At 65.7% G+C, this 111,438-nt stretch carries 106 protein-coding genes and 4 pseudogenes; 76 read left to right on the forward strand and 34 right to left on the reverse strand.

Annotated elements, in window-relative coordinates; translation table 11 throughout:
• The first annotated feature begins 58 nt into the window (after positions 1-58).
• Positions 59-409 carry a hypothetical protein gene (locus WCL10_RS15625; RefSeq protein ID WP_336896596.1) on the forward strand — a complete coding sequence of 117 codons (351 nt, stop codon included), beginning with the start codon at positions 59-61 and terminating at the stop codon, positions 407-409.
• A gap of 345 nt (positions 410-754) precedes the next feature.
• Positions 755-1,786 carry a hypothetical protein gene (locus WCL10_RS15630; protein ID WP_336896597.1) on the forward strand — a complete coding sequence of 344 codons (1,032 nt, stop codon included), beginning with the start codon at positions 755-757 and terminating at the stop codon, positions 1,784-1,786.
• Here WCL10_RS15630 and WCL10_RS15635 read toward each other — a convergent pair.
• Positions 1,702-2,637, reverse strand: a complete 936-nt coding sequence (locus tag WCL10_RS15635; protein WP_336896598.1) for a hypothetical protein — start codon at positions 2,635-2,637, stop codon at positions 1,702-1,704. The genes WCL10_RS15630 and WCL10_RS15635 overlap by 85 nt on opposite strands.
• 212 nt (positions 2,638-2,849) lie before the next feature.
• On the opposite strand from WCL10_RS15635, the gene WCL10_RS15640 reads away from it, so the two are divergent.
• The gene (locus tag WCL10_RS15640) at positions 2,850-3,626 is read left to right on the forward strand and encodes a winged helix-turn-helix domain-containing protein (protein ID WP_336896599.1); all 777 of its coding nucleotides are present in this window, start codon (positions 2,850-2,852) and stop codon (positions 3,624-3,626) included.
• Positions 3,627-3,636: 10 nt separating this feature from the next.
• On the opposite strand, the gene WCL10_RS15645 is transcribed toward WCL10_RS15640, so the two are convergent.
• The 6 genes from WCL10_RS15645 to WCL10_RS15670 all read right to left on the reverse strand — a co-directional run bounded on the left by WCL10_RS15645 (position 3,637) and on the right by WCL10_RS15670 (position 8,622).
• Positions 3,637-4,155, reverse strand: a complete 519-nt coding sequence (locus WCL10_RS15645) for a peptidoglycan-binding protein (RefSeq protein WP_336896600.1) — start codon at positions 4,153-4,155, stop codon at positions 3,637-3,639.
• 19 nt (positions 4,156-4,174) lie between these two features.
• Positions 4,175-4,519: a hypothetical protein gene (locus tag WCL10_RS15650; protein WP_336896601.1), complete on the reverse strand. Its 345-nt coding sequence runs from the start codon at positions 4,517-4,519 to the stop codon at positions 4,175-4,177.
• 29 nt (positions 4,520-4,548) lie between these two features.
• Positions 4,549-5,016 carry a hypothetical protein gene (locus WCL10_RS15655; RefSeq protein WP_336896602.1) on the reverse strand — a complete coding sequence of 156 codons (468 nt, stop codon included), beginning with the start codon at positions 5,014-5,016 and terminating at the stop codon, positions 4,549-4,551.
• A gap of 134 nt (positions 5,017-5,150) precedes the next feature.
• On the reverse strand, positions 5,151-6,692 hold the full coding sequence (locus WCL10_RS15660; protein WP_336896603.1) for a hypothetical protein: 1,542 nt from the start codon (positions 6,690-6,692) through the stop codon (positions 5,151-5,153).
• 177 nt (positions 6,693-6,869) lie between these two features.
• A complete protein-coding gene (locus WCL10_RS15665; RefSeq protein ID WP_336896604.1) occupies positions 6,870-7,925 on the reverse strand; it encodes a hypothetical protein in 1,056 nt (351 codons plus the stop codon).
• A 184-nt stretch (positions 7,926-8,109) separates the two neighbouring features.
• The gene (locus WCL10_RS15670) at positions 8,110-8,622 is read right to left on the reverse strand and encodes a hypothetical protein (RefSeq protein WP_336896605.1); all 513 of its coding nucleotides are present in this window, start codon (positions 8,620-8,622) and stop codon (positions 8,110-8,112) included.
• 314 nt (positions 8,623-8,936) lie between these two features.
• Here WCL10_RS15670 and WCL10_RS15675 point away from each other — a divergent pair, with 314 nt between their 5' ends.
• Entirely contained in the window at positions 8,937-9,641 is a 705-nt protein-coding gene (locus tag WCL10_RS15675; protein WP_336896606.1) for a cell wall hydrolase, read from the forward strand.
• Between the two features lie 3 nt (positions 9,642-9,644).
• Here the strand turns inward: WCL10_RS15675 and WCL10_RS15680 are convergent, their stop codons facing one another.
• The 11 genes from WCL10_RS15680 to WCL10_RS15730 are packed head-to-tail and all read right to left on the reverse strand — an operon-like array spanning position 9,645 to position 19,652.
• Positions 9,645-10,502, reverse strand: coding sequence for a hypothetical protein (locus tag WCL10_RS15680; protein ID WP_336896607.1), 858 nt, complete (start codon positions 10,500-10,502; stop codon positions 9,645-9,647).
• Complete coding sequence (gspD, locus tag WCL10_RS15685; protein WP_336896608.1) at positions 10,502-12,583, reverse strand: type II secretion system secretin GspD; 2,082 nt, start codon at positions 12,581-12,583, stop codon at positions 10,502-10,504. The genes WCL10_RS15680 and gspD overlap by 1 nt, the downstream gene beginning before the upstream one ends.
• Positions 12,576-13,142, reverse strand: coding sequence for a hypothetical protein (locus WCL10_RS15690; protein WP_336896609.1), 567 nt, complete (start codon positions 13,140-13,142; stop codon positions 12,576-12,578). Before WCL10_RS15690 ends, gspD begins: the two co-directional genes overlap by 8 nt.
• Positions 13,099-13,644 carry a type II secretion system protein GspM gene (gene gspM / locus WCL10_RS15695; RefSeq protein ID WP_336896610.1) on the reverse strand — a complete coding sequence of 182 codons (546 nt, stop codon included), beginning with the start codon at positions 13,642-13,644 and terminating at the stop codon, positions 13,099-13,101. The genes WCL10_RS15690 and gspM overlap by 44 nt, the downstream gene beginning before the upstream one ends.
• The gene (locus tag WCL10_RS15700) at positions 13,641-14,669 is read right to left on the reverse strand and encodes a PilN domain-containing protein (RefSeq protein WP_336896611.1); all 1,029 of its coding nucleotides are present in this window, start codon (positions 14,667-14,669) and stop codon (positions 13,641-13,643) included. The genes gspM and WCL10_RS15700 overlap by 4 nt, the downstream gene beginning before the upstream one ends.
• A complete protein-coding gene (locus WCL10_RS15705) occupies positions 14,666-15,358 on the reverse strand; it encodes a prepilin-type N-terminal cleavage/methylation domain-containing protein (RefSeq protein WP_336896612.1) in 693 nt (230 codons plus the stop codon). The genes WCL10_RS15700 and WCL10_RS15705 overlap by 4 nt, the downstream gene beginning before the upstream one ends.
• Positions 15,355-15,726, reverse strand: coding sequence for a prepilin-type N-terminal cleavage/methylation domain-containing protein (locus WCL10_RS15710; RefSeq protein WP_336896613.1), 372 nt, complete (start codon positions 15,724-15,726; stop codon positions 15,355-15,357). Before WCL10_RS15710 ends, WCL10_RS15705 begins: the two co-directional genes overlap by 4 nt.
• Positions 15,727-15,729: 3 nt before the next feature.
• Entirely contained in the window at positions 15,730-16,230 is a 501-nt protein-coding gene (locus WCL10_RS15715; protein ID WP_336896614.1) for a type II secretion system protein, read from the reverse strand.
• Between the two features lie 3 nt (positions 16,231-16,233).
• On the reverse strand, positions 16,234-16,683 hold the full coding sequence (gene gspG / locus WCL10_RS15720) for a type II secretion system major pseudopilin GspG (RefSeq protein WP_336896615.1): 450 nt from the start codon (positions 16,681-16,683) through the stop codon (positions 16,234-16,236).
• A gap of 5 nt (positions 16,684-16,688) precedes the next feature.
• Complete coding sequence (locus tag WCL10_RS15725; protein ID WP_336896616.1) at positions 16,689-17,906, reverse strand: type II secretion system F family protein; 1,218 nt, start codon at positions 17,904-17,906, stop codon at positions 16,689-16,691.
• A 6-nt stretch (positions 17,907-17,912) separates the two neighbouring features.
• Positions 17,913-19,652: an ATPase, T2SS/T4P/T4SS family gene (locus WCL10_RS15730; RefSeq protein WP_336896617.1), complete on the reverse strand. Its 1,740-nt coding sequence runs from the start codon at positions 19,650-19,652 to the stop codon at positions 17,913-17,915.
• Between the two features lie 55 nt (positions 19,653-19,707).
• Between WCL10_RS15730 and WCL10_RS15735 the strand changes: the two genes are divergently transcribed.
• From WCL10_RS15735 to WCL10_RS15775, 9 genes are all read left to right on the forward strand, one after another.
• Complete coding sequence (locus tag WCL10_RS15735; RefSeq protein ID WP_336896618.1) at positions 19,708-19,848, forward strand: hypothetical protein; 141 nt, start codon at positions 19,708-19,710, stop codon at positions 19,846-19,848.
• Between the two features lie 146 nt (positions 19,849-19,994).
• Complete coding sequence (locus WCL10_RS15740; protein WP_336896619.1) at positions 19,995-21,692, forward strand: ShlB/FhaC/HecB family hemolysin secretion/activation protein; 1,698 nt, start codon at positions 19,995-19,997, stop codon at positions 21,690-21,692.
• Positions 21,692-23,488 (forward strand): DUF2341 domain-containing protein, encoded by a 1,797-nt coding sequence (locus tag WCL10_RS15745; protein ID WP_336896620.1) that lies wholly within the window; start codon positions 21,692-21,694, stop codon positions 23,486-23,488. The genes WCL10_RS15740 and WCL10_RS15745 overlap by 1 nt, the downstream gene beginning before the upstream one ends.
• A 12-nt stretch (positions 23,489-23,500) precedes the next feature.
• Entirely contained in the window at positions 23,501-23,908 is a 408-nt protein-coding gene (locus WCL10_RS15750) for a biopolymer transporter ExbD (protein WP_298191387.1), read from the forward strand.
• A 27-nt stretch (positions 23,909-23,935) separates the two neighbouring features.
• Positions 23,936-24,670: a hypothetical protein gene (locus WCL10_RS15755; RefSeq protein WP_336896621.1), complete on the forward strand. Its 735-nt coding sequence runs from the start codon at positions 23,936-23,938 to the stop codon at positions 24,668-24,670.
• 54 nt (positions 24,671-24,724) lie between these two features.
• Positions 24,725-26,545 carry a putative porin gene (locus tag WCL10_RS15760; protein WP_336896622.1) on the forward strand — a complete coding sequence of 607 codons (1,821 nt, stop codon included), beginning with the start codon at positions 24,725-24,727 and terminating at the stop codon, positions 26,543-26,545.
• A gap of 82 nt (positions 26,546-26,627) precedes the next feature.
• Positions 26,628-39,707, forward strand: a complete 13,080-nt coding sequence (locus WCL10_RS15765; protein WP_336896623.1) for a filamentous haemagglutinin family protein — start codon at positions 26,628-26,630, stop codon at positions 39,705-39,707.
• Positions 39,708-39,753: 46 nt separating this feature from the next.
• The gene (locus WCL10_RS15770; protein ID WP_336896624.1) at positions 39,754-40,407 is read left to right on the forward strand and encodes an OmpH family outer membrane protein; all 654 of its coding nucleotides are present in this window, start codon (positions 39,754-39,756) and stop codon (positions 40,405-40,407) included.
• A 431-nt stretch (positions 40,408-40,838) separates the two neighbouring features.
• The gene (locus tag WCL10_RS15775) at positions 40,839-42,851 is read left to right on the forward strand and encodes a substrate-binding domain-containing protein (RefSeq protein ID WP_336896625.1); all 2,013 of its coding nucleotides are present in this window, start codon (positions 40,839-40,841) and stop codon (positions 42,849-42,851) included.
• Between the two features lie 391 nt (positions 42,852-43,242).
• Here the strand turns inward: WCL10_RS15775 and WCL10_RS15780 are convergent, their stop codons facing one another.
• Positions 43,243-43,986: a thioredoxin domain-containing protein gene (locus WCL10_RS15780; protein ID WP_336896626.1), complete on the reverse strand. Its 744-nt coding sequence runs from the start codon at positions 43,984-43,986 to the stop codon at positions 43,243-43,245.
• Positions 43,987-44,122: 136 nt separating this feature from the next.
• Here WCL10_RS15780 and modA point away from each other — a divergent pair, with 136 nt between their 5' ends.
• Genes modA through WCL10_RS15795 form a run of 3 tightly spaced genes read left to right on the forward strand, consistent with a single transcriptional unit; the run spans position 44,123 to position 46,228 of the window.
• On the forward strand, positions 44,123-44,896 hold the full coding sequence (gene modA, locus WCL10_RS15785; RefSeq protein WP_336896627.1) for a molybdate ABC transporter substrate-binding protein: 774 nt from the start codon (positions 44,123-44,125) through the stop codon (positions 44,894-44,896).
• Between the two features lie 8 nt (positions 44,897-44,904).
• A complete protein-coding gene (gene modB, locus WCL10_RS15790) occupies positions 44,905-45,600 on the forward strand; it encodes a molybdate ABC transporter permease subunit (RefSeq protein WP_336896628.1) in 696 nt (231 codons plus the stop codon).
• On the forward strand, positions 45,590-46,228 hold the full coding sequence (locus WCL10_RS15795) for an ATP-binding cassette domain-containing protein (RefSeq protein WP_336896629.1): 639 nt from the start codon (positions 45,590-45,592) through the stop codon (positions 46,226-46,228). The genes modB and WCL10_RS15795 overlap by 11 nt, the downstream gene beginning before the upstream one ends.
• A gap of 64 nt (positions 46,229-46,292) precedes the next feature.
• On the opposite strand, the gene WCL10_RS15800 is transcribed toward WCL10_RS15795, so the two are convergent.
• The 5 genes from WCL10_RS15800 to WCL10_RS15820 form a co-directional block, all read right to left on the reverse strand.
• Positions 46,293-48,122 carry a potassium transporter Kup gene (locus WCL10_RS15800; RefSeq protein ID WP_336896693.1) on the reverse strand — a complete coding sequence of 610 codons (1,830 nt, stop codon included), beginning with the start codon at positions 48,120-48,122 and terminating at the stop codon, positions 46,293-46,295.
• Between the two features lie 254 nt (positions 48,123-48,376).
• Positions 48,377-50,155: a TolC family protein gene (locus WCL10_RS15805; RefSeq protein WP_336896630.1), complete on the reverse strand. Its 1,779-nt coding sequence runs from the start codon at positions 50,153-50,155 to the stop codon at positions 48,377-48,379.
• Positions 50,156-50,196: 41 nt separating this feature from the next.
• Positions 50,197-51,546, reverse strand: coding sequence for an HlyD family type I secretion periplasmic adaptor subunit (locus tag WCL10_RS15810; protein WP_336896631.1), 1,350 nt, complete (start codon positions 51,544-51,546; stop codon positions 50,197-50,199).
• Complete coding sequence (locus WCL10_RS15815; protein ID WP_336896632.1) at positions 51,543-53,342, reverse strand: type I secretion system permease/ATPase; 1,800 nt, start codon at positions 53,340-53,342, stop codon at positions 51,543-51,545. The genes WCL10_RS15810 and WCL10_RS15815 overlap by 4 nt, the downstream gene beginning before the upstream one ends.
• A 237-nt stretch (positions 53,343-53,579) precedes the next feature.
• On the reverse strand, positions 53,580-53,990 hold the full coding sequence (locus WCL10_RS15820; RefSeq protein ID WP_336896633.1) for a hypothetical protein: 411 nt from the start codon (positions 53,988-53,990) through the stop codon (positions 53,580-53,582).
• Between the two features lie 181 nt (positions 53,991-54,171).
• Between WCL10_RS15820 and WCL10_RS15825 the strand changes: the two genes are divergently transcribed.
• Together WCL10_RS15825 and WCL10_RS15830 are read left to right on the forward strand one after the other, a co-directional pair.
• The gene (locus WCL10_RS15825) at positions 54,172-54,612 is read left to right on the forward strand and encodes a protocatechuate 4,5-dioxygenase subunit alpha (protein ID WP_336896634.1); all 441 of its coding nucleotides are present in this window, start codon (positions 54,172-54,174) and stop codon (positions 54,610-54,612) included.
• Positions 54,612-55,454, forward strand: coding sequence for a class III extradiol dioxygenase family protein (locus WCL10_RS15830; protein ID WP_336896635.1), 843 nt, complete (start codon positions 54,612-54,614; stop codon positions 55,452-55,454). The genes WCL10_RS15825 and WCL10_RS15830 overlap by 1 nt, the downstream gene beginning before the upstream one ends.
• A 24-nt stretch (positions 55,455-55,478) precedes the next feature.
• Here WCL10_RS15830 and WCL10_RS15835 read toward each other — a convergent pair whose 3' ends face one another.
• On the reverse strand, positions 55,479-56,105 hold the full coding sequence (locus WCL10_RS15835; protein ID WP_336896636.1) for a response regulator transcription factor: 627 nt from the start codon (positions 56,103-56,105) through the stop codon (positions 55,479-55,481).
• Positions 56,105-57,685, reverse strand: a complete 1,581-nt coding sequence (locus WCL10_RS15840) for a histidine kinase (RefSeq protein WP_336896637.1) — start codon at positions 57,683-57,685, stop codon at positions 56,105-56,107. Before WCL10_RS15840 ends, WCL10_RS15835 begins: the two co-directional genes overlap by 1 nt.
• 241 nt (positions 57,686-57,926) lie before the next feature.
• On the opposite strand from WCL10_RS15840, the gene WCL10_RS15845 reads away from it, so the two are divergent.
• The 29 genes from WCL10_RS15845 (at position 57,927) to WCL10_RS15985 (ending at position 75,381) form a co-directional block, all read left to right on the forward strand.
• On the forward strand, positions 57,927-58,538 hold the full coding sequence (locus WCL10_RS15845; RefSeq protein WP_336896638.1) for a helix-turn-helix transcriptional regulator: 612 nt from the start codon (positions 57,927-57,929) through the stop codon (positions 58,536-58,538).
• A 72-nt stretch (positions 58,539-58,610) separates the two neighbouring features.
• Positions 58,611-58,985 (forward strand): hypothetical protein, encoded by a 375-nt coding sequence (locus tag WCL10_RS15850; RefSeq protein WP_336896639.1) that lies wholly within the window; start codon positions 58,611-58,613, stop codon positions 58,983-58,985.
• A 38-nt stretch (positions 58,986-59,023) separates the two neighbouring features.
• Positions 59,024-59,470 carry a hypothetical protein gene (locus WCL10_RS15855; RefSeq protein ID WP_336896640.1) on the forward strand — a complete coding sequence of 149 codons (447 nt, stop codon included), beginning with the start codon at positions 59,024-59,026 and terminating at the stop codon, positions 59,468-59,470.
• A complete protein-coding gene (locus WCL10_RS15860) occupies positions 59,467-60,048 on the forward strand; it encodes a winged helix DNA-binding protein (RefSeq protein ID WP_336896641.1) in 582 nt (193 codons plus the stop codon). The genes WCL10_RS15855 and WCL10_RS15860 overlap by 4 nt, the downstream gene beginning before the upstream one ends.
• A gap of 388 nt (positions 60,049-60,436) precedes the next feature.
• Positions 60,437-60,808: a 30S ribosomal protein S12 gene (rpsL, locus tag WCL10_RS15865; protein ID WP_054121067.1), complete on the forward strand. Its 372-nt coding sequence runs from the start codon at positions 60,437-60,439 to the stop codon at positions 60,806-60,808.
• 69 nt (positions 60,809-60,877) lie between these two features.
• Complete coding sequence (rpsG, locus tag WCL10_RS15870) at positions 60,878-61,348, forward strand: 30S ribosomal protein S7 (RefSeq protein ID WP_336896642.1); 471 nt, start codon at positions 60,878-60,880, stop codon at positions 61,346-61,348.
• 156 nt (positions 61,349-61,504) lie between these two features.
• The gene (gene fusA, locus WCL10_RS15875; protein ID WP_336896643.1) at positions 61,505-63,598 is read left to right on the forward strand and encodes an elongation factor G; all 2,094 of its coding nucleotides are present in this window, start codon (positions 61,505-61,507) and stop codon (positions 63,596-63,598) included.
• 101 nt (positions 63,599-63,699) lie between these two features.
• Entirely contained in the window at positions 63,700-64,890 is a 1,191-nt protein-coding gene (tuf, locus tag WCL10_RS15880; protein WP_336896644.1) for an elongation factor Tu, read from the forward strand.
• Positions 64,891-65,053: 163 nt separating this feature from the next.
• Positions 65,054-65,365 carry a 30S ribosomal protein S10 gene (gene rpsJ, locus WCL10_RS15885; protein ID WP_028639306.1) on the forward strand — a complete coding sequence of 104 codons (312 nt, stop codon included), beginning with the start codon at positions 65,054-65,056 and terminating at the stop codon, positions 65,363-65,365.
• A 270-nt stretch (positions 65,366-65,635) separates the two neighbouring features.
• Positions 65,636-66,397, forward strand: coding sequence for a 50S ribosomal protein L3 (gene rplC, locus WCL10_RS15890; RefSeq protein ID WP_336896645.1), 762 nt, complete (start codon positions 65,636-65,638; stop codon positions 66,395-66,397).
• A gap of 3 nt (positions 66,398-66,400) precedes the next feature.
• Positions 66,401-67,021 carry a 50S ribosomal protein L4 gene (rplD, locus tag WCL10_RS15895; protein ID WP_336896646.1) on the forward strand — a complete coding sequence of 207 codons (621 nt, stop codon included), beginning with the start codon at positions 66,401-66,403 and terminating at the stop codon, positions 67,019-67,021.
• The gene (locus WCL10_RS15900; RefSeq protein WP_336896647.1) at positions 67,014-67,319 is read left to right on the forward strand and encodes a 50S ribosomal protein L23; all 306 of its coding nucleotides are present in this window, start codon (positions 67,014-67,016) and stop codon (positions 67,317-67,319) included. The genes rplD and WCL10_RS15900 overlap by 8 nt, the downstream gene beginning before the upstream one ends.
• Positions 67,320-67,329: 10 nt before the next feature.
• Entirely contained in the window at positions 67,330-68,166 is an 837-nt protein-coding gene (gene rplB / locus WCL10_RS15905; RefSeq protein ID WP_336896648.1) for a 50S ribosomal protein L2, read from the forward strand.
• Between the two features lie 6 nt (positions 68,167-68,172).
• Complete coding sequence (rpsS, locus tag WCL10_RS15910; RefSeq protein ID WP_336896649.1) at positions 68,173-68,451, forward strand: 30S ribosomal protein S19; 279 nt, start codon at positions 68,173-68,175, stop codon at positions 68,449-68,451.
• Positions 68,451-68,840 (forward strand): 50S ribosomal protein L22, encoded by a 390-nt coding sequence (gene rplV, locus WCL10_RS15915; protein WP_336896650.1) that lies wholly within the window; start codon positions 68,451-68,453, stop codon positions 68,838-68,840. Before rpsS ends, rplV begins: the two co-directional genes overlap by 1 nt.
• Positions 68,841-68,842: 2 nt before the next feature.
• Positions 68,843-69,538: a 30S ribosomal protein S3 gene (gene rpsC / locus WCL10_RS15920; RefSeq protein WP_292949101.1), complete on the forward strand. Its 696-nt coding sequence runs from the start codon at positions 68,843-68,845 to the stop codon at positions 69,536-69,538.
• 15 nt (positions 69,539-69,553) lie between these two features.
• Positions 69,554-69,988, forward strand: coding sequence for a 50S ribosomal protein L16 (gene rplP / locus WCL10_RS15925; RefSeq protein ID WP_054121077.1), 435 nt, complete (start codon positions 69,554-69,556; stop codon positions 69,986-69,988).
• Positions 69,988-70,191: a 50S ribosomal protein L29 gene (gene rpmC / locus WCL10_RS15930; protein WP_336896651.1), complete on the forward strand. Its 204-nt coding sequence runs from the start codon at positions 69,988-69,990 to the stop codon at positions 70,189-70,191. Before rplP ends, rpmC begins: the two co-directional genes overlap by 1 nt.
• A gap of 10 nt (positions 70,192-70,201) precedes the next feature.
• On the forward strand, positions 70,202-70,471 hold the full coding sequence (rpsQ, locus tag WCL10_RS15935; protein WP_336896652.1) for a 30S ribosomal protein S17: 270 nt from the start codon (positions 70,202-70,204) through the stop codon (positions 70,469-70,471).
• A 63-nt stretch (positions 70,472-70,534) separates the two neighbouring features.
• A complete protein-coding gene (gene rplN, locus WCL10_RS15940; protein ID WP_336896653.1) occupies positions 70,535-70,903 on the forward strand; it encodes a 50S ribosomal protein L14 in 369 nt (122 codons plus the stop codon).
• Positions 70,903-71,220 (forward strand): 50S ribosomal protein L24, encoded by a 318-nt coding sequence (gene rplX, locus WCL10_RS15945; RefSeq protein WP_336896654.1) that lies wholly within the window; start codon positions 70,903-70,905, stop codon positions 71,218-71,220. Before rplN ends, rplX begins: the two co-directional genes overlap by 1 nt.
• Positions 71,213-71,794, forward strand: coding sequence for a 50S ribosomal protein L5 (gene rplE, locus WCL10_RS15950; protein ID WP_336896655.1), 582 nt, complete (start codon positions 71,213-71,215; stop codon positions 71,792-71,794). Before rplX ends, rplE begins: the two co-directional genes overlap by 8 nt.
• A 60-nt stretch (positions 71,795-71,854) precedes the next feature.
• Positions 71,855-72,160 carry a 30S ribosomal protein S14 gene (gene rpsN / locus WCL10_RS15955; RefSeq protein ID WP_336896656.1) on the forward strand — a complete coding sequence of 102 codons (306 nt, stop codon included), beginning with the start codon at positions 71,855-71,857 and terminating at the stop codon, positions 72,158-72,160.
• An 11-nt stretch (positions 72,161-72,171) separates the two neighbouring features.
• Complete coding sequence (gene rpsH, locus WCL10_RS15960) at positions 72,172-72,567, forward strand: 30S ribosomal protein S8 (protein WP_336896657.1); 396 nt, start codon at positions 72,172-72,174, stop codon at positions 72,565-72,567.
• A complete protein-coding gene (gene rplF, locus WCL10_RS15965) occupies positions 72,567-73,100 on the forward strand; it encodes a 50S ribosomal protein L6 (protein WP_336896658.1) in 534 nt (177 codons plus the stop codon). The genes rpsH and rplF overlap by 1 nt, the downstream gene beginning before the upstream one ends.
• Positions 73,100-73,450, forward strand: coding sequence for a 50S ribosomal protein L18 (gene rplR, locus WCL10_RS15970; RefSeq protein ID WP_292929441.1), 351 nt, complete (start codon positions 73,100-73,102; stop codon positions 73,448-73,450). Before rplF ends, rplR begins: the two co-directional genes overlap by 1 nt.
• Position 73,451: 1 nt before the next feature.
• Entirely contained in the window at positions 73,452-74,183 is a 732-nt protein-coding gene (rpsE, locus tag WCL10_RS15975) for a 30S ribosomal protein S5 (protein WP_336896659.1), read from the forward strand.
• 5 nt (positions 74,184-74,188) lie between these two features.
• The gene (gene rpmD / locus WCL10_RS15980; RefSeq protein ID WP_336896660.1) at positions 74,189-74,365 is read left to right on the forward strand and encodes a 50S ribosomal protein L30; all 177 of its coding nucleotides are present in this window, start codon (positions 74,189-74,191) and stop codon (positions 74,363-74,365) included.
• 164 nt (positions 74,366-74,529) lie between these two features.
• Complete coding sequence (locus WCL10_RS15985) at positions 74,530-75,381, forward strand: nuclear transport factor 2 family protein (protein ID WP_336896661.1); 852 nt, start codon at positions 74,530-74,532, stop codon at positions 75,379-75,381.
• A gap of 116 nt (positions 75,382-75,497) precedes the next feature.
• On the opposite strand, the gene WCL10_RS15990 is transcribed toward WCL10_RS15985, so the two are convergent.
• Positions 75,498-77,063, reverse strand: coding sequence for a hypothetical protein (locus tag WCL10_RS15990; RefSeq protein ID WP_336896662.1), 1,566 nt, complete (start codon positions 77,061-77,063; stop codon positions 75,498-75,500).
• Positions 77,064-77,077: 14 nt separating this feature from the next.
• On the reverse strand, positions 77,078-78,592 hold the full coding sequence (locus tag WCL10_RS15995) for a DUF4139 domain-containing protein (protein ID WP_336896663.1): 1,515 nt from the start codon (positions 78,590-78,592) through the stop codon (positions 77,078-77,080).
• Between the two features lie 306 nt (positions 78,593-78,898).
• Between WCL10_RS15995 and WCL10_RS16000 the strand changes: the two genes are divergently transcribed.
• A complete protein-coding gene (locus tag WCL10_RS16000) occupies positions 78,899-80,548 on the forward strand; it encodes an FAD-dependent oxidoreductase (RefSeq protein WP_336896664.1) in 1,650 nt (549 codons plus the stop codon).
• A gap of 13 nt (positions 80,549-80,561) precedes the next feature.
• On the opposite strand, the gene WCL10_RS16005 is transcribed toward WCL10_RS16000, so the two are convergent.
• Together WCL10_RS16005 and WCL10_RS16010 are read right to left on the reverse strand one after the other, a co-directional pair.
• On the reverse strand, positions 80,562-81,425 hold the full coding sequence (locus WCL10_RS16005) for a hypothetical protein (RefSeq protein WP_336896665.1): 864 nt from the start codon (positions 81,423-81,425) through the stop codon (positions 80,562-80,564).
• Positions 81,415-81,579: a hypothetical protein gene (locus tag WCL10_RS16010; protein WP_336896666.1), complete on the reverse strand. Its 165-nt coding sequence runs from the start codon at positions 81,577-81,579 to the stop codon at positions 81,415-81,417. The genes WCL10_RS16005 and WCL10_RS16010 overlap by 11 nt, the downstream gene beginning before the upstream one ends.
• Before the next feature lie 34 nt (positions 81,580-81,613).
• Here WCL10_RS16010 and rplO point away from each other — a divergent pair, with 34 nt between their 5' ends.
• From rplO to WCL10_RS16040, 6 genes are all read left to right on the forward strand, one after another.
• The gene (gene rplO / locus WCL10_RS16015) at positions 81,614-82,147 is read left to right on the forward strand and encodes a 50S ribosomal protein L15 (RefSeq protein WP_336896667.1); all 534 of its coding nucleotides are present in this window, start codon (positions 81,614-81,616) and stop codon (positions 82,145-82,147) included.
• 177 nt (positions 82,148-82,324) lie between these two features.
• Positions 82,325-83,692 carry a preprotein translocase subunit SecY gene (secY, locus tag WCL10_RS16020; protein ID WP_336896668.1) on the forward strand — a complete coding sequence of 456 codons (1,368 nt, stop codon included), beginning with the start codon at positions 82,325-82,327 and terminating at the stop codon, positions 83,690-83,692.
• Between the two features lie 66 nt (positions 83,693-83,758).
• On the forward strand, positions 83,759-84,403 hold the full coding sequence (locus WCL10_RS16025) for an adenylate kinase (protein ID WP_336896669.1): 645 nt from the start codon (positions 83,759-83,761) through the stop codon (positions 84,401-84,403).
• Positions 84,404-84,479: 76 nt separating this feature from the next.
• Entirely contained in the window at positions 84,480-85,433 is a 954-nt protein-coding gene (locus WCL10_RS16030; protein ID WP_336896670.1) for an SRPBCC domain-containing protein, read from the forward strand.
• Between the two features lie 162 nt (positions 85,434-85,595).
• Positions 85,596-86,951, forward strand: coding sequence for an NADP-specific glutamate dehydrogenase (gene gdhA / locus WCL10_RS16035; protein ID WP_336896671.1), 1,356 nt, complete (start codon positions 85,596-85,598; stop codon positions 86,949-86,951).
• Between the two features lie 97 nt (positions 86,952-87,048).
• Positions 87,049-87,798 (forward strand): hypothetical protein, encoded by a 750-nt coding sequence (locus WCL10_RS16040; protein ID WP_336896672.1) that lies wholly within the window; start codon positions 87,049-87,051, stop codon positions 87,796-87,798.
• A 21-nt stretch (positions 87,799-87,819) separates the two neighbouring features.
• Here WCL10_RS16040 and WCL10_RS16045 read toward each other — a convergent pair whose 3' ends face one another.
• Positions 87,820-89,109, reverse strand: coding sequence for an MFS transporter (locus WCL10_RS16045; protein WP_336896673.1), 1,290 nt, complete (start codon positions 89,107-89,109; stop codon positions 87,820-87,822).
• Positions 89,110-89,516: 407 nt separating this feature from the next.
• Between WCL10_RS16045 and rpsM the strand changes: the two genes are divergently transcribed.
• The 11 genes from rpsM (at position 89,517) to WCL10_RS16100 (ending at position 98,305) form a co-directional block, all read left to right on the forward strand.
• On the forward strand, positions 89,517-89,885 hold the full coding sequence (rpsM, locus tag WCL10_RS16050) for a 30S ribosomal protein S13 (RefSeq protein WP_292929888.1): 369 nt from the start codon (positions 89,517-89,519) through the stop codon (positions 89,883-89,885).
• A gap of 57 nt (positions 89,886-89,942) precedes the next feature.
• Entirely contained in the window at positions 89,943-90,332 is a 390-nt protein-coding gene (gene rpsK, locus WCL10_RS16055) for a 30S ribosomal protein S11 (protein WP_336896674.1), read from the forward strand.
• Between the two features lie 122 nt (positions 90,333-90,454).
• Complete coding sequence (locus WCL10_RS16060) at positions 90,455-91,519, forward strand: DNA-directed RNA polymerase subunit alpha (protein WP_336896675.1); 1,065 nt, start codon at positions 90,455-90,457, stop codon at positions 91,517-91,519.
• Positions 91,520-91,633: 114 nt separating this feature from the next.
• Positions 91,634-92,059 carry a 50S ribosomal protein L17 gene (gene rplQ, locus WCL10_RS16065; protein WP_336896676.1) on the forward strand — a complete coding sequence of 142 codons (426 nt, stop codon included), beginning with the start codon at positions 91,634-91,636 and terminating at the stop codon, positions 92,057-92,059.
• Positions 92,060-92,412: 353 nt separating this feature from the next.
• A complete protein-coding gene (locus tag WCL10_RS16070; RefSeq protein ID WP_336896677.1) occupies positions 92,413-94,674 on the forward strand; it encodes a prolyl oligopeptidase family serine peptidase in 2,262 nt (753 codons plus the stop codon).
• A gap of 109 nt (positions 94,675-94,783) precedes the next feature.
• Entirely contained in the window at positions 94,784-95,107 is a 324-nt protein-coding gene (locus WCL10_RS16075) for a DUF1476 domain-containing protein (protein ID WP_336896678.1), read from the forward strand.
• Entirely contained in the window at positions 95,107-95,340 is a 234-nt protein-coding gene (locus WCL10_RS16080; protein ID WP_292942906.1) for a BolA family transcriptional regulator, read from the forward strand. The genes WCL10_RS16075 and WCL10_RS16080 overlap by 1 nt, the downstream gene beginning before the upstream one ends.
• Before the next feature lie 34 nt (positions 95,341-95,374).
• Positions 95,375-95,698 carry a Grx4 family monothiol glutaredoxin gene (gene grxD / locus WCL10_RS16085; RefSeq protein WP_336896679.1) on the forward strand — a complete coding sequence of 108 codons (324 nt, stop codon included), beginning with the start codon at positions 95,375-95,377 and terminating at the stop codon, positions 95,696-95,698.
• A 444-nt stretch (positions 95,699-96,142) separates the two neighbouring features.
• A complete protein-coding gene (locus tag WCL10_RS16090; RefSeq protein WP_336896680.1) occupies positions 96,143-96,949 on the forward strand; it encodes an NUDIX hydrolase in 807 nt (268 codons plus the stop codon).
• Positions 96,950-97,082: 133 nt separating this feature from the next.
• Positions 97,083-97,388 carry a hypothetical protein gene (locus tag WCL10_RS16095; RefSeq protein WP_336896681.1) on the forward strand — a complete coding sequence of 102 codons (306 nt, stop codon included), beginning with the start codon at positions 97,083-97,085 and terminating at the stop codon, positions 97,386-97,388.
• A 140-nt stretch (positions 97,389-97,528) separates the two neighbouring features.
• Complete coding sequence (locus tag WCL10_RS16100; protein WP_336896682.1) at positions 97,529-98,305, forward strand: sugar transferase; 777 nt, start codon at positions 97,529-97,531, stop codon at positions 98,303-98,305.
• A gap of 80 nt (positions 98,306-98,385) precedes the next feature.
• On the opposite strand, the gene WCL10_RS16105 is transcribed toward WCL10_RS16100, so the two are convergent.
• A complete protein-coding gene (locus WCL10_RS16105; protein WP_336896683.1) occupies positions 98,386-99,666 on the reverse strand; it encodes a glycosyltransferase family 1 protein in 1,281 nt (426 codons plus the stop codon).
• Between the two features lie 169 nt (positions 99,667-99,835).
• Between WCL10_RS16105 and WCL10_RS16110 the strand changes: the two genes are divergently transcribed.
• From WCL10_RS16110 to WCL10_RS16125, 4 genes are all read left to right on the forward strand, one after another.
• Complete coding sequence (locus WCL10_RS16110; RefSeq protein ID WP_336896684.1) at positions 99,836-100,705, forward strand: glycosyltransferase family A protein; 870 nt, start codon at positions 99,836-99,838, stop codon at positions 100,703-100,705.
• On the forward strand, positions 100,702-101,796 hold the full coding sequence (locus tag WCL10_RS16115) for a glycosyltransferase family 1 protein (RefSeq protein WP_336896685.1): 1,095 nt from the start codon (positions 100,702-100,704) through the stop codon (positions 101,794-101,796). The genes WCL10_RS16110 and WCL10_RS16115 overlap by 4 nt, the downstream gene beginning before the upstream one ends.
• Positions 101,793-103,250: an oligosaccharide flippase family protein gene (locus WCL10_RS16120; protein ID WP_336896686.1), complete on the forward strand. Its 1,458-nt coding sequence runs from the start codon at positions 101,793-101,795 to the stop codon at positions 103,248-103,250. Before WCL10_RS16115 ends, WCL10_RS16120 begins: the two co-directional genes overlap by 4 nt.
• A 71-nt stretch (positions 103,251-103,321) precedes the next feature.
• Entirely contained in the window at positions 103,322-103,921 is a 600-nt protein-coding gene (locus WCL10_RS16125) for a twin-arginine translocation pathway signal protein (protein ID WP_336896687.1), read from the forward strand.
• Positions 103,922-104,004: 83 nt separating this feature from the next.
• Here the strand turns inward: WCL10_RS16125 and WCL10_RS16130 are convergent, their stop codons facing one another.
• Complete coding sequence (locus WCL10_RS16130; protein ID WP_336896688.1) at positions 104,005-104,406, reverse strand: OsmC family protein; 402 nt, start codon at positions 104,404-104,406, stop codon at positions 104,005-104,007.
• Between the two features lie 353 nt (positions 104,407-104,759).
• Between WCL10_RS16130 and WCL10_RS16135 the strand changes: the two genes are divergently transcribed.
• From WCL10_RS16135 to WCL10_RS16165, 7 genes and pseudogenes are all read left to right on the forward strand, one after another.
• Positions 104,760-104,897, forward strand: coding sequence for a hypothetical protein (locus WCL10_RS16135; RefSeq protein ID WP_336896689.1), 138 nt, complete (start codon positions 104,760-104,762; stop codon positions 104,895-104,897).
• Between the two features lie 469 nt (positions 104,898-105,366).
• Positions 105,367-105,486, forward strand: a pseudogene (locus WCL10_RS16140) (IS5/IS1182 family transposase); the annotation flags it as partial.
• Between the two features lie 513 nt (positions 105,487-105,999).
• On the forward strand, positions 106,000-107,469 hold the full coding sequence (locus WCL10_RS16145) for a hypothetical protein (RefSeq protein ID WP_336896690.1): 1,470 nt from the start codon (positions 106,000-106,002) through the stop codon (positions 107,467-107,469).
• A gap of 185 nt (positions 107,470-107,654) precedes the next feature.
• Positions 107,655-108,626, forward strand: a pseudogene (locus tag WCL10_RS16150) (IS481 family transposase); the annotation flags it as partial.
• 14 nt (positions 108,627-108,640) lie between these two features.
• Positions 108,641-108,766: pseudogene (locus WCL10_RS16155) on the forward strand (IS5/IS1182 family transposase); the annotation flags it as partial.
• 339 nt (positions 108,767-109,105) lie between these two features.
• Positions 109,106-109,468 carry a YciI family protein gene (locus tag WCL10_RS16160; RefSeq protein ID WP_336896691.1) on the forward strand — a complete coding sequence of 121 codons (363 nt, stop codon included), beginning with the start codon at positions 109,106-109,108 and terminating at the stop codon, positions 109,466-109,468.
• Between the two features lie 7 nt (positions 109,469-109,475).
• Complete coding sequence (locus tag WCL10_RS16165; RefSeq protein ID WP_336896692.1) at positions 109,476-110,735, forward strand: DUF6596 domain-containing protein; 1,260 nt, start codon at positions 109,476-109,478, stop codon at positions 110,733-110,735.
• A 32-nt stretch (positions 110,736-110,767) separates the two neighbouring features.
• Here the strand turns inward: WCL10_RS16165 and WCL10_RS16170 are convergent.
• A pseudogene (locus tag WCL10_RS16170) lies at positions 110,768-111,438 on the reverse strand (hypothetical protein); the annotation flags it as partial.

Genomic DNA, 111,438 nt, shown 5'->3' on the forward strand with positions numbered 1-111,438 from the left:
TCCATAGGCCGGACTCTAATCATTCCTGGATGGAAATCAGGGGGTCACGTCAGCTGACATGTTTAATTCAGGAGATGTAACCCTGCGAGAATGTATAAAATTGATTGATAGAACAGAAAAATTTAGAGAATGGGCTGGAAATTTGAGAGAAGACGCAGATTTACTTAAGGAGTTTAATAAAAGTATTATAGAGGAAATTTCATCTAACAAAAAATTTGGGAAAATTGGCAGATATGCAATATTCAATGGGGCTGGAGTTGTTGTAGATGTTTGTGGAATGGGGGGCATTGGAACAATGGCAAGTCTTGGGCTTTCAGCGTTTGATCAATTCTTTCTCGATGGAATCAATGAAGGATGGAGACCGAAAAAGTTTGTAAATGAAATGAGGCGATTTCAGGAAAATAGATAAATATATAACATTTCACTGAAGTGTATTTCTAAAAATATTTAGAATTAATTGGGTATTTTAAGTTTTGAGGACATCTAGGGATTATTGCTTTCCTACACACCCCCACCCATGCCACAGCGATCCCCTTTTGTTCCAGCCGGGAGTCGCATGGCCATGCCTCAGCACAACACCAGCAGTTTCGGCCGGGGGTGGATCCCCATGGAGCGCGATATCGGCCTCCCCAATGAGGAGCGCCCTTATTCTCCCCTCCCGCCTGCGGGAGGGGTCTGGGGTGGGCAGGAGGCAGGCGCGGCGTCTGGGGATCGGGCCCACCCCAACCCCTCCCGCAGGCGGGAGGGGCTTTTCATGGCGGCGCCGGCTTTCACGGCGCAGCGGCGGGTGCGCTTTCTCCATTTCCTTGCGCAGAGCGGCAATGTCCGCGCCGCCTGCGAGGAAGTCGGCGTCTCGCCGCAGTCGGCCTATGTCCACAAGCGGCGCGATGCGGCCTTTGCCAAGGGCTGGGATGCCGCGCTGCTCCTCGCGCGCGATGCGGCGGAGGAAGTGCTGGCCGACCGCGCGCTCAACGGGTCACGCGAAATGGTCTTCTACCGGGGCGAGGTGGTGGGCAGCCGCGTGCGCTTCGATACGCGCCTGCTCCTCGCGCACCTCGCCCGGCTCGATCGCCACCACGAAGCCGAAGGCGCCCCCCATGGCATCGCCGCGCGCTTCGACGATTACCTCCACGAACTGATCACCGCCGAACCCGGCTTCCTCCCGCCCGACCACGACCGCGATGCCCCGCCGCAGTGGCACCCGCGCCACCCCACGCGCGAGGAGGCGATCCAGACCGCGCGCGACGGGGCCAGTTATGCCTTCCCGGCCGACCTCGCCGATCTGCCGCCCGAACAGCTCGCCGCATTCGATCCCGAAGACCTCGCCGATCCGGACCTCTGGTCCCGCACCCTCGTGCAATCCCAGCACGAAGCCGGAACCGCCGCCGCCGCCGCCTGGACCGAAGCCGCCGAAGCGCGCCGCACCCACCTCGACACGCTCTTCGCCCAAAACGAAGACCACGAACCTCCCCATTTTTGCGAAGCACAAATGGGGAGGGGGACCGCCTGCGCAGCAGGTGGTGGAGGGGTAAAAGCCGATCCGCTCCCGGAAGACGAGGGCGACCATGCGCGGCCGGATGGTGGGCCGGCCGAAACGGCAGGGGCTCCGCCTTCCAGCGAAGCCCCTCCGGAAACCAAGGCGGCAAGACCCGCCATGGACTGTGTCAACCGTGTCAACCGGCCCGGCGGCCGGCGCTCGTTTCAGAGGATGAAGTCGGCCGCGGTCGGCGGGCCTTCCAGCGAAGTCACGATGAAGGTCAGCGCGTGGCCGGCGCCGTCGAAATAGAGCGAGACGGAGTATGTGTTCGGAAACGAGCCCGTGCCGACGACCAGGCTGCCCGCCGCCGGGGGGAAGTCGATCGTGCCCAGCGTGTTGTCGACATAGGTGTAGGCCTGGTCGCCGGGCGTGCCCTTGTCCGCGTCGATGAAGTGCACGTCGATCTTGTCGCCCTCGCTGTGGCTGAAGTCGGTGATGCGATCGATGTCGTCGCCCTTGAGCTGGCCGAGGCTGCGGAACTCGAACGTGTCTGCGCCCGCGCCGCCGCTCATCGTGTCGCTGCCCGCGCCGCCACCGATCAGGTCGCGGCCTGCGCCGCCCACGATCACGTCGCTGCCAGCGCCGCCGAACAGGCGGTCGTTGCCCGCGCCGCCGAAAAGGTTGTCGTTGTCGCCGCCGCCGGAAAGCCGGTCATTGCCGCCGTCGCCCATCAGCGTGTCGCTGCCGCCGCCGCCCGTCAGCGCGTCGCGCCCGTCAAAGCCGCGCAGCGTGTCGTCGCTGGCGCTGCCGGTGATGCGGTCGTTGCCGCTCCAGAACAGCGCGTTGAGCGCGGCGGTATCGCCCGCCGCGATGGCATCGCGCACGGCGGTGCCGCTCGCGCTGAAGCCCGATGCGGTGGAGACGGTGTTCTCTTCGGCGACCGAGACGATGCCGGTGATCGTGCCCGTCCACGGCGCGGTGAAGCCGCCGGATGCGGTGAAGCTGAAGCTGTCGACCGGGCCGAAGATGTAGGACATCTGCGTGCCGCCCTGGAGCTCGGCGCCATTGGGTGCACTGCGGAGCAGCGCGGAGAGCAGGCTGGTGTCGAATACGTTGGTATCTTCTTCGCCGATCAGGAAATTGCTGGTGTAGGTGGCCATGATCATCCCGTCCCTTGCTCGTGTCCGCGAAGGGTATGGTGCGGCGGCGGGCCCTGTCAACGCGCCGTGGGCCGCCGTCCTGAATTGGTTCGGGCGGCGGGGCAAAGGTTGCCGGGGCTTCGTCTTGGCGATGTCATCAATGGGTCACCGTGCTGCAACAAACGGTGCCTAGGCCTGAACCCCAGATGAACGATCTGCAGCCCCTGCGGGATATGGTTCCCACCGTTGGAGAGGAAGGCCCGGCACTCGTGATGTCACGCAAGGCATCCATCCTGCTCTACGAAGCGAACCAGACCATACTCCGGATGATGAAGTTCAATCTCGAGATGGAGGGCTTCATCGTGGTCGAGGCGGGTGATCCTGCTGAGGTCGCGCGTCAGGTTGCCGGGCAGGATCTCGATCTCGTGCTGCTGAACTGGACCGAGCCGGGTGAGGGCGGTGTCGAACTCTGCCGCGCGGTGCGCCGCAGCGATGGTGTCGGCTATCTCCCGATCATCGTCGTCTCCGCGCCGCGCGACGAGCGCGAACGCCTCGCCGCCTACGATGCCGGGGCCGATGATATCGTCGTCAAGCCGTTCTCGCTGCCCGAACTGCTCGCCCGCATCCGCGCCATCCTGCGCCGGACCTCGCCCGCCATCGGCGGCCGGGTGATCCGCATCGCCGGGGTCGAGATGGACATCGACAACGGCACGGTGAAGCGCGACGGGATCGAGGTGCGGCTCAGCCTGATCGAGTTCAAGATCCTGCGCTACCTGATGGAAAACGCCGGCAAGGTCCGCACCCGCGAACAGATCCGCAATGCGGTCTGGGGCCGCGAGAGCCAGATCGAGATCCGCGCCGTCGATGTCCGCATCACCCGCCTGCGCCGCCGGCTCAACATGGATACCCGGCCCGACGTGATCCGCACGGTCCGCTCGGTCGGCTATGCGCTGGGCGACCAGCAGGCCCGCGTCCGCTCCGAAACGCGGCCTGACGGGGCAGAAGCCTGAACCTGGCGCATCACGGCGTGGTGAGGCGCCCGATGGTATCGCGATCGAGCGTGCCGGTGGGTGAAATGCCCGCGCTCTCCTGAAAGTCGCGGATCGCCTGGGCCATCACTTCGCTGTCCTGCGCATCGGCGGCAGCATAGAGGAAGTGCATCGCCACCAACCGGTCGACAATCCGCTGCACCGTCGCGCTGTCGAGCACGCCCGAACCGGCGGGAAGTGCCGCAGCTACAGGGGAGGGTGTGACCAGCGGGGCGGTGGCGGGCGGCGGCAGGTCTGGAACGGTCACCGCGTCCGGTGGGGCGGCGGCGCTGGTGGGGCCGGTGGCGGCGGAAGGCTTCGAGGGCGGCTCGTCGTCGCGCATCAGGTCGTCGTAGAGTATTGGGAGCGGCGGGTCAGCCGGATCGCGCGGCTCCACGGCCGTGCTGAGCGCGGGCGAGGTGACGGCGCTCTGCGCGAACGCCGCCGCGCCGCTGCCGGCGCCAAGCGCCACCGCCAGAGCGAAGCCCAGCAGGCCGACGCCCGGCTTCATCGCGGTCCGGTCGACCGGATCAGTTCCTGAACGAGCCGGTCGCGGTGTTGTTGCCGGAATTGCTGCCGGAGATGGTGTTGCCGTTGATCGAGTTCGAGTCGCCATTGATCTGATTGTATACGCAATAGCCGCAGGACGTCACGGACCGGTACATCGAGGTCACATCCTTGCCGATCGTCTGGACCTGAGCATTCTCGCCTTCGGTCTTGTGGAGCAATGCGGAATTGATCGCCTGCGTCGAGCTGCCGTTCGAACCCATGGTGCCCCATGCGCTGGTAGCCGGGCCGGCAAAGGCGGGAGCGGCGCCGGTGCTCAGCACAAGGGCAAGCGCGGCGATGGCGGACACGGTCCTGGTGGGTGACATGCGGCGGTTCCTTCCTGTTGCGCGGGTGATCACTTCGCAGACGTGGTCTTGATCGAGATGACGTTCGAGAGTCCCGTGGCCGAGACGCTCTGGCTGTTGTTGCTCCCGGCGAACGAGCCGCCGGAGATCGTGGCGCGGACGTTGACCGAGCCGGAATTGGTGCCGCTGAGGCGCACGCCCGTGACGCTGGCGGTATAGTTGCCGACGGGCTCGCCCTTCGCGTCAAGGTTGGCATCGTTGATGCTGTAGCTGGAGCTTGCGCCCTGCGCCGACAGGTTGCCGGCAGAATTGTCGGTGCCGCCGGAAACAGTGGGGTTGGTCACATTCCCGTGCAGCGAGATGTCGCCGGAGTTGATAGCGCTGAGGTCGGAATCGCCGTTATGCGACACGATCTGGGCGGCAGCGGGCGCGGCAGAGGCCAGAGCGAGCAGGCCAATGCCCGCAGCATTGGCGAATGCGCGAATCGGCCAGCACTTGATCGAAACCCTGTCAGCCATTGCCAAACCCTTTGAGGACAATTCTTAGCCTAACCTGAACAAGTAGTCTCCGAAACGGGAAAAGGAGGGGCGCAAGGCCCCTCCTTCCCGAATTCGTACGCTGGCCCTGCCCGGATGGGCAGGACAGGACGCGCTCAGGGCGCGCCGACGAGCGTGCGGGCAACCGACTGCGACGCCGAAGCGCCAACCGCGGCGGCCGAGATCGAGTTGCTGAAGCCATCGGCGATCGTCGGGACCGCGAGGCCACCGGCAACCGTAACGGTGCCGGTGTTCAGCGCGGCAAGCGTGATCGTGCCGTCGACCGTAGTGGCCACACCGGTCACACCGGCGCCCGAATAGTCGGTCGTCGAGATCGACTGCGAGGCCGAAGCACCGACGCCCGCAATGCTGATCGAATTGCGCGAACCGGTGTCCGAAATGCCGGCCGCAGTTGTCAGGCTGGCGGTGTTGGTCACCGAACCGCCGTTGGTGCTGTTGACGGTGATCGCGGCGAAGTTCACCGCACCCGTCTCAGCGCCAAGGCCGCCGCTCACGACAGTGTTGGAAGCCGAGACCGAACCCGACGAACCGACCGCAGTCAAGCTGATCGAGTTGCCGTTGCCGCCGCCGCTGATGACGGCCGAGTCGAAGCCCGTGGCGTCAGCGCCAGCAGCGTTGGCGAGGGACACGTTGTTAGCGCCGTTAGTCGAGTCGACCTGCAGTTCGCCTACGTCAGCGTTGAACTCGCTGATGGTCGCGCCACCGAAGGCGGTCGCCGAGGTCGAGAACGAAGCTGACGAACCTACGGCCGCAGCGCTGATCGAGTTGCTGTTGCCACCGGTACCGGTAATGCCGCCACCGGTCACGCCAGCGTTCAGGTTGACCGACACGTCGGCACCGTCGTCGTTGGCCGCGCTGACCGACGCGCCCTGGGGCAGCGCAAGTGCGAACGAGTCAAGGACCGTGGCGTCACCGCTTACGGTGGCGGAGAACGAAGCCGAAGCCGACGAGCCCACGCCAGCAACGCTGATCGAGTTGCCGTCGCCGGTAACGGCCGGGGCGGCGATACCCGTGGCGAGGGTCAGCGTGACCGTGCCCGAGTTACCACCGATCGTGGTGCCCTGGTCGAGATCGACGCTGCCGTCAGCCGCACCCGACGAGACCGAAACGTCGCCGGTCGCGGTGTACGAGAAGGTTTCGTCGCTGCCGACCGCGGCGCCGCCGACGTCGGTCAGCGTCGTAGTGCCCGAAACCGAGGCGGACGAACCGACAGCGGCAAGCGATATCGAGTTGGCGCTGCCGCCGACAGTTACGGAGGTCGCGATGTCGGAGTTGTTGAGCACATTGGAACCGTTACCGGCCGCAACGGTCACGCCGCCGCCGATTTCGAGCGAGGCCGTACCGCCGACGCCCGAGTTGTTCAGCGAAGTGAACGACTGCGAGGCCGAGGCACCGACCGCCGAACCCGAAATGGTGTTTTTGAAACCACCGGTGATTTCCGCGGCATCGACACCGGTCGTGGCGGTGCCACCGCCGGCGATCGGATCAAGCTGGGTGTCGGTGGCGGTGTTGACCGCGCTGACGATCACTTCGCCCGAGATGCCCCAGGTGTCGGCGACCTGGGCGTGCGCCGAACTTGCGGCGAAGAAGGCGGTCGCGCCAAGCAGCGCGAGCTTCGTCTTGTGGATCTTGGTCACGTTTGTACCCCTATTTCTTTCGTTTATACCCCGTATCTAGCCCCGTAGGTACTAGCACGAGCGCATTGGCCGCCTTGGTTGAAACATTGGTGACGGTTTGAAGAATGGGCGGCTTTTTTTCCTTCACCAATCTGTAACCAAACCTTCCGGCCGTGCTTTTTTGGCGAGCGCGAAGGCTCAATGTGGAGCGCGCTGACCCTTGCCTGTACCGGTTGCCGAGGCGGCCGGAGCGGGCTGCGGCGGCGGATTCCGGGGCGCTGGCGGTTGGGCCGGTGCCTCGTCGCGATGCGCGCGGTGCTTGCCTGCGGGCTTTTCCTGAGGACGATCCTCAGAGGCTTGCGTCTTGTGTGCCGCTTTGAGATTTTCAACCATCTGACGGCAATCTTCGGGCACAATCGGCATGCTGGCGAGCACATCGGCCACGGCCAGCGCGATCACGTCCCGAGTCGCTTCCTGCAGACGCTGCTGATCGGTGAAGCCGATCGTACCGGTCACGAGCTCGCCCTTGCCCTTGCCGAACAGCCGCCCCACGCCAACCCCGGCGTCACGATAGAACACCTGGCGGTTGAGCGAGCTGATCGCCATCGTCATGCGGTCGCCCGGTCGGTACATTTCGGCCGAAACCTCGAGGCTGGCGCCGCGGACGTTGTAATAGGGGCCGATACCACCCGCGCGGATGTCGGCCGAAGGGCCACCGATGAAATCGAGCGCGGTGAACGCGGTCGAGATAATGAAGTTTGGCACGCGGGACTGCTGCTGGGTGGCCAGCGCCTGATCGAGGTTGGTGCCGCCAAACTGGCGCAGCGCGCGCTCGGTGTTGAGCTCGTAATAGTTCATCGACAGCCCGCCCGCGCGAATCACCGCTTCGGAGGCCCAGATCGCGGCGGTGCCCTGTGGCAGGAACGAGCCGGTCGCGCCTTCATAGCCGTAGGACGATTTGCCAGTCCCATCCGAATGAACCGCGATGCCGAAGCGGATGCGGTTCAGCACATGGCTGTCTCGCATGCACATCAGTGACTTCATGATCCCTTCGCTGGGCGTGCTTTGTGCCGACGGCGGTGCCTCCGACAGCGAGACGCGGCTGCCGCTGCCGTAAGGGATGCCGCAGCCGCCAAGCGGGGCAAGAAGTGCCGCGACAAGTGTGATGCGCATTGCACCTTCGCCGACGCGGCCGGTCGGCAGGATGGAGGCGAGGGCCCTCGGGCGGGCAAGCAACAGGCTAAGGCTTGGCATGCCGCGATTTTTCCATAAGTTTCATTAAGGTTCGCTTGTGATGGAGGATCAGGCGAATTCCCTGAGGGCTTGCGCCTATTACCTTCCGATTTGGACACTAAGATTACAGACGTGTGTCGAATGACCGGCATCCGTAACACAGCCTGCCGCCCAACCGCGCCCCCCGCGCGTCAGGCTAGAGAACTCACGGCGCTTTAGGCGGCGCCGGTGGATTTAGCGTGACGATGCAATCCCCCATGTAAATCCGCTTGAGATCGTAGGTCACGAGATCGGTGGCCGTGCCAATGAACATCCGGGCGGTGCCGCGCGTCGCATCATAGTTGCTGACGAGGAAGGCCTTGTAGGCGCCGGTCTCGGTGGTCTTGGCGAGTTCGACCCGCTCGGGCCAGACATCGACCACCCGATCAAAGGGCCCCGGTGCATCGCTCGAGAGCCCGTCAGGGTCCTCAATCAGGCGCGTGTCCGGATTGACCGTTTCGGCAGGCTCGATCGCATCTGGCGGCGGTGTCGTGCGCGCGCTGATGCCGGGCAGGAACAGGGTGAGGCGGTGATGGGTGTCAAAAGTGATGTCACCCAGCTTCTGCGGCTTTTCCGGATTGAAGTTCGTGGCGTGGCCAAGCAGGCAGGTGACAAGGCGCGCAGGCAGGCGAGCAGACTGCTGGGAAGGGGAGGGCTGGGCAGGTGCGGGCGCGGCCATGGCAAGGCATGCCATCGCAACCAGCCCCGCGGACCAAGTAGTGCGGCGCGCGGTGCGGGCCGGCAGGTTAACGCAAAACGTGCTCAAGACCTTCAATCCCAATGAGTCGCATCGCTGCTAAGAAAGAACCGTGACTCTGGCGTGACGATAGCCGGTCCCCACCGGTGTGCTTCGGTCGCGCGCGAGGCCGCCGCCGTCCATCATGACTCTGCCATGACTGGAAACTGTCGCACAAGCCCGGTAGATCGCGGTCCGTGTCGTGCACTTCGTTCCCGGTACCGAACATGATCCGGCGCTGGTCTCAGGCGGCGGCCATGATCATTTGCGCCCTGGTGCCGGTCGCCGCGCACGGCCAGACTGCGCTGGTCAGTCCGCTTCACGACTCGGGCACCGGGGCGAGTGCGGCGTCCGATCCCGCGCGCGAAGATGCGCTGCGCTGCCTGACCCTTGCAGTGGCCTATGAGGCGGGCAACCAGCCGCGCGCCGGGCAGGAGGCCGTGGCCGAAGTCGTGCTCAACCGCCTCGCTCATCCCGCTTTCCCCAAAAGCGTCTGCGGTGTCGTCTGGCAGGGCTGGCGCCGCGGCACCGGCTGCCAGTTCACTTTCGTGTGCGACGGGGCGCTGCAACGGCGCCTTGACGACCGCACGATTGTGGCCGCGCGCGCGGTGGCGCAGGCGACAATAGGCGGTGCGGCGCCGCGCCGGGTCGCAGGTGCGCTCAACTACCATGCGACATATGTGCAGCCCGCCTGGGCCGCATCGCTTGATCGGATCGGGCGAATCGGCGCGCATGTGTTCTATCGCCCACTTACCGGGGGCAGCGCCGAAGGTGCCGCAGCGCCGGGCCAGGTCCCGGTTTGGGACGAGCCCGATCATACGGTGGTCGCCCGCGCCTATGCCCGGTACCGCGGGGTGGGCGAGGGGCCCGGCCCGGCACCACTGCTGCCCAAGGCCGAGCCTGCGCGCCCGGCCGAGGCGCCCCGGCCCTTCGCACCGTGGGGCCTTGCCGTCGGTCGCTGAACCTCAGACGCCCCAGCGCAGCACATAGGGGCTGCGCGGTTTGCCCGTCAGTTCGACGACCACCCGCCGCCGTGCCTGGGCGCCGCCAGCCCCCTGAGCCACCGCGATGATCGTGACCACACGCCCGCGCCAGTCGTCGGGTTCGTTGATCGCAAGGGCCGGCCGCTGGCCCGCGACCTCGCGCTTGCGCTGGATCACTTCCGGCGAATCGGGATCGCCGTCGTTCATGATCTGGATTGCCAGCGGATCGGCATAGCGCTTGTCAAATGCCCCGCCTTTGATCTCGACCGTGGCGATTCGCGCGATGCGCTCGACAAGCGCCGGGGTGAAGCCGCGGATATCCCCCAGTTCCTCGACGGATACGGGCGGTGCATTATGCGCGGCATAGCCGCGCGGAAGGTAGTAATCGGTCTCGGCGCCGTTCGCGCGCGCCTCCTCATCCTCGTCGATCCAGTCGTCGAACGCATCGCGCAGTGACTCGATCTGCGATGGCGGAAGACCCAGCGCGGTCATCAGCCAGCCGATATTCTCCCCGTCGATGCGGTTGATCATGATCTTACCCGCCTCATCCTCGATGCGGATCGCCACCGGCACGGCGTTGAAGCTCGCCTCATAAGTGCGCCCGTCAATCGACCAGCGCCTGCCGAGGCTCTGCCGGGTCAGATTGGCGAGCGCGATCTCGATCCCGGCGTCGGCCGCAGCGGCAAGGCGCGCCTGCGTCGTCTCGGCCTCCAGCGTATCAAGCCGCATGGCGGTGAATGAAGCCGCGCCCGCCGCGATCGCCGCCATCACACCGATGCCGGCGACAACGGCCACCATCGCATATCCGCGCTCGCGCCGGGGCGGCAGGCGGCGCTTCATCAGGGGATCTTGCCCTTGGTCTTGAACGGCTCGATCGACTGGATTTTGGCGCGCATTTCCTCGGTGATCGCGGTGAGGTCGTCGGGCGTGCGCAGCACATGCGGCTTGATCAGGATGATCAGCTCGGTGCGCTTCTGGGTATTGTTGTTGTTGCCGAACAGCAGCCCGCCGAGCACCGGAATGCGCGAGAGGATCGGCAGACCGTTCTTGCCGAAGCTCTTGTTGTCGCGGAACAGGCCGCCCAGCGCGATCACCTGCCCGTCCTGCACCGAGACGGTCGTGGCGACGCGGCGGGTGGAAATCGTGGGCGAGTTCGACACGCCGGTCTTGGTCACCTGCACATCGCTCACTTCTTGCGAGACATCGAGCAGGACTGCGCCGCTCGCGTTGACGCGCGGGGTGATCTTGAGGATGACGCCGGTGTCGCGGTACTCGACCGAATTTGCGGTTGCGAGCCCGCCGCCAACCGAGCTTGGCGTGCTGACCTGCTGCGAGAGAATCGGCACCTGATCGCCCACCTGCAGCGCAGCAGTCTGGTTGTTGAGCACCATCAGCTTGGGTGCGGAGACGACCTTGACCGTGGTGCGCTCCTCCAGCGCATTCAGCGTGGCGCGGATATCGTTGTTGTTCGAATAGAAATAGGAGAAGCCCGGGAACACCCGGGTCGGCGTGGAACTGCTGCCCTCGGTCAGCGCGAAGTTCGACTGGCCGGTGGCGAAGTTCCACTGCACGCCGTAGCGCAGCCCGTCGTTGAGGCCGACTTCGGTGATCGCCGCCTCGATCATCACCTGAAGCGGCGGCACGTCGAGCTTGCGCAGCGCGTCCTCGATGATGGCGTAGTCGTGCGCCGAGCCGTAGACCACGACCGCGTTGTTGATCTCGTCCGCCGAGACGCGGACCTTGAGCGCGCCGTTGCCGCCGCCGTTCTGGCCGGCTCCGCCGGAGCCCGGCCCTTGCACAGGGCTGCCGTTCTGGCGGTTCGCGCCCTGACCTTGGGCGCCGGAGCTGTCGTTGGCGCTACGCTGATCTGAAGCGAAGGGATCGGGATTTTCGGATGCCCCGCCGACACCGCCACCGATGCCGAAGCTACTGTTGATCGTCTTGACGAGATCGCGCGCGCGGCTGTTCTGCACGCGGTAGATGTAGAGGCGCGACTCGTTGCTGGTACCCTCGCGATCGAGCACCTCGACCCAGCGGCGTACGTCTTCCAGATATTGCTTCTGCGCGCTGATCGCGATCACGCCGTTGAGCCGCTCCATCCCGATCAGACGGACGAGGCCACGTGTCGGCGCGTCCGGTGCGTTGATCAGCTTGTCGAGCTCGGGCACGATCAGGCGGCTGTCGATGTTCTGAGGCACGAACAGCGCGAAAGACATTGAACGCAACCAGTTGACGTCGAACTGGGCGATCACTTCGTGCACGCTTTTGCGCTGCGCCTCGGTGCCTGCAATCACCAGCGCCCCGCGGCCCGTGTCGATCGACTGGACGGCGCCGGGCACGACGCTGTCGAGCAGCTTCTTGAGTTCTTCGGCATTGGCGAACTGGAGCACCACTGTCTCGCTGCCGAAGCCGCGGTCGGGCAGGAATTCGGTGCCGCGCGCCTTGGCCGCGTCCACCGTCATGATGCGGTAGCCGGTGCCTTCCCAGACCATCGCCAGATTGGCCTTCTTGAGTGCCGCCTCGAACAGGTCGAGCAGCTGCTGGCGGCCTACCGGTCCCGCCGTCGTCAGGCCGACGTCGACATCGCCCTCCACGCTGACGGTGTAGGGGATGCGCAGTGTGTCGCGCAGCACAATCTGGGCGAGCGTGCGGACGTCGGCGCTCGGAATGGTGAACTCGATGTTGCCCGAAGGCGGTTGGCGCTTGCCGTCTGCCATGTCCTTGCCGCCGAGCGCGGGGGCAGGGGCGGTGCCTCCGAGAATCGCCGTCGTCACCCCTTCGGGCCGCGGAATGGGCGGGATCTGCGCGACAGGCAGCGCGCGCTCGACCGGCTGCACCGCGCCTTGCGGCGCGCAGGCGGACGTCGCCGCGAGCGCGAGCGCCGACAGGCCGGCAAGAAGGATCGTCTGGTGCTTATTCACTTTCGCTCTCGCTCTCGCTGGTTTCATCGGCGGCGCCCCCGGCGGGAGCACTGGCGCCATAGACTATCCGTTCCGGTTTGCCGCCCTTGCGGAACAGCGCGGCGTCGGCCTCGATCCTCAGCAACTGCCAACCCCGGTAGCGCCCGCCCGGCGCAAGGCGCAGCACATGTCCGTTTTCCTCGCGCAGCAGCACGCTGCTGCCCCGCCCGAGCCGCGCCGAGCCGAGTACGAAGGCGCCGCCCAGCGGGCCGAGCGGCTTGGGCGCCGGGACACTGCCACTGGCGGCATCGAGCTCGGCCACTTTCGCACCGACTACGCGCAGCGGCGAAAACAGCGAGGGCCGCTCCGCAAGATCGGGCGCCCCGACTTCGGCAACGGCCGGCAGGCGCCGGTCCGGCGCGCGCAGCACGCCGAGGCCCGGCGGCACCGCCGCGCCCTGCGGCAGTGCAAGCTGCAGCGCCGCTCCCGCCAGCAACACCAGCGCGAGCCCTGCGGGCAGCCATGCACCGTTTTCCCTATCGGGCCGGTACGAAAGGAGCCGAAGCTTCAAGTCTGACATCGAGCAGGTCCGATTTGTAATTGGTCAGCGCATCGTCTGCGATCACTGTAACGGTTTCGACCGCGAGTGCGGGTTTAAGAGCATTGAGCCGGGCAAGCAGGCCGGCAAGCTGGACGTGGCTCATCCTCGCGTCGATGGCGGTACGGGCCCAACCATCCTCTGCCGGTACCGCCTCGCTTGCCTTGATGTCGGCACCGGCTTCCTGGAATGCGGTCTCGACCCGCTCGCGCAGGGCCTCGCTCGCCTCGCCGGCATCGGGTGCGGCCATGAACAGGCCCTTCATTTGATCGGACTGGCGCTCCGCCTCGGCCTGGAGCGCGCCGAGCGAGGCGATGCGCTGCTCGCCCGCATGAAACGTCTGGATCAGCGCCTCGGCCCGCGCAGTGCGGTCGGAAAAGCCGCCCACGATGGGACCGATCAGGATCGCGAGCACCAGCGAGACCGCCAGCACGAGAATCAGCACGGCAATGAGCTTGCGCTCGCGGGCGGATAGCGGCCTCATGGTGCGGTCTCCGCGCGGGGTACGAGCACCAGATCGAACGGCCGCCCGGTCTCGGTTTCGGCGACAGCTTCGGAGCGGCTGGCACGCACACTGGCAAACAGGCCCGAGGCCTTGAGCGCCGAGACGACATTGACGCCCGGCGCCGCATAGCCGGAAAGCCGAGCCTGCCGGCCGTCCCACTCGAAGCGCTGGATCCAGGCATTGTCCGGCAATGCCCCGCCGACCGTCGCCATTATCCGAAGCGGCTGGTGCGCCGCGCGCCGCTGGTTGAGAGACTGGACCTGGCGGGCATTGCCCATGATGCGGTCCTCGATGCGCCGCACCGCCATGAGCGCAGGGGCCTGCGCATCGACAAGCGCCTGCAGCCGGTCCACGCGCTGCTGGTCGCGCAGCACAGCGGTGCCGATATTGACCAGCACCAGCACCGCGACCACCGACCACCAGAAGCGTGCCACGGCCGGACGCGGCGGCAGCAGCCCGGTTGTCCGCATTGCCGGGGCAAGATCGAAATCGAGCCGCTCGCCGTCCGCCGCTAGCGGCCCGACATGCGCCGGCGCCAGCCCGGCCTCGCCCAGTGCTTCGGCGATCGCCCGGGCCCGCGCGATGGGCAGAGCGCCGACCTGCACGCGCAGCATGTCCGCCCCGGCTTCACCCCCTGCAGCAGCCAGACCGGGCTCCACCGGACCCAGCGTGCGGATGCCCAGGACGATGCTGTCCGCTGGCACCGGCATGATGCGGTCGGCATCGAGCGTGATCAATGCGGCGAGATCGCTCTCGGCCATGCGCGGCAGTGTCAGCGTGCGCACGAGGCACAATGCTTCGGGGATCACCAATGTGTCGACCCCGCGCCGGCTCGCCGCGATGATCTGCCCGCCTTCATAGCGGTGCCACGCGGAAAGGCTGCGGCTCTTGACGAGCCCGGCCGGCAAGAGCTCCTCAAGCTCGCGCACCCACCAGGCGAAGCCTCCGCGCGCGAGGCGCGCGAGCGTCGTCATGTCGGCATTGAGCAGATCGGAGAGGTTCACTTGTCGGCTCCGCAATCAGCGCTGCGGCGGCCATCCTGGCAACTCAGACGGACGCCGCTGAGCGGGCGGACGAGCAGGACCGGCCAGGACCGCGGATCGCCTTCGGCAAAGCCGAGCCTGACCCGCACCAGACGGGGTGGCTGCGCGCGGTCGACCCATCGGTCCTGCCAGACGTCGCGGCCGGTCAGGCGGTCCGGCCCGAAGTAGGCCAGCTCCATCCATTGCACCTTGTCGAGCAGCGGCGCTGCCCGCCAGCCCTCCACCGAAGGGGAGTGGATGTCGCTGCCCGAGAGAACTGGCACGCTGTAGATGACTATTCGGCCCTGATTGGTGCGGCGCAGCCGGATCGCCTGCGCCTCGTGCGGCCCCTCCGCCGCAAAGCCGGGGGCGACGAAGGTCAACTCGCCGTGCTCACCGACGAAACTGATCGAGTCGCCCAGCCCGCGGCTATCGATCAGTGCGCGCATCTGCTCGAGCCGTGCGCGTATCAGGGTCTGCGCCGAGACGATTTCTGCCACTGCCTCGCCGCGCCGACGCGAGGCAGTGTCGAGCCGGGCGATGAGATCGACCACTGCCGCTATCAATGCCGAGATCATTGCAAAAAGCGCAAGGCTCACGAGCATTTCGGCCAGCGTGAAGCCAGCGTCACGGGTGCGGGCGCCGTTTCGCGGATGGAGCGCGGCGGTCATTGCTGCGCCTTCAGCGTCGTGAGCCGCGCCAGCACGCGGCCGGTGGCGGCATCGCTTACCGCGACGCTGACCGTCTCAAGCGGGACGCCGTCCGCAGCATCGCCGGAATAGGATTCGCTGGAGATCTGCCAGGCAAGGCCGCTGTCCGCCCCGCGCGGGGCAATCGGCGAGGCGGTTCCCGGCAGGCTGGCCGCAGCCAGCACCGAGCGCGCCAGCAAGAGGGCCTGGCGCTGCTCGGCCGCTGCAACGGACGTGCGGCCCATTTGCCAGACCGAATCGAACATGAGCGCCGCCATCAGCGCGGCGATCGCCAGTGCGACCAGCGCTTCGACCATCAGGAAGCCGCGTTCGTCGGGTACCGCGCGCATGGTTCAGGCTCCGCCCTGCTCTGGCTGGCGGGTGGTCAGCTCGCGCAGGCGTCCGGCATCGCGGTCGATGATATAGGGAGTGCAGCCGTCGTCAGGTCGTCCCGTAGTGCCGGTGCCCAGCGTCAGCTGGCCGCCGGTGGTGCTGCCATCGGGATAGAAGGTGATGCTTTGCGGTCGCAGCGCGAGCCTGATGCGCCCGGCCGGATCAAGCGCAAACCGCCGCATCGCTGTGCCGGGCCCGCTGACCACCAGCGCGCTGCCGCCGTCCGCCACACTCATCGCCGCCGGCATGCCGCTGCGCTGCGCCATTGCCTGCGCCGTTTCGGCCCCGGCGGCGAGCTGCTCGCGCGCCAGTCGCTGGCGCACTGCGAAAGTCGCCGTCTCCACCTGCGGGTAGAGTAGCCCCGCGATCAGCCCCGTAATCGCCAGCACGACGAGCATTTCCGGCAGCGTGAAGCCGCGGTCAGGGCCGGAAGCCGGGAAAAGGGCGGCGGTACGGGGCATGGCTTACCAGTTGCCGAGGTCCTTGGCCTCGCCGGTGCCGCCTTCGGCGTTGTCCGAGCCGAACGTATAGACATCTATCTCGCCGTGCTTGCCAGGGGCAGAATAGCGATAGGGATTGCCCCAAGGGTCGGTCAGCGCCGAGCTGTTGGGCAGATAGGGACCACGCCATGCTGGCATGCCGGCGGGCTGGGTCACAAGCGACTGCAGGCCTTCCTGATTGGTCGGATAGCGCCCGGCGTCGAGCCGCAGCAGCTTGAGCGCTGCGTCGACATTCTTCACCTGCACAGACGCTGTCTCGCTCTTTGAGCTCGACAGGTACTTGATCACCTGCGGTCCCACGATGGCATAGAGCAGGCCGAGGATGGCCAGCACCACCAGCAGTTCGAGCAGGGTGAAACCGTTGCGCCGGACGCCGCCAAGGCCGCCGGTGCCGGGCGAATGCGAGTCTTGCATGCTTCTCATTGTGCTACCGCCAGATCGTTGAAACCGAGAATTGCCGACATGATCGAGGCCACCATGGCCGCCACCAGCACGCCGAGCGAAACGACGATCACCGGGGTCGCGACCGCGATTACACGCTCGAGCCGCACTTTGACATCGCGATCTAGCACTGTGGCCAGCCGTGCCAGCATAGGGCCGAGCTGCGAGGTCTCCTCGCCGGTGCGGATGAAGCTCAAGGCCATCGTGGGCAGCACGCCGCGCTGCGCCAGCGGCGCGGCAAGCCCGCCGCCCTGCCGAACGATATCGGCCACTTCGCCAATGCCGGCGTTCATGTGGCGGTTGGTCACCGTGCGCCGGGCCAGCGCCAGCGCGCCGGGCAGCGGTACGCCGCCTTCGATCAGCGCGCCCAGGCTGCGGGCAAAGCGCACCGTCTCGATGTTGCGCACGAGCACGCCGATCTGCGGGACGTCGAGGATCACGCGGTCTAGCCAGGCCGCGCTCCCCGGGCGCGAGAGCGCCGCGCGCGCGGCGAACCCGGCGCCCGCCAGCACGGCCAGAATTGCGAGGCCGTTGGCACGCACGAACTGGCTTGCGCCCATGACGAAGAGCGAGGCGGCAGGGAGCTTGCCCGGCGGCGCCGAGGCAAACAGCCCTTCGAATTGCGGCACCACGAACAGCAGCATGAGCAGGATCACGCCCAGCGCGATCACGCCCAGCGCGATCGGATAGGTCATCGCCGAGGCAATCTGCCGGCGCTGCTCATCGGCCTGTTCGAGCATTTGTGCCAGTCTGGCCAAGGCTTCGCCCAGTTTGCCGTTGGCCTCACCCGCTTCGGTCATGGCGGGGGCAAGGCCGGGGAAGAGATCGGGATGCGCGGCGAGCGCCGCTGACAGCGGCCGACCTTCGCGCACTGCCGCAAGCACTTCGGTCAGCCGCGCGCGCAAGGGGGGCTGCTCGACATTCTCGACCGCGATTGCCAGCGCCCGGTCAAGCGGCAGTCCGGCCTGGAGCAGCACGCCGAGTTCGGCAAAAACGTTGGTGACAAGCCGCGCCGGGGTCTTGCCGCCGCGCTTGGTCTTTGCGCCCGCCGCACCGGGCTTTGGCTCGGTAATCTCGATCGGGCGCATTCCCGCCTTGCGCAGGGCGCCAACCGCATCGTCGCGGTTCGCGGCCTCGATCTGGCCCGCGATCGTGCCGCCGCCGGCGGCGAGAGCGCGGTATTGGAACGTCGCCATCGCGCCTCAGTCCTCGCTCGCGACGCGGAGCACTTCCTCGAGCGCGGTGAGCCCGAGGCGGGCCTTGGCAATGCCATCGCCGCGCAAGGTGCCGCAGCCCGCGCGCGCCGCCGCATCGGCGATCATGCGGGTATCGGCCCGGTGGAGGATGAGGCCCCCGATCTCGCGGTCGATGCGGATGAACTCGAACACCGCCATGCGCCCGGCATAGCCCGAACCCTTGCAGCGCGGGCAGCCGACCGGGTGATAGAACGTGCGGTCACCACCGGCATGTGGATCGATCCCCAGCCGTTCGAGTACTGCGGGATCGGCCTCGTAAGGCTCGCGGCAATGCGGGCACAGCCGACGTACCAGCCGCTGCGCAAGCACGCCGGTCAGCACCGAGGAGAGCAGGAACGGCTCCACCCCCATGTCGAGCAGGCGGGTCACGGCGCCGGCAGCGGTATTGGTGTGCAGCGTCGAGAGGATCATGTGGCCGGTGAGCGCGGCCTGCACCGCGATCTGCGCCGTCTCGGTATCGCGGATTTCGCCGACCATCATCACGTCCGGGTCCTGGCGCAGGAACGAACGCAGCGCGGTCGAGAAGGTGTAGCCGATCGCGGGGTTGATCTGGCTCTGCACTACGCCTGGCAAGCGGTACTCGATCGGGTCCTCGATCGTCGTCAGCTTGCGCTCGGGCGCATTGAGATGCGCGAGCGCCGCATAGAGCGTCGTCGTCTTGCCCGAGCCGGTCGGCCCGGTGACGAGGAGAATGCCGTGCGGCTGCGCCAGCGCCGAGAGGAACTGCGCCTCCAGATCGGGATCAAAGCCGAGCGATTTCGGATCGAGCGAAAGGTTCGAACGGTCGAGGATGCGCATGACCACGCTCTCGCCGTGGATCGAGGGCGCGGTCGCGACGCGCAGGTCGATCTCGTGCCCGCGCACCGTCAGGCGCAGACGGCCGTCCTGCGGCAGGCGCCGCTCGGCGATGTTGAGATTGGCCATCACCTTGATGCGGCTGACCACCGGGGCGCGCATTGCCGGGGGCTTGGGCGGCATTTCGCGCAGCATGCCGTCGACGCGGAAGCGCACGGCAAGGCGATCCTCGGTCGGCTCGAGATGGATATCGGATGCGCGCGCGTCGACCGCGTCGGCGATCAGGCGGTTGACAGCGCGGATCACCGGTGCGTCGCTCACCATGTCCTTCAGCCGCTCAAGGTCACCCTCGTCGACTTCATCCTCGACTTCGGCGGCGGCTTCGGCGCGGTAGAGCCGGTCGATCGCGGCATCGATATCGCCCCCGCGCGCGACGCAGCGCGTGACCTGGCGGCCGGAGGCAAAGGCAATGCCCTCCACCGCATCGCGGTCGAGCGGGTTGGCCAGAGCGACCACGACGCGCCCGTCCTCGATCCTGAGCGGCAGGGCGCGCCGATCGCGCAGGAACGCGGCGGATACGTCCGGGACGGCGGGATGGTCGGCGGGGAAGGCGGCGGCATCGACCAGCGGCAGGCCCAGCGCCTTGGCCAGAGCGGCGGCCAGCGCATCTTCCGAAATCAGGCCCAGCCGGGTCATGATCTTGTCGAGCGTCTCACCCGTCTCGGCCTCGACCAGCCGGGCGCGAGCGACGGCCTCGTCGCTCATCCCGGTTTCACCGCGCAGGATGGCAACAAGGCCTGCAGACGGATCAGCGAATCCCCCCGGATCGGACTCGCGCGCGGCGGCGGTGTACCGGACCGCTCCGTCCTGCGTGCCGATAGGCGCGCTCACACCGTTCCCCGCAGCGCTACCGGCCGGAAAAGCAAGGGAATTGGGGGAAGCGGACATGGATTATCAAGCCTTGCATGCGACGGCGCATGACCGGCACACGGCGAGCCTGCGAGGCAGCATTTATGCGCAGCATGTGACAAAATCGTTTCCAATCGATGCGCCACCATATCGCATCAGCCGCGCGATTTCGCACTGAAACTTCGCCGAAATCGTACCTTCGCACAAGCTGCATTCCTGAATGCAGAACCCCCTTCGCCGGACGGATCGTCGCAAAAGTTACACATTGGGGTCCCAATGGCGGGATGGTGAATCGGGGGGTCGGAAGTTCCGGACAGATGTGCAATGTCTTGCCGCGACTATAAGTATTCGCGCGTCGGCGCTTTACTAGCCTCGCTCGCCGGGGCAGCCCTGCTGTGCGCGCCGTCAGCCCGTGCGCAGGAGGCCGAGCCTGCGGCGCCCCAGCCGCCCGCTCAGGCCGAAACCGGCGGCGACGCGGGAGCTGTGCCTGAGCGCTTTACCGTCGAGGCGATCGACGTTGTCGGCGCGACGGTGCTCACCGCCGACGAGATCGAGAACGCGGTCTATCCCTATACCGGTGAGAACAAGACCCCTGCCGATCTCGAGGCGGCGCGAAAGGCGCTGCAGGACGTCTACGCCGCCAAGGGCTACGAGGCCGCGGTCGTCGATCTTCCGCCCCAAGACAACGCGCGCTTTGCCCAGGGCTACATCCAGATCCGCGTGTCGGAGGCCCCCGTCGGCGAAGTGCGCGTGGCCGGCACGAAGTTCCATTCCGAAGAAGGCGTGCGCGCCCAGCTTCCCGCAGTCGAGGCGGGCAAGCCGATCAATCTGGCCGTGCTCCAGAAGCAGCTGGCCGAGGCCAACCGCATACCGGACCGCACTGTCACGCCCTCGTTCAAGCCGAGCAAGACGGAAGGCGCGATCGACGTCGAGCTGAAGGTCAAGGACACGTTTCCTGTCCACGGATCGCTGGAAGTCAACAACGACAACAGCCCCAACACCGACCGGCTGCGCCTCGCGGCCTCGCTGCGTTACACCAACTTGTGGGGCAAGGGGCACACGATCTCGGGCTCGTATATTGTCGCCCCGCGTGACCGTCGGCAGACCGAGGTCATTTCCGGGTCGTACAATGCCCCGCTGCTCGGCACGCCGCTTTCGCTCGTTCTGTTCGGCTTCAAGTCGAACAGCAACATCGCGGCGCTGGGCGGCACGCAAGTGCTGGGCAACGGCTACCAGATCGGTGCGCGCGCGATTTATCGGCTGGCGGGCGAAAAGGCCGACCAGTCCTTCTCGCTGGGCTTCGACTACAAGGATTTCAAGCAGAACATCGTGGTGAAGGGCGAACTCGCGAGCCAGGCTCCGATCCGCTACATTCCACTGGTTCTGGGCTATTCCTATTCGCGCCCGAGCGACAAGGGGGAGTTCGAACTCAATCTAGGCGCTACGCTCGGTCTGCGGGTCGTCAAGCGCCTTGTCTGCGCCGATCTCACGCAGTCCGCGAACTGCTCACTCGAGGACCAGCTTTCCCTGCGCGACTTCAATGCGCGCGAGAATTTCGCCCACGTCAATCTCGATCTGTCTTACAGCCGCCTGATCGCCGACGATGTGAGCCTGATTTTCAAGCTTGCCGGCCAGTATGCGGACGGCCACCTCGTTTCCAACGAGCAGTTTGGTCTCGGCGGCGAATCCTCGGTGCGCGGCTACTTCCAGTCCGAAGCGGTGGGCGATCGGGGCGTGGTCGGCACTGTCCAGCTCGACGGGCCCTCGCTTGCCGGCAGCCTCCCCGATTTCGTGGGTGAGCTGAGGCCCTATGTCTTTGTCGATTACGGCGTCGTCGGGATCATAAACCCGCTGGCCGACCAGCGCTCGCGGTTCACGCTGGGCAGCGCGGGCGGCGGGGTGCGACTGCGCCTGTTCAAGCATCTCGTCGGCGGCGTCACTGTCGGCGTACCGTTCACCAGTCTCACCGATACCCGCCGCGGCACGGCCCGCGTCGTCTTTACAGCCAGGGGCGAATTCTGATGCAGACCAGCAACTTCGGGCGTAATCGCCGGCCAGCTCTGAAAGGCGCCCTAAAGGCCCTTCTCGCGCTGCTCATCCTCGCACTTGGCGGCGTGGCCAGCCCCGCTGCAGCCTGGTGGCAGAAGGACTGGGCCTATCGCAAGGCGGTGACGATCGACACGACCGCAACCGGCGTCAACGTGAGTGGACCGATCGGCCGGACAGTGGTGCTGGTGCGCCTGCACAGCGGCAACTTCACCTTCACTGACGCGCTCGACAACGGCGCGGACATCCGCTTCGTCGATACCGACGACAAGACGCCGCTCGCCTATCACGTCGAAAGCTATGACTCGAAGAACGGCGTCGCGACGGTTTGGGTCAGCCTGCCGGTGCTGAACGGCGGCGAGAAGAAGCAGATCTGGCTCTATTTCGGCAACAAAACCGCACCGGTGGGCGAGGACGTCAAGGGTACGTTCGATCCCGACTACACGCTGGTCTATCACTTCTCCGAAGGCCCCGGTCAGCCGACCGAAGACAAGACCGCCAACGGCAATACTGCGGCGAATGCCCCCGCCGGCAGCGAAGACAGCGCGATCATCGGCCACGGCGGGCACTTCGTTGGCCAGGGCGGCGTTACCGTGAACGACAACCCTTCGCTGGCGATGACCCCGGGCGCGCCGTTCACATTCACGGCCTGGGTCAAGCCCGACAATCTCGGCGGCGATCAGCAGCTGTTTTCGCGCGGGGGCATGGTGATCGGCGTCAACGCCGGCGTGCCCTATGTCGCGGTCGGCAGCGGCCGCGCGCAGGCGACCGCGCCGGTCAAGCAGGGTGACTGGACTCATCTCGGCGTCGTCGCCGATGGCACCACCCTGAAGATCTACGTCAATGGCATCGAGGCGGGCGCGGTTTCGGTCGCGCTGCCTGCGATTGCCGGTCCGATCACGCTGGGCAGCACGCTGGTCGGCTCGCTCGACGAAGTGCGCCTGTCCAAGACCGCGCGGCCTGCAGCGATGCTCCTGGCCATGGCGAATGCCGAAGGCCCCTCGACCAAGCTCGTCGGGGTTTCCGACACGGCCGAAAAGCAGGGCAACGGCGGCGGCGTGCTGTACTTCATCGTCAGCAAGCTTGAGCCGATCGATGCGGGCGTCATCGGCCTGTGCATGATCCTGCTGACCATGGCCGTCACGCTCATGGTCAACAAGATCCGCTACCTGAACGCCGCGGCCAAGGGCAACGGGTTGTTCTTCAATCGCTTCAATGCGATGCATGAGAACCTTGTGCCGCTGGACCAGGCCGAAGGCATCTCGCCCGAGGAAGCGGCCTTCATCAAGAAGAGCTCGCCGATCGCGCGGCTTTACGAGATGGGCATCGCCGAGCTCGATGTACGCCGCAAATCGGCCGCAACGCGTCCGCTTTCGGGCGAGGCGGTCGAGGCGATGCGCGCTGCTGTCGACGCGGTCTTCGTCGAAGAGAACCAGAAGCTCGACGCACTGATGGTCATCCTCACCATCGCGATCTCGGGCGGGCCGTTCATCGGGCTGCTCGGCACCGTGATCGGCGTCATGACCGTGTTCGGCGGCGTGGCCATGGCCGGCGACGTGAACGTGAACGCGATCGCGCCGGGTATCGCCGCAGCGCTGCTTGCGACCATCGCGGGCCTTGCCTGCGCCATCCCCGCACTGTTCGGCTACAACTATCTCAACGGGCGGATATCCGCACTGGCCGACCAGATGCGCGTGTTCATCGACCGCCTCATCACCCGCCTTGCGGAAATGCAGGCCGACGCGGCCTATGCCCGCGAAGCAGCAGAATAAGGAGCGCGTGCGATGCAGGTAGGTGGCGGCCGCAAGGCCTATGACGATATCAACATCACCCCGATGCTCGACCTTGCGTACGTGCTTCTGGTGATCTTCATCCTGATGGCGACGGCTTCGGTGCAGGGCATCAAGGTCGATCTGCCCAAGGCGAGCTCGGCCAAGAGCCTGGTCCAGCCCAAGACCATAGCCCTGACCGTGAACGATCAGGGCCAGATCTTCATGGACGCCTTCCCGGTGACCCTGCCCGATCTCGAGACGCGCCTGCGCAATGCCAAGGCCTCGAACCCCGATGTGCCGATCGTGCTCAAGGGCGATACGACGACGCAGTATGGCAAGATCATGGAAGTGCTCGATCTTTGCCGCCGGCTTGACCTTTCCAAGGTCGGACTGGTCACGGGCAAGCCGACCGGTACCTGAGCCCGAAGGACCCTGAAGCCTAGCCCCATGGCCAGCAAGCCCGCCTCTCCCAGCCCCGTGCCGCCTGCGTTCGATCCGAACGAGAAAGCGTCGGTGAAGCTGCGCCTTGTCCAGTTGGGCGCGGTGGTCCTTGTCATGCTCGCGGCCTGGTGGATCTATGGGCTCCTTACCGCTGTGCCGGGGGTGAAGGTGGAGCAAGCGCCACCGCAGACGGTGGACATGCTGCCTCCTCCGCCGCCACCGCCGCCTCCGCCACCACCGCCACCGGATCAGCCGCCTCCGCCGGACGCCAAACCCGATCCGATGCCCAATCCCGAACCCGCACCCGCGCCTGATCAGCCCGCGCCGATGAAGATCGACGGACCCGCGCAGGCCGGCACCGACGCCTTCGGCCTCAGTTCGGGCAAGGGCGGCGGCATGGGCGGCGGCGGCAGCAACGGTACTTGCCTCGCGCCCCCATGCGGCGGCGGCGGCTCGCCGATCAACAACGGTTTCTACATTCGCGGGATCCAGAGCGCGCTGCAGGAACTGGTCGACAGCAACGACAAGCTGAACCGGCAGATCTTCACCGCAGATTTCATGATCATCGCGAGCGCTGATGGCAAAAAGGTCGTGCGGGTCGATGTCGTGCGATCCAGCGGCAACAGCAAGCGCGACCAGTTGCTGGTCCAGACGCTCCTGCAGGGCCGCAACCTTGGCGCGCAGCCGACCGGCTTCAAGTTTCCTCAGAAGATAACCGTCCGGGGCAGCCGTGGTCTTTGATCCGCGTCAGCCCGCCGCCCGCTACGGGGCCCTTTTCGAGCATGGAGTTTCGTGATGTCGGTGTGCAACCTTGATCGCCGGACCGGCTGGAAGCCGATGAAACGCGCGCTGGTGCTTTCGGCTGCGCTCGCCGGGCTGCTTGCTGGCGGGGGGGCATTTGCCCAGACCGCCGCAGTGCCCGACGCCGCACAGGCCGCCGCCGCACCTGCGGCCCAGGCTGCCGCGCCTTCGCCGGATGCGATGACCAACCTCATCCGCCTGCTCGTCGCGCAGGGCACGATCACCAAGGAAAACGGCGAAGCGCTGCTCGCGCAGGCGCAGGCCGAAGCGGACAAGGCACGCATGGCCGCCGCCGCGCCGCCCCCGCCGCCGCCTCCGCCCGCAGGCGCTGTGCGTGTCGCCCGCGTACCCGAAGCGGTGCGCCAGCAAATCCGCGACGAGATCCGCGGTGAAATCATGGCCCAGGCCGCGAGCGAGGGCTGGGTGACCAAGGATCAGGCCGCGCCTGAATGGACCAAGCGCATCCGCCTGTTCGGCGATGTGCGGGTGCGCTCGCAGAGTTCGCTCTATTCGAAGAACAACTCCGACCAGATCTTCGACTTTACCCGCATGACCGCAGCGGGCCAGCCGATCGATCTCGCGCGGCTCTCGTCCTACCAGTTCCTCAATACCCGCAAGGACCGCACCGACGCCCGCTACCGCGCGCGGCTTGGCATCGAGGCTCAGGTGGTCAAGGGCGTTTCGGCGACGCTCGTGCTCGGCACCGGCGACGACAACAGCCCGATCTCGGAGAACGCCAGCCTCGGTGGCGGCTTTGCCAAACGTCAGATTTTCGTCGACACCGCCGAGATCAAGGTCAAGCCGACCGACTGGGCGACGCTCCATTTCGGCCGCTTCGAGAACCCGTTCAACACCACTCCGCTGCTCTACGACGAAGACCTCCGCTTCGACGGCGTTTCGGCAGCGCTCAAGTGGGCCGGGCTGTTTGGCAAGGATTCGGGCGTCACGCTGACCGGCGGCGCTTTCCCGCTCGACTATGGTGACGGCAACTTCCCGAGCGTCGCGGTCAACAAGCGTTCCTATCCCACCAAGTGGCTGTTTGCGGGTGAGCTCAAGCTCACTGCCCCGATAACCGATGGTCTGTCGGTCGATGCAAGCGCTGCCTATCACACCTTCAAGAACGTCCAGGGCCAGCTGTCCGAACCTTGCAACCTTGATCTGGGCGATTTCTGCTCGACCGACGGGTTCCAGCCGCAGTTCCTGCGCAAGGGCAACACGCTGTTCACGATCCGCAATCTCGTGACCAACAGCACCGGCATCTACCCGCAGCTCTTCGGCCTCAAGTTCGACTACAACATCCTCGCTCTCAACCTCGCGCTGCGCCTGCCGGTTTCGGAGAACGTGACCGCGCGGCTGGGCGGCGAATATGTCAAGAACCTCGGCTTCAAGCGCAGCGACATCTGCTCCGGCCTCTATGACACCGCGCAGGCGTTCCTCGTCCAGCCGTACAACAATTACGGCAGCGACGGGAATGCGGCCCGCAACATCTGCACCAAGACCAATCCGACAAGTTTTGTCGGCGGCGATACCGGCTGGCTGGTCAATGCCTCGATCGGTTATCCCAAGGTGCTCAAGAAGGGCTCCTGGAACGCTTTTGCCGAGTATCGCTACCTCGAAAGCGATGCGGTGCTCGATGCCTATAGCGACAGCGATTTCCACCTCGGCGGCACCAACGCCAAGGGTTACGTGATCGGCGCCGAATATGGCGTGGCGGACCGCCTTTCGGTGCGTGCACGCTGGTTCAGCGCGAACGAGATCTCGGGTGAGCCGCTGGCGATCGACGTGCTGCAAATCGATTTCATGGCGCGCTTCTGACGATTTCATGGCCGGTCATGGGCCGGTCACGCACTCGCATTAACCTTTTCCCGAGCTCAGCACAGACCCCAAAGGGACCGGCATGAACAAGCGCAGCAACACCGTCACCGGCAAACGGCAGCGCCTTCTGGCGAGCGCCAGCGCGCTGGTGCTCGGCCTTGGCTGCACCGTGGCACCGGCCCATGCTCAGATGGCGCGGCTGCAGGGTGCGGTCGGCGCTGTGCCGGTGATCACCGCATCGGGCGCCACCGCTCCGGTGCCGCACCGTTCGGTGCGCATGCAGGAAGCGCTGGCGCAGCAACAGGCCGCGCGCGACGCGGTCAAGGCGATGCGTGGCCTCGTCACTCAGGCGCGCGAAGCCGCGCTCGCCGCCACGCGTATCAGGCCGACCGAAGGCCTTTCGCTGAAGGGCCTCAATCCTGCGGTCACCAAGGTCACCGCCTCGGTCGATGATCCCACCGGGCTTGCAACCTGGCAGGGCGCGCTGCTTCCCACCCAGACCGAAGCAGACGGCAAGTTCACGGTCACGATCAAACAGACCGATTCACGCGCGCTGCTCTCGTGGAACAACTTCGACGTGGGCGCGAAGACCTCGCTGGTGTTCGACCAGACGGTGGGCGGCAAGGCGCAGACCGACTGGGTGGTGCTGAACCGCGTGGTCGATCCGAACGCGCGGCCGACCACAATCCTGGGGTCGATCAAGGCGCCCGGAACTGTGTTCGTGCTCAACCGGTCGGGCGTGATCTTTGGCAACGGTGCGCAGGTCAATGTCCACTCGCTGCTCGCCAGCAGCCTCGAGATCGGCAACTTTGCCAAGGACTTCAGCCGCGACACTGCGGATTCCAACTTCTTCACCGGTCTCACCCTCAAGGAGCGCAACACCGCCTACCTCGAGAACGGCCTGCTTGGCCCCTCGGCGAGCCCGAGCAAGTATGCGGCGCTGATCACTTCGAGCCTCGCGGGCTCCGGCCGCTATGCGACAACGAATCCCACGCTCGCCTTCAGCGCGGCGCCAGAGGGCGACGTGGTGGTCGATCGCGGTGCCAGCATTGCGGCAAGTGGTGGCGGCTTCGTCATCCTCACTGCCCCCAATGTTTCCAACGATGGCCAGCTCAGCGCACCCGAAGGCCAGGTCAGCCTCCAGGCCGGCCGCGCGATCAGCTTCACCGTCTCGACCGGCGATGCGAAGGGCGCCGATTCCGACATTCGCGGTCTGATCCTGCGCACGATCACCGAGGATGGCGGAGCGGTCGTCAACTCGGGCCTGATCGATGTGCCGCGAGGCTATATCTCGCTCGGCTCCGATCTGACCGGTTCGGTCGAAAACGCGGGCCTGCTCAGCTCGACTACTAGCGTTTCGCGCAATGGTACGATCTCGCTGCTCGCAGGCACTGTGCGCATTGCGGGTGGCAGCGATACGACGCACGCGGGCGGCATCTCGATCCTCGACGATTCCAGCACCGAGACCGTGCCGCAGGGCACTGCGGACGAACCGGCCGCGTTCAAGACCTCGCGCATCGACATCGGCGCGGCCTACGTGCCGCTGGTGGCCGGTAGTTCGACGCTCGGTCTGTTTGGTCCGGCCTCGGTTGAATTCGGGGCCAATACGCTGCTGCTCGCCCCTTCTGCCAATGTCTCGATCGGCACCCGCGCCTCGCAGGCCTTCGACCTCAACGCGTTTCTCTCGACTGGGCGCGTCGTCTCGAATGGCAGCGTCACTGTAGGCGAGGGCGTGCGCATCGATGTCAGCGGCATCAAGGATGTCACGCTCGAGGCGAGCCGCAACGTTGTCACGATTTCGCCGCTCAAGGGCAACGAGCTGCGCGACACGCCGAACTACCGCGATGTGCGCACCGACGGCAGTTTCACGCTCAATGGCAGGACCGTCACCATCGATCCGCGGCGCAGCGGCGTGCGCGCCGACGGGGTCCGCTGGGTCGGTTCGCCGCTGATCGAGGCTGGTTCGGCAGCCAGCCAGATCGGCGTCGGCGCAGCCGAGCTGATGACCAAAGGCGGCACGGTGACGTTCGGCGTAGCCCTTCCGGACACCGTTCAACCCCTCGCCACAACGCCGCAAGTCAAGATCGCCCGCAGCGCCTCAGTCGATTTCTCCGGCGGCTGGGTCCACTACAATCCGGGCTGGGTCTATTCCTCGCGCCTGATCCAGGCCGACGGCACGTTGGTCGACATCGCCGATGCCGATCCCAACGGGGTCTATATCGGCCTGGCCGACGGCTTCACCGATATCCAGAGCAAGTTCGGCATCGCCGATACCTTCACCAACCGATCGCTCGCGGGCCAGCGCTTCGATCCTGCCTACGATGAGGGCCGCGACGCGGGCGGCATGGTGGTGATCGCCTCGACCGCAGCGATTGACGGGACGCTGCATGGCGACGCATTTGCCGGCGAACGCCAGCTGCGCAGCGGCACCGTGGGCACAGCCCGGTCGGCCATCGCACTCGATCAGCGCCAGCTCCAGTCCTCCGTTTTGCAGCTGCCGTCGGGCGGCTTCTTCCGCGTCGGCTCGTTCAGCGGCAGCGACGGTGCCAGCTTTGGTGGCGACATTCTTGTCCATGCCGATGGGGCAACCGACCTGCCGACCGGGCAAGGCGTGTTCCTGTTTTCGGATCGCCAGCTCAGCGAGGCCGGTCTTTCCGCACTCACCCTGCAGACCAGCGGCGGGGTCACCTTCGGCGCGGGCACCAAGCTTGCGCTCGCGAATGGCGGCAAGCTAACCATCGATGCCGGCCGTACGATCAATTTCGACGGTACAGTTACCGCGCGCGGCGGCGCGATTGTGGCGCGAACTTACGAGCTCGGCGGCACGGTTGACCAGTCCATCCTTGCTCAGACGGGCTCGGCCTTCACCACGGCCGACGATACCAAGTCCATCTATGCCAAGGGTGAGGCGCTGCCCGCGCTGTTCGACATCAACGTGCGCGGCACGCTCGATGTAGCGGGGCTCTGGAGCAACGATTTCCTTGCAGTCGGTACCCTTCCGACGGGCCAGGCCTGGACCTCGGGCGGTTCGATCAGTCTTACGGTCGCGCCCAAGGTGGTGGTGTCCGAAGGAACGGACGTCCTCACCGCCAAGAGCGCTGTCGATCTCAGCGGCAGCATCCTGCTGGCGAAGGACGCGCTGCTCAACGTCGCTTCGGGCGGCTATGTCGATCCCACTGGCGCGCTCCGGCTGACCGCGCGCGGCGGCAGCGTTTCGCTGATCAACGAGACCACCTACGCCTCGCTCTCGCGCACGGCGGCTGTACTCGACGACCTCTCAACGCCCGATCTGACCTTTGGCGGCGAGAATCAGAGCGTTGCCTTCACGCCCTATGTGGTGAACGGCAAGACCGTGCGCGGCGGCCTTGTTCCGCTCGTGCAGCGGTCCGTCGTCAGCTTCGAGGCCGAAAACTTCAAGGGCTTCAGCTTCGGCGGGGGCGGCACGTTCACGCTGGTGGCGCCCGAAATCGCTCTGGGCGGCACCCGTCCGGCTACCGGTTCCTGGCTTGGCCTCGATTTCCTGCAGAAGACCGGTTTCGGCGGCCTCGACCTCACGACATTCCGCTCGCGCGCTTACGACGATCTCCTCGCCGGAGGACCGGGCGGCACCTCGACATTTCTGGTGACCACGAAGTTTGTGATCGGTGAAGGCGAGACGCTGGATCTGAACCAGGCGCTGCTCCCCAACTACGTTGATCCGGCAACTTCGGCAAAGCTCGCAGCGCTTCAAAGCGGCAGCGACGTGACCAGCGTGGTTTCGGCCAGCGTGCCAACCGAAGCGTTCGACCAGCGCGCGGCGACCCTGACGCTCGGGGGCCTGACCGAGCTTACAGTGGCCAAGGGCGGCACGGTTACCGGCGCGGCCGGCGCCTCGATCACTGCGGCCAAGCTGCTCAACCAGGGCACAATCCGCATTGTTGGCGGCTCGATCCAGCAGCGCGCGGTATTGCCCGAGGTGCTGTTCGGCAATGCCATCGGTGTTCGCGACGAAGCCAACGGCGGCAACGGACTCGGCGACGTGCTGGGCGGCCGGATCGAGACCGGCGGTAAGGTCCAGTACACCGAGAATGCGGCCTCCAAGGTCCTGTTCGCCGGAACGCCGCTCACCAACGGAGAGCTTTTCTCCAAGTCCGGCGCGGACCGCGTGGTCTATTTCCTCGGCGCGCTCGACAAGGATACCGGGCTGCGTTTCGATGCAGGCAGCGTGACCGATCTTTCAGGCGGCGCGGTGTTCGATCCGCGCGCGCCGCTCACTGCCGATGGCCACCGGGTTGCCCGCGGGCAACTCTTCGGCGGCGGCACAATCACGACCGCAAGCTCGCTCAACAACCCTGCGATCACCCTGTTCAGCCAGCCGGTCTACGGCAACGGGCGCAATCAGGTGACCGTCTCGGGCAGTTCGGTCACCTATGGCGGCCTTACCGCGGGGGCGAAAATCAGCACCGGGAACGGTGCGCAGATCGACTTGCGCGGCGCAACGGCCCGCTTCGACGAGCAGGATTCATCGGGCAATTTCGCGCTGGTCGACCAATGGAGCAACGGCGGCGCGATCCGCGTGCTCGCGGGCGGCTCGCTGGCCGGTGCGACGATCCGCGCGGGCGGTGGGGCGGCGAATGCCGAAGGCGGCACGCTCGAATGGTTCGCGCCCATAGTGGTGCAGGCTTATGGCGCAGACGCGGGCGCAAACAGCCTGCTTGCGGCCGACCAGATCACGGCCTCGGGCTTTACGACTTTCGTCGCGCGCGGCTCGGTCAATCTGGCGGGCGGGGTCGATCTCAAGCTCGACAAGGCTTTCATTCTCTCTTCGGCCAATCTGCCGACCGGGGCGATCACCGAACGCGACCTGCAGGTTCGTGCCGCGCTGGTCAGCAACGGCGATGCGACGATCGAGGCGCCCTATATCCTGCTCTCGAGCCAGTCGCAGACCGCGACGGGCGATTTGGCGACGAGCGCGACGGCCGGTTCGCTCACGTTCAGCGGCAAGTCGATCGACCTTGTCGGCGGGCTCGGTTTCGCGGTGCCCGACGCGGGCAGCGTCCACTTCGATTCCAGCGGTGATGTGCGCCTGATCGGCGTCAAGCAGCCGGAACCCAATCCGACCGTGCTCACCGGCGTCACCGGGGCGATCGTCTCCAGCGGCGACATCGCGTTCAGCGCGCGGCAGGTCTACACAACGACCGGCACCGGCAATCTCCAGAGGCTGCTCGAGGATCGTCGCAATGGCACGACGACGAGCACGGCGCGGCCGTATCTGATCGCCACAGTTGCTGCAAACGGCACGGTCTCGTTCGATTCGGTCGGCGGCGCGTTGCCCGATTCGCCGCTCTCGGCGGGAAGCTGGCTGCGAGTGCTTGGCGCGCATATCCGTCAGGACGGCGTGCTGCGCGCGCCGCTCGGCCTGATCGAGCTCGGCTCGTCGACACCGCAGATTGTGCCCGGCTCGCTCACCAGCGCAGTCGCGACCAGCAGCATCACCTTCGGCGAAGGCAGCGTGACCTCGGTCACCGGCACGGGCCTCAATGTGCCCTATGGCCAGACTACCGATCTTACCGAATACTATTTCGCCCCCAACGTCAGCGCCGCGCTGACCACCGCGCCTACCGGCCAGCTTGTGCTTTCGGGCGAAGATATCACCATCGATACCGGCGCCAAGATCGACGGTCGCGGCGGCGGCGATGTCTTCGCGTTCGAGTTTGTCTCTGGCACTGGCGGCTCGCGCGATTTGCTGTCGCGCCTCAACGCGGACGCCTTCAGCAGCAACGACGGACTGCAGTTCGCCGACGGCCGTCAGGTCTATGCGATCCTGCCGGTCGAGAAGGCTGGTCTCGTTGCCACGTACGACCCGATCTATTCAGCGGACTACGGCGCAGGCACCGGCGATCTTTATGGTGCGGCGGCGGGCCGCACGGTGCATCTCGATGGCGCGCCGGGCATTCCCGCTGGCGATTATCTGCTCCTGCCTGCCCACTACGCGCTGCTCCCTGGCGCGATGCGCCTTGTCGAGAACACCAGCGCAGCCGCGCCTTACGTCGGTGCCTCGAATACACTGCTTGATGGCAGCGTACAGGTGGGCGGCACCTTCGGCACCGCCGGCACCGACTTCCGCGAATCGCAGCGCCGCTCCTTCACGGTGCAGAGCGCCAGCACGTTCAAGAAGTATTCCAAGATCCAGGTCACCTCGGGCACGGACAACTTCAACAAGCTGGCCGAGAAGCAGGGCCGCGTCGCGCCGCGTTCGCCGCTCGATGCGGCCCGTTTCGTGGTCAATCCCGGCCAGTCGTTCACCGTGAATGGCACTTTTGATGTCGCCACCACCGGCTCCGGGCGCGGCGCGCAGTTCGACATTGCTGCCAACGCCATTGCCATACGCTCGGTCGCGGGCGCCGAAACGCCCGGCGTACTTACCCTGACCACCGGCACGCTGACCAATCTCAATGCCAACAGCCTGCTTCTGGGCGGCGTGCGGCAGGACAACGCCGACGGCACGACGCGCATCGACGTGACGGCGAACACGATTTCGGTGGCGGGCGGCGTTTCGCTCACCTTGCCCGAGCTGGTGATGGCTGTGGCCGGCCAGGATTCGCGCATCTCGGTCGGGTCAGGCGCCTCTCTCACCGCCAGCGGGACACTCGCCGACTCGCGCGCCGGCAACTATGTGGTCGGCTATCAGGCCGACGGCTCGAGCTTCGACAATACCGGCATTGGCGCGGTGTTGCGGCTTTCCAGCGGACCGGACCGACTTGTCACGCGCGACATCGATCCCGCGCTTGGCAGCGCCGAACTCGCCCGCGCCTCGCTTCGCATAAGCAGCGGGGCTTCGCTCAAGGGCAATTCCATAGCGCTCAATGCCAGCGGCACCGTCAAGTTCGCCAGCGAGGCGAGCATCACGGCGAGCAACATCAGCCTCGGCAGCGCCGCGATCAGCTTCGGTAGCGACGGCATCGATCCCGATTTCGCCGCCAAGCTTGCCAGCGCCGACCGCCTGACCTTGCAATCGCGCCGGGTGATCACACTGGGCAGCTCACTTCCGGAGCGCTTTAACACGCTGGCGATCGATGCGCCCGGCCTTGCCTCGGATGGCGGCGACGTCACGATCCGCGCCAAGGCGGTCGAGTTCGGCAATTCCGGTGCCGACCGGGTCAGCTGCGCTACCGCGGGGCTTGGCGCCTGCGGGGCGGACGCGGCGCTTACCGTGAAGGCTGACGAGATCACTTTCGGAAACGGCACATTCCGGCTCTACGGCTTCGACGGCGGGGTCGCGCTTGATGCTGCCAAGGGCATCTACGTAGCCGGCAAGGGCGCGTTCGCGATCGACGACGGGGCCGGTTCCAGCCCGGTTCGCCTAACCATGAAGACGCCGGTCCTGGCCGATCGATCGGCCACTGCTACGGCTGATATCAAGTCCGGCGGCGCCGACTATACCTTCCTCACACGCGGACGCGTGATCATCGATGGCACCGGCCGCACTGCGCCGGCGAGCCTGCCAGCCGTCTCCGCCGGTTCGATCATTGCCTTCGGTTCGAGCGAGGCGGCTGTGGCCGCGCTTACGATCAACAACGCGACCGTCCGGGCTACCTCCGGGATCGTGCAAGCCTACGCGCGGGGCAACATTGTTGTCACCGGCAATAGCGTCATCGCCGCGCCCGGCTTCACCACGCGCATCGGCGCAACCGAGGACGCGCTCGTCGCGACTGCCGGCGGCGGCACGATCACGCTGCAGTCGAACCTTGGCGATGTGACGCTGGCCAAGACCGTCGGGCTTGTTGTGGACAGTGGTGTTGGCAATGCCGGCCATCTCAACCTTGTCGCGGCACATGGCACGATCGACCTGGGCGCCGCGCTCAACAGCGGCATTGCCAGCGGCACATCGCGCGGTGCCTCGCTTCTGCTCGACGGCAACGCGATCACTGACGGTGCGGGCGGCACGTTCGATTTCAGCCGGTTCGTCACCGATAACGGTGCAAAGTTTCAGGGCACGCTCCAGATACACACCGGGACCGGCGATCTCGCGCTGGCCAGCGGGCAGACGGTCAAGGCGCGCAGCGTCACGTTGGCCACCGACAGCGGCCGCGTCACCATCGCCGGCACGATCGATACGTCGGGCGCCGATGTGTCGAAGCTCAAGCTCACTGACCCGGCCTATGGCGATGCCGAGGTGAGCGGCGGCGATATCGCCCTTTATGGCGCCGACGGGGTGACTCTTGCTGGCACCGCCAAGCTGCTCGCGCGCACTTCCGGCTATGGCGCGGGTGACAGCCGACAGGCGCGGGGCGGCAATGTCACGCTCGGGATCGCCAGCGACAGTGCCAATGTCACCGTCGCGGTCGGAAGCGTGATCGACGTTTCAGCCACCCGGCCAGGTGACCGCCTCGTGAGGATTGCGGTCAAGGATCCGCAGACGCTCACCCAGAGCTCCGCATACCGGCTCGCGGCGGGCGATCTCGGCGGCACGGTTACCTTCCGCGCTCCCGTTATCGAGAACGACAGCAAGGTGGACGTGCGCAGCAGCGGCACGATCACCGGTGCCCGTGAGGTGGCGATCGCGGCCTTCAAGCGCTTCGATCTCGATGCCATTGCCGCTGCCGGCGTGCTGGGCGGTGTGGTGCGCGACGGGCAAGGCAATATCCACCTCGATGCTGCGGCCACGGGCGAACCAAACTTCCTCGCCGATCTTACCGCCCCCGGCGCCTTGCCGCAGTTCGTGCGCGACTTCTCCGTCACGCTGAAGAACGGCGGCAGCCTCGCAGGCATCCGCGTGCGGCCGGAAATGGAGCTTTCCGCCGCGCGTGGGGTGATCCTCGACAGCAACATCAATCTCGGCGCGGGGCACATCACCGACTATGCCGGGGCGCTCGCCGACGGCTACATCGCTCCTTCCGAGCTCGGCCCCGATGCCGCCGGCAATCCGCGCTACCGCGTGGTTGCGGGCAAGGAAGCCGCACTGTTCGCCAAGTATGTCGACATGACCTACCGGGTCGGCGGCAAGGTGACGGGCGAGGCGGGTGTGTTCACCCTGCGCGCTGGCGGTTCGGTGCAAGTGGCCAACAGTATAAGCGACGGCTTTTTCGCGTTCCACGACCGCACCGACCCCGATTACATCAATCACCAGCTTGGCGGCGGCGACCGGTCCTTCCACCCGGCTGTACAGCTGGACTGCGCCGCGGGCGGCCTGTGCGACGACAACCTGGCCTCCTACAGCGCGCGGATCGGCAAACGTCCGCCATCAGACGACCAGCTTGTCGTCATCGACCTGACGCTGCCGGTGCAGGGCGCGCAGAGCACGGCGATCTTCGTCAACTCGCCCTACAGTGCAAGCGCCAACAGCGTTGCCGCGAACGGCACGGGCAATGGCATCGGCGTGGGCGAACTGTTCCCGCTGGTCGACGGCAAGCCGGTAGCATCGTCCGATATCCGCCTTGTTGCCGGAGCCTTGGCAGGTTCGGCCGATCCGACCCAGATCGATCGGGCCAGCAAGGGTGACGTCGTCATCGCTGGCGAAAAGTCCTACTCGGTCGTGGCGCGCGAGGGCAACTACACCATCGGCGGCGGCGTGCAGCTCGGCTTCCTCGACGACAGCACAGGCAACTATCTCTACGGCAATGCCTCGGGCGATTTCTTCACCCGGACCTTCGCTGATTTCGTCGATCCGACCACGGCGAAGGACTTCTATACCAAGCTTGTATGGGGATCCGACAGCCAGCTGTCAGACGAAGCGCTGGCCGCCGCGCAGACCTTCTTTGCCGGCAACCGCTTCATCAAGGAAGACGGCGTCGTCACCGGTGTCTATGCCTCGCTGGGCCAGGTGGCGCAGTTCCTCGCCGGAGATTACGGCGACAAGTACCGCACCGTGGTCGCGCCCGATATCTCGATCGAGACAGGCGTCCCGGTCAGCTATCCCGGCACAAAGGTTTATTACCGTCCGCTGGTGCGCACCGGTAGCGGCGACATCAGGATCGCCGCGGCGCGGGACATCGATCTCGTGGGCACGAGCAAGGTCACCTACCGCGATGTCAACAGCCTTTCGCGGGACGAGGCGGGCGATCCGCTGGAGCCCAGCTTCGACAACGCCCAGATCGGCGGCTCGGCGGTCTACACTGCAGGCACCCGTTTGGCGCAGCTTGGCTCGGTCGCACTCGATGCCGCACGCTTCGACAAGGGCACCGAAAAGCTCGACTATATCCCCTCAACCCAGGGCACGTTCGATTTCGGTTCGGCACTCACGGGCAACGGCGGCTCGGTGAGCCTCGTCGCGGGCCGCGATGTCGTCGGGCGCCGCGATGTCTGGTCCGAGGCCTTCCTGGGCACCGGGCTCGATATCACGACAACCCTGCCGGGCTACGAAGCAGCGACCTCGACGTTCGATTCCACGCGTGTCGGTTCGGCGAACCAGCGCTGGCGGCTCGGCCAGGTCGGTCTCGATTCGGCGATTGCCATCGTTCCGCAGCTCTTCACCTCCGGTGTGGGCGCGCTGTCGGGCGGCAACGTCGCCATCAGCGCGGGCCGAGACCTGAGCGACCTTACGATTGCGCTCGACAACTCGGTCGTCACGCAGACCGATGGGCAGGGCCAGCGAGTGCTGGTCACCAGCGCCGCCGGTGATCTGGCGCTCAGCGTCGGGCGCGACCTTCTCGGCGGACAGATCGACCTTGCGCAAGGCACCGGGCGCGTCGATGTCGGCCGCAGTGTCAGCGCAGCGGGCGAGACGTTGACCCAGGGCAGCTACGATGAGCGCGCCGATGTGCCGGACCAGCGCAATCTCTTGCGTATCCGCGTCAGCGATGCGGCGGTCAGCCTCACCGCGCGGGGCACGGTCGATATTGGCGGGGTAAGCGCTCTGGGCGCGAACGAGGCGGTGTCGACGCTCGCCCTTACGCTCAACAGCACCGGCTTCTTCAGCCCGATTGCCGCGGTCAGCGCTTCCACGATCGGTTCGCTCGATCTGGTCATCAACCGCCGCGAACAACGTGTCGGGTTCATGCCGCCGGTCAGTGAAATCGGCACTGTCTCGTTCCTGTTTGGCACCGTGCTGCCGCCGACATTGCAGCTGCGCTCGCTCTCGGGCGATCTGTCGATCGGCAACGGCTCGGCGATGCTCATGTATCCCAGCCAGTACGGTCAGCTGTCGCTTGTCGCGGGCGGCGATGTCGGCCGCTTCGCTCTGGCGATGAGCGATGCCAACACGTCGGATCTGCCCGGTGCTTTCACCGTCACACGGATCGAAAGCGCCAACGGCGGGATTCAGCGCTTCACCGGTCTCGGCTACACGTTTGGCTCTGTCATCCAACCCACCGATGACCCGACCCTGCGCCTGCTGCACGACCGCAACATTCTGCATGCCGGCGATTCTCGTCCGGTCGATATCTTCGCCGGCGGCTCGATCAGCGATGTCCAGCTCAATCTGGCCAAGTCTGCGCGGATCAATGCCGGGCGCGATATCATCGATTTCTATTTCGAGGGGCAGAATCTTGCCGTCTCGGACATCACCAGCGTTGTGGCCGGGCGCGACATCACTGCGACCACGCAGCTGCCCCTGCTCGACAGTCCGGCGGCGGGTCGGCCCTTCACGCGGCTGACCAATTTCCTGCTTGGCGGGCCGGGTACGCTATCGGTCCAGGCGGGCCGCGATCTCGGGCCGTTCCTCAATTCGGCCACGGTCGGCGGTATCAGCTATGCTGGCGGCATTCGCACCATCGGCAACGAAGCAAATCCCTGGCTGCCGAGCCAGGGTGCCGACATCTTCGCGCTGTTCGGTGTGGTGGGCGGCGCGGACTATACCGCCCTGCGCACGACTTATCTCGATCCAGCCAACCTCGCCAAGCTCGACGGCGATCTCTTCGTCCAGAACGTGGATTCGGCGGGCAACAAGACGCCTGACCGCAGCAGGCCGGTCTATGCGCCGAAGCTCGCCCTGTGGCTCCAGGCCAATGCGCCCGATGTCTTCGCCAGCGTGTTCGCCGATCGGCCGGGTATTTCCGGCGATGCCTTGACTGCGGCGGCCTATTCCCGCTTCGACAAGCTCTACGCCGCTTTCATCGGCCGGGTGCCCGAACCGCAGCAGCGCCAGTTCCTGATCAAGGAAGTCTACTTCGGCGAGATCGCGGCGCCTGCCGATCCCAACGGTCCGTCCTACCAGCAATATGTCCGCGGCTACCGCGCGATCCAGACCTTGTTCCCCACCACGCTTGGCTACACCGACAACCTCGCGACATTCGAGACTGATCCCGCGAGCGTTACGGCCGACCATCCGCTGGGCGAGGCGGTCAAGAAGCTGGTTGATGGCGAGCCGGCGCTGGCGACACGCATCATCACCGGCAATGTCGACTTGCGCCTCGCCACGATTCAGACCAGCCGCGGCGGCACGATCGATATTCTCGGCCCGGGCGGCGATCTCATTGCCGGTTCGGTGGTGCGTACCTCCGAGCAGGCCGCGCGCAAGTCGTCCATGTTCGGCCCCGTCGGCGTGGAGTATCTGCGCACCGGCCTCGGCTTGCAGAGTTTCCCGCTTGGCATCGACGCGATCCCGATCGGCTACGAAGGCGTGCTCAGCCTGCGTGGCGGTACGATCCAGTCGTTCACCGATGGAGATTTCCGCCTCAACCAGAGCCGCCTGTTCACCCTGTCGGGCGGTGACATCACGATGTGGTCTTCGAACGGCGATCTCAACGCGGGTCAGGGACCGAAGTCGGCTTCCAACTTCCCGCCGATCGTGCTGCGCTTCACGCCGAACGGGGTGGGCGAGGTCGACTCTGCCGGCAGCGTCTCGGGCGCCGGTATTGCCGCGCTTCGGCCCAGCCTCGATGTGGCGCCCTCGCGCGTCACGCTCATCGCGCCGGTCGGCACGGTTGACGCAGGCGATGCCGGCGTGCGCGCTTCGGGTGACGTGTTCGTGGCCGCCGCGCGCGTTGCCAATGCCGACAACTTCAAGGTTGGCGGCGTTTCGGTCGGTGTGCCAACCACCGCTGTGGTGGCGGCGCCGGCAGCGCCTGCCAGCGCAGCGGCGGCGACTGCCGCGACGGCCGCGCAGGCCGGTGCGCAGCAGCGCAACGACAGCGCCGATCGCCGTTCGATCATCCGCGTCGATGTGCTAGGCTTCTTCGGCGGCGGCGGCGGTGACAATTGCCCCAGCGGCCGCTTCGATTCCGAGGGCCGCTGCATCAATTGATCCCTAGTGGCCTCTCGCATCCATGTGCTGAATCAGGACGATACCCATGACCAATGCCTTCCGTTTCCCAGTGGCCGCAGCGGCCATGCTTGCGTTCGTGATGGCCGACCCGCTTGCCGCGCAGTCGGCGCCCCCGCCGGTTGCCACTCCGGCACCTGCACCTGCGCCTGCTGCGCCCACGCTCGGCGGGCCGCTTATCGCCGGCGTGTGCCTCCTCTCGCGCGAGGCTGTGCTGGCCAACAGCAAAGTCGGCATTTATGCCTCGCAGCGTATCCGTCAGCTAACCGAAGAGGCGCAGGCCGAGGTCAATGCCGATCGCAAGCCGATCGAGGCCGATCTGGCCGCGCTGCGCGCCCAGGCTGCCAAGCTGACCCCGGAGCAGCGTGCCGCGCAGGAAAAGGCGCTCGCCGCCCGTTTCCCACCCGTCCAGACTAAAGCCGAGCAGCGCACGCGCGAGATCGAGAAGACCCGCGCCAAGGCGATCGACGCGATCAGCCAGCAGCTCCAGCCGGTAATCGGGGTGGTCTATACCCAGAAGGGCTGCGGCCTGTTGCTCGACCGCAACAGCGTGCTTGGGGGCAATATGGGCAACGATCTGACCCCCGCAGTGGTAGCCGGTCTAGATGCGCGGCTCACCGCGCTGCCAATCCAGCGCGAAAATCTCTCCGGCGCGGCACCGGCACCGGCACAAGCACGGTAAACCATCCGGCTGGCGGGCTGGCGGAGGCCCGCCGGCCCGCGCGGGGCCAGGAATGGTCCATTCCCGTTTTTGCCGACCGAGTCTTTCGAAAGCTCCGTCAGAGGAATTTTGTCCCTATTTTTCGGCTGTTTGCTGCGCAGTTGTGCTGCGCATGTGCGCCACAATGGTGCGCTTGTGCGGGGCATACGGCGATTGATGTAATGAACATCACAAAAATGTCATTGCCCAAAAATAGAGGGGGGTTGGGCGCGAATCAAAACCCCCGTCCGCTTAACCAAGCCTGCCCGGTTCGGTTTCGCATCGGGGGTCTTCCTGCCCGGCCAAGCCCACAAGGAAAATGGGTAGAAAACAGTTCAACACGATCAGGGCCAACCCTCTTTCGCCAGCCATCGGAGGGAGCGGGGGGCAACTGACATGAAAAGGGATATGAAATGTCTAACAAGCTGAAAACGCAGCTGTTCGTGGCGACTGCCATGTTCGCCGTGTCGAGCACTGCCGCCTTCGCGCAGCAGACCACGCTGACCTACCCCGCTGCCGAGCTTCACGGCGTCGGCGCCTCGTCGATTCAGATCACCCTCCAGCGCGAACTGAACTGCTTCGGTCCTTCGACGGCTGGTGCCACCGGCAACCCGCGCGGCGCCAACACTCCTGCCATCACGGCAGTTACCGCAGGCAAGGGTGCGGATACTACGGCTGCGTTCCAGTGCGGCAGCGACTTCATCCAGCCGAACATCGGTGGCCTCTTCATCGCGACGGGTTCGAGCGACGGCAAGACCGCTTTCAAGAACAAGACCGTGACCGGCGTGCTCACCAATGCCAAGTGGCCGGGCGCCATGACTACCGGGGCATTTGCCGCTACCGCCGCCACCATCTACGGCGGCACCACTTCTGCTGCTTGGGGCAACGCGCACTTTGCTCTCAGCGACGCTCCGCTTTCCGCCGCTGAACTCTCCACCTATGGCAATACCACACAGGGCGGCGCTGCGATCCAGTTCCCGCTCTACGTGATCCCGGTCGCGCTGGCCTATAACCAGACCTATGGCTTGAAGTATGCCGACGCCACCCTCGCGGGCACGCCGACTGCCCTGAAGTTCAAGGTCGCCCAGCCGGTTCCCGCCGTGGGCGGCGCGAACGGTGGTCTGCGTCTGTCGAAGAAGGTCTACTGCCGCATCTTCAACGGCTACATCACCAACTGGAACAGCTCGGAAATCACCGCGCTGAACACCCCGGCCAAGGGTGCGGCCTACTCGCTGAAGGCCGACGCCGACTCGACGACCCGCTGGGACCAGGATGGCGTTCCGATCCGTCTCGTCGGCCGCTTCGACGGTTCGGGCACGACCGACATCTTCACGCACCACCTCAAGGACACCTGCACCAGCGGTCTCATGGGTTCGGGCACCACCAACGTGTACACCCGCTATGCCGAAGGTCTGCCTTGGGATCCCACTCAGGCTACGCTGGTTCGCGAAAGCAGCAACGCTTCCACCAAGTACGTCAACGGTAAGCCGACCACCGATTTCGCCGGCGATGTCAACATGATTGCTGCGGTCTACCACTCGACCACAGGTGCGATCGTCACCGGTACCGAAACGCTTGGCAAGTTCGGCGTGGTCAACGGCTCTTCGGGCGTTTCCGCCATCATCAACCTCGCGGCTGAGAAGCCGTCGGCGAATGAACCCTCGGTCCTCCTGAACGGCAAGCTCGGCTACATCAGCGCCGACTTCGTGGTTCCGGCGCCCGACGCGGTTCTGTCCTCGGCTGCGCTCGAGATCGGCACTTCGACTGCGACCAAGAAGCCGCTGTTCGCCATGCCGACCGCTCTCAACGCGACGGCTGCTTTCGGCACCAAGATCCTTCCGCCGGAATCGGACAAGGGCGGCAAGTACGTCAAGGGTGGCAGCTTCAGCCGTTCGGCCCCGCTTGACTGGGTCAAGGCGCTTTATGACGGTGACTCGCAGCTGTCGAACCCGCCGGTTGGTTATCCGATCACGGGCACGACTCAGATCCTGACCGGCACCTGCTTCGCCAGCCCGGCAGTACGCAATGCGCTGGTGACCGTCCTGACCGCCAAGGTTGGCAAGCTCACCTTCGACAACAAGTTCGGCAGCAAGAAGGCGCTGGCGAACCTTTTCACGAGCACTGCAACCAAGACCCTGGGCATTCCGTCTCAGGCTGGTCTCGCTACGCTTCCGAAGGCTTGGAACACGGCGATCTACGAAACCTTCCTGATCCGCTCGAAGCAGAAGAACGCTGCTGACGGCGCGCTTCTGGTCGATCGCAACCTCTACATCCAGGCTGGTATCCCGACCAAGGCGGGCATCGGCAAGAACAAGAACACCATGGTTGTTGGGGATCTGCCGACCACTTCGGCTCCGCTGGTGAGTGGCAAGACGGTGTACGAAGCTGCGCCGAACAGCACCTGCGCCACCGTCACGGGTCTCTGATCCAGACGTTCCGGCAACGGTAACGCAAGAAAAGGGGCGGCTCCGGGAAACCGGGGCCGCCTTCTTTTTGGTCTCGCCGATCTCAGCCCAAAACAGGCGCAGGAACGCGCGCCAAGTGCTTCGTTTGCCAGAAAAGTGTTATGTTTCAGTATTTTTATTGGTTGGGAAGATCGGCCCCAGCCCATCGACACGCGCGCACCGCGCATGGCCGGCAGCTGCGTGGAGATTTCAGTGCACGGAAACCGCAAATTAACTATAAATTCAGGGTTTGACGCTATGTAGAATACCTGTCACTTTCCACTTAGGTAGGTGAACGTTTATATCCCTTTACTGGCGACGGTGGCTTCGGCCTCCGTCGCCGTTTTTCTTCATAGCCCCCGCGCCGCTCTGCTCAGTTGGTCGTGCGGGCCACCAGCAGCCGGATCACCCGCTCGATTTCTTCCGCTTCGATCGCGCCTTCGGCCATGGCGACGAGCCCGTTGCGATTGTCGCGCACCACGATGGCCGGCGTTCCGGTCACCCCCGCGGTGTTGGCGGCGTCAAAACCCTGGCCAAGCTGGCGGATCGTTTCGGGTGCGTGGACACAAGCATCGAGCGCGCCCATGTCGCGCACCCCGGCCTCACGCGCGAGCGCTTCCACGCTGCTGCCCGACGCTGCGGGCAGGCCCGCGCCGTTTGTGCCGGTGAGCTCAAGATAGCGGTCGAGAAACTGATAATAGCCCATAGCTGAAGCCTGCTTGTTCACGCAGATCGCGGTCGCCGAAGCAAGGATTGCTGCCCGGCCATGCATCGGCAAAGGCAGCAGCCGCACCGCCAGGTTGACCCGGCCTTTGCTTGCATCGACCACCGCTTCCGGGGTCCGGCCAAACGCCTTGCAATAGGGGCACTCGGGATCGATCCACACGATCAGGCTGAAGTCGCTTATGGGTTGGCCATAGACCGGCTCGATCGTCGCATCGACCGGAGCGACGGTGCCCGCGCCATGCCACAGCGCCTGATCGTCGGCCTGCGCGATGGCTGCGGCAGGCAGCACAGAGGCTGCGGCGACCACGGCGAGCGAACAAGCCGAAAGCAGCGGAAGGGCGAAAAGGCGGCCGGGGCGGCGACCGGGGCGATTGGGGGCAAAGATGGGCATCGGCGGGCTTTCGACTGAATGTATGTCAGGGCCAAGACAGCGCCGGCGCCCGGGCAGCCGCCATAGGCCGCTAATTGGCTCTAGGCAATTTGCCTTGGCACTGTATACCGCAGGATATAGCCTCCTGGAGCTTCCCGTGCCCCGCTTCCTCCGCCTGGTTTTCGCGCTTTGTGTACTGGTTCTCACTACGCTGCCACTGGCAGCGCATCCCCAGCCGCGCGGGCCGCTCGTGCTTGCCGCCGCCAGCCTGCAGGAAGCGCTGACCGCCGCAGCTGACAGCTGGGCGAAGAAGGGCCATGCCCGCCCCGTCCTGTCCTTCGCCGCTTCCTCCGCGCTTGCCCGCCAGATCGAAGCGAAAGCCCCCGCCGACCTTTTCGTCTCGGCCGACGAGGAGTGGATGGACTATCTCGCCGCGCGCAAACTCATCGTATCCGCCAGCCGCGCCGACTTCGTCACCAACCGCCTCGTGATTATTGCCCCGGCAGCGAGCCGCGCCAGCTTTGCGGTGCGCCCCGGCTTCCCGCTTGCCGCTGCGCTGGGCAGCGGCCGTCTGGCGCTTGCCGACCCTGATGCGGTTCCCGCCGGGCGCTATACGCGGGAAGCGCTCACCAACCTCAAGGTCTGGCCCGCAGTGCAGGGCAGCCTCGCCCGCGCCGAAAACGTGCGCGCCGCGCTCGCGCTCGTCGTACGTGGGGCCGCACCGCTGGGGATCGTCTACGCCACCGATGCTCGCGCCGAAGGCGCGGTGCGCGTCGCCGGGTGGATCCCGGCCAATGTGCACAAGCCGATCACCTATCCGCTCGCCCGCCTCGCCGCCGCAACGCATCCGGAGGCCGAAGGTTTCCGCCGCTTCCTGCTTTCGGACGAAGGCAAGGCGCTCTTTCGCCGCTACGGCTTCGGCACGCGTTGAGCGCAGTCATGGGCCTGACCGCGGAAGAATGGGGCATCGTCGTGCTCTCGCTTGAGGTCAGCCTAGCGGCGGTGCTCGGCGCGCTGCCTGTGGCCTTCGCTCTCGCCTGGGTGCTGGCGCGGCTGCGCTTCCCGGGCAAGCTCCTGCTCGACGGCCTTGTCCACCTGCCGCTGGTCCTGCCGCCGGTGGTGATCGGCTGGCTGCTTCTCGTCGCCTTCGCGCCCGAAGGACCGGCGGGCCGGCTGCTCGGCCTTGTCGGGATCAGCGTGCTGTTCCGCTGGAGCGGCGCCGCCATCGCCGCCGCCGTCATGGCCCTGCCGCTTATGGTCCGCGCAATCCGGCTCAGCCTCGAAGCCGTCGATCCCCGGCTTGAGGCTGCGGCGCGCACCCTGGGCGCAGGCCCCTGGCGCACCTTCCGCACAGTGACGCTGCCGCTCGCCGCACCCGGCGTGCTCGCGGGCGCAGTGCTCGGCTTCGCGCGCTCGCTGGGCGAGTTCGGCGCGACGATCACCTTCGTCTCCAACATTCCCGACGAAACGCGCACCCTTCCATTGGCCATCTACGCCGCGCTCCAACTCCCCGGCGGAGACAGTACGGTCTGGCGCCTCGCCGCACTCGCGGTCGCGCTTTCGCTTGCCGCGCTCGTTGCGTCCGAAGCGCTCACGCGGGCGTCCGGAAACGGCCGGGGCAGCCATGTCCTTTGATATCGACGTGACCGTGCGGCGAGGTGGGCGAGACATCGCCTGCCAGATCGCGAGCTCCGGCGGCATAACGGCGATCGTCGGCCCTTCGGGCGCCGGCAAGTCGAGCGTGCTGGAAGCGGTCGCCGGCCTCTTGCGCCCCGTGTCCGGGCGCATTGCCGTCGGCGGCGCCGTGCTCTTCGACAGCGCCGCGCACATCGACCTCGCGCCCGAGGCCCGCGCCTGCGGCATGGTGTTTCAGGACCTGCGCCTCTTTCCCCATCTGCGGGTGCGTGAGAACCTGACCTACGGGCAGAATCTCGCGCCGCCCGAACGCCGCTTCTTCACGCTGGTCGAGGCTGCCGCCTTCCTTGACATCACCCCGCTGCTGGGACGCCGCCCGCGCACGCTGTCAGGTGGGGAGGCGCAGCGCGTCGCGATCGGCCGCGCGCTGCTTGCGGGCCCTCGTTTCCTCCTTATGGACGAGCCGCTCACCGCGCTCGACGACGCGCGGCGCGAGGCGATCCTTGCGGTGATCGAGCGCATCCGCGACGAACTCGGTCTCCCGATTCTCCTCGTCAGCCACGACCGCGCCGATGTCGCGCGCCTGGCGGATCAGGTGGTCGAGCTTGGCCGGCAGCAGGATCGATAGATCACGCAGAGAGCGCAATGAAGCAGTAGAGTGCTCCGCTTAGAAACGCCTCTATCGCGTGCCCTCAGATCTCCAGCTGGCTTCCCAGCTCGATCACCCGGTTCGTCGGCAGGCGGAAGAACACCATCGCGCTTTCCGCATTGCGCACCATCCACGCGAAGAGCTTCTCGCGCCAGATCGCCATGCCCGGCCGTTTGGATGCGATCAGCGTCTGGCGGGCGAGGAAGTAGCTCGTCTCCATCGGCTTGAACGGTCCGCCCGCGCGCTTCTCCGCGTCGAGCTCGGCGGGCACGTTGGCCTCGTCCATGAAGCCGATGCGGATGATCATGCGGTAGAAGCCGTGACCCAGATCTTCCACCTCGCGCCGCCGCTCGGGCGGTACGTGGGGCACGTTCTGCGTCTCCACCGTCAGCACCACCACCCGGTCGTGCAGGATGTGGTTGTGCTTGAGGTTGTGGAGGAGCGCCGGCGGAATGCCCTCGGCATTGGAGGCGAGGAACACCGACGTCCCGGCCACACGCCGCACCTTGTGGCAGACCGAATTGAGGAACACGTCGAAGGGCATCGAATCCTCGGCCAGTCGCTCGCGCAGGATGCGCCGGCCGGTGGCCCAGGTTGTCAACATTGTGAAGGCAATCGCTGCAACCAGCAGCGGGAACCAGCCGCCATCGGGGATCTTGGTGACGTTCGAGGCGAAGTAGGCGCCATCGACCAGCAGAAACAGCACTGTGAAGAAGCCAGCGACGAGCGGCGGCCACTTCCACACCATGAAGGCGATCACACCGAACATGCACGCAGTGATAAACATCGTTCCCGTCACCGCGATGCCGTAGGCCGAGGCGAGATTGCCCGAAGTCTTGAAGCCCAGCACAAGCAGCACCACGAGCGCCAGCAGCGCCCAATTGACAATGGGCACATAGACCTGCCCGGCCGCACTTGCGCTCGTGTGGCGGATGCGGATGCGCGGCAGATACCCCAACTGCACCGCCTGCTGCGATACCGAGAACGCGCCCGAAATCACCGCCTGGCTGGCAATGATCGTCGCCATTGTCGCGAGCAGCACCAGCGGCAGGCGCATGCTTTCGGGCGCGAGCAGGAAGAAGGGGTTTGCAACTGTTTCGGGATGCCGCAGCATCATCGCCGACTGGCCGAGATAGTTCAGCAGCAGGCACGGGAAAGCCATATAGAGCCACGCGACCATGATCGCGCGGCGGCCGAAATGGCCCATGTCGGCATAGAGTGCCTCGGCCCCCGTAACCGCCAGCACGATCGAACCAAGCGCGAGGAACGCCAGCATCGGATCGAGCGCGAAGAACTGGAAGCCGAAGACCGGATTGAGCGCGCCGAGAATTTCCGGCGCTTGCACGATCCCGCTCACGCCGAGCACAGCGATCGTCAGGAAATAGAACACCATGATCGGGCCGAACAGTTTGCCCACCGCTGCCGTCCCGCGCGACTGGATCGCGAAGAGGCCGATCAGGATCGCGATCGAGATCGGCAGGACCAGATCTTCGAACGCGGGATGGACCACGGTCAGCCCCTCGACTGCAGAAAGCACCGAGACCGCAGGCGTGATGATTGCATCGCCGAAGAACAGCGCCGTGGCGATGAGCCCCAGCATGACCATTACATAAGTCCAGCGCGCATCGACCATGCAGCGGCTGACGAGCGCAAGAAGCGCCAGGCTGCCGCCTTCGCCCTTGTTGTCCGCGCGCAGAATCATGAACACGTATTTCAGCGTCACGATCACGATCATCGTCCAGAACACGAGGCTCAGCACGCCAAAGATATGCGCCTGGTCCACCCGCAGTGGATGATGGCCGATGAAGCTTTCCTTCAGCGAATAGAGCGGCGAAGTGCCGATATCGCCAAACACCACGCCGATTGCACCCATGGCGAGGGTGGACAGGCTTTCGCTATGGCCATGGCCCGTATGGCCGTGCCCGTCATGGTCCCCGCCCGGGGGCGAGGCTGCCTCGGAATTCGGGCCGGATGCGGGGCTGGCGGCGGCTGCGGCGGAACCGTCGTCGCTGAATTCGGAGCTGCTGCCCTGAGTCGCGTTGCTGTCCATTGGCGCGCCGCTACTCCTCCCGCTTCGCACTTGCGAGTACTATTTTCTCATGGCCTCGGGCGGCCGGATTTCTGCCGTCATTTCGGGGGATTGGCAGGGGGCGGGCTGGCAGGAGAAAGGGCCGGTGCGACCAGCTTGTCGGCTGGCAGGATCACGATGGGCGCCGCGGTGCGCGTGCCCGCCGGATCGCGCACCGGGCGCGGTCCCGTCCCGCCGATCGCTGCCGCGCGATCGAGGCTGCGCACCACCGGGGTCAGCACCGGCATGTCGCCGTTGTGAAGCACTTTGCCAAGGTGGCGCCCGGCGTCGTAGCGCGCGGCATTGGGCATGAGCCAGGCCTGTTCCAGCGCGCCCGCTGCCGCCAGTACGCGCGCCTTGGCGATGTAGGCGTTGGCAATCGCGGTGTTTGAGTTGCTGCGTGCCACAAGGAGTTCGCGCGCCAGATCGAGCACATCGAGCGTGGTGATGAGCCCGGCGCGCTGCTGCAGGATTGCGCCTTCATAGGCCTTGCGCGCAGATCCTTCCGCATCGCGGTAGCTGGCGATCGCGGCCTGCTGCGCCTGCCAGTCGTTCCACGAGGCAGCAAGGCTGGCACGGCTTTCGCGCAGCGAGGCATCGAGCAGGCGCCAGTCGGCATCGTTGGCGGCCATCGCCTCGCTCACCCGAGCGCGGCGCAGACCGCTTTCGAAGATCGGCCCTGAAATGATGAACTGCCCGCGCCATTCCTTGGTGCGAAGGTTGTCGTTATAGGCGCTCTGTGTTCCGTAATTGCCGCTGCCCTGAAAATCGATGCGCGGCATGAGATCGGCCTTGGCCGCTGCCACGCTGGCACGCGAAACCTTCTCCCGCGCTTGGGCTGCCAGCACCACCGGGCTGTGCGTTTCGGAAAAGGCATAAGCCTCCTCGAGCTGGCGCACCGGCAGCTGGAGCGGATTGGGCGGGACAAGCTCGCCCGCAGGAACGCCGACCATGCGAAGGAAGGTCGCCTCGCTCGAGGCGGCGTCGCGCTGCGCTGAATAGACCTGCGCCTGCCCGAGCGAGACGCGCGTGGCGATCTGCTGCACGTCGGTTGCGGTTACCTCGCGTACCGCCAGCCTCGCCTTGTTGTCCGAGAGCTGCCGTTCAAGCGCGGCGAGGTTGTCCTTGGCGATCGTGACCGAGGCCCGGTCGCGCAGCACGCCGATATAGGCGGCAATGGCGTCAAGCAGCGCCTGCTGTTCGGTCGAGCGCAGCACTTGCCGCTGGAATTCGAGCTGCGCCGCCGAGTTTCGTTCCTGCGACGCGTTGCGTCCGAAGGTGAACAGCGGCTGGGTCAAGATGGCGGAGGCCGTCGTGGTCCACCCCTGGGCGATCGTCGAACCGCCACGAAACCGCTCGAAGCTGTCACGCTGCCAGGTTGTGGCCAGGCTGTAGTTCAGTTTCGGGCCGTAACCCGCGCGCGCCTGCGCCACGCGGTAATCATAGCTCCGCACCGTTGACCGCTGCGCCAGCAGCGAGGGGGAGGTCCAGTACGCGAGGCGCAGCGCATCGGTCAGCGAGGTGACGGGGGTGCCGCTTTCCGCGAGCTCGGCCACGTCTGCCGGAGTTTCGTCGGGCAGATCCGGGCGCACCGCGATGCGGTCGGCATCGTCAACAGCGGCATCGTCTTCACCCCCGCCGTCGGCTCGGGCATCGCCCCGGTCGCGTGCGCTGTCTGGATCGTCGGTGCCATAACTGCCGGTCTGGGGGGTGCTATCGAGCGGACCTTGCATCGGCGCGGCGGCGGACTGCGGATCGGCCAGCCTGTCCTGTGCAAGAACCGGCGGTGCCGCAATGCAGGCGGCGCAAGCGGCCAGCAGGCATGAGCGCAAAGACATCTTTGTGTGCAGGGGCAGGGCGGGGGGCATCACCGGGCCGCTCAGTTGTCGCGGAACGAGCGCATGAACTGGTCCATCAGCGGCTTCGTCAGGTAGGAGAGCATCGAGCGGTTGCCCGTCTCGATATAGACCTCGGCCGGCATGCCGCTGCGCAGCGCCAGGCCCTCCTTCTTCACCGCTGCCAGATCGACCTCGATCCGCACCATGTAGAAGGCCTGCCTGGCTTCGGCATTCTCGCTCCGGTCGGTCGCGACATAGGTCACGTGGCCGAGGATTTCCGGCGTGGTCGGCCGGTTGAATGAACTGAAGCGCACGCGTGCAGGTTGGCCCTTCATCACCTGATCGATGTCGGTCGGGCTGATCATCGCCTCGACCACGAAGACATCGCGGTCCGGAACGATTTCCATGATCGGTTCGGCCGGGCGCACCACGTCGCCGATTGCGGCGAAGGCGATCTTCTCGATCGTGCCGGTATAGGGCGCGCGGATTTCGCTGCGGTCCTGCTGGTCCGAGGCGGCAACGCTGCGCAGTTGCTGCTGATTGAGCGCGGTGTTGACCTGCGCCAGCTCGGTCCCCGCCTGCACGCGCCGTGTCTGGCCGAGCTGGATCGACTGTTCCTGCGCCTCGGTGATCCGGGCGCGGGCCTGCGCGATCTGCGCCTGCAGCGAGCCGACATTGCCATCGAGATCTACTGCGGTGCGTTCCAGCTGATTCAGCCGGTTGATCGTAACGAGCTGCTTGTCCCACAAGTCCTTCACACCCTGCCGCTCGGGCTCGATCAGCTTGCGCTGCTGCTTGAGCGCGGCCATCTGGCTTTCCAGCCCGCGGATTTCCTCGTTGTATTGCAGGACACGCGCGGCCAGCTGGGCGCGAAGGCCCGCTTCCTCGCTCTGGCGGATCGAGAACAGGCGCGCTTCGTCGGCCATGGCCTTGGCCGCGCTGGGATTGGCCGAGCCGGTCAGCTGCGCCGGGAACACGATCTTGCCCGAACCCAGCCGCTCCGCTTCCAGCCGCGCCTTCTGCGCGAGGAGCTGTTCGACCGTGAGGTTGGAATATGTCGCGTCCGCGCCGGTCACCCGGTCGTCGAGCCGCATCAGCAATTGGCCCTGCTTCACGTGCTCGCCGTTGCGCACAAAGATCGCCTTGATCACGCCGCCGGTGGGATGCGCGATTCGCTTGACCCGCGATTCCACGCCGACCGAGCCGCCGCCGATGACGGCGCCGCCCATTGGCAGGACCGCAGCGAGCACCAGGAGCAGCAGAAACAGTCCGCCGACCGTCATCAGCAGCCGCCGCAGCAGGACCGGTGCCTTGGCCTTGTCCCCGCCTTCCTCGCCGAACGCCGGCAGCAGCTGGCGCGCGCTATCGGGAATGGTGGTCGGCATGTTCATGCGTTTGCTTCCCTGTTGCCCTGCGGCGTACCCGGCTTGCCGCCCGCCGCGCGCGCTGCGGCTTCAGCCTGCGCCTGAGCTGTCGGTGTGTTGGGCGGCTGGACTTGCGGGTTCTGCGCCTGCATCCGCTGCATTACCTCGTCACGCGGACCAAAATCCGAAAGACGACCACCGTTGATGACGGCAAGGTGGGTTGAAGGGCCGAGCGTGGCCGGGCGATGCGTGATCATGATGACAATGCCGCCGCGAGCGCGAACCCCGGCAACGGCGTTTGCCAGCGCGGCATCGCCCGCCGCGTCGAGATTGGAGTTGGCCTCGTCGAGCACGAGCAGGAAGGGATCGCCATAAAGCGCGCGAGCGAGGCCGACACGTTGGCGCTGCCCGGCCGAAAGCTCGACCGCACCGGCCGAGACCGGCGTTTCATAGCCGTCCGGAAGCGCAAGGATCACTTCGTGCATGCCCGCAGCCTTGGCCGCAGCCATGATAGCGTCCGATGTTGCCTCGGGATCGAAGCGCGCGATGTTCTGGCCGATCGTGCCGTCCACCAGATCGACCGTCTGGGGCACGTAGCCGAAATAGCTGCCCAGCGTTTCCGGTTCCCACTGGTCGAGAGTCGCGCCGTCGAGCCGCACTTCGCCGCGGTTGGGTTTCCAGATGCCGAGGATCGCTCGCACCAGTGTCGTCTTGCCCGCCGCGCTCGGCCCGATCACCGCCAGCACTTGCCCCGGGGTCAGCGTCAACGACACGCCCGAGAGTGTGAAGCGCTGGGTACCCGGCGGCGCGACCCAAATGTCGCGGATCGAAAGCTCGGCCGATGGGCGCTCAAGTGTCACGCCGCGGGCCTGCGGCTTGCGGAAGGTCGACACGGCTTGCGCGATGCGGCCCCAGCCGTTGCGCGCCGCAACGAGGCCCTTCCAGTTCGCGATGGCCTGATCGACCGGCGCCAACGCGCGGCCCGAGAGCACCGACGAGGCAAGGATCACGCCGCCGCTGGCCTGACCGTCGATCACGAGGAGCGCACCGACCGAGAGAATCAGCGACTGCAGCAGCATGCGGAACGCCTTGCTCGCCCCGCCGAGCCGCGAAACAGTGCGCGAAAGATAGGACTGCGCCTCGATGAAGTTGGTTTCCCAACCGGCGGTGCGTGCCACCAGCCGCTCCTGCATGCCCATGGCGAGCGCGCTTTCGGCGAAGCGGATTTCCGATAGCGCGGCGGCCGAGCGGCGGCCGGTGATATTGGCAAGCTCGCGCGATCCTGCCTGTGTGCGCCGGTTCGAGATGATCGCTATGGCCGCCATCACGAACACCCCGGCCAGCGCGGTCAGCCCCAGCCACCAGTGCAGTGCGAAGAGCACGATTAGGAACATGATCACCCATGGCAGATCGATCAGGGCGACCGGTCCTTGCCCGGCGAGGAAGGTGTGAACGGAATCGAGGTCACGCGTGAACTGAAGGCCGTCGCCCTTGTCCGCTCCGGCGCGCAAGGGGCGGGTCACGGTGGCATAGTGCACCGCCTCGAACAGGTCGTCGTGCACGCCGTTGGCGATGCCCAGCAGCGCTTCGGCACGGATCGCCTCGAAAACCGACTGGAAAGCATAGATGAGCAGCAGCATGCCGAACAGGCCGATCAGCGTCGGCACACTTTTGCTTGGCAACACCGAATCGTAGACCAACAGCATGTAGGCCGAGCCGGCGAATACCAGCACGTTGAGCATCACGCTGGCGATTGCGACAAGGATAAGCCCGCTGCGATAACGCCGCGTGAAAAGCTGCAAGAATTGACGATCGATGCTCATACCACTCCTGACGGCCGGCGGTTAACCGATCGGACCCGTCCCATCAAGAGCGAATGCATGCTCAAACCTCCAGGATGGGGATAGTCCACTCTTTTCAAACACCCTGGTAAAAAACTCCATTAAGACAGTGCTTAAGGAGTATGCTGTGATCGACGCTGAAACCAAACTGGATCGCCCGGTGCGCCTATGCCAAGCCCTACCCAGGCACACACCCAGAGCTTGAAGCCAATCACCGCTTCAGACGGGACGAGGCGCGTCCCGGATTGGCTGCGCCTCAACAGGAGAAGCAGGAGGCAAAAGTTGGCGGTGCGGAGCGAGGCGCAGCGCGTCGGACAGCTCGATCACGACCGTGATGGCCCGCGCCTCTTCCGGGGTGAGGCCGGCAAAATCGGGGAGGAAGGCGCGTGCCGCCTGGATTAGATTGCCCGGACTTCGCTCCAGTTCGGAGCGGTATTGCGCAAGGCTCATGCAGCCGTCGATCGCTGCCCAGTCGATGCCGCCCGGCCCCGGGCGCTGATGGAACGCCCAGAGCGCCTGGATCGCCTGCTCCACCGCCAGGCGGGCAAGTTCGCCCGCCGCACCGGGCGAGGCGCGTGCCTTGAGTTTCTGGCGATAGCGGCGTTGCCGCTCGGCGTTGGATAGGGCCATGCCGGGGCCTATCACCCCGCGCATCGCCGCCGTGCAATCCGCAACACCCCGTTACGTAACCTTGCGTAGCGGCGCGGTCAGGGTCTGGAAGTGTATTGACCTCGGTCAATTTCGCGGCCCAGGGCGCATGCTAGGCCCATAATGCCGGGGCCGTTCCGGCGGTGTTGCGGGAGACGAGGCCATGGCGCCGGTGCCAAACACGCAGGCGGACCGCCGCGCGCTGCGGCGCGCGATACCCGGTACCGCTCTGTTCGACGGGGAGCTTGCCCAGCGCGGCTTCGCACTCAACGCGATGTGCTATTCGTTCAACGACGCGGCCAACCGCGCGGCTTTCCTTGCCGACGAGGAGGGCTATTGCCGCAGCTTCGGCCTTGGTTCCGAGCAGCGCGCCGCAGTCGCTGCGCGCGATGTCCCGGCCATGCTCGCTGCAGGCGGCAACGTCTATTATCTCGCCAAACTGGCCGGCATTTTCGGGCTAAACGTGCAGGATCTCGGCGCGCTCCAGACCGGGCGCAGCGTGGCGGATTTCAAAGCTATGCTGCTGGCGGCACGCAGCGGAGTCGATCCCGCGCTTGGAGGGCTGCATCTCGGCTTAGCGGCGCGCCGACGGGAGCATGCGTGATGGCTGATATTGTCGGCGGATATTTCACCAGCCACGTCCCCGCGATCGGCGGGGCGATCCAGCGCGGCGAGCAGGAGGCGGACTACTGGAAGCCCTTCTTCGACGGCTTCCCGCCGGTGCGCCGCTGGCTTGCCGATGCCGCCCCGGATGTCGCAGTCGTGTTCTACAACGATCACGGGCTCAACTTCTTTCTCGATGCCATGCCGACCTTCGCGGTGGGCGCCGCAGCGGCGTACCACAATGCTGACGAGGGCTGGGGTTTGCCGGTCTACAAGAGCTTCACCGGCCATCCCAACCTTTCATGGCACCTGATCGAGGCGCTGGTGGAGGCCGAATTCGACATCACGACATGCCAGAAGATGCAGGTCGATCACGCGCTCTCGATTCCCTTTGAACTGGCCTGGCCGGACGTCGAAGCCTGGCCGGTGAAGCTTGTGCCGGTTGCGATCAACACCGTGCAGTTCCCGCTCCCTTCGCCGCCCCGCTGCCTCGCGCTGGGGCGGGCGGTGGGCGCGGCGCTGCGCAGCTGGCCGGGGACCGAGCGCATCGTGGTCATGGGCACGGGTGGGCTTTCGCACCAGCTCGAAGGCAGTCGTGCCGGGTTCATCAATCCCGATTACGACCGCTTCTGCCTCGATCACCTTGCCGCCGACCCTGCCGCGCTTACTGCGCATTCGGCCGAGGAAGTGGCCGAACTCGCCGGCACGCAGGGGGTGGAGATCCTCAACTGGATCGCCGCTCGCGGGGCACTGGGCGATGCGCCGCTAGCCATGGTCATGCGCAACTACCATGTGCCGATCAGCAACACGGCGGCCGCAACGGTGGTGCTGGAGCCGGCCTGAGCCTGTGTGGCCCGGCGCGCAGGCTCAGTCGGCCGGATCGTTCACCGCGAGGAGCGCGAGCTCCGTCCGGTTCTCGATGCCCAGCTTCTGATACATCGCGTGGAGGTAGACCTTCACCGTGCCTTCGCCGATGCCGAGTTCGCCGCCGATATCCCGGTTGCGCATGCCGCGCGCCACAAGCCGGGCGATGCGCCGCTCGCGCTGGTTGAGCCGCTCGAGCGGCCCGCCGGTCTCGGCGCTGAGCGAGAGGTCGAGCGCGCGCTGTAGCAGCGCGGCATCGACTGCCTTGCCACCGGCATGCACTTTTTCCAGCACGTCGATCAGCTCGCCCTCGGCGCCGTCCTTGCAGACGATCCCCTCGACCCCGGCGCGCATTACCGCCAGCAGCTGGCGATCGCTGATCCCCGCCGTCAGCAGCACAATCGCCCGCCGGTCGCCTCTCGCGCGGAGCGCTTCCAGCGTCTGCACGCCGTTCATGCCGGGCATATTGATGTCGAGCAGCACGATCGCAGGATCATGCATGGCGATGGCGGCAAGCGTCTCCTCGCCGCTCGCCGTTGCGGCGACAATCTGGAAGCGGCTGCCTCTGAGCACCGCTTCTACGCCCGCACGGATGAAGCCGTGGTCGTCGGCTACCAGGACAGGAATCATCAGGCAATCCTATTCGGGAGGGCGATCTCGAGCAAGACGCCAGGGTCGCTATGGCAGATCGAAAGCGTGCCGCCCAGAGCCTCTACACGCTCGCTGATCGATCGGGGGCGGGGGGCCGGATCGGCCTTGGGAAAGCCGTTGCCGTCGTCGGCGATGCGCAAGGACAGCGCGGCGCCTTGACGGCCTACCGAGACGACGACCTCGCGGCATTGTCCGTGCCGGGCGGCATTGGCCACGGCCTCGCGCAGCACTTGCCGCAGTTCGTAGGCAAGGCCGATCGAGATAGGCAGCGGCCTAACCTGGCAATCGAGCCGCACCGCGATATGCCAGTGCTGGCCCATCTCGCCGAGCAGCGTTTCGATCTCTTCGGCTAGGTCGGTTCGCCGGTCGCCCTCCTCGCCGCGGCGCAAGCGCTGGATCATCGCGCGCAGTTCGCCCTGCTCGCGGCGCAAGGCCGACTTGAGGTCGTTGATCTCGTCGGTGGGGTCGAGCCCCTCGCGGATCCAGCGGGTCAGCGCCTCGAGCCGGAACAGCGTACCGGCGAGGAACTGGGCCACGCTGTCGTGCAGGTCGCGCGCGAGCGTGTCGCGCAGCGATGCCGCCGAGGCGGCCTGGGCCAGTTCGGCTAGGCCCTCGCGGTCGAGTTCGCTGCTGAGGTGCCGGCCAATGGCCTCGACCATCGGCAAGTCGTCGGTGCACATGTCGGGAATGCCCCAGATCAGCAGCTGTCCCGGCCCGGCGGCGGTCTCGAAGGTGACCAGGATGCCTTCCTCTACGCCGCAGTGCACCGCCAGCGGCGCCTCCACCGGACCCGGCACGGCTATAGGGTGGGCACTGGCGCGACTCACGATCCGGCGTCCGCGCCGCAGATCGATCAGCGCGGCCCGGTCCGGCTCAGCCTGCCCGTCCTCGAGCGCATCGGGGCCAAGCCGGTCCATGATCACGGCATAACCGGAATCGCGCAGAACCTCGGTCCAGGGCTCTTCCGCGCGCGCCACCGCAATCGCCGCCCCGCTTGCCTGAAGCGTGGCGCGTGCGAATGTCAGCGTGTCGACGAGAATGGCGGTGCGCCGCTCGCCCGGTGTGCCGGGGGTGCGCGGCATCGGCACAGCGCGTGCGGTGCGCTGTTCGCCGCTGAGCCAGACCATCATGATCGAGAGCACACCGAGGTACATCAGCCGCCGCCCGTAGCGGTAGGGCTCGATCGGCATGCCCAGTGCGAACAGGCCCGCGCCCACGATCAGGTTGAGCGCGACCAGCGCGATCGAAGTCCAGGCTACCGCCGACCAGCCCCAGCGCAAGGTTGCGCTGATCAGCAGGAAGGCAGTGAGCGACATGAAGGGGCTGTTGAAATCGCCCTTGCTCGCCACGGAGAAGTAGGCCGCGCCGACCAGGGCGACCGTGTCGATCACATGGACCGTCGGGGCGAGGCGGAATTCCCACCACCAGCTGCGCCAGGCCACCACGATCATCGCGGTCGCGCCCGCAAGGTAGATGGCGAGCGCGAGGTAGATCGCGCTGAAGGGCGGCCGAGGGGCCGACGGATCGATCAGAAGAGCGAGGATGAAGACGAGAGCCATAGCGGCACGGCTGGTCGCGAGAACCTTACCTGTTCGCCTTGCGAACATTCTCCGCCGCTTCACGTGCCTTCTCTCCGCGTAAATGCGTGTTTAACCAATGTTAGGAAATGTGTGACTTTTCTTGTCTCGCGCCATTCCGGATCGCACCAGACTTCGGATGATCACTTGTCCTTGCGGAGAATGCATTATTCCTCCACTTTTACCGCCGCAATGGCGTTTTCAAGCTTTCCGGTAGGACAACATGGATGAATCGGACCAATCTGTCGCATCGCTGCCCGCAAGGGCGGCCGATTCGGCATTGCAAAAGGCCGGTTCCGCCGCAGCGCTACTCGCTTCGCTGACCGCGAAGCAGCGCGCCGTGCTCGACCTTCTGATCGACCATCGGACCTCCAAGGAGATTTCCCGCATCCTAGGGATATCCCATCACACGGTGGACCAGCGCATCATGCTGGCCCGCGCCAAGTTCGGCGTCGCCACCCGCGCGGAGGTGGCGCAAGCCTATCGTCGCCTCATCGCAGCGCACTCAGAAAACGCCTCCATATACGCACAACCCGTATACGACTTTTCCGACGTCGCGCCGTTGCCGGTTTTCCCGCACGATCTAGGCCGGGAAGACGCTGCGGTTTGGAGCCGGTCTTTGCCCGCCCGCCGTGAAGCCCTGGCAAGGGCTGTGCTTCACAGCGACGAGGCCTTGACCGAACCCTACCACCGTGTCCTCCCGGAGATGTTCGACGGGTCGTACGGAACAATTGTAAGGCTGGGCACGATAGCGATCCTGGCCATGTTCCTGATACTGGTTGTGATGGGCGGGCTGGCGTTGTTCACGCAGCTTTCGCAGATCATCGCGCACTGACTCGGCGCGACCTCTCCTCGTACTTGCTTCAAGTTGAGCCCGTGGGGGGGCTCGAGGGTAGGAGACACTGCAATGACCGCTTTCACCGACACGCCCACACCCGACATGCCGATTTCGGTGGCGCAGCAGCGCATCGCGCGCGATCTGCACCTGGCCGAGGCCGCACTGGATGAGGCGTTGGTGAGACAGGCTCGGCTTCTTGAGACGATGGTCGGTGCCCGGCGTGGAACCGGGGTAGCCCCGTTCCTTGGCCAGGATGCCCTGATGCGCCTCGTCAAGAGCCAGCAGGCCATGCTCGATGCCGGCGGCGAACTGGCCCGTGTCCACGGCCGACTCAGTGGGATCGCGGCCGAGACCTGCGGCGGCAACGATGCCTGTCCGCCTGCGGCGATCATTGCCGGTGACGACAGGACCGCAATGGACGAGCCGGCGGCGCGGGCGGCCTGAGGCCGGCCACGGCCGCATGAATGGGATCCCGACGTGCCATGACCTGGCTCTGGATTCTTCGCATCGCGCTGATCGCCACCGTGTTGTTCGCGGCCCGCAAGGGAGACGAGCCCGAGCGGCTGGTGGCAATAGTGCTGCTCTCCACATTCCTGCTGGATGTGGGCAATCATATGCTGTTCGGCGATCCGGCCTGGTACACGGTCAACCCGGGACACCTGGTGATCGACAGCTGGGCTTTCTTCACTCTGCTTTGGGTGGCGCTCTACGCCAATCGCGGCTGGCCGCTGTGGGTTTCGGCCTCGCAGGTGCTGGTCGTGATGGGCCACGTCGCCAAGCTGGGGGAAGTGGAGATGGTTCGCCGCGCCTATTGGACAATGACGCAAATGCCATTTCTGTTTCAACTTGTCGTTCTGGCGATCGGTACGGGCGCGCATGTCGAGCGCCAACGGCGGATCGGCCGCTATCACTCGTGGCGGCTCGCATGAGCGGGCGAACAATCCGCCGCGCCGAGCGCGGCCGGCGCCGCGCTTCGCTTCGCCGCATCGCCGTCAGCACGCCGGGCGAACCACTCGCCGGGCCCGATCCAGTCGCCATCGCTGGACCACTTTCCCAGCCGGAGGGCGCTGCCGTCCTCGATCCGAAGCGGGTCCCTGCGCGGATCCCGTCCGATGCGCTCCTCACGTTCGCGCGGGAAAGCTATGCGATCCGCCGCCGGCGCGGGCGCTACCTGCCTGCGGACTTGTTTGGCGAGCCCACCTGGGACATCCTGCTCGATCTCTACGTGGCAACGCGGGAAAACCGGCCGGTGCCAACCACCAGTGCCTGTATCGGTGCGCATGTGCCGCCGACCACTGCGCTGCGCTGGCTGCGCATTCTTGAAGCGCGCGGTCTTGTCGAGCGCGAGGAGGACGGCCGCGACGGGCGGCGGACTTTCGTTCGGCTGACCGGCCGCGGGCTGACGGCGATGGAGGACTGGCTCCAGATGGCGATCGCTACGCTGGGCAATACCTTCGGTGCGATCCTGCAGCACGCGGCGCCGCCGATGGCCGAGGCCGCCGAATAGTCCGGGCTCGAGGCCCGTCGGCGGCATGATGCTTGACCGGCGGGCCGATCCGGCATAAGGGCGCCCCAACCGGAGCGGCCCAACCGCCCTTCGGCCCATTAGAGCTGAACATTGCCGGTGCGAGGCAAGGTGGGCCCGGAATGGCGGAAATGTCCGTCGTTCCAAGGGTCCCTCTTGTGTTTGGCCCAGTCTCCCGAATCGCGGGGTCAGGGCCGGGCAGTCCCGTCAGCCGTCAAAGTAACCCGGTGGCGTCTTGCCCCGGGTGGAGCGTTTTCAGCTCATGCAGCGCTGCGGTGCGGCCCTCTTCGCGGGCCCGCCCTTTGCTGGATGAGATGCAAAGCCTTCACCTTGGACCGGCCGCGCCCGCAAACAAGGTGAAGAGTCCTTCATGCCGACAATCAACCAGCTGGTCCGCAAGGGCCGCGAACCGCAGAAGACCAAGTCCAAGGTCCCTGCGATGGAGCAGAACCCGCAGAAGCGCGGCGTTTGCACCCGCGTCTACACGACGACCCCGAAGAAGCCCAACTCGGCGCTGCGCAAGGTGGCCAAGATCCGCCTGACCAACAGCCGCGAGGTCATCTCGTACATCCCGGGCGAAGGACACAACCTGCAGGAGCACTCGGTGGTGCTGATCCGTGGCGGCCGCGTTCGCGACCTTCCCGGCGTTCGCTACCATGTGCTGCGCGGCGTGCTCGATACCCAGGGTGTCAAGGACCGCAAGCAGTCGCGTTCGAAGTACGGCGCCAAGCGTCCGAAGTAAGTTTCATCTGGGATCGGAGCCGAACGGCTGGCCCTGAAGTGGCCGCCGCGCTCCGAAGGAGTACAAGCTATGTCTCGTCGTCGTCGTCCCGAGAAGCGGGAGATCCTGCCGGATCCGAAGTTCAACGATCAGATTCTCTCGAAGTTCATGAACAACCTCATGCTCGATGGGAAGAAGTCGGTCGCGGAAAGCATCGTCTATGGTGCCATGGAAACCATGCAGACCCGCGCCAAGTCGGATCCGATTCAGCTGTTCCATGATGCGCTCAACAACGTTAAGCCGCAGATTGAAGTCCGCAGCCGCCGTGTTGGTGGTGCGACTTATCAGGTCCCCGTCGAAGTGCGCCCCGAGCGCGCCCAGGCGCTTGCGATCCGCTGGCTGATCACTGCTGCGCGCAACCGCAGCGAGACCACGATGTCGGCGCGCCTTTCGGCCGAGCTGCTCGATGCCGCCAACAACCGCGGCAACGCGGTCAAGAAGCGGGAAGATACGCATCGCATGGCCGACGCCAACCGCGCCTTCAGCCACTATCGCTGGTAATCCGGCGCCAATATCCAGCGCTGGCAATCCGGCACTGGTGAGGGGCGCTGCCCAAGGGGGCGGCTGGTCAAGCTGCCGTCTTGAAACGGTCACCTAAAGAACACTATGGGGCGGGCCGAAACCTTTCGGCCCCTCCCCGAACTCAAGGAACCTCCCATGGCCCGCAGCCATCCGCTCGAGCGCTATCGCAACATCGGCATCATGGCGCACATCGACGCCGGCAAGACCACGACGACCGAGCGCATCCTTTACTACACCGGCAAGTCCTACAAGATCGGCGAAGTCCACGACGGCGCCGCGACAATGGACTGGATGGTTCAGGAGCAGGAGCGCGGCATCACGATCACTTCGGCTGCCACCACCTGCTTCTGGAAGGCGGACAGCGGCAAGGGCGAAGAGTTCCGCATCAACATCATCGACACCCCCGGCCACGTCGACTTCACGATTGAAGTCGAGCGTTCGCTGCGCGTGCTCGACGGCGCGGTGGCCTGCTTCGACGGCGTTGCGGGTGTGGAGCCACAGTCGGAAACCGTGTGGCGCCAGGCTGACAAGTACGGCGTGCCGCGCATGTGCTTCATCAACAAGCTCGACCGCACCGGTGCGAACTTCAAGTATTGCGTGCAGTCGATCATCGACCGCCTCGGTGCCAAGCCGGCTGTGCTTTACATCCCCATCGGGATAGAAGCAGAGCTGCGCGGCCTCGTCGATCTGGTCCACAATCGTGCGATCATCTGGAAGGACGAAGCGCTCGGCGCCGAATTCTTCTATGAAGAGATCCCCGCCGATCTCGCTGACGAAGCCGCCATCTATCGCAGCGAACTGATCGAACTGGTCATCGACCAGGACGACGACGCGATGGAAGCCTATCTCGAAGGCAACGAGCCCGACGTGGCGACGCTGAAGGCTTGCATCCGCAAGGGCACGCTGACGCACGCATTCGTGCCTGTGGTCTGCGGTTCGGCGTTCAAGAACAAGGGCGTGCAGCCCCTGCTTGATGCCGTGGTCGATTATCTGCCTTCGCCGCTCGACATCGAAGACGTCCAGGGCGTGAAGGTGGACAGCGACGAGAAGGACAGCCGTCCGCCTGAAGACGCGGCGCCGTTCTCGGCTCTCGCATTCAAGGTCATGAACGACCCGTTCGTCGGCAGCCTGACTTTTATCCGCATCTATTCGGGCACGCTCAACAAGGGCACCTACCTGAATTCGGTGAAGGACCGGAAGGAGAAGGTCGGCCGCATTCTCGAAATGCACGCCAACGACCGCAAGGACATCGATGAGGCTTTCGCGGGCGACATCGTCGCGCTGGCGGGCATGAAGGAGACCACCACCGGCGACACGCTGTGCGCCGAGCGGTTCCCGATCGTGCTCGAACGCATGGAATTCCCCGAGCCGGTGATCGAGCTTTCGGTGGAGCCCAAGACCAAGGCCGACCAGGAAAAGATGGGCATCGCGCTCAATCGCCTTTCGGCCGAAGATCCCTCGTTCCGCGTCTCGACCGATCACGAATCGGGCCAGACGATCATCAAGGGCATGGGCGAACTGCACCTCGACATCATCGTCGACCGCATGCGCCGCGAGTTCAAGGTCGAGGCCAACGTCGGCGCGCCGCAGGTGGCCTACCGTGAATACCTCGGCAAACCGGTGGACGTCGATTACACGCACAAGAAGCAGTCGGGTGGCACCGGCCAGTTCGGCCGCGTGAAGGTGAAGGTCACGCCGGGCGAGCGCGGTAGTGGCATCATATTCAAGGACGAGATCAAGGGCGGCAATATTCCCAAGGAATACATCCCTGCGATCGAGAAGGGCTTCCGCGAAACGGCTGCTTCAGGCTCGTTGATCGGCTTCCCGATCATCGACTTCGAAATCACCCTGTATGACGGCGCTTACCATGACGTCGACTCGTCGGCGCTGGCGTTCGAAATCGCCGGTCGTGCAGCCATGCGCGAAGTGGCGCAGCGGGCAGGGATCAAACTGCTCGAGCCGATCATGAAGGTGGAAGTCGTCACACCCGAGGACTTCATCGGCGATGTCATCGGCGACATGAACAGCCGCCGTGGACAGATCCAGGGTACAGACAGCCGGGGTAATGCCCAGGCCGTTGAAGCGCTGGTGCCGCTGGCCAACATGTTCGGCTACGTGAACACGCTGCGCTCGTTCACCCAAGGCCGTGCGAACTATTCCATGTTTTTCTCGCACTACGACGAGGTCCCGGCAAACGTAGCTACCGAGATCAAGGAGAAGCTTGCCTGATCGTTTCGATCCGGCTAGGGGCGGCGCCTGATTTTCTGGCGCGATACCGGATGGTGCCGTCCACCCAGCAATCAACATTCAGCGAAAAGAAGGTTTGAGCAATGGCTAAGGCTAAGTTTGAGCGGACCAAGCCGCACTGCAACATTGGCACCATCGGTCACGTCGACCATGGCAAGACCACCCTGACCGCGGCGATCACCAAGGTCCTCGCCGAAACCGGCGGCGCGACGTTCACGGACTACGCGAACATCGACAAGGCTCCGGAAGAGCGCGAGCGCGGTATCACGATCTCGACCGCACACGTCGAATACGAGACCGCCAACCGCCACTACGCGCACGTCGACTGCCCGGGCCACGCCGACTACGTGAAGAACATGATCACCGGTGCCGCCCAGATGGACGGCGCGATCCTGGTCGTGAACTCGGCTGACGGCCCGATGCCGCAGACCCGCGAGCACATCCTGCTTGCGCGTCAGGTCGGCGTTCCCGCTCTGGTCGTGTACATGAACAAGGTCGACCAGGTTGACGACGAGGAAATCCTCGAGCTCGTCGAACTGGAAATGCGCGAGCTTCTGAGCTCGTACGGCTTCGAAGGCGACGATATTCCGTTCGTCAAGGGTTCGGCTCTCGCCGCGCTCGAAGGCCGCGACGACGCCATCGGCCGCGATTCGATCAACGCTCTTATGGCTGCCGTTGACTCGTGGATCCCGCAGCCCCCGCGTCCGACCGACAAGCCGTTCCTGATGCCGGTGGAAGACGTGTTCTCGATCTCGGGCCGTGGTACCGTCGTGACCGGCCGCGTCGAGACCGGCATCGTCAAGGTGGGCGAGGAAGTCGAGATCGTCGGCCTCAAGAACACCCAGAAGACCGTCGTCACCGGCGTCGAAATGTTCCGCAAGCTGCTCGATCAGGGCGAAGCCGGCGACAACATCGGCGCGCTGGTTCGCGGTGTGAAGCGTGAAGACGTCGAGCGCGGCCAGGTGCTGTGCAAGCCCGGTTCGGTCACGCCGCACACCGAGTTCACGGCCGAGGTCTACGTGCTGTCGAAGGACGAAGGTGGCCGTCACACGCCGTTCTTCGCCAACTACCGTCCGCAGTTCTACTTCCGCACCACTGACGTGACCGGCGAAGTGATCCTCCCCGAGGGCACCGAGATGGTCATGCCTGGCGACAACCTGACCCTGTCGGTCAAGCTGATCGCTCCGATCGCGATGGATCCGGGTCTGCGCTTCGCAATTCGCGAAGGTGGCCGTACCGTCGGTTCGGGGGTTGTCAGCACGATCACGAAGTAATATAGGCCGCGCTCCGACGGGGGATACCAGATTCGTCCTGGTCCCCGTCGGCCGGTTTTTTGGATCAGCGGCCCGCTTTCTCCTCGCTTCACCAGCTGGGGCAGGGTGAGAGGGCGGAGCGGCTGGTCTTTTTGGTTTAGCTCTTTCGCATCGGTAAACGGACATGGACGCCCAGAACATCCGCATTCGCCTCAAGGCATTTGATCATCGCGTACTCGATCAGGCCACCGGCGAAATCGCTGACACCGCACGCCGCACCGGCGCGCTGATCCGGGGCCCCATTCCGCTTCCGACGCGCATTGAGAAGTTCTGCGTCAACCGCGGCCCGCACGTCGACAAGAAGTCGCGCGAGCAGTTCGAGGTTCGCACCTACAAGCGGTTGCTCGATATCGTGCAGCCCAACGCCGCTACCGTGGACGCGCTGATGAAGCTTGACCTCGCCGCTGGCGTCAACGTCGAGATCAAGCTCGCGTAAGCGAGCTTATCCTGCCCCCGCGAAAGCGGGGGTCGCGTAGAAAGTTCTGCTTCTGCTTCGGCAGGGGCACCAGAGTTTAAGAGGCCATACGCCTCTCGGACAATGGGATACCTCCGGCGCCGCCTTTCACGAGGCACTTAGCCGGGCAAGCGTCCCCCGTTCGCTCCTGCTCATGCAGGGGCACTCAGCCCGGACGGGGCGCGTTTCACATACGGGCTGAACACGCCTCGCGGGGATGGTCCTCGCAAGGCCTCTGTAAGGAGTATGGTCATGCGCACCGGCGTGATCGTTAAAAAGCTCGGGATGACCCGAGTGTTCCAGGACGACGGACGGCACGTGCCGGTAACCGTTCTGGCGCTTGAAAATTGCCAGGTGGTTTCGGTCCGCACCGAGGAACGCGACGGCTACGTTGCGGTCCAGCTCGGCGCCGGTCAGGCCAAGCAGAAGAATGTCGCCAAGCCGCAGCGCGAGCACTTCGCCAAGGCTGAAGTCGAACTCAAGATGGAAGTCGCCGAGTTCCGCGTCGCTGAAGACGCGCTGCTCGAAGTCGGCTCGACCATCGCAGCCTCGCACTTCGTGCCCGGCCAGTATGTCGACATCACCGGTCACACGCAGGGCAAGGGCTTTGCCGGCGCGATGAAGCGCTGGGGCTTCGGCGGTATGCGCGCCACCCACGGTGTGTCGATCTCGCACCGTGCGCACGGTTCGACGGGTAACCGCCAGGATCCGGGCCGCGTGTTCAAGAACAAGAAGATGGCCGGCCACATGGGCGACCGTCAGCGCACCCAGCAGAACCTCGAAGTTGTCCGCACGGATGACGAGCGCGGCCTGATATTCGTCAAGGGCTCCGTCCCTGGTTCGAAGAACGGCTGGTTGCTCGTGCGCGATGCGGTCAAGATCGACCGTCACGCCGAGGCTCCCTATCCCGCTGGCCTGAAACAGGCCGCCAACATGAATGACACGGCTGCGGCCGACACCCCGGCGGAAGACGTCGCGGCTGTCGAGACCACGACCGATGGTCAGGAGGGCTAAGTCGTGAAGGTTCAGGTCCTCAATCTCGATGGCACCGCAGCTGGCGAAGCCGAGCTGTCGGATGCCGTGTTCGGGCTCGCCCCGCGTGCTGACATCCTCCACCGCATCGTCACCTGGCAGCTCGAAAAGCGTCGTGGTACCGCCCGCGGAGCGCGTGAGCGTTCGGATGTGGCGCGCACCGGCAAGAAGCTTGGCAACCAGAAGGGTGGCGGCGGAGCCCGTCACGGCGATCGTGCAGCTCCGATCTTCATCGGCGGCGGCAAGGCTCACGGTCCGCGTGTCCGTGATTTCAACCCCTCGCTCAACAAGAAGATCCGCGCGCTGGGTCTGAAGATGGCGCTCTCGTCGAAGGCCCAGGCCGGGCTCGTCGTTGTCGACACGCTCGACACCGACGGCAAGACCGCAACCCTCGCGGCGACGCTGGCCAAGGCCGGCTTCGGCAAGAAGGTCCTCGTGATCGACGGCGAAGCGGTGAACGACAACTTCGCTCGTGCCGCGCGCAACATCATCGGGGTCAACGTGCTCCCGGCGATCGGCGCGAACGTCTACGACATCCTGAAGCATGATACGCTGGTGCTGACGCGCTCCGCGATCGAAAAGCTGGAGGCGCGTTTCAATGGCTAAGGAAGGCATCGACACGCGGCACTACGACGTGATCGTGGCTCCCCACATCACCGAAAAGGCGACGCTGCTCAGCGAGCACAACGCCGTTGTGTTCAAGGTTGCCGACAAGGCCACCAAGCCGCAGATCAAGGCGGCTGTGGAAGCCCTGTTCGGCGTCAAGGTGACCAAGGTGAACACCTTGAACCAGGACGGCAAGACCAAGCGCTGGAAGGGCAAGCCCTACAAGCGTTCCGACTTCAAGAAGGCTGTCGTCACGCTGGCTGCTGGCCAGTCGATCGACGTCACTAGCGGGATCTGAGGGCAGAACGATGGCACTCAAGAATTACAACCCGACCAGCCCCGCACGGCGCGGCCTGATCCTCGTCGACAAGTCGTCGCTGTGGAAGGGCAAGCCGCTCAAGGCGCTGACCGAGGGCAAGAGCAAGACCGGTGGCCGCAACAACAAGGGCCATGTGACCAGCCGCGGTATCGCGGGCGGCCACAAGCAGAGCTACCGGTTCATCGACTTCAAGCGCCGCAAGTGGGACATGCCCGCGACCGTCGAGCGCCTGGAATATGATCCCAACCGCACCGCGTTCATCGCACTCGTCAAGTACGAGGACGGTGAGCAGACCTACATCCTCGCGCCGCAGCGTCTTGCGGTCGGTGATCTGGTTGTCGCTGGTGAGAAGACCGACGTGAAGCCGGGCAACGCGATGCTGCTCAGCCAGATGCCGGTCGGCACGATCATCCACAACGTGGAGATGAAGCCGGGCAAGGGTGGCCAGATTGCCCGCTCGGCCGGGACGTACGTCCAGCTCGTTGGCCGTGACCGCGGCATGGTCATCGTCCGCCTCAACTCGGGCGAGCAGCGCTACCTGCGTGGCGATTGCATGGGCACGGTTGGCGCGGTCTCGAACCCCGACAACTCGAACCAGAACCTTGCCAAGGCCGGTCGCGGTCGCTGGCTCGGCCGTCGTCCGCTTACACGCGGTGTTGCAAAGAACCCGGTCGATCACCCGCACGGTGGTGGTGAAGGCCGCACCTCGGGTGGCCGTCATCCGGTCACGCCGTGGGGCAAGCCGACCAAGGGCGCCCGCACCCGTCACAACAAGCAGACGGACAAGATGATCATCCGTTCGCGTCACGCGAAGAAGAAGAGGTAACACCCCATGGCACGTTCCGTCTGGAAGGGACCCTTCGTCGACCTGCACCTCCTGAAGAAGGCCGAAGTGGCCCAGGACGTCGGTTCGCGTGCAGGTCCGATCAAGACCTGGTCGCGGCGTTCGACCATTCTGCCGCAGTTCGTTGGCCTGACGTTCAGCGTCTACAACGGGCACAAGTTCATCCCCGTCTCCGTCAACGAGGAGATGGTCGGCCACAAACTCGGCGAGTTTGCGCCCACGCGCACTTTCCCGGGCCACGCCGCTGACAAGAAGGGCAAGCGCTGATGGGCAAGCCTAAATCCCCTCGCCGCGTTGCTGACAACGAGGCACTCTCGGTGGGTACGCAGATCCGCGGCTCGGCCCAGAAGTTGAACCTCGTTGCCAGCCTCATTCGCGGCAAGCGCGCCGAAGACGCCATGAACATCCTCTCCTTCTCGAAGAAGGCGATGGCGGTTGATGCGCGCAAGGTGCTCGCCTCGGCGATCGCCAATGCCGAGAACAACCACAACCTCGATGTCGACGCGCTCGTCGTCGCCGAGGCTTCGGTCGGCAAGTCGATCACGATGAAGCGCTTCCACACCCGTGGTCGCGGCAAGTCCACCCGCATTCTCAAGCCCATCTCGCGTCTGCGGATCGTGGTGCGTGAGGCTGCGGCCACTGGTGAGGAGGCCTGATCATGGGTCACAAGTCGAACCCCATCGGTCTGCGCCTGCAGATCAACCGCACCTGGGACAGCCGCTGGTATGCGGAAGGCCGCAACTACCAGACGCTGCTTCGTGAAGACCTTGCCATGCGCAAGTTCATCATGGAGCACCTGCCGCAGGCCGCCATCTCGAAGGTGGTGATCGAGCGTCCCGCCAAGCTGTGCCGCGTCTCGATCTATGCCGCCCGCCCGGGTGTCATCATCGGCAAGAAGGGTGCGGACATTGAAAAGCTGCGCAGCCAGCTTGCCAAGATGACCGCGAGCGACGTGAAGCTCAACATCGTCGAGATCCGCAAGCCGGAAATCGATTCCAAGCTCGTTGCGCAGGGCATTGCCGACCAGCTGGTTCGCCGCGTGGCTTTCCGCCGGGCGATGAAGCGCGCGGTACAGTCGGCGCTCCGTCTCGGTGCCGAAGGCATCAAGATCACTTGCGGCGGCCGTCTCGGCGGTGCGGAAATCGCCCGTGTCGAGTGGTACCGCGAGGGCCGCGTGCCGCTCCACACGCTGCGCGCGAACATCGATTATGCCGAAGCCGTCGCGCACACCGCCTATGGCGTGATCGGCATCAAGACCTGGATCTTCAAGGGTGAAATCCTTGGTCACGATCCCATGGCGCAGGACCGGCTGATGATGGAGGCTCAAACCTCCGGCGTCCGTCCGGCTCGCTAAGGTAGAGTAAGCACCATGTTGCAACCGAAAAAGACCAAGTTCCGCAAGGCCTTCAAGGGTCGGATCAAGGGCGACGCCAAGGGCGGCACGGACCTGAACTTCGGTTCGTACGGCCTCAAGGCTCTCGAGCCGGAGCGCGTTACCGCTCGCCAGATCGAGGCCGCCCGCCGTGCGATCACGCGCCACATCAAGCGCCAGGGGCGTCTGTGGATCCGCGTGTTCCCCGATGTGCCGGTGTCGAAGAAGCCTGCCGAAGTCCGTCAGGGCAAGGGCAAGGGTTCGATCGAATACTGGGCAGCCCGCGTGAAGCCGGGTCGCATCCTGTTCGAGCTCGACGGCGTTGCCGGTCCGCTCGCGGCCGAAGCGTTCAGCCGCGCGGCGATGAAGCTGCCGATCAAGACCAAGGTCGTTGCCCGCCTCGGCGACACCTCGCATCTCGGAGGCGAATGATGGCCAAGTTCGAAGACATCCGCGTCAAGTCTGACGATCAGCTTCTGGCGGATCTCGCCGAGCTGAAGCGTGAGCAGTTCAACCTGCGCTTCCAGGCGGCCACCAACCAGCTCGAGCGTCCGGCGCGGATCCGCGAAGTGCGCCGCGATATCGCCCGTATCAAGACGCTGCAGACCGAGCGCAGCTCGGCCGCCAAGGCGTAAGGAACCAACTATGCCCAAGCGTATCCTGATCGGGACGATCGTCTCCGACAAGACCGACAAGACCGTCGTGGTGAAGGTCGAGCGCAAGGTGAAGCACCCGCTCTACGGGAAGATCATCCGCCGTTCGAAGAAGTACCACGCCCACGACGAGAGCAACTCGTTCAAGGCCGGCGAGACTGTGCGCATCGAAGAGACCGCGCCGATTTCCAAGCTGAAGACGTGGAAGGTTATCGACCGCGTGCAGGCCGGCAAGGCCGCTGCGATCGAAGCCGACGTCTAAGACGCCATCAATTTTGGAACTGCCGGACTGGTTCCGGCAAGCCAGTGAGAAGGAACCGGATCAATGATCCAGATGCAGTCCAATCTCGAAGTCGCTGACAACAGCGGCGCGAAGCGCGTCCAGTGCATCAAGGTGCTGGGCGGGTCGAAGCGCCGTTTTGCCGGCGTCGGCGACGTGATCGTCGTGTCGATCAAGGAAGCGCAGCCCCGTGCTCGCGTCAAGAAGGGCGACGTGCACCGTGCGGTGATCGTTCGCACCCGCAAGGACGTGCGCCGCGCCGATGGCAGCGTGATCCGCTTCGACACCAATGCCGCTGTGCTCGTCGGCAAGAACGAAGAGCCGATCGGCACGCGTATCTTTGGCCCCGTGGTTCGCGAATTGCGTGCACGCGGCTTCATGAAGATCATCAGCCTTGCGCCGGAGGTGCTGTGATGGGTGCCGCTAAGATCAAGAAGGGCGACTCAGTCGTCGTCCGCTCGGGCAAGGACAAGGGCCGCACCGGCACGGTGCTGCAGGTCATGCCCAAGGACGACAAGGTTGTGGTCGCCGGCGTGAATATCGCTGCGCGCCACCGCAAGCCCACCCAGGAGAACCCGCAGGGCGGTATCGACCGCCGTGAGGCTCCGCTGCACATCTCGAAGGTGGGCATTGCCGGCGCTGACGGCAAGCCGACCCGCGTGCGCTTCGAAACGAAGGACGGCAAGAAGGTCCGTGTGGCCGTCAAGTCCGGGGAGACGATCGATGGCTGATAAATACGTGCCCCGCATGAAGGCGAAGTACGAGGCCGAGGTCGCTGCCGCGATGCAGGCCAAGTTCGGCTACGCCAACCACATGGAGATCCCCCGGATCGACAAGATCACGCTCAACATGGGCGTGGGCGAGGCGAGCCAGGACAAGAAGAAGGTCACCACTGCGGCTGCCGAGATGGAACTCATCGCGGGCCAGAAGCCGGTGATCACCAAGGCGAAGAAGTCGATCGCGCAGTTCAAGCTGCGTGAGGGCATGCCGATCGGTTGCAAGGTTACCCTGCGCCGCGAGCGGATGTACGAATTCCTCGACCGTCTCATCACTATCGCGATGCCCCGCATCCGCGACTTCCGGGGCCTCAACCCCAAGTCGTTCGACGGGCGCGGCAACTACGCGATGGGTCTGAAAGAGCAGATCATCTTCCCGGAGATCAGCTACGACCAGATCGAGAAGGTGCGCGGGCTCGACATCATCGTCACCACCACCGCCAAGACCGACGACGAAGCGCGCGAGCTGCTCCGCCTCTTCGGTTTCCCGTTCCCGCGCGAAGCTGCTGAAGAGCAGCAGGCCGCCTGAGGATGTCCCGGCTCGAGCCCGAACGGCTCGCCAAGGTTTTGAAGAAGAGAGCTTAAGTCCATGGCGAAACTGAGTTCCATCAACAAGAATGAGCGCCGCAAGAAGCTCGTTCAAAAGTATGCGGCCAAGTATGCCGCGCTCAAGGCCGTTGCGGCCGATGAGAAGCTCGACGAAACCGAGCGCCTTATCGCCCGCCTCAAGATGGCCGAGCTGCCGCGCAATGCGAACCCGACCCGGGTGCGCAACCGCTGCAACACCACCGGTCGTCCGCGCGGCTACTACCGCAAGTTCGGCCTCTGCCGCATCGAGCTGCGCGATCTCGCCAACAAGGGGATGATCCCCGGCGTGACCAAGTCGAGCTGGTAAGGATCCGATAGATGGCATTGACCGATCCCCTGGGTGATATGCTCACCCGCATCCGCAACGGCCAGCAGGCGAAGAAGGACTCTGTCGTTTCGCCCGCGTCCAAGCTGCGGCTCCACGTGCTCGAGGTTCTCCAGCGCGAGGGCTACATTCGCGGTTTCAGCGAGGACGCCACCGGCGCCCATCCGCAGCTGCGCATCGAGCTGAAGTATTTCGAGGGCCAGCCGGCGATCAAGCACGTGGCCCGCGTCTCGAAGCCGGGCCGCCGCGTCTACTCGGGTTCCAAGGAACTCCCGGTGGTGCGCAACGGCCTTGGCATCACCATCGTCTCGACGCCGAAGGGCGTGCTCTCGGATGCCGAGGCACGCGCCGCGAACGTCGGTGGCGAAGTGCTGGCGGAGGTGTTCTGATGAGCCGCATCGGCAAAAAGCCGGTGACGATCCCGAGCGGCGTCACCGCGGATATCGCGAACGGCGTGATCACCGTGAAGGGCCCCAAGGGCACCCTCACGCTGAGCATGCGCGAAGAGATCAGCTACACGGTCGATGGCGACGCCATCATCGTGAAGCCGGCAAACGACACCAAGGCCGCACGGGCGTTCTGGGGCATGCAGCGCACGCTCGTGGACAACCTCGTGACCGGCGTGACCGAGGGCTACACCAAGACCCTCAACATCACCGGCGTCGGTTACCGCGCGGCGGCTCAGGGCACTAACCTGAAGCTGCAGCTTGGCTACAGCCACGATGTCGATTTCGCGATCCCCGAGGGTATCGAGATCAAGACCCCCGACAACACCACGGTGCTGATTTCGGGTATCGACAAGCAGAAGGTCGGCCAGGTGGCCGCCGAGATCCGTCGCTGGCGCAAGCCCGAGCCCTACAAGGGCAAGGGTATCAAGTACGCCGGCGAGTTCATCTTCCGCAAGGAAGGGAAGAAGAAGTAATGGCCAAGCTCTCGCTCTTCGATCGCCGCCGCCAGCGCGTCCGCACTGCGCTCAAGGCTCGTTCCGGTGGCCGTCCGCGGCTGTCGGTGCACCGTTCCGGCCGTCACATCTACGCGCAGATCATCGACGATGCCGCGGGCAAGACGCTCGCTGCCGCTTCGACCCTGGTCAAGGGCCAGAAGGCCATCGGCGCCACGGTTGATGCCGCTGCGCAGGTGGGCAAGGACATTGCCGAGCGCGCCAAGGCTGCCGGCATCACCACTGTCGTGTTTGATCGCGGCGGCTTCCTGTTCCACGGCCGCGTCAAGGCGCTGGCCGACGCTGCCCGCGAAAACGGGCTGGAGTTCTAAGATGGCTGATGAAACCAACCTGGATGGCGCCCCCGTCGCCGATGTCGCCACCGACGCGCCCCGCGAAGGGCGTGGTCCTCGCGGCGATCGTGGCGGCGGTCGTGGCCGTGGCGGCAATGACCGTGGCGGCGGCGAGCGTGGTGGCCGTGGTCGCCGTGACGATCGTGGTGGCCGTGGCGGCCGCGATGAGGAAGGCGGCGAGGAGCTGATCGAAAAGCTCGTTCACATCAACCGCGTCTCCAAGACCGTGAAGGGCGGCAAGCGCTTCGGTTTCGCCGCGCTCGTCGTGGTGGGCGATGGCAAGGGCCGTGTCGGCTTCGGCCATGGCAAGGCTCGCGAAGTGCCGGAAGCGATCACCAAGGCGACCGCTTCTGCCAAGAAGACCATGGTCCGCATCCCGCTCAAGGAAGGCCGCACTCTGCACCACGACGGCAAGGGCCGTTTCGGAGCCGGCAAGGTCAACCTCCGCTCGGCTCCTGCCGGTACCGGCATCATCGCCGGTGGCCCGATGCGCGCTGTGTTCGAGAGCCTCGGTGTTGCCGACGTGGTGACCAAGTCGGTCGGCACCTCGAACCCCTACAACATGATCCGCGCGACGTTCGACGCGCTCACCGATCAGACTTCGCCGAAGTCGGTTGCGCAGCGTCGCGGCAAGAAGATTGCCGACCTGCTCGGCCGTGGCGGCGCGGCACCGGTTGAGGCTGAGGCCGAAGCCGCGGCTATCGTGGAGTAATCGAGATGGCAAAGATCAAGCTGAAGCAGATCGGTTCGCCGATCCGTCGCCCGGAAAGCCAGAAGCAGATCCTCATCGGTCTGGGTCTGGGCAAGATGCACCGCGTGGTCGAGGTGGAAGACACCGCCGAAGTCCGCGGCGCGCTCGCCAAGCTTCCGCACATGGTGGCCGTGGTCGACTGACTGCGCGCTTCCGGTGCGAACCAAAAGGGCCTCGGCAGCAATGCCGGGGCCTTTCTGGTTTGGCGGCCGGCAGCTCGCCCCGATTGCCAATGACGATGCCAGTTGTAGTGTCGGCCCCTGCGTGTGGGTTCGTTGCAGGGGTACTCGCGGTGGCAAAATCTGGAATGCATTCGATCGCTGGGCTTGGTCTGGCCGGAGCCATGGTCCTAATGCTGGCGGGCGCCGCACCGCCGCCCGAGGCCGATGATATTGCCGCCATCACCAGAGGCGAGGATGCCTTCGGCGGCGCGTTCGTGAGCGGAGATGCCGCGGCGCTCGACCGCCTGCTCGATGACGGTTTCGTCGGCGCCCAGCCGGATGGCACGCTCTATAACAAGCAGGAGGCCCTGACCTGGGCGCGCACCGGGCCAAACAACACCTTCGACCATGTCGATGATCTGCGAGTGCGCTTCTTCGGCGATACCGCCATCGCGCAGGGGCACGAAAGCGAGCGTGGCCCCGCGCCCGAATTGAAGCCGCTGCGCCGGGTGTTCACCGACACTTGGGTGAAGCGAAACGGGATCTGGCGGATTGCCGCAGCATCGGACCTCGATCCCGGGGCGGCGACGGCATCCGCCTTTGCCGCCGATGCCGATACCATCCGCGCCCTGCGCGCCCGCAGCAACGCGGCCATACGCGCGCACGACATGGCGGGTTTCCTGCCCGTGTTCGCCGATGATGCGGTCTTCGTCTGGAGCAATGGCACCTCGTCGGTGGGCAAGGCAGGGCTGCAGACCTTCTTCGCGCGTGATTTTGCCGATCCCGCGTTCGGCACCTACATCCGCACCCCGGCGCGCGTCAGCGTCTCCGAAACCGGGCAGCGGGCGGTGGAGCACGGTACATGGACCGCGCTCAAGCGCGACACCCGCTATGGCGGCGACTATCTCGCGCACTGGTTCAAGGCCCCGACGGGCTGGCAGATCCGCGGGGAGGTCTATGTGAAGCTGTACTGCACCGGCCCCTTGTGCACGCCTTGAGGATCGCTGCTGGCCGCAAGCGCATCGGAGCGTGCACGCGCTGAGGTGGCGATGGGATCGCCCGAGGCAGTGCCCAACGGTCCGGCGGCGGCGCTGATCGGCGGGAAGCGGCCGGCTCAGTCGGGATCGACGATGCGGTAGCGCAGCTTGGCCTCGCCATTGGCGGGCACGGTCGCGTTCCAGGTGGGGCGGCCGAACTTGCGGGTGAGGCGCACCGAGGGGCGCTCGAGTTTCTGCCCGTCGTTGATCATGATCGTGCCCTCAAAGCTGATCGGCCAGGGGTTGGCATTGGTCACGGTGGCCTCGAGATCGTCGGCCTTCTCGCCGTTCTTCAGCGTCTCGACTTTGATGTTCACCCCCGGCGAGAGGCCGAGCCGCATATCGACGTCCTCATTCACGGCATTGTCGGCCATGCCGCCTTCGCCGACCAGCAGCATCTCGCTGCCATGCGGCTCGAACACGGCGACCGGGCCGCCCGGCAGCGCGACGCCGAGCCCGTCTTCCTTGCGGTTGCGCGTGCGCAGCCGGATCTGGGGATTGCCCTCGGTGCCGAGCCAGAGATTGGCGGTGTGGACGGTCTTGAACTTCACGCCCCTCAGATCATGCATCGCCACCTGCTTCTGTGCGTTGGATGCAACGGTGGTCGGCATGGGCACGCGGTAGAGCTTGAGGTCGCCGAGGGCTTCCTCTGCGACCGTCACTGCGAGGGGCGCGGCCTGCATCGCGCTGTCCATGCGCTTTGCGGTGACGATGATCTCGTCCAGAGCCGGAGCGGACATGGCCATCGGCGGAGGGGCAGGGGGCATGAAGCCCGCCATCATGTCGTTCCGCCGCCCGAGATAACACTGCAGCACGAGATCGCCGTCCTGCGCAGCCTGCGCCTCGCGCGCATCCTCCCGGTCCAGCTTACCCCCCACAACCGCCGTCGCCGCATCGGTGAAGCTCGTCGGATCGCTGCTGGCGAGCGTCACCCACGCCAGCATGTCCGCCCTGCCGGTCTCTGGGTTGAGCCGGACGACATAGTTGGTCTGCCAGTCGAAGCCCCAGGCGAGATAGGACAGCGAAACCGCCGCGCGCCGCGCTTCCTTGCTTTCCGTCCGCACCGAAAGCGTGGGCTTGGCCGAAAGCCCCTCGGGCATTTCGGTATAGACCAACGCATCCGAAATCCCGCGCCCGCAATCGGCGACTTCAAAGCCGTTCTTCGTCTGGAGGATCGCCGCGCCGTCCGGGCCGGAGCGGATCACCGCGCGCTCCTCGGTTACCTTGCCTTTGCCGTCCTTGCCGCTGTGGCGGCGCAGGATCACCGGGCGGCCGAAAGCGCGGGCATAGAGATTGCGCGCCGAAAGCAGATCGGCATCGAGGTTCTTCTCACGCACCCCGGATGGAAAGCCCGTGACCAGCGCGGATTCGGGGAGGATGCCGCCCGCCACGCCTTCAAAGCGGATCGTCGCTGCGCCGGCCGGGATATCCACCGTCCGCGTCTCGGTGATCAGCGCGTAGCCTTCGAGCCAGCCCAGATCCATTGCGTCATTGGGCGAGCGGTTCGGCGCACGGTAGATCGTCACCGCCACCGTATCGGGCTTGGCCGAAAGCACCGTGCGCGCTTCTTCGGCGGCAGCGGGCAGGGACAGGCCCAGCGGCAGCGCCGCGACCGAAGCGGCCAGCAGGGAAAGGGCGCGCACCGCCGGTGTCCCGGTCAGTAGCGCGTGTCGAACTGGACGGTGAGGGTGGTCTCGCCGTTTGCGGGCACATCCAGCGTCCAGCTGCGCTCGTCGAGCGTGCGCTGCGTGCCCTTGACCGTCTCCGAAGGCACCCGCGTGTCGCTCCACCAGTTGTCGAGCCCGGCCTGCACCACCTCGACCTTGACCGGTGTGGGCCGCGCATTGGTCACCTTGTAGGTCATCGTCGTGCGCCAGTAGACCTTTTGCCGCTCCACGGTCACGTCATCGGTCTTGCCGTTCACGGTCACGCGCCAGCGCCCCGTTTTCTCCCATTCATCCGAGGTGATGGTCTCGCGCTTCTCGACCGTCGGCTGCACTTTCACGTCGAACGCCTCGCCGGTGCGAAGCGAGAGCGTCGAGCCCATCGGGGTGTGATCGATCGCCTTCTCGCCGATGAACTGCGGCTGCCCGCGCGCATCGCGCATGTAGACGCGCACCGTCCCCGCCGGGAGCGCATCGCCCACGCCGCTGCCCTTTGCGGTCGACAGGTTGAGCACGGTGGCAAAGCTCTGCGCTTCGTCCGAACGGCCGAGCCAGTCGTTGCGGAAGTAGTAGCCCTTGCTCGCGGGGGCGCCCGCCACATCGAGGAAGCTCACCTGCTTCTGCTGTGCATTGGCGACGGTCGTGCGTCCGGCGATCGGGTAGACATAGTAGTCGCCCAACCGCTCCCGGTCGGCGCTCTGGGTACCCGGCTTGAAGGCGATCTGCGGGGCAACACGGCCCCGGTTCCAGCCGCCGCGGTTGCCGCCGTTGTCGTCCCCGGGCTGCCCCGCCACGAGCAGCACGCGCGCATTGGGGAAGCTCGTGCCGGTGTTGTTCGTCAGCGTGATCCAGCCCTGCAGGTCCATCTTGCCCGCCGCCTCGTCGAACAGCGCGACATAGTCCGCCTTCCAGCCGAAGCCTGTCGAGAGATAGCTCAGCGTGACCGGGCGAGGGCCGGGCGTTGCGGCATTTAGGGTGATCGAAAGCGTCGGCCGCGCGCGCAGGTTTGGCGGCAGGCCGGGAAACACGATGCGCGCGCCCATCTGTTCGAGCACCTCGATCCGCTCGCCGATCCGCACGATCGTCCCGCCGTTGTTGGCGAGCACCAGCGCCTGCTCGCGCGTTTCCGCACCGGTCGCGGGATTGGTTCGCACCACAGTCACCGTCTGGCCCACGGCCTTGTCGAGCAGCTTGTCGGGCGAGAGCAGGTCGTAGTCGAAGTTCTGCTCGACGATCCCGGCGCCTTCCCCCGAGAGCGTCACCGTTTCGGGCCGGATCGCGGCGGAAACGTCGGGAAACTCCTGCCGCGTACGGCCCTTGGGCAGAGTCAGCTGGCGCATGTCCTGCACCAGCGCCAGATTGTTGTTGTAGATGGTGAGCGAGACATCGCCCTGCGCCGAACCGGAAGGAGCGGGGGACGGCGCAGGCGCCGGCTGTGCGGCCAGCGCGGCGGGCAGGGCCGCGCCGATGCACAGCATCGCGATACGGGCATGGCTGGTCTGGATCATCGGTTCCTCTCCCCTCACTGGGCCCGTTGCCGGATAGCCTGAAGGTCTATCCGAGGTCCCAGGTCTTGGAAAGCGGATGCTGGAGCCGCCCCAAGGCGAGCCATACTCCACGATCCGTCCTTGCCCGTTCCTGAACCGGCAGACCGGCGCAACCGGGTGGTTCCGGGCGTCGATTGGGGCGCAATTCCTAGAACAAGTAGCAGGGTGTATTCCCGCGCGGCGCGGCCTACGCCGGGGCCGGAACAAGCGCTGAGCAAGGCTGAAGCCGATGGGGTGATGCATGCGCTTGATGACGGGAGACAGGCAGTGCCTCAGGGGAATGCGTGGGATCGCGAAGCGGATGTCGTCGTGCTCGGCTCAGGCGGCGCGGCGCTTGCTGCGGCTGCTTCGGCCCACGATCACGGCGCGCGTGACGTGCTGATCATCGAGCGCAGCGGCATGGTTGGCGGCACCACGGCGATGTCGGGCGGGATGCTGTGGATCCCGGGCAACCATCATCAGCTCGCCGCCGGTGTGACCGAGGCTGACGAGGACGTTGTCGCCTATCTTGATGCGCTTGCCCCCGGCCAGCTCGATCCCGATACGCTCTGGGCCTTCATGGAGGGCGGGCGCGAAATGGTCCGCTATCTCGAGGAGAAGACACCGGTACGGCTTCACGCCTTCACTGATTTTCCCGATTATCAGCCCTATGCGCCGGGCGCCAAGCCTGATGGGGGGCGCAGTCTCGACAATGCCGCGTTCTCGTTCGAGCGGCTTGGCAAGTGGGCCGCGCGGGTCAACCCCAGCAAGATGGCCTATCCGCTGCGCGCCAGCCTCAAGGAAGCGGTCGAGGGTTCGCTGGGCGAGGCCGAACTCGCCGAGCGCGAGCGCGGCGACTACCGCGCGCTCGGTCAGGCGCTGGTCGGCGCGCTGTTCTGCGCGGTGGTCGAGCGGGGCATCCCGGTCGCGTTCGAAACCCGCGCCCGCAAGCTCGTCAAGGATGGCGACCGCATCATCGGCGTGGTGGCCGAGGAAGCCGACGGGCGGGAAATCCGCGTCCGCGCGCGGCGCGGTGTGGTGATCGCGACCGGCGGGTTCGAATGGAACCCGGCGCTGGTCAAGGCGTTCCTGCGCGGGCCGATGACGGGCCCGGTCAGCGTGCCGGAAAACGAGGGCGACGGCCTCCTCATGGCGATCGAGGCGGGCGCGCAGCTCGGCAACATGCAGAACGCATTCTGGATGCAGAGCGCGCTCGAGATGAAGCCGCAGCGCGGCGCGCGGCCGAACTACATGCTCGGTTCGGACGAGCGAGCGCGCCCCGGTGCGATCCTCGTCAACCGGGCGGGCAAGCGCTTCGTCAACGAGGCGGTCAACTACAACGCGCTGGGCAAGGCGATCATTGCCTTCGACGCCGCGACCCACAGCTATCCCAACGTGCCCTACTGGCTGATCATCGACCAGCGCTACAAGGACAAGTACCCCACGTTCAACTCGCCGCCCGGCTCGCCGATCCCCTCCTACATGATGCAGGCCGAAACGCTCGAAGGCCTTGCCGAAATCGCGGGCATCGATCCGGCGGGCCTTTCAGCCACCGTCGCGCGCTTCAACACGATGGTCCGCGCCGGCCACGACGATGATTTCCAGCGCGGCGACAACACATACGACAACTTCTACATGTGGGGCGATCCTGCGTTCGATCCGCCCTACCGCACGCTGGGCCTGATCGATCAGGGGCCGTTCTACGCGGTGCAGATGGAATCGGGCGTGCTGGGCACCTGCGGCGGGCCCAAGACCAATGCGGACGCGCAAGTGGTCGATTGGGACGGCAACCCCATCCCGGGGCTCTATGCGGCGGGCAATGCCATGGCGGCGGTGCTGGGCGAGGCCTATGGCGGCGCGGGCGGGACGCTGGGGCCGGGGCTCACGTTCGGCTATCTTGCGGGCAAGCACCTCGGTTCGCACCTGCCCAACGCCTGAGCGGCGCGAGGGGTCAGCGGCCGCCTTTCTCCGCGATCCGCCACTGCCCGTCGCGGAGCCGGTAGATGTGTGGGGAGATGCAGCGCTCCTGCTGGGCGCAGTCCTTGCGAACTGTGTCGGCAAAGCCTTCGAGCGCCAGGCCATCGGGGAGGGCCGCCACGAAGACGAAGCGGTCCGACACCACGGTGACGAACAGGTCTGGCCCGACTACCGCTGCGATCTTCTCGAAGACGTCGCGCTGGGTCAGCAGACTGCCGAGGTAGTCGTAGTCGGCAAAGGCTGTCGGCTGCTTCAGCAACGCGTCCGGCGCGGGCAGGGGAGGCAGCTTCGCCCGGGTCTGGCGGTCGGCAATGTCCCAGGCCTCCGCCACCGAAAGCCCCAGCTTTGTCAGCGTCTCGGGGTTGGCAATTGCCGTCGTCTCCGGGCTGTCCACCGCAAGGATGGCATAGAGATCATCGCCGATCTGCCTGATGGCTGCTGCGTAGGGTTTGTCCGCCGTCGCGACCGAGCGCACGTAATCCACATAGACCTGATCTCGCACGATCAGCCGCAGATCCTCTCGCCGCGCTGGCGGAGGCGTTTCCGTCAAGGCCCTGACGAAGCGAGCCTTGGCCTCATCACATTCCTTGGCAGATGCATTCTGGCAATAGGACCAGATGCGGCCGACATTGATGAACATGTTCTTGTCCGGCCCGCCGCGATCGACGTTCAATTGCTGCCAGTCGTCCCCTGAGGCTTCGACCTTGCTGCCGGTGGCCTTGGCGATGCGCTGGATCATTTCGCGCTGGAACGCGTTCTGGCTTGGCGCTGCAAGGCTGGCGACCGGGGTTAGGCAGCAGCCGACGAGCGTGGCGATCAATAAGGAGCTACGGCGCATGGGCGCTCTCCGGTTCGGTCTGATATCCAGCCTGCGACCAGCGCAGCAGCGGCGCAAGACCCGTGCGGTCCGGAATGGAGGGGTTGCCCTCTGGTTCCGAGGTCGATCCGGGCGTGACATTCGCCACCGCTTCGCCTAAGGGCCCGCCTTCCATCAGCGCGACTCAAAGCGAAAGCGAGTGCTACACCATGACCAAGCTTAACGAACTCTCCGACAATTATGGCGCCCGCAAGGGCCGCATGCGCGTGGGCCGCGGCATCGGCTCGGGCAAGGGCAAGACCGCCGGACGCGGCCAGAAGGGCGCAAAGGCGCGCTCGGGCGTGTCGGTCAACGGGTTCGAAGGCGGCCAGATGCCGCTTCACATGCGCATCCCGAAGCGCGGCTTCAACAACATCTTCGCCAAGGACTTCGCTGAAGTGAACCTCGGCATGATCCAAAAGGCGATCGATTCGGGCAAGCTTGCCACCGACGGCGTGGTTGACCATGCCGCGCTCAAGGCCGCCGGCCTTGCTCGCGGCGGCAAGGACGGCGTGCGCCTCCTCGCCAAGGGTGAACTCACCACCAAGGTCAGCTTCGCGGTCGAAGGCGTCAGCAAGGGCGCCCGTGCGGCGGTCGAGGCGCTCGGCGGCTCGGTCACCCTGCCCGAGGCACAGCCCAGCGAGCACGAGAAGAAGACCGGCCGCCGCGAGGCCAACAAGGCCGCGGCCAAGGCAGCGAAGTAAGGCAAAAGCGGGCGGGGGCAGGGCTAGCGCCGCCCCCGCCGGTTTTTTCGTCTCCCATCATGCCGTGAAATGGCTGGCGGGGGGTTCGACATTGCCGAACCCTCCCTATATGGGCTAGCCAAGAAGGCCATGCGGAACTTTCGCAGTCGGCCCAGCAGCAAGGCTTGAAACCCCACAATGGCATCCCGCGCCGACAACATCGCCAGCACGCTCAATCTGGCCAACTTCTCCAAGGCGACCGAGCTCAAGTCGCGCATCTGGTTTACGGTCGGCGCGCTGATCGTGTTCCGGTTCTTGAGCTTTGTGCCGCTGCCGGGCGTCAACCCGATGATCCTGGAGGAGCTCTACAAGCGCACCCAGGGCGGCATCCTCGATGTTTTCAATGCTTTCTCGGGCGGTTCGCTCCAGCGCATGAGCCTTATCGCGCTCGGCGTGATGCCCTACATCACGGCCTCGATCGTGGTGCAGCTTGCCGCCTCGCTTCACCCGGCGCTCACCGCGCTCAAGAAGGAAGGCGAGAGCGGGCGCAAGAAGCTCAACCAGTACACACGCTACGGCGCGGTGTTCCTCACTGCGATCCAGGGGTATTTCCTCGCCGTCGGGCTTGAGGCGTTCAGCGCATCGAGCGGGCTGCAGGCGGTGGTCGATCCGGGCTATATCTTCCGCATCGGCGCGGTGATCAGCCTTATCGGCGGCACCATGTTCCTGCTCTGGCTGGGCGAGCAGATCACCAGCCGCGGCATCGGCAATGGCGTCTCGCTGATCATCATGGCGGGCATTGTCGCCCAGATGCCGACGTTCTTCGGCAACATGTTCGAACAGGGCCGCACCGGTGCGCTCAGCCCGTTCCTGATCTTCGGCGTGTTCGCGATGCTGGTCGCGGTTGTCATCTTCATCTGCTTCTTCGAGCGCGCCTCGCGCCGCCTGCTGATCCAGTATCCCAAGCGCGTCACCCAGCGCGGGACGATGGCGGCAGACCGCAGCCACTTGCCCTTGAAGCTCAACACCGCGGGCGTGATCCCGCCGATCTTCGCAAGCTCGCTGCTGCTGCTGCCGCTTACCATCACGCAGTTTGCCGGCCGCTCGGTGTCTCCCGATTCCACCTGGGGTCAGGTCATCGTCGGGCTGAACCAGTATCTGGGCCACGGCAAGCCGGTCTACATGGTGCTCTACGCCCTGGGGATCGTGTTCTTCAGCTTCTTCTACACCGCGATCGTGTTCAATCCGGAAGAGACGGCCGACAATCTCAAGCGCAACGGCGGCTTCATTCCGGGCATCCGTCCGGGCAAGAACACCGAGAAGTATCTCGATTACGTTCTGACGCGCATCACCGTGCTGGGCGCAGCCTACATCACCGTAGTCTGCGTGGTCCCCGAGGCGATCATGGCCGAAACCGGCATGGGTTCGCTGTTCTTCGGCGGCACCAGCCTGCTCATCGTGGTCAACGTAACGGTCGATACGATTACCCAGATTCAGTCGCATCTGCTGGCGCACCAGTATGGCGACCTGATCAAGAAGGCCAAGCTGAAAGGCCGCATGCGCTGAGCGGGTCGCCCGGGGGTCGGGCGGCACAGCTCGAAACCGGCGGGCGGTAAAGAGGGGATTGCAGGCGTGAACATCATCCTGTTGGGGCCGCCGGGGGCGGGCAAGGGTACCCAGGCACAGCGGCTCGTCGAGCGGCATGGCATGAAGCAGCTTTCCACCGGCGACATGCTGCGCGCCGCGGTGAAGGCGGGCACGCCCGTCGGGCTGAAGGCCAAGGCGGTGATGGAAGCGGGCGAACTCGTGTCGGACGAGATCGTGTCGGCGCTCATCGGCGATGAACTCGATGCCATGCCCGAAGGCATGGGCGCGATCTTTGATGGTTATCCGCGTACCGCGCCTCAGGCAGAATCCCTCGATGCCATTCTCACCTCGCGCGGCCGCGCGCTTGATCATGTGATCGAGCTCGAGGTCAACGAGGACGCGCTCGTCGAGCGGATCACCGGGCGCTACACCTGCGCCACCTGCGGCAAGGGCTATCACGACACCTTCGAGAAGCCGGCGGTGGAGGGCACCTGCGACAAGTGCGGTGGCCACGAATTCAAGCGCCGCCCCGACGACAACGAGGAAACCGTGCGCACGCGCATGGCCGAATACCGCGCAAAGACCGCGCCGATCCTTCCCATCTACGAAGCGCGCGGCATTGTCAGCCGCGTTGACGGTATGGCCGATATGGACGCCGTGACGGGTGCCATCGAGGCCATTCTAGTATAAACCCGCAGCGGCGCCGCACCGGCGCTGCGGCGGGAGACGGGTGATGCGGTCAGGTTCGAGCAGGCGCAGGGGCGCCATGCTGCTGCTGGCGGCACTCCCCTTCATCGCCCAACCGGCCCGCGCTGATGTTGTCACCCGCAGCGAAACCGGCTTCGTCGTGCGCATCGCCAGCGAAGTCACGGCCAGTCCGGCCGATGCGTGGAAGGCCATCCTCACCCCCGCGTATTGGTGGCAGGGCCAGCACACCTTTTCGGGTGACGCCGCCAATCTCACGCTCGATCCGCAAGTCGGCGGCTGTTTCTGCGAGGTCTTGCCGCGCCCCGAAGGCGCACCGCTCACGCAGAAGCCGGGCGGCGTGCAGCATATGCGCGTCCTCTACATCGAACCGCCGCGTGCGCTGCGTCTCGCAGGGGCGCTCGGGCCGCTGCAGAGCGAGGCACTCGCCGCGACGATGACGATCACGGTCAAGCCGACCGAGAAGGGCTCGCGCATCCTGTTCGAGTACGTTGTCGGTGGCTTCATGCGCTACAAGGTCGATGAAATCGCACCAGCGGTGGACCGCATGCTCACGGCCCAGCTTGGCAGCCTCGCCAGCAAACTCGGGCCTGTGGCCGAGGTCCCCGCGCCCAAGCCCGAAGCCGGTACGCCAGCCCCCGATGCCGAACTCCCGCCAGCGCAAAAGACTGTCGGGCCGCTCGGCAGCGCGGTGAACTACAGTCTGCCGCCCGCTCGCGGCGCCGCGCCTGCAGCAAAGCCTTCACCAAAACCAGCCGCCAAGCCCGCGCCCGAGGCAAATCCGGCCGCAGCCGCGCCGCCTCCCGCTGCCGCGGTGAAAGTCGCAGCAAAGCCTGCAGCAAAGCCGGCCGCCAAACAGGTGGCCAAAACGCCTGCCAAGCTTGCCCCGGTCAAGGCCCCGGTCAAGCCTGCTGCCAGACCACCCGCTCCCAAGGCCCCCGATCCCGAGGACGAAGCGCACCGCGATGCCAATGCCGCCTTCGATGCGGCGCTTGGCGGCCCGCCTTCGCCCTGATCGGCGCAGCATGTGCGCCACTGCACTGGCGCGGGTAACAAAACCGGGTAGTCTCCCCAGGATAAAAAGCGACTCGCCGGGCCAGACCGGACGGGCGACTTGACAAGTGGTCGCATAAAAATCGCGACGCCGATTTCCGGCCTCGCAAAGGGGGAGAATGCTGTGGCCGTTTCCGATCACGTCGACCTGCCGACCTTCATGGAAGGCGTCAAGAAGCGCAACCCGTACCAGCCGGAATTTGTCCAGGCCGTGCAGGAAGTTGCCGAAGACATCTTCGAATTCATGGAAGACAAGGAGCAATATCACTCGCAGCAGATCCTGCGCCGCATTGCGGAGCCGGACCGTGTCGTCTCGTTCCGCGTGTGCTGGGAGGACGATGCCGGCAACATCCGCGTCCAGCGCGGCTGGCGCGTGCAGAACAACAATGCGATCGGCCCCTACAAGGGCGGCATCCGCTTCCACCCCAGCGTCACCGAAAGCGTATTGAAGTTCCTCGCCTTCGAGCAGACTTTCAAGAACGCGCTGACCGGCCTGCCGATGGGCGGCGGCAAGGGCGGCTCGAACTTCAACCCCAAGGGCAAGAGCGCGCGCGAGATCATGCGCTTCTGCCAGTCCTTCATGACCGAACTCTACCGCCACATCGGCGCCGACGTCGACGTTCCGGCGGGCGATATCGGCGTGGGCGGGCGCGAGATCGGCTACATGTTCGGCCAGTACAAGCGGATCACCAACCACTTCACAGGCGTGCTCACCGGCAAGGGCCTCGAATGGGGCGGCTCGCTGATCCGCACCGAGGCGACCGGCTACGGCGCAGTCTATTTCCTCGCCAACATGCTGGCGACCAAGGGCGAAGACCTCACCGGCAAGACGGCGGTTATTTCCGGTTCGGGCAACGTGGCAACCCATGCGGCCGAAAAGATTGTCCAGCTGGGCGGCAAGGTGCTGACGCTCTCGGATTCGGGCGGTTACATCCATGATCCCGATGGCATCGACCAGAACAAGATCAACTGGGTGAAGGACCTCAAGAACGTCCGCCGCGGCCGCATTGAAGAATATGTCGCCGCCTTCCCCAAGGCGAGCTTCGTCAAGGGCAAGACGCCGTGGGGCGTGCCCTGCGATGTCGCGCTGCCCTGCGCCACGCAGAACGAACTGCTGGGCGAGGACGCGAAGATGCTCGTCGCCAACGGCTGCAAGGCCGTGGCCGAAGGCGCCAACATGCCGACCGACCTCGATGGCGTGCACACCTTCAAGGCGGCGAAGATCCTCTACGCCCCGGGCAAGGCCAGCAACGCCGGAGGCGTCGCGGTTTCGGGCCTCGAAATGAGCCAGAACTCCGAACGCCGCTCGTGGAAGGAGGAGGAACTCCAGCAGATGCTCAAGGACATCATGCTCGGCATCCACCAGTCCTGCCTTGCCTACGGCGATCAGGGCGGCGGCTATGTCGACTACGTGAAGGGCGCGAATATCGCCGGCTTCAAGAAAGTGGCCGACGCGATGCTGGCCTTCGGCGTGGTGTGATTTCCGTTTAGCCTTGCGAAATCGGGAAGGGGGCGGATGTTAGACGCGTCCACCCCCTTCTGTTTGCGGTTGAACTTGGTCGCGCTAGGCTAAGGTGATGAAGCTCTACCCCGTCATCTTCGGAATTGCCCTGACATTTGCAGCGGCCATAAGCGCGGCCCCATGTGCCGCAGAAGCGGCTCCGGCTATCTCTTCAGACGAGCAAGCCGCACGTCCCGTGGTCGTCTTCGTCGAAACCAACCCATGGCTCATGGTCATAGGCAGCGATGTCCCATCGTTTGTGCTCTACGATGATGGGACAGTCATTTATCGCAAGGGCGAGAACTTCTTGACGGCCGTTTTGCCGGCAAACGAAGTGGCGCGGATCGTCGCTTCAGCGCGCCTTGCTGATGAGGTGGTCAACATCGAGGTTTCGGACGCGACAGACCAACCAACAACCAGCGTTTTGCTAAGCGAGAATGGCAAGGTTAGCGGCGTCAGGATTTACGGGCGGGTCCCGAGCGGGGAAAGGCAGGGCAAGCTCTCGCCGCAAATGATCGACACCGTGTTGGCGCTGCGAAAGTTTGAAGTTGCCGATGCAAAACCGTGGTTGCCGAAGAATATCGAAGTGATGATCTGGCCATACGAGTATGCGCCGGAGGCCTCAATTGATTGGCCGCGAGACTGGCCGGGACTTAAGGATCCGGCGACAGTGCAGCGGGTGGATGTTTACAGTCTTTTTCTGCCTTCTGCCCATCTTGCGGAGCTCAAGGCTCTGCTCGCACGCCAGAAGGCGCGAGGAGCGGTCAAGATTGGCGGCCATAAATGGGCGGTGGCGTGGCGGTTGCCGTTGCCTGGTGTTCGATAGGCAAGGTCTGGCGCAAAGGCCTCAGGGCAATTGCATGCTCCTTGCCCGCACCAGCATGGCGAAGGCCGCCGATCCGGCCATCATCGGGATAAGCAGCGCTACGCCAAGGTGATAGCTCCCTGTCCGATCCGCGAGCACGCCCCACAGGATCGGCCCCACAAACGCGCCGCTCTGCGAGATCGTATTGGCCATGGCGAGGCCCCCGGCGCGGTCGGCGGCGAGGATCAGGCGGCTCACCATCGCGAGCGGCAACATCCCCGCGACCTGCGAGGCTGCCATGAACAGAATATATCCCCCGATCGAGGTCTCGCCCGTCCCGCCCAGCCAGAGCAGCACGAGCCCCGCCCCTGCCAGGAGGACTAGTCCGATATAGGCCGCCACCGTGCGCGCCACGGTCTGTCCTGCCACCGTACCGACAAGCAGCAGGCCCAGCGCGATGGCCACGCCGCTGGCCGAAACGATCTGCCCCACGCCCGCAACGCCGAACCCGGTGTCATGCGCCAGCAGCCGGGGCGCGGAAAACACGATCGCGTTGATCGCGATGAAATTGCAGGCATTGGCCATGCCGAGCAGCAGGACATAGCGGTTGGTCAGCGCGCGCAGCAGGCTGTGCCCGTGATCGCCGGCCGCGGCGGTCTCCACCGCCAGCGCGTCCCCAAGCCAGGCGCGCTCCGCCGCGTTCAGCCAGCGCGCGGTCTCGGGCCGGTCGGGCAGTGCGAGCAGCAGCACCGCGGCCAGCACTACTGAAGGCAGCCCTTCCATGATGAGTAGCCATTGCCAGCCCTGCATCCCCGCGAGCCCGTCCATCGCCAGCAGCGGCGCGGCAAGAGATCCCATCACGATGAACGAGAGCGGCAGCGCCACATAGAAGCGGCTGATCGCCCAGGCGCGGTGCGCGCCGGGGAACCAGCTCGTGAGATAGAGGATCACCCCCGGGTAGAAGCCCGCTTCGGCCACCCCCAGCGCAAAGCGCATCGCGTAGAACTGCACGGGGCTGCGGATGAAGGCGGTGGCGATCGAGATCAGGCCCCAAGTCAGCATGATCCGAGCCAGCCAGCGCCTTGCCCCGAACCGCGCGAGGAGCAGGTTCGAGGGCACTTCGAACAGCGCGTAACCCAGGAAAAAGGCGGAGGCGCCAAAGCCGTAGATCGTCTCGCTGAAGCCGAGGTCGGCATTCATGGTCGCGGCGGCAAAGCTGATGTTGCCGCGGTCGATCACCGCGACGAAATAGCTCAGCAGGATCAGCGGCAGGGTCCGCCACGCGATCTTTCGAATCAGCGTGCGCTCGTTGACCCCAGTCCCGTCCTGCATGTGCCGGTTGCTCCCGCTACTCGAAATCCGGGACGCTGCCCGGATGCTGCGTTAACAGGGCACGGTGAAACGGCAAGGCCGCCCATCAAAGGGAAGGGTCCGATACGGCGGTCGGCTTTGACCTTGCCCCGGCAATACGGTATGGAGCGCCATCAGCAAACGCGGCCACGCCCCAAGGCGCCAAGGCCCCGTTTTGGCGTGTGTTTGTGGTTGACGGTTTGTTCGAATCAGCCTAAGCGCGCCATTCACCCGACACGTCAAGGGTTATTGCGTCGGTTGGGAACCCGAGATTTTTCCGGGCCTCCTTCTGGCAAATCCTCTTTCGTGCCTCGGGGGAATCGCGATGAGATGGGGCTTGGCCCGGCGTTTGCGCCGCCGCCTTCGCCCTGTGGAGCATGGAGAAACAAGTGGCTCGTATTGCCGGGGTCAATATCCCCACCAACAAGCGCGTTATCATTGCGCTTACCTACATTCACGGAATCGGTGCGCACAAGGCCAAGCAGATCGCCGACAAGCTCGGGATTGATCACACCCGCCGCGTGCAGGATCTGTCGGACGCCGAAGTGCTCCAGATCCGTGAGACGATCGACGCGGACCACACTGTCGAGGGTGATCTTCGCCGCGAAACCGCGATGAACATCAAGCGCCTGATGGACCTGGCCTGCTACCGCGGCCTGCGTCACCGCAAGGGCCTGCCGGTCCGCGGTCAGCGCACCCACACCAACGCCCGCACCCGCAAGGGCAAGGCCAAGGCGATCGCCGGCAAGAAGAAGTAAGGCGGCTTTCCATAGCCCCGACTTCGCAGCAACCTATTTCGACAGGATCTCAGTACAATGGCTCGCGAACCTCAGCGCATTAAACGGCGGGAGCGCAAGAACATCACCAGTGGTGTCGCGCACGTCAATGCCAGCTTCAACAACACCATGATCACCATCACCGACGCGCAGGGCAATGCCATCTCGTGGTCGTCCGCCGGCGCGATGGGCTTCAAGGGTAGCCGCAAGTCGACGCCCTATGCCGCGCAGGTCGCGGCAGACGACGCGGGCAAGAAGGCCGCCGAACATGGCGTCCGTACCCTTGAAGTCGAAGTCAAGGGTCCCGGTTCGGGCCGCGAAAGCGCGCTGCGCGCGCTTCAGGCGGTCGGCTTCACGATTACCGCGATCCGCGACGTGACGCCGATCCCGCACAACGGTGTTCGCCCCTCGAAGCGTCGCCGCGTCTGATCCTGCCTTCGGCAGGTGCGGCGCCGGGGCGAGTCCCCGCGAACCGCGCCCGCCCAATACTTTGATCGGCGGCGGCCCTTCGGCCGATCGCCGGCATCATCTGATAACCCTAGGGGAATTCCATGTCCGTCAACATTAAGAATTGGCAGGAACTGAAGAAGCCCAACACCCTCGAGATCAAGCCCGGCAATGATCCCAAGCGGCGCGCTACGTTTGTCGCCGAACCGCTCGAGCGCGGCTTTGGCCTCACGCTCGGCAACGCGCTTCGCCGTGTGCTGCTCTCTTCGCTCCAGGGCGCTGCGGTCACCTCGATCAAGATCGAGAACGTGCTGCATGAATTCTCCTCGCTCGCCGGCGTGCGCGAGGACGTGACCGACATCGTGCTCAACGTGAAGCAGATCGCGCTGCGCATGCAGGGCGAAGGTCCCAAGCGCCTTCAGCTTTCGGCCACCGGCCCGGGCGAGGTCAAGGCGGGCGACATCGCGGTGAGCGGCGACATCGAGGTCATGAACAAGGACCTCGTGATCTGCCACCTCGACGAGGGCGCGACCTTCAACATGGAACTGACGGCCGACACCGGCAAGGGCTACGTCCCTGCCGTGGCCAACCGTCCGATCGACGCGCCGATCGGCCTGATCCCGATCGACTCGCTCTATTCGCCGGTTCGCCAGGTTTCCTACAAGATCGACAACGCGCGCATCGGTCAGGAGCTTGACTACGACAAGCTCAACCTGACGGTCGAGACCGACGGCACTGTCACGCCGGAAGACGCGGTCGCCTATGCGGCGCGCATCCTGCAGGACCAGCTTTCGCTCTTCGTGCACTTCGATGACCAGCTGCCCAGCGGCCACGCGCCCGCCATGGGCGGCGGCATGGCCATCCACACGCCGGAAGAGAGCGACGCCAACCAGCTCAACCGCTACCTGCTCAAGAAGGTGGACGAACTGGAGCTCTCGGTGCGCTCGGCCAACTGCCTCAAGAACGACAACATCATCTACATCGGCGATCTCGTGCAGAAGACCGAAGCGGAGATGCTGCGCACGCCGAACTTCGGCCGCAAGTCGCTCAACGAAATCAAGGAAGTGCTTTCCTCGATGGGTCTGCGCCTCGGCATGGACATCCCCGGCTGGCCGCCGGAGAACATTGAGGAAATGGCGAAGAAGCTCGAGCAAGAGCTTCTGGGCTGAACCGGATCGGGGGCGCTTCCGCAACGGAGCGCCCCAACGGGTTCTTGGCGGCGACCCTGAAAGCCGCCTGGTACGGGCTACCTGATACGGGCCCCTAACGAACGGAGAAGACCGATGCGTCACAAGCTGGGCCAGCGCAAGCTGGGTCGTACATCCTCGCACCGCCGCGCGCTGATGCGCAACATGGCGGCAGCGCTTATCAAGCATGAGCAGATCACCACCACGCTGCCCAAGGCGCGCGAACTGCGTCCTTACATCGAAAAGCTGATCACGCTTGGCAAGCACGGCGGCCTATCCAACCGCCGCCTGGCGCATGCCCGCCTGCTCGACGACGCGCAGCTCGGCAAGCTCTTCACCACCCTGGCCGAGCGCTATGCCGGCCGCGCTGGTGGCTATACCCGCATCATCAAGGCCGGTTACCGCGCTTCGGACGCGGCGCCCATGGCCGTGATCGAACTGGTTGATCGCGACACCAGCGCCAAGGGTCTCGACTCGGGCCCGGTGATGAACGCGGACGAAGACGAATACGAAGCGGCCTGAGGCCGCCGGATCCCGCGCCAGAAATGGATCGGGAGAAAACTGGGGCGGAGCCGAAAGGCTCCGCCCCTTTTCATGTGCGCCTAGCAGGTTCGTCCCCAGTCAAGACCCGCTCATGCCGAGCTTGTCGGTGGAACAAGTGCAGCCTTCCCACCGGCCTCCTTTGGCCTTCGACGGGCTCAGGATGAGCGAAAGGCTAGCAGGCTTTTGAGGGCGGGGGCCGCACCGCACAACACCGGCTGCCACGCCACAAAGCCCGCAAACCTTGCCAAACCCTTGCTTTCGGCCAAGCGCATTTTCGCTCTCGCCCACTGCCCCCGTGTGGTGCTAAACCGCCGCGCATAAAGATGAAAATCGTGGGAAGGATCGGAAGGGCGGTTCTGGTAACGGCAGCCGTGCTGCTTGCGCCGGGGGCCATGGCCCATGAGGAGGCCGAGGCGCTGGCCGCGCCGCTTCACGGCCTGCCTATCCGTTCCGGTACAGGCGATGCGCCATCCGCGGCCGCGGACCGTGCGGCGATCACCACGCTCTTGGCGCCCCGTTATCCCGCCACGCGCCGCGATTCGCTGATCGAGCGCCAGTTCGGTGAGGACCTTGCCGACCCGTACCGTTGGCTCGAGGCGGACGTTCGCGCCAGTTCCGAAGTCGCAGGCTGGGTCGCGCAGCAGAATGCGGCAAGCTCCGCCTACCTTGCCCAACTGCCCGGCCGCGACGCATTGCGCGACAAGATCCGCAGCCTCTTTGCCTACGAACGCTTCAGCCTGCCCCGCAAGGCCGGCAGCCGCTATTTCTACACGCGCAACAGTGGCCTGCAGAACCAGGCCGCGCTCTACGTGCGCGAAGGGCTGAGCGGCGAGGGCCGCCTGCTTGTCGATCCGAACGGCTGGCAGGGAACCGGGGATGCCGGGCTGCGCACGCTCGATGCCTGGGTGCCTTCGCCGGGCGGGCGCCTTCTTGCCTTCTCCCAGCAGCGGGACGGCAGCGACTGGCGCACGATCCGCGTTGTTGACGTGGGTTCGGGCAGAGTGCTCGAAGACCGGCTCGAATGGGCCAACGACACCGCCATCGGCTGGGTCGGAGACGCTGGCTTCCTCTACGCCCGCTATCCCGAACCCCCTGCGGGCGAGGCTTACCGCGCCCCGGTCTACGACAAGGCGATCTGGTTCCACCGCATAGGCACCCCGCAAAGCGCCGATGTGCTGGTCTTTTCGACCCCCGATCACCGTGACTGGAACCACCGCGTCTCGGTCTCGTCCGATGGGCGTTGGGCCGTCATCCTGTCCTCGGCCAGCACGCTGCCGCGCCGCGTCCTGCGCGTCATCCCGCTGGCGCGCGGCAGGGCGCAGGAATGGGCGCCCATCACCGTCGTTCCCGAGATGACGAGCGACTGGAAGTTCGTCGAAGGTACCGGCGACAAGCTCTGGTTCGTCACCAATGCCGGCGCCCCGCACTATCGGCTCGTCCGCCTTGATCTCGATCGCAAAGCACCCGGGGCCCTCAAGTGGAGCGAGGTGGTTGGCGAGAAGACCGACACGCTCGATGCCGGCCGTATCGTGGGTGACCGGCTTGTCCTCTCCTATCTTCAGCGCGGCAGCAGCATCGCAGTCGTCACCGATCTGAGGGGCCGGCCCAAGCGCGCGATCACTGTCGATGCGATCGGCTCGGCCAGCGGCTTTGGCGGCCGCCCCGGCGATCCGGAGACGTTCTATCAGTTCTCCAGCTTCAACCAGCCGCCCGCGATCTACCGCCTCGATCTGCGCAGCGGCGCGGCGACTCCCTTTGCCGTGCCGCACGTGCCCTTCAATCCCGAAGACTACCTCGTCGAGCAGCGCAGTTTCACCTCGAAGGACGGCACGCGCGTGCCGATGTACCTGGTGCGCAAGCGCAGCCTCGCTGCGACGAACAAGGCCGCGCCGACCCTGCTTTACGGCTACGGCGGCTTCGATGTCGCGCTCACCCCGGGCTATTCGGCGGTGCGCATGGCCTGGCTCGAGGCGGGCGGCGTCTTCGCCCTCGCCAACATCCGCGGCGGCGGCGAGTTTGGCCGCGCGTGGTACGACGCCGGGCGGCTTGCCAACAAGCAGAACAGCTTCGACGATTTCATCGCTGCCGGCGAATACCTCGTGCGCGAGGGCATCGCCGCGCCGCGAGGCCTGGCCATCCAGGGCGGCTCGAACGGCGGCATGCTTGTGGCGGCCGTCATCAACCAGCGCCCCGATCTCTTCGCGGCCGCCAATCCCGATGTCGGCGTGATGGACATGCTGCGCTTCGACCGCTTCACCACCGGCCGCTTCTGGACCGACGACTACGGCAGTCCGTCGCGCGAGGCCGACTGGCGCGTGCTGCGTGCCTATTCGCCTTACCACAATATCCGAGCCCGCGCCGACTACCCCGCGATTCTCGTCACCACCGCCGACACCGACGACCGTGTCGTGCCCGCGCACAGCTTCAAATATGTCGCCGCGCTGCAGGCCGCAGAGATCGGCGCGAGGCCCCATCTCCTTCGGGTCGAGGCGCAGGCCGGTCACGGCCCGGGCAAACCGGTCGACAAGGTCATCGCCAGCGGCGCGGACGTGCTCGCCTTCCTCGCGAAGTGGACGGGGCTCGCCCTTGAATAAGACGGCGATTTTGCGCGGCTCTCCCTTGCAGCCGCCCGCCGGGGCCACTATCCGTCAGAAGCGAAGCCGCCGGCGCGTAAGGCCGGCCCGTCCATAGGAAAGATCCGCTATGACCACCTTCGAGGACCGCGAGCGCGCCGAAGAGGCCAAGTTCGCCCACGATGAAGAAACGCTATTCCGCATCCAGGCCCGCCGCAACAAGCTGCTCGGCCACTGGGCGGCGGAGCGCATGGGCCTCGATGCCGCCGAGACCGAGGCTTATGCCCGCTCGGTCGTGCAGGCCGAGTTCGAGGAAGCGGGCGACGAGGACGTGGTGCGCAAGCTGCTCGGCGATCTGATCTCGGCCGGGGTCGATGTGGACGACGCGGAAATCCGCGCCGCGCTCGCCGCCCATGCCATTGAAGCGCGCCGCCAGATCACGGGCGAAGCCTGATGCCCATGCCCGCGGCCGAGATCGAGGCGCTGATCCGCGCCGCGATCCCCGATGCTGAAGTCACCATCACCGATCTCGCCGGCGACGGCGATCACTACGCCGCGCATGTCGTCGCGCCCTCGTTTGCCGGCCTCAGCCGCGTCGCGCGGCACAAGGCGGTCTACGGCGCGCTGGGTGAGCGGATGGGTGGCGTGCTCCACGCCTTGCAAGTGACCACTGCCGTACCCACCTGAACTCCGTCACTTTTCACGAAAGACCGCAAGAGCCATGTCCAGCAACGAACGCATCGCTGAAATCGTCGGATCGAACGACGTCGTCCTGTTCATGAAGGGCACGCCGCTGTTCCCGCAGTGCGGGTTCTCGAGCAAGGCGGTCGCCATTCTCGATCACCTTGGTGTCCAGTACGCCTCGGTCGATGTGCTGCAGGACATGGAAATCCGCCAGGGCATCAAGGCTTTCTCCGATTGGCCGACGATCCCGCAGCTCTACGTGAAGGGTGAATTCGTCGGCGGTTCGGACATCATGATGGAAATGTATCAGGCCGGCGAACTGCACCAGCTTATGGTCGATGCCGAGGTCGCCTCGGCCTGACCTGATCATTTTGCAAAGCGCTTCGCCAAGCTGCGAAGCGCCGCTCCCCGAAATGCAAACGCGGCCCCGCCACCGGCAGGGCCGCGTTTTTGCGTGGCGGTGAAGCTGGGGGAGGGAGGTCCATCCCCCCGCGCGCGGGTGGGGGGTAGATCCGCGCGCGGGGGGCTGTTTCAGGCGGTGGGGCCTGTGAGAGGCGGAACCGGGAGACCGGGGGGAACGGTTCCGCCTCTGGGAAGACACTCTCAGGACGTACCAAGCTAAGCACAAGCCGTGCCAAACTCACAGTGTGGCCGAAAAATCGTGGTTTGGGCCTGGTTGGGCGGGGGTTTGGGGGAGGGCTCTGTAAAGTCTGCCGACAGGGGGCCTGTCACTTTGGACGGGATGACCGGCAAACCATTGCCGCAGCCCTTGGCAAGCGCCTGCCCCCTGTAGCATGGTCGCACAATGGACGAACTCGACGACATGGGCGAACACGCGGATGCCGCCCCCGCCACCCCCGCCGCCACGCTGGTGGTGTTCCGCCACGATCCGACCGGCGGCCCCGCGCAGATCCTGATGGTCGAGCGCTCGGGCAGCCTGTCCTTTGCCGGCGGGGCCACGGTCTTTCCTGGCGGCAAGGTCGACCCTGCCGATCTGGACCTCGCCGAAGCGGTCATGGCGCGCACCGGCCACGCGCTCGACCCGGCCGACGCCGCTGGCCGAATCACCGCGGTGCGCGAAACGCTTGAAGAGACCGGGCTTGCCGTTGGCCTCTCGGGCGCGGTCGATGCGGCCCGTGCGGCTGCGGCGCGCGCGTTGCTGCTTGAAACCGGGCGCCTTGCCGATGTGCTCGAAACCTTTGCGTGGGAACTCGATTTCAGCGCGCTGGTGCCCTTCGCGCGGTGGTGGCCACGGCACCGCAACATGCGCGTCTTTGATACGCGTTTCTATCTTGCCGACCTTGGCACCGGCGCAGTCGAGGTGACGGCCGACACCACTGAGAACCGCCACCTGTTCTGGGCCAGCGCGAGTGAGGCGCTGCGTCTCGCCAACGAGAAGGCGATCAAGATCATCTTTCCCACGCGCCGAAATCTCGAACGTTTGGCGCAGTTTAGCGATTTTTCCGCAGCGCGTGACCATGCCGTCGCCACCCCCATCGTCACCGTCACCCCGCGCATCGAACTGCGCGAGGGCGAGCGCTGGCTGGTGATTCCAGCCGATGCCGGCTATCCGGTCGATGGCGAACCGCTCAGCGGGGCCGACCGGGCGTAGACTGCTCCGAGATGGAGGCGATTGTGCGGTGCGGCAGAAACGTCCTATCTTGCAGATACTTAAGTAGAAATACGTAGATTCGCGGAACCATCGCTTCACGCCGCCGCGCTAGGTTCGGTCGTGGAGGTTCCCCATGCCCGCTCCCCTGCCGCGTGCGTACAGTGCCACGACCGCGCCTTTGCCTGGCGCACCCGATGCCGGGGCCGAGGCTCTGCGTGCACCGGCCAAAGATGCCTCACCTGCCCGGCTGGCCGATGAACTGGCGGTTCCGGCACCTTCGCCGGTGCACCAGCTGCAGGCCGGCCTTGCCCAGCTGACCACGCCGCCTGAGCCGCTGACCGACGAGCTTTACCCCGGCTGGATGCGCGTGGCCTTCCCGGTTGCGAGCTCGGCACTGCTCTGGGCCGCAATCGTGTGGGGGGTCAGCCGCTTCGTCTGAAGCGACCGCGTCAAGCGTTTCCGCGCATCCTTATCCAACCGTCCCGGGGGCATCACCGCCTGACCGGCGCCGCGCCAGGCTCCATTCTGCTGCCACTGCCGCCTCTTCCGGCGTGCGGGCCTCAATGGAGACCTGAAGCAGTGAACAGCCTCATGCCGGCCCAGAGCGAACCCTGGGCGCACGATTCCGCCGCTCCCCCCTATGCCGGCCGCGCCGCTGCCGCGCGGCCCCTGCCGCCTCCGCGCCTGGTTGCTCCGGCTCCGCCGCGCCGGCGCTTGCCGCCACGTCCTGTGCTGCCCGCAGTGCGCCATGCCCGGGCGATCCGTGTGCTTGATCTGCTCGGCGCCGCCACCGCGCTCGTGCTGTTGGCGCCGGTGCTCCTGGCCGTGGCGCTTGCGGTCAAGCTGCTTGATCCGGGGCCGCTGCTTTTCGCCCATGTGCGGCTGGGGCAGGGCGGACGCGCGTTCCGCTGCCTCAAATTCCGCTCGATGACGGTCGATGCCGATGCGCGGCTAGCTCACCTCCTCGAAACCGATCCGGCAGCCCGCGCCGAATGGCAAGAGACCCAAAAGCTGCGCAGCGATCCACGCATCACGCCGCTGGGGCGGTTCCTGCGCCGCAGCTGCCTTGATGAACTGCCGCAGCTCGTCAACGTGCTGCGCGGCGAAATGAGCCTTGTCGGCCCGCGCCCGATCGTGGCGGGGGAAGCGGCGCGCTATGGTCGTCACTTCCCGGTCTATTGCAGCCTCAAGCCCGGGATCACCGGCCTGTGGCAGGTGAAGCGCCAGGACCGGACAAGCTATCGCCGCCGCGTCGCGTTCGATCTTGCCTATGCCCGCTCTCGCTCGTTCGCGCTCAACTTGCGCATCCTGCTGCTCACCGTGCCCTCGGTGCTGCGCGGTGAAGGGGCCTGCTGACGAGTTGGCAGGACCTCTCCCGCCTCCTGCCTTGCACCTGGCCCGCCGGAACGCCCGCAGCGCTCCGGCGGGCCATTTTGTCAGGGCCGCTGAACCTCGCCCGCGTCCGATCCGCTTGGCATCGTGCGCGGGGCAGGGACCTTGCTTCCCGCCAGCATAAATCCTTCGCTGCTTGCCCCTTCCGCCTGAATGCCTGCAGCATGGCGGCGCCCCGCTTCATACCCTTCGCCCAGAACAGCCTCCAGCACCCGCGTCGCCTGATCGCGCCAGGTCCAATGCGCAGCGTGGAGCCGCCCGCGCGTAGCCAACGCCGCCGGCGCAGCCAGCGCGCGCCGCACGGCCCTCGCCATGTCGTCCACATCGTGCGGGTCGCAATAGACCGCCGCCGTCCCGCAGCGCTCCGTCATCGCCGGAATGGCGGAAACCACCACCGGGCAGCCGAAATGCATCGCCTCCACCGGCGGCAGCGGGCTTGCTTCGTAGAACGAGGGGAACAGGAGGCAACCCGCATCGCGGTAGAGGCGCCCCAGCGCGTCGAGCTCGGTCACCGGCCCGATAAAGCGCACCAGATGCGCGACATCTGCCGGAACCTCGCCCGTGATGGGTGCGAGGATGTCGCTCCCCCCGCCCACGATCAGCGTGGCAAGCCCTTCCTCCCGCGCGAGCCGCACCGCGACGGCGAGCACGCCGTGGATGTTCTTGCGCCGCGAAAGCGAGCCGACATAAAGCAGATAGCCGGGCACTGGCTGTTCGACGAGCGCAGGGGCATCCGCGTTCCGCTCGCCCGGCCCACCGCCCCAGCCGCCGTTTTGCGCCACGCGAATGCGTCCGCGTGCTTCGGGGCGCAGCGCGGCCAGCATGGCCTTCTCCCGCTCCGAAACGGTGAGGATCGTCTGCGCCCGCCGCAGCAGCGAGGGCAGCATGATGTGGTGCCCCATCCGGTAATGCAGCCGATAGGCGCGGGGGAATTGGCGATACGACAAGTCATGGATCATCACCGTCACCCCGTGCCGGGCATGGAGCGCGGCAAGCGGGGCGGTGTTGCCAAGGCACAGCAGATGTCCTCCGCGTACCCGGCGCGGCAGCACCAGCTGCTCCCAGGCATGTCCGCGCACATGCCCGCCGATCCGCCCGCCCCATCTGCCCGGAGCCCGCTCCACCGTGGTTGCGACCAGCGCCAGATCATCGAGTTGCGCCTCCGGCTCACACACCAGCCGCACCCTCACACCAGGGTGCTCCTCGGCCACCAGCCGATCGAGCGCCCGCGTCAATTCGCGCGCCACGCGCTGCACGCCGGTCACGGGCTGCATCAGGAAGCGGCCGTTGATCACGATTTCGCTCGTGCCGGGATTGTGGGTCATGCGCGCGTTGAAACTCCCTGCTGAAGGCCCGCGGTCTAGCACCCCCTCCGCCCATCTCGCGCCCGCTAACCGGTCGAGTTCGGAGACAACGTTCGTGGGCGCGAGCGGGCGCGGCGCTTAGGAAGGGGCGGCCACCAGAGGGGTGGCTCGAGGGGGCACTAAGAATTCCATGCTGCGCATTCACATCTGCATCGCCACCGTGGGCCGCCCCGCGCTCCTACGCCAGACGGTCGATCTCATCGCCACGCAGACCAGGCAGCCCGACGGGGTAATCATCGTCGCCCCGGGAGAGGTCGATTTCGGCACCGCCGGAGAAAGTCCGGTGTGCCCCCAACTCGCGCTTTCCCCGCGCGGCTTGTGCCGCCAGCGCAACCACGCGCTCGATCTGCTCGAAGGGCGCTGCGATGTCGTGCTCTTTCTCGACGACGATTTCGTCATGGCCCCGGATTACCTTGCCGCGATAGAGGGGATATTCCTCGCCGATCCCGCGATTGTCGGCATCACCGGCAATCTCGTGGCCGACGGGGTGCGCCGGGGCGGCTTCACCATCGAGCAGGCCCTTGCCCTCATCGCGCGTGATGCCGCCGGGCTCGATCCCGCGCTCACCGCGCGCACCGCGCTCTACGGGTGCAACATGGCCTTGCGCCTGTCGCAGGCTCGCGGCCTGCGTTTTGACGAGGCGCTGCCGCTATACGGCTGGATGGAGGATATCGACCTCACTGTGCGCCTCGCCCGGCGCGGCAAGCTGGTGTCGAGCGGGCGGGTCACGGGCGTACATCTCGGTTCGCGCGGCGGGCGCACATCGGGGCGGCGGCTTGGCTATTCGCAGGTCGCCAATCTTGTCTACCTCTTGCGCAAGGGCACCATCCCCCGTTGGCTTGCCCGGCGCCTGTTCTGGCAAAACCTTGCCGCCAATCTGCTTCGCGCCGCGTTCCCCGAACCCCATATAGACCGTGCCGGCCGCCTCGCCGGCAATATGCGTGCGCTGGCCGATTGGGCGCGCGGGAGGATCGATCCGCGCAAGATCGAACAGATGTGAGCGCGCACTTGCGCCGCGTGGTGTTCAACGGAAAGTTTCGCGCCGGTGGCCTTGGCGGGGTCCACCGCGTCGCCGCGCGCCTGATCCGTGAGGTTGACGCCGTACTGGCTTATCGGAACTGCAGCGGCGATCCGCCTTTCGCCCTCGTTGTCCCCAGGGGTTGTGCCGGCGGGCTGGATCTTGCCGCGATCCAGGTGATCGAGGATGATCGCCCCGCCAGCCAGGCGTGGGAGCAATGGCGCTTGCCCCGGCTCGCGGCGGGCGGCCTTCTCGTCAATCTCGCCAATCTCGCGCCCGTCGTGCATCGGCCCAAGGTCACGCTGCTCCACGATGCCCAATTCCTCAGGGCAGACAGCTCCTATCCCTGGCGCCAGCGGCTTGGCTACCGCCTGCTGACCCCGCTCATGGCCCGTTCCAGCGCGCGCGTGCTCACCGTCTCGGCCTTCTCCGCGCAGGAACTGCTGCGCGGCGGCATCACCGGTGACCGGGAGGCCGATGTGCTCCACAATGGCGCCGATCACGTTCTCGAAGCGCCTGCCGATCCGGCAGTGCTCGCCCGCCTTGGCCTTGCCCCGCGCGGCTATGCGCTGTTGTTCGGCAGCCCCAAGGCCTACAAGAACAACGCGGTGGTCTTCGCCGCCTTCGCCGCCGGCGCGATTGCCCCCTTGCGCCTCGTCGTCGTCGGTCCCCCGCGTGCGGCGCTTGAGGCAGCAGGCCTTGCTCCGCCCCCCGATGCCATCTTCGCGGGCGCTGCCGACGATGCCGCGCTGCGCGCGCTCTACGAAAACGCCGAGGCGCTGCTGTTCCCCTCGCGCACCGAAGGGTTCGGGCTGCCTCCGGTAGAGGCGATGCTGTGCGGTTGTCCGGTGGTAGCTGCGCCCTGCGGCGCGGTGCCGGAAATCTGCGGCGATGCGGTGCGCTATGCCGCACCGGATGATCCTGCCGGCTGGCGTGCCGCGCTGGCTGAACTCGCTGCCACGCCGCGTCTGCCGCTCGTCCTTGCCGGCGCGGCACAGGCGCGGCGCTACACTTGGGCGCGCGCGGGTCAGACGCTGTTCGCTCTGCTGTGCGATCTGGCGCAGCAGCCGTGAGAGCGCGCCTTGCCCGCTTTGCCCGAGCCGGTAGCGGTACCGCCCTGATCGCCATGGCCGCGCGGGTCAGCGGCCAGATCGCCATGGTCGCGGTCACGCTCGTTGCCACGCGGCGTCTCGCGCCCGCCGATTTCGGCATTTTCGCGATTGCGGGCGCGCTCGTCATGCTCGCGCGCACCATGCAGTATACCGGCCCGTTCGAATACCTGATCAAGGCCCCGCAAGAGAGCGAGGGCCCGGTCGCCGCCGCCTGCCTGGCCGCCACGGCCCTCGTTGCGACGGGGTGGACGCTGCTGCTGGTCGCGCTCGGTCTTGCCGCACCGGTGCTGTTCCGGGGCGGCGGCGTGGCGCCCGTCATCCTCGCGCTCGCGCCCTCGGTCCTGTGCGCCGCGCTCGCCGCCTTTGCCGAATCGCTGATGCTGCGCGCTGGCGCGGTACGGCGCTACTATGCCATCACCGTTCTGGCCGAAACCGGCGCGGGGCTCGCCGCGATCGGCCTTTTGCTCGCCGGGTGGGGGCTCTGGGCGCTCGTCGCGCAGATCTACATGCGCGTCGTGCTGCTCGTCCTGGCGCTTGGCGGTCTTGGCCCGCGGCTGACGCTTGCCTGGCCGAGGCCCGGCGGCATCAGGGCGGTCCTCAGCTGGTCGGCCAGCCGCTTTGGCTCTGTTCTCGTCGGCTTCCTCGCCAACTACAGCGGCGATCTCGTGCTCGGCATGGTCTTCTCCCCTGCCGCCGCAGGGCTCTACCGTGCGGCCAACCGCATGGTCACCGCGCTGGCGGACATGTTTGTCCAGCCTGCCGGCATGCTCGCGCTGACCACGCTCGCGGCGCAGCGGGCGCGCGGTGAGGCGCCTTCCGGCGCCTGGCTGCGCCTGTGCGGGCTGTTCGGCGTGCTGGGCTGGCCGGCGCTGGCGGTCCTCGCGCTCTTTGCCGGGCGCGTGGTCCCGCTCGCGTTGGGCCCGGCCTGGGCGGCTGCGGGCCCGATCGTCGCGGTGTTCTGCCTCGCGCGCATGGCCTCGCTCGTCAGCGCGGTCGCTACCGCCGCGCTTGTCGTGGCAGACCGGCAGGGCCGCGTCCTCGCGGTGCAGACCGCCGCAGCCCTGGCCACCGCCGCGCTTACTGTGCTGGCCGCGCCCTTTGGAGCGCTGGGCGCCGCGCTTGCTGCCACATTCGTCGCCGTGCTTGCCGCCGCCGCGCTGGCGCTCGCGGCGTTCCGGCGGGAGGAGCGGGCTGCGCTGGCCGAAGCCGCGCGCTTCGTGCTGCTGCCCCTTGCCGGAGCCTTTGGTGCGGCCCTCGCGGCAGACCGGCTGTCCGGCGGCGGCACGCCGCTCCTCGCTCTCATCCTCCCGCTCGCCGCCGCTGCCGCTGGCTGGCTGCTGGCCGCCTGGCCTTTCGCCCCAGCGCTTCGCCGCGCCGCTGCGCTCCTGTCCGAAATGCCGCCGAAACCGGCCTGACCGCAAAGCCCTCTTGCCCGCGCCTCGTGATCATGGAACCTTGCGGCTGCCAAGACCGGGGAGCCCAGACCTTGAAGCCCAGCACCATCACCGCCGCCGCCGCCCTTTTCCTTGCCGCCCCGGCGCCTTTCCCGGCCAGCCCCGCCGCCGCCGAAGCGCCCGCCGCCGCGCGCCCCTTCATCGCCACCGATTTCCCCGTCCCCTCGCGCATCGAAGGCAAGGGCTTTCAGCTCGTCCCCCTCGGCCCCGCGCTCGTGAAGATCGATTTCGACGCCTACATGTCCTCGATCGAGCACCTCCAGAAGACCTTCACCCGCTCGGCCGCCTGGCCCCATCCCGGCATTACCGACGCCGAGGCCATGGCCGACATGCAGGCCGAAGCCGCCCGCTTTGCTGGCCGCGAATCCTTTGCTTATTCGGTGCTCACACCCGACGGCACGCGCGAACGCGGCTGCGTCTACATCTCGCCCAGCCCGGTCCCCGGCTACGACGCGGTCGTGCGCATCTGGGTGACCAAGGCCGAGTACGACGCCGGCTTCGACCGCGAGCTCACCGCCTGGGCCACCCGCTGGGTCGAAACCGCCTGGCCCTTCCGCAAGGTCGCCTACCCCGGCCGCACCATCGATTGGCAAACCTGGGACGCCCTGACCGCTGCAAACCCCGCCAAATAATCGCGAAACCCCTCCCCATTCTTGCGAAGCACAAATGGGGAGGCGGCAGAGCGCGGCGCTGACGGAGGGGCAACTCCGCCGCTTCAAACCTCCACCAGCACCGTCTCGATCTCGGTCGTCACCGCCGTCATCAGCTTGTGGACGGGGCACTTCTCCGCCGCCGCCAGCAGCGCGGCGCGCTCCTCGGCGGAAAGGTTTCCGCCCAGCATCAATGCGGTGCGCAGGCGGTAGACGCCTTCGCGTTCGCGCGAGGCATCGCGGGTGACGACCACTTCGATGTCCTCCAGCGCCATGCCCTTGCGCTGCGCAAACCACAGCACCGTCAGCGCCTTGCAGGCCCCCAGCGCCGCGTCATAAATCTCGTGCGGATCGGGCCCCTCGTTGTCCGCGCCCTCCGCAGGGGTCATGTCGGCCACAAATTCGTGGCCCCGCACCAAGACGCGGTGCGCCGTCCCCGAAGCATCGATCCGCGTGACAGTGATCATGCACTCTCTCCCAGCTTGCCCGCCCCGCACAGTGCAGCACCGCGCCTGCCCCCGGTCAAGTTGACCGCGCCTGTCCCATAATGGGAGGGGGTTGACACGGTTGACACGGTCCTGGGGAATAATTGTATTCGATCAGTAGCGGGGTTTTGATCGGAAAAGGCGATCATGGGGCCAAGGGTCTGGTTCACCGATCGAGCCATGCGGGGGTGCTCTGCCAAAGGGGGCTGGGCCGCGCAGTGTTGCAGAATTGCGCCGTGTAGGAAAGCGTGGGGGGCGAAGATTGGGCTTAAGGCACAGCTTGCGGATACGAGCATATGTATTTGAAAATAAATATAATTAATGCGCTCGCAGCGATGCCGGGCGAATTCCTTGGCGCACGGTTCAAGTCGCTGCGCGAGATGTTTTATCCAACACGAGCCGACCCAGACCTGCTCGTGCGGAATTTCGACCTGCCCGACGTGCTGGAACCCATTCTTGATGATGAAAAGTAGTCAGTTGCCTACGAAGAGGTCGGAAGCCTGAAAAAGACGCTGCGCAATGGCGATGTCGCTATGTCGCGGTTGCGCGCCTACCTCAAGGAAACAGCGGTTGTACGGACCGGGGACGATTATCCGTTGCTCGGATCATCCGAGTTCATCGTCCTGCAGCCGATTAGACCAAAGGCAAATCGCATCGCCCCGGAAACGTTGATGATCTTCCTGCGCTCCTATCCGGTCCAGACCATTCCGAAGTGGTGTCAGGATGGGTCGTAGCCCCCCCCGGTTCAGTGAGCGTGATTTGCTCGCGATACCCGTGCCAGATGCTGTCGCACATGTTTCATCCGTTATCGAGTCAATGGTCTAAGCTGCATTTGCCGCCCGCGCCCGATCCCGCGCCTTGTTGATCGCCGCCAAGCGCGCAGTAGAAATCGCTATCGAAGAGAGCGAGGCGGCCGCACTGGCCTACGCTAAACGCTACTTCGTCGAGCGCCTGTTCTGCCGCCTCAAGGACTGGCGACGCGTCGCCACGCGATACGACCGAAAGGTCTCAACCTACCTAGCAACCGTCACCATCGCCGCAATCGTCATGTTCTGGCTATGATTATGAGTCCGGACCCGCGCCCCTGTCCTTCTCCCGCGCAGCCTGCTGCCGCATATTTTTTGCGCGGGTTTGTCGAAACTGGCTGGCCTCGCCGCACACGGGCTCAAGCAGCTGGCGCTGCCAGCCGGGTGAAAACCAGGCCAGTCCCGCAAAGGAACCAGTCCATGCAATACGTCCTGCTCTTCCTCGAAACCCCCGGCCGGCCGCCGCCTCGCGCTCTTCCTGGCGCACACCGGGATATCATCGCCGCGAAGGCTAACAGGCGGGGTGGCTGAGAGGGGGGTATCCCGGGTGTGCTGCATGGGGCGCCGTAACACGGCATGGTTCACGGCGGATGACCCCCGCCAAGCATTAATGCCAAAGGATTAAACATTTGTAGCGGGAATGCAACTGCTCTGGTGCAGGCGAAAACGCGCCGAATCTGTATTGAGTCTGGATACCAATCTGGGGCGGGTGAGGGCTGGGTTTCATGAAAGTCACCGGGGTAATTAAACTAGGCAGGGGCTTAAAACAATGTCTATTGCATTTCCGATTTACATCACTTCCGACGGCGGCGTCGATGATGTTGCGCTGAATATTGCCGAGAACACGCTCGCGGTCACTATTGTGCAAGCTGCGAGTGACGACAATTCGGCGGCGTTCAAATATACCATTTCGGGCGGCGAAGACGCCGCACTCTTCATGATCGACCGCGTAACCGGCGTTCTGCAGTTCCTTGCACCGACCGATTTCGAAAACCCGATCAATTCCGCCGCCGATGCCGCGTCGCCTTATCTGGTAACCGTCACCGTGTCGGACGGCTCGGGAACGCATGACGTCAACTATTCCGTGTCTGTCTCGGATTCGGAGTTGGTTGAGGGCACAAGCGACAACGACGTTCTCGCCGCCGACGACGTCGACACGCCGGATGCCGAGCTCTACGGCTACGAAGGCAAGGACGTCCTGACAGGCGGCGATGGCAACGACCTCCTTGATGGCGGCCTCGGTGCTGACAAGATGGCGGGCGGCCTTGGCGACGATCTCTACATCGTCGACAACGCGGTTGACCGGGTCACTGAAGGCAGTGACGAGGGCAACGATACGGTGATGACGTCGCTGCGCTCCTATCGCCTTGCCGACAATGTCGAAAACCTTGTGATCACCAATGCCGAAGGGCGCACTGGCGCTCATACCGGCTACGGCAACGAACTCGACAACACGATCATCGGCAGCGCCGTCAGGGATAACCTCTATGGCTTTGCTGGCAACGACCACCTCTACGGCGGTGGCGGAAACGACTGGCTTGAAGGCGGCCAGGGCGATGACTTGCTTGATGGTGGTACCGGCGCGGATGGCGTCGCGACTGCAGACCGCATGAGCGGCGGCATGGGCGATGACAGCTATGTTGTCGATAATGCCGGGGACAAGGTCATCGAGTATTCCAACCGCGGGGATGACACGGTCTACGCCTCGATCGACTACAAGCTTGCTCGTAACGTGGAGAATCTCGTCCTTACTGGCGGCGAAGATCTCAGCGGCACGGGCAACAAGCTCGACAACACGCTTGTCGGCAACCTGGGCGCCAATAGCCTCGCAGGTGGCTCGGGCGATGATACGCTTGACGGCGGCCTCGGTCTCGACACCCTGACCGGCGGCGCCGGTGCCGATCTCTTCCGCTTCAGCACCGATTTTGACACCAACGCCGACGTCATCACCGACTTCTCCCGCACGGAAGGCGACAAGATCGTTCTCGACATGTCGATCTTCTCCGCATTCACGGACGAGGGTCCGATCGACAAGACCGCGTTCTATGCCGCGAACGGCGCGGACGCCGCGCCGACCGCCGATGTCCGCATCATCTACGACAAGGCCAGCGGCGCCCTCTATTATGACGCTGACGGTAACGGCACAGATTCCGATCCGGTCCAGGTTGCGCAGATCGGCGTGGACGACGCGACCTCGCACATACCTTTGACTTATAAGGACTTTATGATCGTTGCCTGATGAATGAACAAAAAGCCTGGTCGCGCTTGATTGCGCGGCCGGGCTTTTTGTTGCCAGATTCAGAGCCATTCCAGCGCCGCGCTGTACCGCGTGATACTCTGTGCGGTGGGCGCACCGTTTGGCATCTGGTGTTTGGTCCCGGGGTTTGATGGTGCATTATCCAAGCAGGAATGGAAGGATGCACTGTGGGTCAAGTTCTTCACGGGAGCGCCAGCACGACAGCGGCAGTCCGTCGAGCAATACAAGATAGTCAAGAGAGCCTGAGGGCTCTCGCCAAGCGGCACGGCATCAACCCCAAGACGGTGGCCAAGTGGCGGAGCCGGAGCAGTACGGCCGACATTCGCCCAGGCCCCAAGGATGCCCATTCGACGGTGCTGAGCATCTAGGAAGAAGCGATGATCGTCGCTTTCCGCAAGCACACTCTGCTGCCGTTGGACGACTGCCTCTATGCCCTTCAGGCTACGATCCCTGACCTGACGCGCTCATCGCTGCATCGCTGCTTCCAGCGGCATGACATCTCCCGGCTGCCCGAGGTCGATGGTCACAAGCCCAAGCGAAGCAAGTTCAGTTCATACCCCATCGGCTACTTCCATATCGACATGGCCGAAGTCCGCACCGAACAGGGCAAGCTCTACATGTTCGTCGCGATCGACCGGACCAGCAAGTTCGCCTTAGTCGAACTGCACGAGAACTCTCGAACCGCGACATCACGCGACTTTCTGCTCCGACTTATCGAAGCAGTCCCCTACAAGATCCACACCGTCCTGACCGACAACGGCATCCAGTTTACCACTCCAGGCGGCGGCGGATCGGCGGTGCCGCTGATCAAGGAGGCCATGGCAAATGGCGAGCGCTTCCGAGCCCATGCCTTCGAATATGCCTGCGCCAGGAACGACATTGATCATCGAACCACCAAGCCCAGACACCCCTGCACCAACGCCCAGGTCAAACGGATGAACCGGACAATCAAGGAAGCAACCGTCAAGCGCTTCTACTACGAGAACCACGACCAGCTGCGCGCGCATCTCGCCAACTTCGTGGCAGCCTACAATTTCGCCAAACGACTGAAGACCCTCAAGGGCCTCACGCCCTACGAATACATCTGCAAATGCTGGACAAAAGAACCGCAGCGGTTCACTTCAAACCCGCACCATCAAACCCCGGAACCAAACACTTCGTCGAGCGCCTGTTCTGCCGCCTCAAGGACTGGCGACGCGTCGCCACGCGATACGACCGAAAGGTCTCAACCTACCTAGCAACCGTCACCATCGCCGCAATCGTCATGTTCTGGCTATGATTATAAGTCCCGACCCATGGCCCTTGCCCGCCGGAGGCAAATGGAGCGCCCGCCGGAGGCATATGGAGCGCCCTCCGGAGGCTTTTGATGCACCCGCTGGCCGCGCGGTGAGGGCGGCCTGAAAGGGCTTTCCTCTGCGCGGCGCTCAAGGCATCATTCTTCGCGCTCCTTGAACACCGTGGCACCACCCCGCGCCCCTGTCCTTCTCCCGCACCGCCTGCTGCCGCACATTTTTTGCGCGGGTCTGTCGAAACCGGCCGGCCTCGCCGCACACGGGTTCAGGCAGCCCGTGCTGCCAGCCGGGTGAAAGCCCGGCCAGTCCCGCAAAGGAACCAGTCCATGCAATACGTCCTGCTCTTCCTCGAAACCCCCGCCGAGCGCGACAAGCGCACTGATCCCGCTGAAGCCGGCGCCTACTGGGGCAGTTGGTCGGCCTATATGGGCGCCATCGCGCAATCGGGCGCCATGGTCGGTGGCAACGGGCTGCAGCCCCCCGAAACCGCCACCACGCTGCGCGTCGAAAACGGCACGCGCCATGTCGTCGATGGTCCCTTCGCCGATACCAAGGAAGCGCTTGGCGGCTATGTCGTGCTCGAGGTTGCCGATCTTGATGCCGCGCTCGAATGGGCCGCGCGTGCGCCCTGCGCCGGCGCAGGCTCGGTGGAGATTCGCCCGGTCATGGCCCCGCCGGCCGCTGGCTGAGCCTGCGATGGAGCCCGCGCGCCACATGCCTGCCGCGATGGCCGAGCAGGTGGCGCGCGCCTCCTATGGCCGGCTTCTCGCGCTCGTCTCGGCGCGCACCCGCGATATTGCGGCGGCGGAGGATACGCTGGCCGAAGCCTTTGCCGCCGCGCTGGCGCAGTGGTCGGTGCAGGGGGTGCCCGCCAATCCCGAAGGCTGGCTGCTCACGACGGCGCGCCGCGCTGCCGGGCACCAGCGCGCCCGGGTGCAGACCGCCACCCGCGCCGCCGATGTCCTCGCCCTGCTGGCCGAAGAACGCGCCGACCGCCCCGAGCGCCCGTTCGGCGATGAACGCCTCGCGCTGCTCTTCGTCTGTGCGCACCCGGCGATCGAGCCCGATGCCCAGGCCCCGCTGATGCTGCAAACGGTGCTCGGCCTTGATGCCGCGCGGATCGCCGCCGCCTTTCTCCTCAGCGGTGCGACGATGGGCCAGCGCCTTGTGCGGGCCAAGCGCAAGATCCGCGATGCCGGGATCGCTTTTGCCGTGCCTGATATGGCGGAGGCGCCCCAGCGCCTCGGCGCCGTGCTCGCCGCGATCTACGCTGCTTATGGCACCGCGTGGGACGATACGCTCGGCGCTGATGCGAGGCTGGCGGGCCTGCGGGGCGAAGCGCTGTTCCTTGCCCGCCTGACCGCCGAGCTCCTGCCGGAGCAGCCCGAGGCGCTCGGCCTCCTCGCGCTGATCCTGCACTGCGAGGCGCGCCAGTCGGCCCGCCGCGGCCCGGACGGCGCCTTCGTGCCGCTTCATCTGCAGGACCCAGCGCTGTGGACGCGCGATTTGGTGGTGGAAGCCGAAGCCGCGCTGCGCCGCGCCGCCGCGCTCGGCAAACCGGGCCGCTTCCAGACCGAGGCCGCGATCCAGTCGCTCCACGCTCACCAGCGCATGACCGGCGAACGGTTCACCACTCCGCTCGCCCGGCTATACGACCTGCTTGCCGCCTTTGCGCCGACGACCGGTGTCATGGTCGCCCGCGCTGTCGCCCATGCCGAGGACGGCGCGCCCGATGCGGCGCTTGCCCAGCTTGAGGCCATGCCAGGCGCGCGCACCTACCAGCCCTGGTGGGCCGCGCTCGCCCGCGTTCACTGGCTTTGCGGTGATGCCACCGCCGCCGCCGCTGCCGCCGCCAACGCCGCTGGCCTCACCACAGACCCTGCGATCCGGGCCTTCCTCCTTGCTGGCGGGTACCGCTTTGCTGCGGGCGCGGGCGGGACCGGAGAAGGCCCCTGAGGCGGAGCGCCAACCTAGCTGGCGCCCTGCGATCAGGCGATTTCCAGCGTGCTATCGAGAATCAGGGGTTCCTGCATGGCAAAGCCGGGCGCCGGGGCGGGGCGGCACAGCATCAGGGGTTCGGTCGATGCACTTACCGCGAGCGGCGGCGCGGCGAGGGGACTGGGCGCCGCCACCGGGGGCGGCACCGGGCGCCAGCGGCGCAGCGCGAGCCCCGCCCCGCCGAGGAACGCGATGTCGGTGCCCGGATCGCATGTGGCCGAGGAGATCGAGGCCATGGCGATGCCCATCAGCATTGCCCAGGAACAGGCCGCCGCAGTCGATAGCGCTTCGTCGGCCACAGGCGTCCAGACCGATTGGCGCAGCGGGCTGAAGGCCTTGAGGAAGTGCAGCGAAAGCGCCGCCGCGCCAATTACCCCGGTGCAGCCCAGCACTGCAGTCGCAAGGCTGGAGGAGCGGAAACTGCCCGGCCCGATGCCGATCCCTGCGCTTTTGACGAAAGCATCGAGCCCCTGCCAGGCCCAGAACCGGCGTTGCAGCGCAGAGAGTGTCTCGCCCTTGTCGACCGTCATGTGCCGGATCATCTCGCCAAACGCGGCAGCAAAGCGCGGCTGCCAGATCATCACCGCGCTGGCCGCGATGATCGCAACTGACCTGCCCCCCGAAAGATCCCTCGATCTGATGTAGAGTCTGCCCATTGGAA

Source organism: Novosphingobium sp. (assembly GCF_037133355.1).
In the GTDB taxonomy this organism is placed as follows: Bacteria; Pseudomonadota; Alphaproteobacteria; order Sphingomonadales; family Sphingomonadaceae; genus Novosphingobium.

Excerpts from the sequence above, each read along its gene's own strand:
- rpsQ (WP_336896652.1), top strand. The coding sequence starts at position 70,202 with ATGCCCAAGCGTATCCTGATCGGGACGATCGTCTCCGACAAGACCGAC.
- WCL10_RS15840 (WP_336896637.1), bottom strand. The coding sequence starts at position 57,685 with ATGGCTCTCGTCTTCATCCTCGCTCTTCTGATCGATCCGTCGGCCCCT.
- WCL10_RS15780 (WP_336896626.1), bottom strand. The coding sequence starts at position 43,986 with ATGCCCATCTTTGCCCCCAATCGCCCCGGTCGCCGCCCCGGCCGCCTT.
- WCL10_RS15860 (WP_336896641.1), top strand. The coding sequence starts at position 59,467 with ATGAGCGGGCGAACAATCCGCCGCGCCGAGCGCGGCCGGCGCCGCGCT.
- WCL10_RS15635 (WP_336896598.1), bottom strand. The coding sequence starts at position 2,637 with ATGGCCACCTACACCAGCAATTTCCTGATCGGCGAAGAAGATACCAAC.
- WCL10_RS16165 (WP_336896692.1), top strand. The coding sequence starts at position 109,476 with ATGGAGCCCGCGCGCCACATGCCTGCCGCGATGGCCGAGCAGGTGGCG.
- WCL10_RS15830 (WP_336896635.1), top strand. The coding sequence starts at position 54,612 with ATGGCTGATATTGTCGGCGGATATTTCACCAGCCACGTCCCCGCGATC.
- WCL10_RS15800 (WP_336896693.1), bottom strand. The coding sequence starts at position 48,122 with ATGGGTGCAATCGGCGTGGTGTTTGGCGATATCGGCACTTCGCCGCTC.
- WCL10_RS15650 (WP_336896601.1), bottom strand. The coding sequence starts at position 4,519 with ATGTCACCCACCAGGACCGTGTCCGCCATCGCCGCGCTTGCCCTTGTG.
- gspG (WP_336896615.1), bottom strand. The coding sequence starts at position 16,683 with ATGCAAGACTCGCATTCGCCCGGCACCGGCGGCCTTGGCGGCGTCCGG.
- WCL10_RS16005 (WP_336896665.1), bottom strand. The coding sequence starts at position 81,425 with ATGCGCCGTAGCTCCTTATTGATCGCCACGCTCGTCGGCTGCTGCCTA.
- fusA (WP_336896643.1), top strand. The coding sequence starts at position 61,505 with ATGGCCCGCAGCCATCCGCTCGAGCGCTATCGCAACATCGGCATCATG.
- WCL10_RS15825 (WP_336896634.1), top strand. The coding sequence starts at position 54,172 with ATGGCGCCGGTGCCAAACACGCAGGCGGACCGCCGCGCGCTGCGGCGC.
- rplO (WP_336896667.1), top strand. The coding sequence starts at position 81,614 with ATGACCAAGCTTAACGAACTCTCCGACAATTATGGCGCCCGCAAGGGC.
- WCL10_RS16060 (WP_336896675.1), top strand. The coding sequence starts at position 90,455 with ATGTCCGTCAACATTAAGAATTGGCAGGAACTGAAGAAGCCCAACACC.
- modB (WP_336896628.1), top strand. The coding sequence starts at position 44,905 with ATGGGCCTGACCGCGGAAGAATGGGGCATCGTCGTGCTCTCGCTTGAG.
- WCL10_RS15760 (WP_336896622.1), top strand. The coding sequence starts at position 24,725 with ATGTCGGTGTGCAACCTTGATCGCCGGACCGGCTGGAAGCCGATGAAA.
- rpsE (WP_336896659.1), top strand. The coding sequence starts at position 73,452 with ATGGCTGATGAAACCAACCTGGATGGCGCCCCCGTCGCCGATGTCGCC.
- rplB (WP_336896648.1), top strand. The coding sequence starts at position 67,330 with ATGGCACTCAAGAATTACAACCCGACCAGCCCCGCACGGCGCGGCCTG.
- secY (WP_336896668.1), top strand. The coding sequence starts at position 82,325 with ATGGCATCCCGCGCCGACAACATCGCCAGCACGCTCAATCTGGCCAAC.
- rpsK (WP_336896674.1), top strand. The coding sequence starts at position 89,943 with ATGGCTCGCGAACCTCAGCGCATTAAACGGCGGGAGCGCAAGAACATC.
- WCL10_RS15845 (WP_336896638.1), top strand. The coding sequence starts at position 57,927 with ATGGATGAATCGGACCAATCTGTCGCATCGCTGCCCGCAAGGGCGGCC.
- WCL10_RS15995 (WP_336896663.1), bottom strand. The coding sequence starts at position 78,592 with ATGATCCAGACCAGCCATGCCCGTATCGCGATGCTGTGCATCGGCGCG.
- WCL10_RS15670 (WP_336896605.1), bottom strand. The coding sequence starts at position 8,622 with ATGGCCGCGCCCGCACCTGCCCAGCCCTCCCCTTCCCAGCAGTCTGCT.
- WCL10_RS15750 (WP_298191387.1), top strand. The coding sequence starts at position 23,501 with ATGCAGGTAGGTGGCGGCCGCAAGGCCTATGACGATATCAACATCACC.
- WCL10_RS16090 (WP_336896680.1), top strand. The coding sequence starts at position 96,143 with ATGGACGAACTCGACGACATGGGCGAACACGCGGATGCCGCCCCCGCC.
- rplX (WP_336896654.1), top strand. The coding sequence starts at position 70,903 with ATGGGTGCCGCTAAGATCAAGAAGGGCGACTCAGTCGTCGTCCGCTCG.
- rplR (WP_292929441.1), top strand. The coding sequence starts at position 73,100 with ATGGCCAAGCTCTCGCTCTTCGATCGCCGCCGCCAGCGCGTCCGCACT.
- WCL10_RS15690 (WP_336896609.1), bottom strand. The coding sequence starts at position 13,142 with ATGTCAGACTTGAAGCTTCGGCTCCTTTCGTACCGGCCCGATAGGGAA.
- WCL10_RS15805 (WP_336896630.1), bottom strand. The coding sequence starts at position 50,155 with ATGTCTTTGCGCTCATGCCTGCTGGCCGCTTGCGCCGCCTGCATTGCG.
- WCL10_RS15755 (WP_336896621.1), top strand. The coding sequence starts at position 23,936 with ATGGCCAGCAAGCCCGCCTCTCCCAGCCCCGTGCCGCCTGCGTTCGAT.
- rplV (WP_336896650.1), top strand. The coding sequence starts at position 68,451 with ATGGGCAAGCCTAAATCCCCTCGCCGCGTTGCTGACAACGAGGCACTC.
- WCL10_RS15740 (WP_336896619.1), top strand. The coding sequence starts at position 19,995 with ATGTCTTGCCGCGACTATAAGTATTCGCGCGTCGGCGCTTTACTAGCC.
- WCL10_RS16110 (WP_336896684.1), top strand. The coding sequence starts at position 99,836 with ATGCTGCGCATTCACATCTGCATCGCCACCGTGGGCCGCCCCGCGCTC.
- WCL10_RS15655 (WP_336896602.1), bottom strand. The coding sequence starts at position 5,016 with ATGGCTGACAGGGTTTCGATCAAGTGCTGGCCGATTCGCGCATTCGCC.
- WCL10_RS15665 (WP_336896604.1), bottom strand. The coding sequence starts at position 7,925 with ATGCCAAGCCTTAGCCTGTTGCTTGCCCGCCCGAGGGCCCTCGCCTCC.
- rpsN (WP_336896656.1), top strand. The coding sequence starts at position 71,855 with ATGGCGAAACTGAGTTCCATCAACAAGAATGAGCGCCGCAAGAAGCTC.
- WCL10_RS16160 (WP_336896691.1), top strand. The coding sequence starts at position 109,106 with ATGCAATACGTCCTGCTCTTCCTCGAAACCCCCGCCGAGCGCGACAAG.
- WCL10_RS16030 (WP_336896670.1), top strand. The coding sequence starts at position 84,480 with ATGCTGCTGCTGGCGGCACTCCCCTTCATCGCCCAACCGGCCCGCGCT.
- WCL10_RS16080 (WP_292942906.1), top strand. The coding sequence starts at position 95,107 with ATGCCCATGCCCGCGGCCGAGATCGAGGCGCTGATCCGCGCCGCGATC.
- WCL10_RS15675 (WP_336896606.1), top strand. The coding sequence starts at position 8,937 with ATGATCATTTGCGCCCTGGTGCCGGTCGCCGCGCACGGCCAGACTGCG.
- WCL10_RS15645 (WP_336896600.1), bottom strand. The coding sequence starts at position 4,155 with ATGAAGCCGGGCGTCGGCCTGCTGGGCTTCGCTCTGGCGGTGGCGCTT.
- rplC (WP_336896645.1), top strand. The coding sequence starts at position 65,636 with ATGCGCACCGGCGTGATCGTTAAAAAGCTCGGGATGACCCGAGTGTTC.
- WCL10_RS16095 (WP_336896681.1), top strand. The coding sequence starts at position 97,083 with ATGCCCGCTCCCCTGCCGCGTGCGTACAGTGCCACGACCGCGCCTTTG.
- rpsL (WP_054121067.1), top strand. The coding sequence starts at position 60,437 with ATGCCGACAATCAACCAGCTGGTCCGCAAGGGCCGCGAACCGCAGAAG.
- rplF (WP_336896658.1), top strand. The coding sequence starts at position 72,567 with ATGAGCCGCATCGGCAAAAAGCCGGTGACGATCCCGAGCGGCGTCACC.
- WCL10_RS16010 (WP_336896666.1), bottom strand. The coding sequence starts at position 81,579 with ATGGAAGGCGGGCCCTTAGGCGAAGCGGTGGCGAATGTCACGCCCGGA.
- WCL10_RS15900 (WP_336896647.1), top strand. The coding sequence starts at position 67,014 with ATGGCTAAGGAAGGCATCGACACGCGGCACTACGACGTGATCGTGGCT.
- WCL10_RS15775 (WP_336896625.1), top strand. The coding sequence starts at position 40,839 with ATGTCTAACAAGCTGAAAACGCAGCTGTTCGTGGCGACTGCCATGTTC.
- tuf (WP_336896644.1), top strand. The coding sequence starts at position 63,700 with ATGGCTAAGGCTAAGTTTGAGCGGACCAAGCCGCACTGCAACATTGGC.
- rpsH (WP_336896657.1), top strand. The coding sequence starts at position 72,172 with ATGGCATTGACCGATCCCCTGGGTGATATGCTCACCCGCATCCGCAAC.
- WCL10_RS15680 (WP_336896607.1), bottom strand. The coding sequence starts at position 10,502 with ATGAAGCGCCGCCTGCCGCCCCGGCGCGAGCGCGGATATGCGATGGTG.
- WCL10_RS15850 (WP_336896639.1), top strand. The coding sequence starts at position 58,611 with ATGACCGCTTTCACCGACACGCCCACACCCGACATGCCGATTTCGGTG.
- rplP (WP_054121077.1), top strand. The coding sequence starts at position 69,554 with ATGTTGCAACCGAAAAAGACCAAGTTCCGCAAGGCCTTCAAGGGTCGG.
- WCL10_RS15770 (WP_336896624.1), top strand. The coding sequence starts at position 39,754 with ATGACCAATGCCTTCCGTTTCCCAGTGGCCGCAGCGGCCATGCTTGCG.
- rpsJ (WP_028639306.1), top strand. The coding sequence starts at position 65,054 with ATGGACGCCCAGAACATCCGCATTCGCCTCAAGGCATTTGATCATCGC.
- rpsS (WP_336896649.1), top strand. The coding sequence starts at position 68,173 with ATGGCACGTTCCGTCTGGAAGGGACCCTTCGTCGACCTGCACCTCCTG.
- WCL10_RS15810 (WP_336896631.1), bottom strand. The coding sequence starts at position 51,546 with ATGAACATGCCGACCACCATTCCCGATAGCGCGCGCCAGCTGCTGCCG.
- WCL10_RS15815 (WP_336896632.1), bottom strand. The coding sequence starts at position 53,342 with ATGAGCATCGATCGTCAATTCTTGCAGCTTTTCACGCGGCGTTATCGC.
- WCL10_RS16130 (WP_336896688.1), bottom strand. The coding sequence starts at position 104,406 with ATGATCACTGTCACGCGGATCGATGCTTCGGGGACGGCGCACCGCGTC.
- WCL10_RS15795 (WP_336896629.1), top strand. The coding sequence starts at position 45,590 with ATGTCCTTTGATATCGACGTGACCGTGCGGCGAGGTGGGCGAGACATC.
- rpmD (WP_336896660.1), top strand. The coding sequence starts at position 74,189 with ATGGCAAAGATCAAGCTGAAGCAGATCGGTTCGCCGATCCGTCGCCCG.
- rplQ (WP_336896676.1), top strand. The coding sequence starts at position 91,634 with ATGCGTCACAAGCTGGGCCAGCGCAAGCTGGGTCGTACATCCTCGCAC.
- WCL10_RS15625 (WP_336896596.1), top strand. The coding sequence starts at position 59 with ATGTTTAATTCAGGAGATGTAACCCTGCGAGAATGTATAAAATTGATT.
- WCL10_RS15835 (WP_336896636.1), bottom strand. The coding sequence starts at position 56,105 with ATGATTCCTGTCCTGGTAGCCGACGACCACGGCTTCATCCGTGCGGGC.
- rpsG (WP_336896642.1), top strand. The coding sequence starts at position 60,878 with ATGTCTCGTCGTCGTCGTCCCGAGAAGCGGGAGATCCTGCCGGATCCG.
- WCL10_RS15745 (WP_336896620.1), top strand. The coding sequence starts at position 21,692 with ATGCAGACCAGCAACTTCGGGCGTAATCGCCGGCCAGCTCTGAAAGGC.
- WCL10_RS15705 (WP_336896612.1), bottom strand. The coding sequence starts at position 15,358 with ATGACCGCCGCGCTCCATCCGCGAAACGGCGCCCGCACCCGTGACGCT.
- WCL10_RS15640 (WP_336896599.1), top strand. The coding sequence starts at position 2,850 with ATGGTTCCCACCGTTGGAGAGGAAGGCCCGGCACTCGTGATGTCACGC.
- rplN (WP_336896653.1), top strand. The coding sequence starts at position 70,535 with ATGATCCAGATGCAGTCCAATCTCGAAGTCGCTGACAACAGCGGCGCG.
- WCL10_RS15710 (WP_336896613.1), bottom strand. The coding sequence starts at position 15,726 with ATGCGCGCGGTACCCGACGAACGCGGCTTCCTGATGGTCGAAGCGCTG.
- WCL10_RS16075 (WP_336896678.1), top strand. The coding sequence starts at position 94,784 with ATGACCACCTTCGAGGACCGCGAGCGCGCCGAAGAGGCCAAGTTCGCC.
- WCL10_RS15985 (WP_336896661.1), top strand. The coding sequence starts at position 74,530 with ATGCATTCGATCGCTGGGCTTGGTCTGGCCGGAGCCATGGTCCTAATG.
- rplE (WP_336896655.1), top strand. The coding sequence starts at position 71,213 with ATGGCTGATAAATACGTGCCCCGCATGAAGGCGAAGTACGAGGCCGAG.
- WCL10_RS15725 (WP_336896616.1), bottom strand. The coding sequence starts at position 17,906 with ATGGCGACGTTCCAATACCGCGCTCTCGCCGCCGGCGGCGGCACGATC.
- gspM (WP_336896610.1), bottom strand. The coding sequence starts at position 13,644 with ATGAGGCCGCTATCCGCCCGCGAGCGCAAGCTCATTGCCGTGCTGATT.
- WCL10_RS16040 (WP_336896672.1), top strand. The coding sequence starts at position 87,049 with ATGAAGCTCTACCCCGTCATCTTCGGAATTGCCCTGACATTTGCAGCG.
- WCL10_RS16105 (WP_336896683.1), bottom strand. The coding sequence starts at position 99,666 with ATGACCCACAATCCCGGCACGAGCGAAATCGTGATCAACGGCCGCTTC.
- rpsC (WP_292949101.1), top strand. The coding sequence starts at position 68,843 with ATGGGTCACAAGTCGAACCCCATCGGTCTGCGCCTGCAGATCAACCGC.
- WCL10_RS16045 (WP_336896673.1), bottom strand. The coding sequence starts at position 89,109 with ATGCAGGACGGGACTGGGGTCAACGAGCGCACGCTGATTCGAAAGATC.
- WCL10_RS16145 (WP_336896690.1), top strand. The coding sequence starts at position 106,000 with ATGTCTATTGCATTTCCGATTTACATCACTTCCGACGGCGGCGTCGAT.
- WCL10_RS15630 (WP_336896597.1), top strand. The coding sequence starts at position 755 with ATGGCGGCGCCGGCTTTCACGGCGCAGCGGCGGGTGCGCTTTCTCCAT.
- WCL10_RS16135 (WP_336896689.1), top strand. The coding sequence starts at position 104,760 with ATGCCGGGCGAATTCCTTGGCGCACGGTTCAAGTCGCTGCGCGAGATG.
- WCL10_RS15820 (WP_336896633.1), bottom strand. The coding sequence starts at position 53,990 with ATGGCCCTATCCAACGCCGAGCGGCAACGCCGCTATCGCCAGAAACTC.
- rpmC (WP_336896651.1), top strand. The coding sequence starts at position 69,988 with ATGGCCAAGTTCGAAGACATCCGCGTCAAGTCTGACGATCAGCTTCTG.
- WCL10_RS15715 (WP_336896614.1), bottom strand. The coding sequence starts at position 16,230 with ATGCCCCGTACCGCCGCCCTTTTCCCGGCTTCCGGCCCTGACCGCGGC.
- WCL10_RS15735 (WP_336896618.1), top strand. The coding sequence starts at position 19,708 with ATGGATTATCAAGCCTTGCATGCGACGGCGCATGACCGGCACACGGCG.
- WCL10_RS15855 (WP_336896640.1), top strand. The coding sequence starts at position 59,024 with ATGACCTGGCTCTGGATTCTTCGCATCGCGCTGATCGCCACCGTGTTG.
- WCL10_RS15765 (WP_336896623.1), top strand. The coding sequence starts at position 26,628 with ATGAACAAGCGCAGCAACACCGTCACCGGCAAACGGCAGCGCCTTCTG.
- grxD (WP_336896679.1), top strand. The coding sequence starts at position 95,375 with ATGTCCAGCAACGAACGCATCGCTGAAATCGTCGGATCGAACGACGTC.